The 89,333-nt window shown below is 41.0% G+C and carries 85 protein-coding genes, 1 tRNA gene, 1 other RNA gene and 2 pseudogenes; 16 read left to right on the forward strand and 73 right to left on the reverse strand.

Going from position 1 to position 89,333, the window contains the following annotated elements:
- Window positions 1-203: 203 nt before the first annotated feature.
- From hpf to AB5Y61_RS05630, 3 genes are all read right to left on the reverse strand, one after another.
- On the reverse strand, window positions 204-746 hold the full coding sequence (gene hpf / locus AB5Y61_RS05620) for a ribosome hibernation-promoting factor, HPF/YfiA family (protein ID WP_368403456.1): 543 nt from the start codon (window positions 744-746) through the stop codon (window positions 204-206).
- An 81-nt stretch (window positions 747-827) separates the two neighbouring features.
- Complete coding sequence (locus tag AB5Y61_RS05625; protein ID WP_368403457.1) at window positions 828-1,493, reverse strand: ComF family protein; 666 nt, start codon at window positions 1,491-1,493, stop codon at window positions 828-830.
- Complete coding sequence (locus AB5Y61_RS05630) at window positions 1,490-2,788, reverse strand: DEAD/DEAH box helicase (RefSeq protein ID WP_368403458.1); 1,299 nt, start codon at window positions 2,786-2,788, stop codon at window positions 1,490-1,492. The genes AB5Y61_RS05625 and AB5Y61_RS05630 overlap by 4 nt, the downstream gene beginning before the upstream one ends.
- 55 nt (window positions 2,789-2,843) lie before the next feature.
- Between AB5Y61_RS05630 and AB5Y61_RS05635 the strand changes: the two genes are divergently transcribed.
- Window positions 2,844-3,479: a YigZ family protein gene (locus AB5Y61_RS05635; protein ID WP_049473343.1), complete on the forward strand. Its 636-nt coding sequence runs from the start codon at window positions 2,844-2,846 to the stop codon at window positions 3,477-3,479.
- A gap of 129 nt (window positions 3,480-3,608) precedes the next feature.
- Window positions 3,609-4,532 carry a cysteine synthase A gene (cysK, locus tag AB5Y61_RS05640; protein ID WP_049473344.1) on the forward strand — a complete coding sequence of 308 codons (924 nt, stop codon included), beginning with the start codon at window positions 3,609-3,611 and terminating at the stop codon, window positions 4,530-4,532.
- Window positions 4,533-4,582: 50 nt separating this feature from the next.
- Here the strand turns inward: cysK and AB5Y61_RS05645 are convergent, their stop codons facing one another.
- From AB5Y61_RS05645 to AB5Y61_RS05705, 13 genes are all read right to left on the reverse strand, one after another.
- Window positions 4,583-4,948: a S1 RNA-binding domain-containing protein gene (locus tag AB5Y61_RS05645; protein ID WP_049473345.1), complete on the reverse strand. Its 366-nt coding sequence runs from the start codon at window positions 4,946-4,948 to the stop codon at window positions 4,583-4,585.
- A gap of 1 nt (window position 4,949) precedes the next feature.
- Window positions 4,950-6,350 (reverse strand): bifunctional Cof-type HAD-IIB family hydrolase/peptidylprolyl isomerase, encoded by a 1,401-nt coding sequence (locus AB5Y61_RS05650; RefSeq protein WP_368403459.1) that lies wholly within the window; start codon window positions 6,348-6,350, stop codon window positions 4,950-4,952.
- Window positions 6,351-6,394: 44 nt separating this feature from the next.
- Window positions 6,395-7,027 (reverse strand): response regulator transcription factor, encoded by a 633-nt coding sequence (locus AB5Y61_RS05655; RefSeq protein ID WP_315376962.1) that lies wholly within the window; start codon window positions 7,025-7,027, stop codon window positions 6,395-6,397.
- Entirely contained in the window at window positions 7,024-8,040 is a 1,017-nt protein-coding gene (locus AB5Y61_RS05660; RefSeq protein ID WP_315376960.1) for a sensor histidine kinase, read from the reverse strand. The genes AB5Y61_RS05655 and AB5Y61_RS05660 overlap by 4 nt, the downstream gene beginning before the upstream one ends.
- On the reverse strand, window positions 8,037-8,732 hold the full coding sequence (gene liaF, locus AB5Y61_RS05665; RefSeq protein WP_315376958.1) for a cell wall-active antibiotics response protein LiaF: 696 nt from the start codon (window positions 8,730-8,732) through the stop codon (window positions 8,037-8,039). The genes AB5Y61_RS05660 and liaF overlap by 4 nt, the downstream gene beginning before the upstream one ends.
- A 119-nt stretch (window positions 8,733-8,851) precedes the next feature.
- Window positions 8,852-10,720, reverse strand: coding sequence for a Stk1 family PASTA domain-containing Ser/Thr kinase (gene pknB / locus AB5Y61_RS05670; RefSeq protein WP_368403460.1), 1,869 nt, complete (start codon window positions 10,718-10,720; stop codon window positions 8,852-8,854).
- The gene (locus AB5Y61_RS05675) at window positions 10,717-11,457 is read right to left on the reverse strand and encodes a Stp1/IreP family PP2C-type Ser/Thr phosphatase (RefSeq protein ID WP_315376954.1); all 741 of its coding nucleotides are present in this window, start codon (window positions 11,455-11,457) and stop codon (window positions 10,717-10,719) included. Before AB5Y61_RS05675 ends, pknB begins: the two co-directional genes overlap by 4 nt.
- Window positions 11,458-11,478: 21 nt before the next feature.
- Window positions 11,479-12,792: a 16S rRNA (cytosine(967)-C(5))-methyltransferase RsmB gene (gene rsmB, locus AB5Y61_RS05680; RefSeq protein WP_315376952.1), complete on the reverse strand. Its 1,314-nt coding sequence runs from the start codon at window positions 12,790-12,792 to the stop codon at window positions 11,479-11,481.
- On the reverse strand, window positions 12,782-13,717 hold the full coding sequence (gene fmt / locus AB5Y61_RS05685; RefSeq protein ID WP_368403461.1) for a methionyl-tRNA formyltransferase: 936 nt from the start codon (window positions 13,715-13,717) through the stop codon (window positions 12,782-12,784). Before fmt ends, rsmB begins: the two co-directional genes overlap by 11 nt.
- Window positions 13,718-13,726: 9 nt before the next feature.
- Window positions 13,727-16,135, reverse strand: a complete 2,409-nt coding sequence (locus tag AB5Y61_RS05690) for a primosomal protein N' (RefSeq protein WP_439145114.1) — start codon at window positions 16,133-16,135, stop codon at window positions 13,727-13,729.
- Window positions 16,136-16,199: 64 nt separating this feature from the next.
- A complete protein-coding gene (rpoZ, locus tag AB5Y61_RS05695) occupies window positions 16,200-16,514 on the reverse strand; it encodes a DNA-directed RNA polymerase subunit omega (RefSeq protein WP_003010339.1) in 315 nt (104 codons plus the stop codon).
- 25 nt (window positions 16,515-16,539) lie between these two features.
- Window positions 16,540-17,172: a guanylate kinase gene (gene gmk / locus AB5Y61_RS05700; protein ID WP_368403463.1), complete on the reverse strand. Its 633-nt coding sequence runs from the start codon at window positions 17,170-17,172 to the stop codon at window positions 16,540-16,542.
- Between the two features lie 107 nt (window positions 17,173-17,279).
- The gene (locus AB5Y61_RS05705) at window positions 17,280-18,887 is read right to left on the reverse strand and encodes a ribonuclease Y (protein WP_368403464.1); all 1,608 of its coding nucleotides are present in this window, start codon (window positions 18,885-18,887) and stop codon (window positions 17,280-17,282) included.
- Between the two features lie 234 nt (window positions 18,888-19,121).
- On the opposite strand from AB5Y61_RS05705, the gene AB5Y61_RS05710 reads away from it, so the two are divergent.
- The gene (locus AB5Y61_RS05710; RefSeq protein WP_014712735.1) at window positions 19,122-19,604 is read left to right on the forward strand and encodes an S-ribosylhomocysteine lyase; all 483 of its coding nucleotides are present in this window, start codon (window positions 19,122-19,124) and stop codon (window positions 19,602-19,604) included.
- Between the two features lie 75 nt (window positions 19,605-19,679).
- On the opposite strand, the gene AB5Y61_RS05715 is transcribed toward AB5Y61_RS05710, so the two are convergent.
- The 5 genes from AB5Y61_RS05715 to AB5Y61_RS05735 form a co-directional block, all read right to left on the reverse strand.
- On the reverse strand, window positions 19,680-21,104 hold the full coding sequence (locus AB5Y61_RS05715; RefSeq protein ID WP_368403465.1) for a cell division site-positioning protein MapZ family protein: 1,425 nt from the start codon (window positions 21,102-21,104) through the stop codon (window positions 19,680-19,682).
- 11 nt (window positions 21,105-21,115) lie between these two features.
- The gene (locus AB5Y61_RS05720; RefSeq protein WP_368403466.1) at window positions 21,116-22,273 is read right to left on the reverse strand and encodes a class I SAM-dependent RNA methyltransferase; all 1,158 of its coding nucleotides are present in this window, start codon (window positions 22,271-22,273) and stop codon (window positions 21,116-21,118) included.
- A 66-nt stretch (window positions 22,274-22,339) separates the two neighbouring features.
- An RNA gene (rnpB, locus tag AB5Y61_RS05725) (RNase P RNA component class B) lies at window positions 22,340-22,705 on the reverse strand.
- A 16-nt stretch (window positions 22,706-22,721) separates the two neighbouring features.
- Window positions 22,722-23,063: a cell division regulator GpsB gene (gene gpsB, locus AB5Y61_RS05730; RefSeq protein WP_368403467.1), complete on the reverse strand. Its 342-nt coding sequence runs from the start codon at window positions 23,061-23,063 to the stop codon at window positions 22,722-22,724.
- Between the two features lie 69 nt (window positions 23,064-23,132).
- Window positions 23,133-23,660 (reverse strand): DUF1273 domain-containing protein, encoded by a 528-nt coding sequence (locus AB5Y61_RS05735; protein WP_368403468.1) that lies wholly within the window; start codon window positions 23,658-23,660, stop codon window positions 23,133-23,135.
- A 64-nt stretch (window positions 23,661-23,724) separates the two neighbouring features.
- On the opposite strand from AB5Y61_RS05735, the gene recU reads away from it, so the two are divergent.
- Entirely contained in the window at window positions 23,725-24,318 is a 594-nt protein-coding gene (recU, locus tag AB5Y61_RS05740) for a Holliday junction resolvase RecU (RefSeq protein ID WP_368403469.1), read from the forward strand.
- Window positions 24,319-26,433 (forward strand): penicillin-binding protein PBP1A, encoded by a 2,115-nt coding sequence (gene pbp1a, locus AB5Y61_RS05745; RefSeq protein ID WP_368403470.1) that lies wholly within the window; start codon window positions 24,319-24,321, stop codon window positions 26,431-26,433.
- A 432-nt stretch (window positions 26,434-26,865) separates the two neighbouring features.
- Here the strand turns inward: pbp1a and pepC are convergent, their stop codons facing one another.
- From pepC to rsmH, 13 genes are all read right to left on the reverse strand, one after another.
- Window positions 26,866-28,200 carry an aminopeptidase C gene (pepC, locus tag AB5Y61_RS05750; protein WP_368403471.1) on the reverse strand — a complete coding sequence of 445 codons (1,335 nt, stop codon included), beginning with the start codon at window positions 28,198-28,200 and terminating at the stop codon, window positions 26,866-26,868.
- Between the two features lie 67 nt (window positions 28,201-28,267).
- Window positions 28,268-28,819 (reverse strand): GNAT family N-acetyltransferase, encoded by a 552-nt coding sequence (locus AB5Y61_RS05755; RefSeq protein WP_347089782.1) that lies wholly within the window; start codon window positions 28,817-28,819, stop codon window positions 28,268-28,270.
- Between the two features lie 209 nt (window positions 28,820-29,028).
- The gene (nadE, locus tag AB5Y61_RS05760; RefSeq protein ID WP_003010362.1) at window positions 29,029-29,853 is read right to left on the reverse strand and encodes an ammonia-dependent NAD(+) synthetase; all 825 of its coding nucleotides are present in this window, start codon (window positions 29,851-29,853) and stop codon (window positions 29,029-29,031) included.
- Window positions 29,850-31,310, reverse strand: a complete 1,461-nt coding sequence (locus AB5Y61_RS05765) for a nicotinate phosphoribosyltransferase (protein ID WP_368403472.1) — start codon at window positions 31,308-31,310, stop codon at window positions 29,850-29,852. Before AB5Y61_RS05765 ends, nadE begins: the two co-directional genes overlap by 4 nt.
- A gap of 139 nt (window positions 31,311-31,449) precedes the next feature.
- On the reverse strand, window positions 31,450-32,361 hold the full coding sequence (trxB, locus tag AB5Y61_RS05770; RefSeq protein ID WP_368403473.1) for a thioredoxin-disulfide reductase: 912 nt from the start codon (window positions 32,359-32,361) through the stop codon (window positions 31,450-31,452).
- A 58-nt stretch (window positions 32,362-32,419) separates the two neighbouring features.
- A complete protein-coding gene (locus tag AB5Y61_RS05775; protein WP_003003995.1) occupies window positions 32,420-32,647 on the reverse strand; it encodes a DUF4059 family protein in 228 nt (75 codons plus the stop codon).
- An 81-nt stretch (window positions 32,648-32,728) separates the two neighbouring features.
- Window positions 32,729-33,472 (reverse strand): amino acid ABC transporter ATP-binding protein, encoded by a 744-nt coding sequence (locus AB5Y61_RS05780; protein ID WP_003003991.1) that lies wholly within the window; start codon window positions 33,470-33,472, stop codon window positions 32,729-32,731.
- Entirely contained in the window at window positions 33,472-34,272 is an 801-nt protein-coding gene (locus tag AB5Y61_RS05785) for an amino acid ABC transporter permease (RefSeq protein WP_368403474.1), read from the reverse strand. Before AB5Y61_RS05785 ends, AB5Y61_RS05780 begins: the two co-directional genes overlap by 1 nt.
- A 196-nt stretch (window positions 34,273-34,468) precedes the next feature.
- A complete protein-coding gene (locus AB5Y61_RS05790) occupies window positions 34,469-35,812 on the reverse strand; it encodes a DEAD/DEAH box helicase (protein ID WP_195487754.1) in 1,344 nt (447 codons plus the stop codon).
- A 135-nt stretch (window positions 35,813-35,947) separates the two neighbouring features.
- Window positions 35,948-36,940 (reverse strand): phospho-N-acetylmuramoyl-pentapeptide-transferase, encoded by a 993-nt coding sequence (gene mraY / locus AB5Y61_RS05795; RefSeq protein WP_368403475.1) that lies wholly within the window; start codon window positions 36,938-36,940, stop codon window positions 35,948-35,950.
- Window position 36,941: 1 nt separating this feature from the next.
- On the reverse strand, window positions 36,942-39,224 hold the full coding sequence (pbp2x, locus tag AB5Y61_RS05800; protein WP_368403476.1) for a penicillin-binding protein PBP2X: 2,283 nt from the start codon (window positions 39,222-39,224) through the stop codon (window positions 36,942-36,944).
- Entirely contained in the window at window positions 39,217-39,552 is a 336-nt protein-coding gene (gene ftsL, locus AB5Y61_RS05805) for a cell division protein FtsL (protein WP_118398451.1), read from the reverse strand. The genes pbp2x and ftsL overlap by 8 nt, the downstream gene beginning before the upstream one ends.
- An 11-nt stretch (window positions 39,553-39,563) precedes the next feature.
- Window positions 39,564-40,514, reverse strand: a complete 951-nt coding sequence (rsmH, locus tag AB5Y61_RS05810; protein ID WP_368403477.1) for a 16S rRNA (cytosine(1402)-N(4))-methyltransferase RsmH — start codon at window positions 40,512-40,514, stop codon at window positions 39,564-39,566.
- Between the two features lie 150 nt (window positions 40,515-40,664).
- Between rsmH and AB5Y61_RS05815 the strand changes: the two genes are divergently transcribed.
- Window positions 40,665-40,844, forward strand: coding sequence for a hypothetical protein (locus AB5Y61_RS05815; protein ID WP_070659659.1), 180 nt, complete (start codon window positions 40,665-40,667; stop codon window positions 40,842-40,844).
- A gap of 259 nt (window positions 40,845-41,103) precedes the next feature.
- On the opposite strand, the gene AB5Y61_RS05820 is transcribed toward AB5Y61_RS05815, so the two are convergent.
- From AB5Y61_RS05820 to AB5Y61_RS05915, 21 genes and pseudogenes are all read right to left on the reverse strand, one after another.
- Window positions 41,104-42,486, reverse strand: coding sequence for an amino acid permease (locus tag AB5Y61_RS05820; RefSeq protein WP_368403478.1), 1,383 nt, complete (start codon window positions 42,484-42,486; stop codon window positions 41,104-41,106).
- A gap of 163 nt (window positions 42,487-42,649) precedes the next feature.
- On the reverse strand, window positions 42,650-42,907 hold the full coding sequence (locus AB5Y61_RS05825; protein WP_003012632.1) for a DUF896 family protein: 258 nt from the start codon (window positions 42,905-42,907) through the stop codon (window positions 42,650-42,652).
- 33 nt (window positions 42,908-42,940) lie between these two features.
- A complete protein-coding gene (gene glyS, locus AB5Y61_RS05830) occupies window positions 42,941-44,977 on the reverse strand; it encodes a glycine--tRNA ligase subunit beta (RefSeq protein ID WP_368403479.1) in 2,037 nt (678 codons plus the stop codon).
- 279 nt (window positions 44,978-45,256) lie between these two features.
- Complete coding sequence (gene glyQ, locus AB5Y61_RS05835; RefSeq protein ID WP_049496776.1) at window positions 45,257-46,174, reverse strand: glycine--tRNA ligase subunit alpha; 918 nt, start codon at window positions 46,172-46,174, stop codon at window positions 45,257-45,259.
- A 35-nt stretch (window positions 46,175-46,209) separates the two neighbouring features.
- A complete protein-coding gene (locus tag AB5Y61_RS05840) occupies window positions 46,210-46,581 on the reverse strand; it encodes a GFA family protein (RefSeq protein WP_000912012.1) in 372 nt (123 codons plus the stop codon).
- A 329-nt stretch (window positions 46,582-46,910) separates the two neighbouring features.
- Entirely contained in the window at window positions 46,911-51,329 is a 4,419-nt protein-coding gene (locus AB5Y61_RS05845; RefSeq protein ID WP_368403480.1) for a S8 family serine peptidase, read from the reverse strand.
- Between the two features lie 268 nt (window positions 51,330-51,597).
- On the reverse strand, window positions 51,598-52,440 hold the full coding sequence (locus AB5Y61_RS05850; RefSeq protein WP_368403481.1) for an aldo/keto reductase: 843 nt from the start codon (window positions 52,438-52,440) through the stop codon (window positions 51,598-51,600).
- Window positions 52,437-52,655 (reverse strand): hypothetical protein, encoded by a 219-nt coding sequence (locus tag AB5Y61_RS05855; RefSeq protein WP_315376898.1) that lies wholly within the window; start codon window positions 52,653-52,655, stop codon window positions 52,437-52,439. The genes AB5Y61_RS05850 and AB5Y61_RS05855 overlap by 4 nt, the downstream gene beginning before the upstream one ends.
- A 173-nt stretch (window positions 52,656-52,828) precedes the next feature.
- Window positions 52,829-53,986, reverse strand: a complete 1,158-nt coding sequence (gene nagA, locus AB5Y61_RS05860) for an N-acetylglucosamine-6-phosphate deacetylase (RefSeq protein WP_315376896.1) — start codon at window positions 53,984-53,986, stop codon at window positions 52,829-52,831.
- 152 nt (window positions 53,987-54,138) lie between these two features.
- Entirely contained in the window at window positions 54,139-55,770 is a 1,632-nt protein-coding gene (locus tag AB5Y61_RS05865) for a Na/Pi cotransporter family protein (RefSeq protein ID WP_368403482.1), read from the reverse strand.
- A gap of 170 nt (window positions 55,771-55,940) precedes the next feature.
- Entirely contained in the window at window positions 55,941-56,291 is a 351-nt protein-coding gene (gene rbfA / locus AB5Y61_RS05870) for a 30S ribosome-binding factor RbfA (protein WP_368403483.1), read from the reverse strand.
- Between the two features lie 73 nt (window positions 56,292-56,364).
- A pseudogene (gene infB / locus AB5Y61_RS05875) lies at window positions 56,365-58,572 on the reverse strand (translation initiation factor IF-2); the annotation flags it as partial.
- A 401-nt stretch (window positions 58,573-58,973) separates the two neighbouring features.
- Window positions 58,974-59,097, reverse strand: a pseudogene (locus tag AB5Y61_RS10620) (translation initiation factor IF-2 N-terminal domain-containing protein); the annotation flags it as partial.
- 16 nt (window positions 59,098-59,113) lie between these two features.
- Window positions 59,114-59,413, reverse strand: a complete 300-nt coding sequence (locus tag AB5Y61_RS05880; protein ID WP_003010399.1) for a YlxQ-related RNA-binding protein — start codon at window positions 59,411-59,413, stop codon at window positions 59,114-59,116.
- Window positions 59,406-59,702: an RNase P modulator RnpM gene (gene rnpM / locus AB5Y61_RS05885; protein WP_003010401.1), complete on the reverse strand. Its 297-nt coding sequence runs from the start codon at window positions 59,700-59,702 to the stop codon at window positions 59,406-59,408. The genes AB5Y61_RS05880 and rnpM overlap by 8 nt, the downstream gene beginning before the upstream one ends.
- Before the next feature lie 14 nt (window positions 59,703-59,716).
- Window positions 59,717-60,859: a transcription termination factor NusA gene (gene nusA, locus AB5Y61_RS05890; protein WP_003010402.1), complete on the reverse strand. Its 1,143-nt coding sequence runs from the start codon at window positions 60,857-60,859 to the stop codon at window positions 59,717-59,719.
- A gap of 44 nt (window positions 60,860-60,903) precedes the next feature.
- Window positions 60,904-61,383 (reverse strand): ribosome maturation factor RimP, encoded by a 480-nt coding sequence (gene rimP, locus AB5Y61_RS05895; RefSeq protein WP_315376885.1) that lies wholly within the window; start codon window positions 61,381-61,383, stop codon window positions 60,904-60,906.
- A 97-nt stretch (window positions 61,384-61,480) separates the two neighbouring features.
- Window positions 61,481-62,116, reverse strand: a complete 636-nt coding sequence (gene trmB / locus AB5Y61_RS05900; RefSeq protein ID WP_023920251.1) for a tRNA (guanosine(46)-N7)-methyltransferase TrmB — start codon at window positions 62,114-62,116, stop codon at window positions 61,481-61,483.
- Window positions 62,113-62,907, reverse strand: a complete 795-nt coding sequence (gene ccrZ, locus AB5Y61_RS05905; protein WP_023920250.1) for a cell cycle regulator CcrZ — start codon at window positions 62,905-62,907, stop codon at window positions 62,113-62,115. Before ccrZ ends, trmB begins: the two co-directional genes overlap by 4 nt.
- A gap of 40 nt (window positions 62,908-62,947) precedes the next feature.
- Complete coding sequence (locus AB5Y61_RS05910) at window positions 62,948-64,003, reverse strand: ABC transporter permease (RefSeq protein WP_368403485.1); 1,056 nt, start codon at window positions 64,001-64,003, stop codon at window positions 62,948-62,950.
- Window positions 64,000-64,731, reverse strand: a complete 732-nt coding sequence (locus AB5Y61_RS05915; RefSeq protein ID WP_368403486.1) for an ABC transporter ATP-binding protein — start codon at window positions 64,729-64,731, stop codon at window positions 64,000-64,002. The genes AB5Y61_RS05910 and AB5Y61_RS05915 overlap by 4 nt, the downstream gene beginning before the upstream one ends.
- 67 nt (window positions 64,732-64,798) lie before the next feature.
- Here AB5Y61_RS05915 and AB5Y61_RS05920 point away from each other — a divergent pair, with 67 nt between their 5' ends.
- Together AB5Y61_RS05920 and AB5Y61_RS05925 are read left to right on the forward strand one after the other, a co-directional pair.
- Window positions 64,799-65,212 carry an HIT family protein gene (locus tag AB5Y61_RS05920; RefSeq protein WP_368403487.1) on the forward strand — a complete coding sequence of 138 codons (414 nt, stop codon included), beginning with the start codon at window positions 64,799-64,801 and terminating at the stop codon, window positions 65,210-65,212.
- A gap of 12 nt (window positions 65,213-65,224) precedes the next feature.
- Window positions 65,225-65,515, forward strand: coding sequence for a hypothetical protein (locus AB5Y61_RS05925; RefSeq protein ID WP_368403488.1), 291 nt, complete (start codon window positions 65,225-65,227; stop codon window positions 65,513-65,515).
- Window positions 65,516-65,536: 21 nt separating this feature from the next.
- On the opposite strand, the gene lytR is transcribed toward AB5Y61_RS05925, so the two are convergent.
- The 4 genes from lytR to AB5Y61_RS05945 form a co-directional block, all read right to left on the reverse strand.
- Complete coding sequence (gene lytR / locus AB5Y61_RS05930) at window positions 65,537-66,730, reverse strand: glycopolymer--peptidoglycan transferase LytR (protein ID WP_368403489.1); 1,194 nt, start codon at window positions 66,728-66,730, stop codon at window positions 65,537-65,539.
- A gap of 13 nt (window positions 66,731-66,743) precedes the next feature.
- A complete protein-coding gene (locus tag AB5Y61_RS05935; protein WP_368403490.1) occupies window positions 66,744-67,274 on the reverse strand; it encodes an N-acetyltransferase family protein in 531 nt (176 codons plus the stop codon).
- Window positions 67,267-67,722: a tRNA (adenosine(37)-N6)-threonylcarbamoyltransferase complex ATPase subunit type 1 TsaE gene (tsaE, locus tag AB5Y61_RS05940; RefSeq protein ID WP_368403491.1), complete on the reverse strand. Its 456-nt coding sequence runs from the start codon at window positions 67,720-67,722 to the stop codon at window positions 67,267-67,269. The genes AB5Y61_RS05935 and tsaE overlap by 8 nt, the downstream gene beginning before the upstream one ends.
- 382 nt (window positions 67,723-68,104) lie before the next feature.
- A complete protein-coding gene (locus tag AB5Y61_RS05945) occupies window positions 68,105-69,526 on the reverse strand; it encodes an NCS2 family permease (RefSeq protein WP_368403492.1) in 1,422 nt (473 codons plus the stop codon).
- Between the two features lie 175 nt (window positions 69,527-69,701).
- Here AB5Y61_RS05945 and AB5Y61_RS05950 point away from each other — a divergent pair, with 175 nt between their 5' ends.
- The 7 genes from AB5Y61_RS05950 (at window position 69,702) to serS (ending at window position 76,777) form a co-directional block, all read left to right on the forward strand.
- Complete coding sequence (locus AB5Y61_RS05950; RefSeq protein WP_368403493.1) at window positions 69,702-70,514, forward strand: Cof-type HAD-IIB family hydrolase; 813 nt, start codon at window positions 69,702-69,704, stop codon at window positions 70,512-70,514.
- A 188-nt stretch (window positions 70,515-70,702) separates the two neighbouring features.
- The gene (adhP, locus tag AB5Y61_RS05955; protein WP_003003874.1) at window positions 70,703-71,725 is read left to right on the forward strand and encodes an alcohol dehydrogenase AdhP; all 1,023 of its coding nucleotides are present in this window, start codon (window positions 70,703-70,705) and stop codon (window positions 71,723-71,725) included.
- A gap of 357 nt (window positions 71,726-72,082) precedes the next feature.
- On the forward strand, window positions 72,083-73,072 hold the full coding sequence (locus AB5Y61_RS05960) for a PTS sugar transporter subunit IIB (RefSeq protein ID WP_031575194.1): 990 nt from the start codon (window positions 72,083-72,085) through the stop codon (window positions 73,070-73,072).
- 27 nt (window positions 73,073-73,099) lie between these two features.
- Complete coding sequence (locus tag AB5Y61_RS05965; protein WP_061455936.1) at window positions 73,100-73,903, forward strand: PTS mannose/fructose/sorbose transporter subunit IIC; 804 nt, start codon at window positions 73,100-73,102, stop codon at window positions 73,901-73,903.
- 18 nt (window positions 73,904-73,921) lie between these two features.
- On the forward strand, window positions 73,922-74,833 hold the full coding sequence (locus tag AB5Y61_RS05970) for a PTS system mannose/fructose/sorbose family transporter subunit IID (protein WP_368403494.1): 912 nt from the start codon (window positions 73,922-73,924) through the stop codon (window positions 74,831-74,833).
- 80 nt (window positions 74,834-74,913) lie between these two features.
- Window positions 74,914-75,282 (forward strand): DUF956 family protein, encoded by a 369-nt coding sequence (locus tag AB5Y61_RS05975; RefSeq protein ID WP_013904724.1) that lies wholly within the window; start codon window positions 74,914-74,916, stop codon window positions 75,280-75,282.
- Between the two features lie 217 nt (window positions 75,283-75,499).
- Window positions 75,500-76,777, forward strand: a complete 1,278-nt coding sequence (gene serS, locus AB5Y61_RS05980) for a serine--tRNA ligase (RefSeq protein WP_368403495.1) — start codon at window positions 75,500-75,502, stop codon at window positions 76,775-76,777.
- A gap of 42 nt (window positions 76,778-76,819) precedes the next feature.
- Here serS and AB5Y61_RS05985 read toward each other — a convergent pair whose 3' ends face one another.
- From AB5Y61_RS05985 to fabM, 13 genes are all read right to left on the reverse strand, one after another.
- The gene (locus AB5Y61_RS05985) at window positions 76,820-77,590 is read right to left on the reverse strand and encodes an acetyl-CoA carboxylase carboxyl transferase subunit alpha (RefSeq protein ID WP_368403496.1); all 771 of its coding nucleotides are present in this window, start codon (window positions 77,588-77,590) and stop codon (window positions 76,820-76,822) included.
- The gene (accD, locus tag AB5Y61_RS05990; protein WP_368403497.1) at window positions 77,583-78,449 is read right to left on the reverse strand and encodes an acetyl-CoA carboxylase, carboxyltransferase subunit beta; all 867 of its coding nucleotides are present in this window, start codon (window positions 78,447-78,449) and stop codon (window positions 77,583-77,585) included. The genes AB5Y61_RS05985 and accD overlap by 8 nt, the downstream gene beginning before the upstream one ends.
- 103 nt (window positions 78,450-78,552) lie before the next feature.
- On the reverse strand, window positions 78,553-79,917 hold the full coding sequence (locus tag AB5Y61_RS05995) for an acetyl-CoA carboxylase biotin carboxylase subunit (RefSeq protein ID WP_368403498.1): 1,365 nt from the start codon (window positions 79,915-79,917) through the stop codon (window positions 78,553-78,555).
- Between the two features lie 13 nt (window positions 79,918-79,930).
- The gene (fabZ, locus tag AB5Y61_RS06000) at window positions 79,931-80,356 is read right to left on the reverse strand and encodes a 3-hydroxyacyl-ACP dehydratase FabZ (RefSeq protein WP_003004019.1); all 426 of its coding nucleotides are present in this window, start codon (window positions 80,354-80,356) and stop codon (window positions 79,931-79,933) included.
- Complete coding sequence (gene accB, locus AB5Y61_RS06005; RefSeq protein WP_368403499.1) at window positions 80,353-80,841, reverse strand: acetyl-CoA carboxylase biotin carboxyl carrier protein; 489 nt, start codon at window positions 80,839-80,841, stop codon at window positions 80,353-80,355. Before accB ends, fabZ begins: the two co-directional genes overlap by 4 nt.
- 3 nt (window positions 80,842-80,844) lie before the next feature.
- Window positions 80,845-82,077, reverse strand: coding sequence for a beta-ketoacyl-ACP synthase II (fabF, locus tag AB5Y61_RS06010; protein ID WP_049471732.1), 1,233 nt, complete (start codon window positions 82,075-82,077; stop codon window positions 80,845-80,847).
- Window positions 82,078-82,138: 61 nt separating this feature from the next.
- Window positions 82,139-82,873 carry a 3-oxoacyl-[acyl-carrier-protein] reductase gene (gene fabG / locus AB5Y61_RS06015; RefSeq protein ID WP_368403500.1) on the reverse strand — a complete coding sequence of 245 codons (735 nt, stop codon included), beginning with the start codon at window positions 82,871-82,873 and terminating at the stop codon, window positions 82,139-82,141.
- A gap of 12 nt (window positions 82,874-82,885) precedes the next feature.
- Window positions 82,886-83,806 carry an ACP S-malonyltransferase gene (gene fabD, locus AB5Y61_RS06020; protein ID WP_129824744.1) on the reverse strand — a complete coding sequence of 307 codons (921 nt, stop codon included), beginning with the start codon at window positions 83,804-83,806 and terminating at the stop codon, window positions 82,886-82,888.
- A gap of 22 nt (window positions 83,807-83,828) precedes the next feature.
- Window positions 83,829-84,794, reverse strand: a complete 966-nt coding sequence (gene fabK / locus AB5Y61_RS06025) for an enoyl-[acyl-carrier-protein] reductase FabK (RefSeq protein WP_368403501.1) — start codon at window positions 84,792-84,794, stop codon at window positions 83,829-83,831.
- 113 nt (window positions 84,795-84,907) lie between these two features.
- Window positions 84,908-85,132, reverse strand: a complete 225-nt coding sequence (locus AB5Y61_RS06030) for an acyl carrier protein (protein WP_003003892.1) — start codon at window positions 85,130-85,132, stop codon at window positions 84,908-84,910.
- Window positions 85,133-85,190: 58 nt separating this feature from the next.
- A complete protein-coding gene (locus AB5Y61_RS06035; RefSeq protein WP_368403502.1) occupies window positions 85,191-86,165 on the reverse strand; it encodes a beta-ketoacyl-ACP synthase III in 975 nt (324 codons plus the stop codon).
- A complete protein-coding gene (gene fabT, locus AB5Y61_RS06040; protein ID WP_009732277.1) occupies window positions 86,165-86,599 on the reverse strand; it encodes a fatty acid biosynthesis transcriptional regulator FabT in 435 nt (144 codons plus the stop codon). The genes AB5Y61_RS06035 and fabT overlap by 1 nt, the downstream gene beginning before the upstream one ends.
- A 96-nt stretch (window positions 86,600-86,695) precedes the next feature.
- Window positions 86,696-87,487 carry a trans-2-decenoyl-ACP isomerase gene (gene fabM, locus AB5Y61_RS06045; RefSeq protein ID WP_368403503.1) on the reverse strand — a complete coding sequence of 264 codons (792 nt, stop codon included), beginning with the start codon at window positions 87,485-87,487 and terminating at the stop codon, window positions 86,696-86,698.
- A gap of 240 nt (window positions 87,488-87,727) precedes the next feature.
- On the opposite strand from fabM, the gene AB5Y61_RS06050 reads away from it, so the two are divergent.
- Window positions 87,728-89,083: an aspartate kinase gene (locus AB5Y61_RS06050; RefSeq protein WP_368403504.1), complete on the forward strand. Its 1,356-nt coding sequence runs from the start codon at window positions 87,728-87,730 to the stop codon at window positions 89,081-89,083.
- Window positions 89,084-89,177: 94 nt separating this feature from the next.
- Here the strand turns inward: AB5Y61_RS06050 and AB5Y61_RS06055 are convergent.
- Window positions 89,178-89,251, reverse strand: a tRNA-Asn gene (locus AB5Y61_RS06055).
- Window positions 89,252-89,333 lie beyond the last annotated feature (82 nt).

Genomic DNA, 89,333 nt, shown 5'->3' on the forward strand with positions numbered 1-89,333 from the left:
GTTCGTCTTGTTCAGTTTTCAAAGGTCTTTGTCGCTCTCTCGCGACAACTATATTAGTATATCATGACCTGATCTTGCTGTCAACACTTTTTTTCAAAAAAATTTATTTTCTTAAAAAATATTCTTACTTCTTTGGGTTATCTAAAAAATCAGGAGCAAAATTGCTCCTGATCCTTCTATAATTTAATTGATGTTTTTAATCTCTATTCTTTTACTTCCAATAGACCGATGTCTCCATCTTCTCTACGGTAGATAACATTAGTTGTGTTGTCTTCTGCATCACGATAAATGAAGAAGTCGTGTGCTAATAGATCCATTTGAAGAATAGCTTCATCTAAATCCATTGGTTCTAGATCAATTGTTTTTGAGCGAACAACTTTTTCTGTGGTTGTTGCTTCTTCTAGAACTGCATCGGTAAACAACTTACCTGCACCAGATTTAACACGATTTTTCTTTTCGATTTTTGTTTTATTCTTACGAATTTGACGTTCAATTTTATCTACAACCAGATCAATTGAACCGTACATATCTTGAGACACATCTTCTGCACGAAGTGTAATAGATCCAAGTGGAATGGTTACTTCTACTTTTGCGGTCTTTTCACGGTAAACTTTTAAGTTTACTCGAGCGTCTAGCTCTTGATCTGCCTGAAAATATTTTTCAATCTTTTCGAGTTTAGAAACGACATAGTCGCGAATGGCTTCTGTTACTTCTAGGTTTTCACCACGGATACTATATTTAATCATATTAGTACCTACTTTCTAAACATTATGTTTTTATTTATATGTATATTATAACGCTTTCATAAAGTTTTTGCAAATCTTTTTTTATCTTGCGATTGAAAATGTTTTTATTTCTTTCACACCTTTTTCAATTAATAAGCGCTTCATTAATTCAATCGTTTTGCCAGTTGTGTATATATCATCGAAGATCAGATACTTTTGCTTTTTTGAAACTTCTTCTTTTAATTGAAAGTGTTGAGAAGTTTTTAATCTTTCTTCTCTAGTTTTTTTTGATTGCGCTAAACTTTCTTCTTTTTGGAATACACTGCTGTACTTTATTTCTGCAAAATCTAATATAGTCGAAACTTGATTAAATCCTCTCTCCTGCTTTTTTTCATGGCTAATTGGAGTTGGTATTATAGTAAAGCCCTTATATTTTTTCAATGCTTTTTTGATGTCACTTACAAATACCATTCCTAACAAACGATCTCCTTCAAATTTATATCGTTTGAAATAGTCCTTCATTGCTGCATTATATCTATATAATGCTTCATGATCTACCATATTCCCCTTTTGTATCCAGTATTCGCAATCTTTACATACTTTCTCCTCCTTGTCTTTATAACATCTAGGACAATGGATTTCGCCAATTTGTTCGAAGTCTTCTTTGCATTCTTTACAAATCCATTCTTCTTGTTGATTCATAAAAATAAGGTCTGTGAAATGTTCACCAATTTTCAACTCTTTAGTACAAAGCAAACATTCTTTCAAAATCCAGCCTCCTGATTCATTTCCTTTATTTCTTTGATTGCTTTCTTCATTTCTCGTGTTACGCCTTCTGATAAAAAAAGTAGTTTACCTGTTGGTCTTTCTTTACTTCGACCGACTCTTCCTGAAATTTGTACGAGAGCACTTTTAGTAAATAATTTGTGATTACTTTCTAAAACAAATACATCTACAAACGGAAAAGTCACTCCTCTTTCTAGAATGGTTGTCGAGACTAGCATGGTTATGGCTTTGTTTCTAAACTCTTCTACTATTTGTAGACGATCTGTAGTCTGTGAAGATACAAAACCTACTGTTTCTTTGGGAAAGTATTTTTTTAAGTTCTCAGTGAATTGTTGTCCTAATTCTATTTCAGATACAAAGATTAACAATGGGTAGTGACTCTGTCTTTGTTTCTTGATCAGTTGCAATAGTTCGTATGGGATTCTTCCTTTTTCTATTTTTTCTCTAATTTTCGGAACCCATTTTATTTCAGGTACCACTAGTGGGTTCCCATGAAATCTTCTTGGAAGACTATAACGAATGATTTCTTTTTTCTTGACCTTTTTATCTAACTCATCTGTAGAGGTTGCGGTTAAATAAAGGGTGTTCCCCTCTTTTTTTATTGCATTCTGAGCTGCTTTATATAAGATTGGATTGTCCACATAGGGAAAAGCATCTACCTCATCTATAATAAGGAGATCAAAGGCCTGATAAAACTTTAGCAATTGGTGGGTTGTAGCGATCACCAAGGGGGTTCTAAAATATGGCTCCGATTCTCCATGAAGCAAAGAGATGTGGCAGGAAAAATCTTCCTTCATCCTTCCGTACAGTTCGATACAGACATCAATTCTTGGGGTAGCAATACAGACTGCTTTTCCTGCCTTGATCGCTGTTGCTACAACCTGGTACATCATTTCCGTTTTCCCAGCGCCTGTCACAGCATGTACCAGGGCATGTTTCCCTGCTTTAACTGCTTGGATAAGTCCTTCAGATACCTCTTGTTGATAGGAAGTCAAGGTTCCTTTCCAGTTTAGCACCTCTTGTCCTTCAAAGTCCTGCTGTGCAATAGTATAAAGTTTTTGATCACTCCGGATCCTTCCCAATTGGATACAGGCTCTACAATACAACACCTCCTCACTCAACTTCCAAAGTTTTTGATCAATCAAACTGCCACATCGAAAGCATTGGTACCTTCCATTCTGTTTTTCCATAGCTGGAAGTTCTTGGGCAATTTCTTTCAGATCATTTGTCATTTGACTCTCCGTTAAGAGTCTTCCATAAGAATCTTCTATCTTCATACTTATTAATTCGCAAAAGTTGGAGAAAATCATTCTTTTTTTGTAAAATAAGAATATGGAATATGTTACATTTAAAGAGAACGGTACTGTTCAAGAAGAAATCAAAAAGTCAAAATTCATTTGTCATGTCAAGCGAGTCTCCTCTGAAGAGGAAGCTAGAGATTTTATCAATGCCATTAAAAAGGAACACTATAAGGCTACACATAACTGCTCTGCTTTCATCATTGGGGAACAAAGTGACATCAAACGGACCAGTGACGATGGAGAGCCTAGTGGAACAGCTGGAGTACCGATGTTAGGTGTACTGGAGAATCATCGCATCACTAATAGTTGTGTCGTGGTGACCCGCTATTTTGGAGGTATTAAATTAGGGGCGGGTGGTCTGATTCGCGCTTATGCTGGAAGTGTTGCACAAGCGGTTCGAGAAATCGGGTTGGTAGAAATCAAAGAGCAAGTTGTTCTTGGAATTACTTTGACCTATTCCCAATACCAAGAATTTGCTAATTTCTTAAAAGACCATCAATTGGCGGAACAAGATCCGATGTTCACAGATCAGGTGGGGACAACTATTTTTGTGGATAAAGAAAACACAAACTCTATTACAGCAGCTTTAGTCGAATTTTACAATGGCAAGGTCATTATTGAGGACCAAGGAATTCGCGAGGTTGAAGTGCCCCTACTTTCTGTATAAAATTAATCAAAAAAACTATCGGCAACGATAGTTTTTTTTTATCACACCCATAAAATTTCTATATTTTACATTCTTCTCACAAGGGACTATACTGGTTAGTATCAAGAAAACCTAGAACTGAGGTATATTATGGCTATTTATGAAAATATTACAGAATTGATTGGGAACACTCCGATTGTCAAATTGAACCGTCTTGTTCCTGAAGGAGCTGCAGATGTCTATGTCAAACTCGAAGCTTTCAACCCTGGGTCATCTGTTAAAGACCGGATTGCTTTGAGTATGATTGAAAAAGCTGAAGCGGACGGCTTGATCAAACCAGGTGATACCATTGTCGAAGCAACTAGTGGGAACACAGGGATTGGCTTGTCATGGGTTGGCGCAGCTAAAGGCTATAAAGTTGTGATTGTCATGCCTGAAACCATGAGTGTGGAACGTCGAAAAATCATCCAAGCCTATGGAGCTGAACTCGTTTTGACTCCTGGAAGTGACGGAATGAAAGGCGCTATCGCTAAAGCTGAAGCAATCGCTGAAGAAAGAAATGGCTTCCTTCCTCTTCAATTTGAAAACCCTGCTAACCCAGAGGTACATGAAAGAACAACAGGACAAGAAATCGTTGATGCATTTGGAAAAGATGGTTTAGATGCTTTTGTCGCAGGTGTTGGTACTGGCGGTACTGTTTCTGGTATTTCTCATACTTTGAAAAAGAATAATCCTGCTGTCAAAGTCTATGCCGTTGAGGCCAATGAATCTGCAGTCCTTTCTGGCGAAAAACCTGGACCACATAAAATCCAAGGGATTTCAGCAGGCTTTATCCCAAATACTTTAGACACTAACGCATATGATGGTGTTCGTCGCGTGTCTTCAGAAGAAGCTTTCGAACTTGCACGAGCTATCGGTGGAGCTGAAGGATTCTTAGTCGGTATCTCAAGCGCAGCCGCTATCTATGCTGCTATTGAAGTCGCAAAAGAATTGGGGAGCGGTAAAAAAGTTCTTGCTCTTGCACCAGATAATGGAGAACGTTACCTTTCTACTACCCTTTACGAATTTGAATAATTCTCTATATCAAAAAAACTTCGATAGGTTTCATCAACCCATCGAAGTTTTTATTTTTTTTCTTGTTTGCTAAAGAATACCTTTCCTTCTTTGACCCAGGTCGGCATCTGTTGAGCTAAGGGCGCAAAACCACTCTTGTGGCGGTCATTTGAAAAACGATGGTGTCGAACGCTTCGTTGTGGTATTTCTTCTAAGGTTCTCAAAGAAAGACTGGCTTTCTTAGAATATTCATCAACATCGATGACTTGGACAAAGACTTTCTCTCCAATCGAAAGAATATCATGAATATTACTTACATAACCACTTCTAATCTCTGAGATATGAATCAATCCCGTGATACCCGACTCTAGTTCGACAAAGGCACCATAAGGTTGAATACCTGTAATGGTCCCTTCTAACTTATCTCCAATTTTCATACTAGTCCTCAATTTCGACGGTTTCAATCACGACATCTTCTACCGGCTTATCCATCATCCCTGTCTCAACAGCCGCGATCTCATCCAACACAGCAAACGAAGCTTCATCCATCAATTGTCCAAATACGGTATGACGTTGATCTAGGTGAGGAGTTCCTCCTTCTGTCGTATAAATTTCGGCAATTTTTTCAGGCCAGCCACCTCGGACCAATTCTTTTTTCGAATATGGGAGATGTTGATTTTGTACAATAAAGAATTGGCTACCATTTGTGTTTGGTCCAGCATTTGCCATCGAAAGGGCTCCGCGAATATTGTACAATTCTTTTGAAAATTCGTCTTCGAAGCTTTCTCCATAGATGGATTCGCCACCCATACCTGTACCAGTAGGATCTCCCCCTTGGATCATGAAATCTTTGATAATCCGATGGAAAATGACACCATCATAATAACCAGACTTTGCAAGAGCTACAAAGTTTGCAACTGTTTTTGGCGCTTGATCTGGGAACAATTGAATGTTCATCTCACCATGATTGGTTTTAATCACAGCTACAGGACCATCAACCGTAGCAAGTTCTAACTGTGGTAACGTCAATTCTTTTTCAACCATATTTAACTCCTCTAAGGCATAGAATATGCCATCTTCTTCCAAATTTTTAGTGATATAATCAGCTTTTTCTTGTAACTCTGGGGCAGATATTCCCATTGCGATACTAATCCCAGCATAATCAAATAGTTCGAGATCATTTAAGCCATCCCCAAATACCAAAACATTTTCTGGCTTCAAGCCCAAATGATTGACAAGTTGAGAGACTCCAGAAGCCTTTGATCGATCAAAACGAACAACATCAGATGAATGTGGGTGCCATGGAACGAGACGTAAGTCCTCTTGTAAGGAAGGTGATAATTCTAAATCACCATCATCTTCATCAAAGGTCCACATTTGGAAAATTGGTTCTTTCAAATGCAGATCTGGATCTACTGGTAAGTTGGGATAAATGATGTCAATAGCATCACTGATCAAAGGTGTACGATTGGACAGGGCAGCTTGATGACTAGCCACTAACCCATAATCAATCTGGGATTCTTTGGCCCAATCCACAAAAGAAGAAACGATTGCTTCATTGATTGGTGATTGGTAGATCACAGTTCCTTTGGTATCTTCAATATAGGCACCGTTTAAGGTGACTAGAAAATCCGGCTTTAAGTCCATAATTTCAGGAACAACTCCAAAAACCCCTCTACCGGTTGCAATCCCTGTTCGAATTCCCTTTTCTTTCAACTGACGAAAGACGTCTTTTACAGATTCTGGGATCAATCCAGTTTCTTTTGCACGTAATGTATCGTCAATATCAAAAAAGACGATTTTTACTTTTTTTGCTTTATAACGTAATTTTGCGTCCACTTGTCTCCCCCTATTTTCCTTGCTCTATTATAGCATGTTTCAACTTAAAAATCTTCTTGATTCACGAGATGGTGTCGGAAGGCATAGACGACTGCTTGCGTCCGATCACTGACTTCTAATTTGGATAAGATGTTGGAGACATGGGTCTTCACTGTTTTTAAAGAAATGAAGAGTTCATCTGCTATTCGTTGATTTTCATAGCCTTTTGTTAATAGAGCCAGAATATCTCGTTCTCTAGCCGTCAAATCATCATGCAATTCAGCATGGTTCTTTCGTGACTCAACTTTTTGACTAACTTCTGTCTCGATCGCAAATTCTCCCTTTGCAACCTTCCTTACAGCCTGTAGGATCTCAGTTGCCGACGAAGTCTTTAAGATATAACCTTTTGCACCTGCATCTAAAACCGGGTAGATCTTTTCGTTATCCAAATAAGACGTCAAAATGACAATTTTAGCTTCCGGCCACTCTTTTAGGATAGCTAGAGTTGCATCGATTCCATTTAGCTCTGGCATCACAATATCCATGATGATGACGTCTGGTCTTTCTTTCAGCGCCAACTCCACGCCTTCTTGCCCATTTTGTGCCTCTGAGACTTGCTCAATATCGGTTTGCATGGACAAAAAGCTTTTCAATCCCAACCGGACCATTTCATGGTCGTCTACTAATAATACTTTCATACAGTTTCCTTTTCATTTTTATCTTTTACAAGAAGGGGAACACGAATATCTACAGCTACTCCCTTTTGAGGACTCGTTCTTATTTTAATGGTTCCCGCCATGTCTTCTACACGCTCTTGAATATTTTTCAACCCATAACTCAATCGTTCCAATTTTTCCTGCTCAAATCCGATTCCATCATCTACCATCCGTAAATGAAGTTGTTTCCCCTCCTGATGCAAAAAGACATCCATTTGTTGAGCTCTAGCATGTTTCAAGGTATTGCTGACAATTTCTTGGACGATCCGAAATAGATGTTCTTCCATATCTTTTGGAATACTCACTTCATTGTGATGGAAGACAACGGTTAGGTTACTCTTTTCCTTCAATTCTCTAAAAATCATCTCCATACCTTCTACTAAACTTTTTCCTTCCAATTCTGTAGGACGAAGATGTAAGAGCAAGACACGTAGATCATTTTGGGCTGTACCCAAAATATCCGATACCCCATTTAATTGCTGCTGAATCTGGTTTTTCTCTAACTCAAGAGCCTGTGAAGCCACTCCGGACAAAATCATATTAGCTGCAAACAATTCTTGACTAACCGTGTCATGTAGATCGCGCGCAATTCTCTTACGCTCGATTTCAATAATTTCTTCCTCATTTCGCATCACACGATTTTCACTTTTTTGTAAATTTTCTTCAAGTCGATACAACTTCTTATCCAATAAATCTAACTGTTGATTCAACTCTTTAGGGGCAATTGCTTTTCGCTGTGAAGCGGTTAGGATCGCTTCCACCTTTTGTTGTACCGCATGAACCGTTACAAATTGCGTGATTTTGATAATTAAGACCACCAAAGCCGTCAATGCAAGCGTCAGACTAAAAATCAAAAATAGGAATGATTGAAGTAAGGAAAGATCTGAAAGAAGTTTGCTCCACTGAAAACCAACAAAATGAAAAATGGTATGACAAATGACCGCAACCACCATTAGGGAATAGAAGTACAATAGGAGATAGTCTAATTTTTTCATGCGCGAATCACCTCTACATCCCCAACGATTCCAACTAATACAATTTTAATAGAACGGTGCGACCTCCGATAATGTGCCGTTTCAATATCTAAGGTTTCATTCCTCATCTTTCGGATAGGAAGATCCAAAAACTTCAGATTTCCATAAAGAGTGTTAATTTGTAAATGAAGCTCCAAATCAATCGGTAAGATAATTTTTGTATTTCCAAAACCTTTCCGAATGATCACCACATTATCCCAATTGCATATGGCAACCTCCTCTAAATGAAGGGTGTCATTCCCAAAAACTCGGATCACATTCAGATCTCGATATCCTCGACTTTGCTTTGAAAAATGTTGCAAATCACCAATCCATCGAGTTTTTTCCTGACGAATTTTCGTATCCTCTTCAACATCAAACACAACTGCTTCATTTTCCTTATACATATAAGGGTAAGCGATCAATAAACCATAAATCACCGCAAATAAAATGGCTGCAATCACAAAAGGATTCAGCATCACGATAAAAAACAGAAGCACACTCAGTGCGATCAAAAGAAAATTCGCTTTTTGTTTGCCAAAATAGTAATACAGAAGAAGCAAAAAGAGAACCATCAAGACAACAAATCTGGAAAAATCGATTGATAAAATGGTGATCGCTGCTAATGTTAACAAAACGGCTTCAACGAAAATAAAAATTTGTATTTTCCACATAGTCTACCTCATCTTTTCCTATTTTATCAAATTTTTCCTCATTTGACTTCCGTCTGTGGTTGGATAATCGCATACAATCAAAAAGACCCAGAAATCCATCTGAGTCTTAAACTGAATTATTAATCTCCACCAGTTGCACTACTGCTGGAACTTTCTGTATCCGATCGTTCAGCAGAGGATGAACTAGATGTTTCTGAACTGGATGAGGCTTTTGTACTCGAAGAAGCTGTCACTTTAGGCTCATATACCGTCAAGACAATTCGTGTTCGGTTAATGTCCACCGTACTCGAAACTTCTGGAGTTTGACTGACAATTTGACCTGCAGAAACAACTACCCCATCAGGGAGATGTTCCGTTTTTCTTAATTCGATATTGGCTTCTTTAATACCATAGATTTCAATTAAATTACTTCTAGCAAAATCATAGGTTGATCCAACATAGTTTGGCATTTCAATTGAAGTTGTTTCTTTTGCTACTTTTAAAACAATCTTGGTCTTTGAACTCAAAGAATATTGCTCTCCTGGAGCTGGGGTTTGTTCAAGAACTGTCCCTGCAGGATCATCAAAGGTCTCAACTTCTTCAATCGTGATCATTTTGCTCGATACTTTATAAGTGTTTTTCAGATCCTCTTCAGCTGCTGCCCGTGTTTCACCTACGTAATTTGGCATTTCAAAGCTGTTTGGTCCTTTTGAAACGATCAAATCAATTCGACTTTGTTCTTTCTTTTGGGCCCCTGCATTGGGATTGGTTCGAATGACATAACCTTCTGCAACCGAATCACTGTACTCTTCTTTCTCTTCACCAACTTGAAGGTCTTGTCCCTCAATAACGGCTCTAGCTTCGGCAATGGTTTTGCCGGAAACATCTGGAACGGTTTTATTGGCCGGGCTCATATACAACAAGAAGGTAAAGGCTGCAAGAACTAGGGCAATGGCAACAAACAAGACCTTGTAGCGCGCCCGTAAGCGTCTTCTTGGCTTTTTGCTTGGGGCCATTGTCTGTTGGTTAGATAATGGTCGATTAGGATCTACCGAACTGATTTCATTGCGTACCTCAGAGATTGGAACAGGAGCCGTCTTTGGAGTTGGACTCATTTTGGGAAGAGTCTTCGTATCGGCTTTTACTTGGTCTTCAAAAACCAATTTTTTCTCGTTTCTTCTCTCATAAGATAAGCAACTTGACAAATCCACATACATCTCTGCCACTGACTTATAGCGATCCGTCAGTTTTTTAGCTGTCGCTTTGATCACCACATTTTCTAGAGCTTGTGGAACATTCTTATTTTCCTCACGAATAGATGGGAGAGGCTTTTGAAAATGCTGCAAAGCAATTGTGACTGCACTGTCCCCATCATAAGGAATGTGCCCGGTTAACATCTCATAGAAAATGATCCCCATAGCGTAGATATCACTTTGAACCGTTGCTTTTGATCCACGCGCCTGCTCAGGGGACAAATAATGGACTGATCCTAACATCGAGTTGGTCTGGGTCAAGCTAGTCTCTGCAAAGGCCACTGCAATCCCAAAGTCTGAAACTTTCGCTGTTCCATCTGGTGTCAAGAGGACATTCTGTGGTTTTAAATCTCTATGGATAATGCCACGAGTATGGGCAAGACGCATAGCGAGAAGGATCTGCCCCATCAAACGAACAGCTTCTTCATTTGATAAAGGTGCATTTTCTTTGATATAGCGTTTTAAGTCTAAACCTGCAACATATTCCATTGCAAGGTATTGTTGCCCTTCTTCTTCGCCAATGTCTGTAATCCGAACGATATTTGGATGGTCCAGTTCTGCCATCGCTTTTGCTTCACGCTGAAAACGAGCAACTGCAATGGGATCTGTCTGGTAATTCGTACGCAGTACCTTGACTGCAACTTCTTCCCCATCTAAAATCAAATCACGCGCAAGATAAACATCTGCCATCCCGCCGCGCCCAATTTGTTGGATGATTTTATATCGCCCGGCAAAAATTTTGCCGATTTGAATCATGCTGCGTCCTCCTCAGTAAAGTGGAGCAGTACAACAGTGATATTATCCAAGCCTCCAGCATTATTGGCAAAACGAATCAATGCTTGAGCCTTCTCTTCAAGCGTAACATCACTCAAGACAATGTCTCTGATTTCATCTGGGCCAATCATATTCGTTAAACCATCACTATTGATCAAAATGTAATCATCTGCTTCAACAGTCACCAAACCATAATCAGGCGCCAACTCATCTTTTTGACCAATGGACTGAGTGATGATGTTCCGCTGAGGATGATGGGCTGCTTCTTCTTCTGTAATTTGACCTGCTCGTAAAAGAGCATTTACAAGAGAATGATCACTGGTCAACTGCTGGTATTCACCGTGGCGAATGAGACCAATACGCGAATCCCCAACATGGGCATAAATCACTTGTCCTTCTACAAAAGCCAAAGCTTCCAGTGTCGTTCCCATTCCTTTGTGCTCATCATCTTGCCCAGCTAAATGAATCCGACGGTTCACAGCTTCTAAATGTTCTGCAAACCATTCACGTACTTGATTAACCGTCTCGATCTCAGAAGAAACCCAGGCTGCACCTAGGTCTGTGACTGCCATTTCACTAGCAATATTTCCGGCACGGTGCCCCCCCATACCATCAGCAAGAAATACCATAGATTTTCCTGCCTTGTTTTTATATTGATTTGCATAGTCTTGGTTATTTGTCCGTCTTTGACCTACATCGGTTAAGATCGTAATATCCATACTGTCAGTTTCCTCCTGATATTATGACATTCTCTTAAAACGACTGATAAAGAAGCCGTCGCTTCCGTATAATTCGGGTGTAATAAGGATACAATCATTCTTGAGAATATCTTTTCTTTCGTGATCCAATGGGACTTGTTTGAAATTTGGATGGTGTTTCAAAAATTGGTCCACCACTTCAAAATTTTCTTTCCCCATAATTGTACACGTACTGTACACTATTATACCACCTTTACGCACACTTTGACAAACACTATCCAGAATCGCCAATTGAATAGCTTGTAAAGATATAAAATCTGCACCCTCTTTATTGTACTTGATATCAGGCTTTCTCCGTATCAGACCAATCCCCGAACAAGGTGCATCCACCAAAATTTTATCGAAAGCATCTGGTCCAAATGTTTCATAGACTTTTGTCGCATCTAACTTCTTTGTCAAAATTTTGTCCGCAACATGGAGCCGATTAGCATTTTCTTGAATCAATTTGAGTTTATGGTCATAGAGATCCAGGGCTGTGACCTTCCCAGTCGTGAGATAAGAAGCGATGTGAGTCGTCTTTCCACCTGGCGCTGCACAGGCATCTAAAACCCACTCATCCCCTTGCAAATCCAAAGCTGGCGCCACCAATTGACTGGACTCGTCTTGAATGGCAATGCGTCCTTCTTTAAACAAAGTGTGCGCTGCAAAATGTCCCTGATCTTTCACGAGGGCAGACGGGGCAAGTAGAGAAGATTTTGCTTCTAGTGTCTGAGCCAACTCTTCTTTTTCGTCAAGATCAATCACACGAATACTTGATTTATTACGCTGATAGAGACTCTTAAAAATAGCGCAAGAACGTTCTTCACCATATTCTTCGATCAATGCTTTGACCAACCATACAGGTAGAGAATATTCCACTGAATACCGTTTGTTCTTTCGCTTAATCGTATCAATAGCTGGTAGCCCCTCGCGAAGGAGCTTCCTAAGAATAGCATTGACAAACTTCTCACTGCCTTCTTTTCGACCTTTTGCTATCCGGACAGCTTCATTGACGATGGCATGGTCAGGAATGCGATCCAAGTAGACCAACTGATACAAACTCATCATCAAAAGATAATAGAGCCAAGGATCTAATTTCGTCCGGTCCTCAATCACGTGGGCGAGATACCACTCAAGTGTTATCTTCCGCGCTACGGTACCATATACAACTTCCGTAACAAAACTTCTATCTTTATCTGAAAGTTTAGAATTTTCTAGTGCTTGATTTAAGGCAATATTAGAATAGGCTCCATGTTCAAAAACCTCTTCTAAAACTCCAAGGATCTGTTCACGCGCATTCATTTGTTTACCTTCCAAAGTAATCTCCTACTTTCAATTGACGGCCCGCACCATTCAAAAAGTCTGTAATGGACATTTTGGGTTTTCCTGCAGGCTGCACAACTTTGAGGGATAGCGCGCCTTCACCTGCAGCTACTACCAACTCTTTTTTGCTCAAACCAATCACTTCTCCTGGATTTCCATTGCCTTCGCATAGCTCTGCTTCATAAACTTTAAAGCGTTGATCATTTAACAAGGTATGAGCGACAGGCCAAGGATTCATCCCTCGGATCTGGTTAAAGACTTGGCGGTTGGTTTTGGTCCACTCCAAAACTTCTTCTTCCGGCAAAATATTTGGTGAAAATGTGACCAAACTAGGATCTTGTGGCCTTGGCTGGATCTCCCCTGCTAGGTAATCTGGCAAAGTATCTAGGAGTAGATCCCGTCCAAGGACAGCCAATTTTTCAAACAAGGTTCCCACATTGTCCTCATCTAAAATTGGTAGAGAACGAGCTGCAATCATGTCTCCAGCATCCATTTCCTTGACCATTTCCATAATTGTAACCCCAGCTTCTTCATCGCCATTGATCAAAGCATAATGAATCGGCGCACCACCTCTATATTTAGGTAACAAAGAAGCGTGGACATTCACAGCGAACTGAAAGTTTTCTAGTAATTTTGTCGGTAAAAATTGGCCAAAAGCAGCGGTCACAATTCCATCCGCATTCAAGGATAGGAGAGTTTCCATTTCTGGACTACCTGATAATTTATCAGGTTGCAGAACTGGTAATTGGTGCTCCAAAGCTACTTGCTTCACTGGAGTCATTCGAATTTCTTTTTTACGACCTACTTTGCGGTCTGGTTGGGTCACTACTGCCAGAATTTCATAACGAGAATCTGCTAACAATCCCTTTAAAACGGTCGCTGAAAAATCAGGCGTTCCCATAAAAATTAATTTTGTCATTTTTCTTCCTTACATAAAACTTTGAGGTTCATTATCAATACTAACTCGTAAATCTTGGTTGCCTTTTTCTTGCGTAAATTCCAAAATTTGATTCAATACCTGTGTAATTCCTTCTTCAAAACGATATTTCACAATGATTTGATAATGATACAAATTATGTGTACGCGCAATTGGTTTAGGAGTTGGTCCTAAAATTTGAACCTGATCGGATAAGCCAGAATGGAGAATTTCCATGACCTGATGTGACTTCTCCATCACAATTTCCTCACTCTTATGCGATAGGTTCAACCCAACTGTGAAGTAATAAGGCGTATAGCCCAGCTGCCGGCGAATCTGCATTTCATAGGCAAAAAAACCTTCATAATCTTGGTCTTTGGCAAATCTAATCGCATAATGATTGGGGTTGTAGCTCTGAATGATAACCTCTCCTTCTTTCTCTGCTCGTCCTGCCCTTCCTGCCACCTGAGTCAAGAGTTGAAAGGTTCTCTCTGAGGATCGATAATCTGGCAAATTTAAAGAAGTATCCGCATTCAAAACACCCACCAAGGTCACATTGGGAAAATCTAGACCTTTCGCAATCATTTGCGTTCCTAATAATATATCTGCTTCTCCATTCCCGAAAGCATTTAGTATCGCTGCGTGGCTCCCTTTTTTTCGGGTGGTATCCACATCCATGCGCAAAATTTTAGCCTCAGGAAAGATCTCTTGTAATTCATCATAGGCTTTTTGCGTTCCTGTTCCGTAATAACGAATGGAACTACTTTGGCAATTTGGACAGTGTCGAGGAATTGCCTTACTATAACCACAGTAATGGCAATTCATCGTTTTTGTGTCCATATGGAGGGTCAAAGAGATGTCACAATTTGGACACGTATCCACTGTCCCACACTCGCGACACATGACAAAGCTGGAATAGCCACGTCGGTTCAACATCAAGACAACCTGCTCTTTTTTCTGCAAGCGATCAGAAATAGCTTCCACTAAGACAGGAGTGAAGTTTCCAGCTTCATTTTGGCCAATATAATCACGGAAATCAACGACTTTAGCTTCTGGAATTTTGGCTGCCGGATTGGCCCGCTGGGTTAGACGAATTAGTTCATAAACCCCTTTTGTTGCACGAGCCCGTGATTCTAGACTTGGGGTGGCAGATCCAAGAAGCAAGACTGCTTGATTGTACTGAGCCCTTAAGACTGCGACTTCCCGGGCATGGTAGCGCGGGTTACTATCTTGTTTGTAAGAAGCCTCATGTTCCTCATCAATGATGATGGCACCTATATTCTTCAAAGGTGCAAAGATTGCTGAGCGCGCTCCAACCACTACCTTGGCCTCTCCACGTTCTACCTTCCGCCATTGATCGTACTTTTCACCATTTGATAAGCCTGAGTGCAGAATGGCCACTTCCTGACCAAAACGGGAAATAAAACGGTCTGTCATCTGTGGTGTCAGAGAAATCTCAGGCACCAACATAATAGCTGTTTTTCCCTTATTTAGAACTTCTTGAATAATCTGCAGATAAACTTCCGTCTTCCCGCTTCCAGTCACTCCTTCTAATAAGAAGGGCTTTGATTCTTTCCCAAGTTTAGAAACAACTGTTTTTACAGCCTTTGATTGTTCTGGATTTAAGACCAAAGCTCGGGTTTGTTTTTTTCCTTCATAGTAAGATGCTGCCCGATTCACTTCTCGTTCGGTAATTTCTAATATATCCTGATCAATAAAATAGGCCACTACTTCTCGTGAAAAATCCTGATACAATCCTGCTAAAGGTTGCTCCTCTTGCTCTAGCAACAGGCGTTCTTTCAATGCTAGTCTTTTTTTAGCTCTCGCAGTCGGTTGCAGTTCTTTTAATCGTTCCTGGTTAACGCGATACCATTTTTCTGTTTTAATTTGTTTCTTATCCTTGGCCTTGTATTCAAGTACCAAATCACCTTTTCTGACCAACCGCATCACTTGGGCTTGATCGGCCACATCTAGAGAAGAAAAAGAAACTTCATTTTTTTCACAAAAAAGTTTCTCTTTGAGAGTTGGATCCAAAGATGGTTGAGGATACAAAATCTTGTCATAACTGGAATTAAGAAGTGAGGGAAGCATGGCTTTTAAAATCGTTATTTTGTAGGAAAAGACACTTTTTCGCAATTGATCTGCCAACCAGAACTGCTCTTGATTTAAGACTGGAGTGTAGTCTAATACCTCTCCAATCGCCTTCAATTCCTCGCTTGTATCTGCCTCTTCTACAACGTCTACCACAATCCCTTGAATGAGGCGATTCCCTTTACCAAAGGGAACATGAACTCGCATTCCCGCCTCAACCATATCTTCAAATTCTGATGGAATCTGATAGGAATAGGGTTTATCCGTCTGCATCAATGGAACATCTACGATGACTTTTGCTATCACTTTTTCACCTCCAGCCTCTATCATATGAGCTTTACTTTATCACGGAACCCTTTAAATAGCAAAAAATAAGATTGAGAAGTCCCCAACCTTAAATTTTTTCACCATCTTCTTTTTCTTTGGCAATTTGTTCCTTAATTTTGCGCTCTTCTTCTTCTTTGCGGATTCGCTCTGCTTCAATCCGACGACGAAGCGCTTCACGTTTTGCTTCTGGATCCGGGTGAACAACTACGTTTCCTGACTCGATTTCTTCAAGCGCTTGTAATGTTGATTTGACCGATTGGAATTCTTGAGTTGGCACTGCACCACTTTCCAATTCGTGGGCCCGTTTTGCCTCAAGTATGACCAATGAGTATTTTGAGGGTACTTTGTCAAGCAATGTATCAATAGAAGGTTTTAACATCATATTCCTATACCTAATTTCTAATTATTTATCTCTTCACAATAGTTTGTGTTTTTGGTAACATATCCAGATAATGCCCAATGACACGGTCTACACGGAAATGTTCTGCTTCGATCACACGTTTGACACGTTCAGCAGCAAGAGGAACTTCATCGTTCACAATTGCGTAGTCATATTCACGCATCATGGCGATTTCTTCTTTTGCTTTTTCAATCCGTTGCGCAATGACTTCTGCACTATCTGTTCCGCGTCCCACTAATCGATCTTGTAATTCATCCAAATCAGGCGGGGTTAAGAAGATAAAAACTGCATCTGGCACTTTTTTCTTTACTTGGAGCGCACCTTGAACTTCAATTTCAAGGAATACATCGATTCCTTTGTCCAAGGTTTCATTCACATAAGTTAAAGGAGTCCCATAGTAATTTCCAACGTACTCAGCATACTCTAACATTTGCCCTTGACGGATCAAATCTTCAAATTCTTCACGTGTACGGAAAAAATAATCGATACCATCCACTTCACCTGGACGTTGTGCACGCGTCGTCATCGATACAGAATACTGAAACTGATTGTCCGAGTTTTCAAAAATTTCTCGTCTGACCGTTCCTTTTCCAACCCCTGAAGGGCCAGAAAATACAATTAATAAGCCACGATCCGCCATGATTTCTCCTTCAATGTCTTTCTATCTAGTGTAACAAAAATCGGCCTAATTTTCAACTGATTTTTTTCATTCAAAAAGCTTGAGATGCTAGATCTCAAGCTTTTCGTTTATTTTGCGTAATCTACTGCACGCAATTCTCGAATAACGGTAACCTTAATGTTTCCAGGATATTCAAGATTTGACTCTATCTTCTCACGAATATCATGAGCTAAGATCGTCACTTTATCATCCTTGATTGCCTCAGGGCTCACCATAATACGGATTTCACGTCCTGCTTGAAGGGCGAAACTTGTCTTAACTCCTTCAAAGCTGTTTGCAATTTCTTCAAGATCTTGCAAACGTTTGATGTAACTTTCAAGTGACTCACTTCGTGCTCCAGGTCGAGCCGCACTCAAGGCATCAGCTGCAGCGACAATGACTGCGATAACACTTTCAGGTTCCACATCTCCATGGTGACTGGCAATAGTATTGACAACCACTGGGTGTTCTTTATACTTACGTGCCAATTCTGTCCCAATCTCAACGTGACTTCCTTCCACTTCACGGTCAATCGCTTTACCGATATCATGCAAGAACCCTGCACGTCGTGCCAAAGTAGCATTTTCACCCAACTCACTGGCAATAATACCAGAAAGTTTGGCAACTTCAATGGAGTGACGCAAAACGTTTTGACCATAAGATGTACGGAATTGCAACCGTCCCATGATTTTCATCAAATCTGGATGGAGGTTTGGCGCCCCGATTTCATAAGCAGCGGCCTCACCGTATTCACGAATACGATTGTCAATTTCCTGACGGTTCTTCTCAACCAGCTCTTCGATGCGGGCTGGATGGATGCGACCATCTTTGAGAAGGCTCTCCATTGTCATACGGGCAATTTCACGACGAATCGGATCAAACCCTGACAAGGTCACCACCTCTGGCGTATCATCGATAATCACATCAACCCCCGTCAAGCTCTCAAAGGTACGAATATTGCGTCCTTCACGCCCAATAATCCGGCCCTTCATGCTATCATCAGGCAAATGAACGGTTGAGTTTGTTTGCTCTGCAACAAAATCACCAGCCATTCGCTGCATGGCTTGGACAAGAATGTCTTTAGCCATCTTATCAGAACGTTCCTTCACTTCCAACTCAGCATCACGAATTCGCGATGCAATTTCTTTTGAAAGTTGATCTTCCGTCTGATTCAAAATAATGTCACGCGCTTCTCCTTGACTTAGAGCAGCGACACGTTCCAGTTCTTCTACTTTCTTGTGTTCAAGCTCTTCCAGCTGTTGTTCACGCGTATCAATGTGTTTAGTTCTATCTGTAAGACTTTGCTCTTTGTGTTCAAGAGACTGTTCTTTGCTTGTTAAAATGTCGTCTTTACGATCAAGATTGCTAGCACGTTCTGCCAAACGGCTTTCTAATTGCTTCAATTCTTGTCGTTCTGACTTAAACTCAGCATCGACCTCTTCACGATATTTTCTGGCTTCTTCCTTTGCCTCCAAAAGTGCTTCTTTTTTAAGTGAACTTGACTCATGCTTCGCCTCTTTTAAAATCAAATCGGCTTCGCGTTCTGCCTGTCCACGTAAATTCGTTGCTTCTTGTTCAGCATTTAAAAGGGTGAGTTCCGCAGCTTCTTTTGAAGCTTTCATTTTAAGAGCAGTTCCCACATATCCAATGACTAAACCAATGACCGCGGCAAAAACACCTGTAATTAAAGAATTCATGCTTTTACCCCAAATCTATTTAATTAGTTGAATTAAAAATTCTTTTACATTTTACCATAAATTACTAAAATTAACAATCTAAAAAAACAGGAAAAAACTTTTATATTTTTGCTTAACCCTTGTTCTTTTATCTACTTTTCTTTCATGGAACATCTGTGAGGAATTCATCTATTTCCACTTTGTTGAATCTGCTTTTTTATGCTATAATCAAGAAAAACAAAGAAGGATTTGAATATGACAAAAGAAGTAATTGTTGAAAGTTTTGAATTGGACCACACAGCTGTGAAGGCTCCTTATGTACGCTTGATTGGGGAGGAAACTGGACCCAAAGGAGATATCATCTCTAACTTTGATATTCGTCTGGTACAGCCCAATGAAAATGCGATTCCAACTGCAGGGCTCCACACGATCGAGCACCTTCTTGCGATGCTCATTCGCAAACGCATCGATGGTATGATTGATTGTTCCCCATTTGGATGTCGCACCGGTTTTCATATGATCATGTGGGGACAACATTCGAGTACGGAAATTGCTAAAGTAATCAAAGATTCTTTAGAAGAAATTGCATCTGTCAGCACTTGGGAGAATGTCCCAGGCACAACTATTGAGTCTTGTGGAAATTACAAGGACCACAGTCTCTTTTCAGCCAAAGAATGGTGTCGCCTGATTCTAGATCAAGGAATTTCGGACGATCCCTTTGAACGTCATCTTGTTTGATATAAAAAAGGACGAACCACTGGTTCATCCTTTTTTATTGTATTTTTTCCCAGAAAGGGGATGTCTGATCAAGCATTAATAATCCAGAGCATCTGAATGACCTTTTCCGTTTCCTACGAAATAACCAGTCTTGGCATTGATACTAAAGAGATAGGTTCCATCTGGTTTGAAGAGGTTGTAATAGCCATTCCCATTAATGATATTGACGCGCTCTAAAATGTATTGATTGCCAGTGATATGTCCACGTTTACGAGCAATGTTCAATACTTTTTCAAGGATCCCATCACCAAATACCCAAGCTGGGTTATTGACATCATTGATAGCTGCTTGGTTATATGGCACACGGCTCAAGTTCCGCTGAAGTGGAACTCCATCGCTTGGAAGACCGTACCCTGAATAGCCTGGACTTGCAGTTCCTGCACTACCTGGAGCAGCATTGACAGCCGGGGCCGTAGGCGTTGCTGCTTGAGCTGGGGCTGGGGTTGCATTAGAAGTATCTGTACCACCTGTTCCTGTCACTGGTGCCGGTGTCGCAACTTGTTGTGAACGTCCTTGCGCAACCGCCTCATTCAATAAGCTATCTAATTTTTCATTGCCTGTCTTTGTTTCTGCAAAGGTCGCATCACTTTTTGCTTTAGCAGTTGCATCCAGAACTCCATCTTTGATCACAGGAGAACTAAATTGAGAATTCACTTTTTGAATAGCAGAAACTTGCTTCACAAGGTCTTCATATTTTGTTTTAGCCGCATTATAATCACTGCTTCCTTCTAATTTGTCCAGCAGTTTCTTCAGATTTTCCAAGTCTCCGAATTTATCATTTTTAAGAGCACTTTTTGATTCATCTACAAAAAAGGCATCGTAGGCTTTGGTAAACTCTTCTAGTTTTTGAGCCTGTGTCTCACTGCTACTTGACTTAGAAGTAGAAGATGACTTGCTAGATGATGAAGATACAACTGTTGTACCACCAGTTTTTCCACGACTATGCATCCAGTTATAGGTCACAAAAATGGCTGAACCGACAATCGCAAGACCTAAGGCAGAATATAAAACCGCTTTGATTCGTTTACCAGCATTGCTTGGTGTTTCCTCAGGAAGGTCCTCTACTTCTACAACTGGTTCAGTTGGTGTGGGTCCAAATTTAATCTTAGCAGGTAATTCTGTTGAGATAGCATCCATTTCAGGTCTTTGTTCCAAGACTGTTTCCGTTACTTCCGGTGCCTCCACTGCTTCAGCTACTTCAGCAACTGTTTCTGTAGCTGCCAACTCTTCAGCTTTAGCCAATTCTTCTTTGGCCAAAATTTTTGTATCGTATTTTTCAGCTTCAATTTCTGCTCGGTGTTGTTTGATATATTTGTCTAAGACATTATCGCCTTCAGTTACACCTGCTTCGATTTCTTCTGCCTTTCGATTGGCCTGCCCAATCGTCATCTCTTTAGCGTCTTCAAAATCTAAAATTGATTCTGTTTCTTGCTCTAGTGGCTTTTTATCCTTCTCTGTCATAAAAATCCTTTCTATGCCTTTATCTGCCGTTTTACTCGTTCCCCAAAATATTGGTAGAGATCAACTTTTAGGGTTCCATTATAAAGTTTTCGTTTTTTATCTGCTTTACTACCGAATTTAGATTCAAAACCTTCATCACTGGTTAGGATAAATTTACTCCAGGTTTTGAGAGGTGCAAATACGTGCCCCATTTCAGTATACAATTTCGTCACACCCTCATCATCGGATAAGCGTTCTCCATATGGAGGGTTGGAGATAATCACCCCGTTGATCTTATCTGATTGAAGATCTTGGACTCGCATCTGTTTGAAAGTAATGTCACTGCTAACGCCCGCTTTCTGGGCATTTTCTTTGGCAATCTCAACCATCCGTGCATCGATATCGGTTCCCATAATATCCAATTCGATCTCGCGATTGATTTTTCTGCTTGCTTCTTGACGGACTTCATGAATCAAGCGATCATCCATCCAGTTCCATTCTTCAAAAGAAAAGGTCCGACGTATACCAGGTGCCATATTTCTCGCAATCATCGCCGCCTCAATACAAAACGTTCCAGAACCACATGTGGGGTCAATCAAGGGTTTATCTGGATACCAGTTTGACAGCAGAAGAATTGCTGCTGCCATATTTTCCTTAATAGGGGCTCCCCCTTTTTCAGTCCGATAACCACGTTTGAAGAGACTACTACCAGTTGTGTCAATCAAGACGGTAGCCTGGTCTTTAAGGATCGATACTTCAATTTTGAACTCTGCACCATTTTCCATGAGAGGAACACCTTCTGGTCGGGCATAGTGTTTTTGTAATTTTTTAACCACTGCTTTTTTTGAAATGGCCTGAACGCTAGGTTCATTATGCAGTTTTGATTTGACACATTTAGCCTTAGAAATAGGAAAACGTACTCCTAAAGGCAAATAATTTTCCCAATCCAAAGCAAAGACACCTTGAAAGAGTTCTTCGAATGTTTTGGCTGGAAAAGTCCCAACCACAATTTTCACTCGATCAGCCGCGCGCAACCAGAGATTTGTCTCGATGATTGCTCGACGGTCTCCTTGAAATCGAACCCGTCCATTTTCAACCTGGCAATCATAGCCAAGATCGCGTAGTTCTCGACCAACAACTGCCTCTAGACCAGCAGCAGCCGTTGCAATCAATTCAAATTGTTTTTTCATCTTATTCCTATCACTTTAAAAAAGGAGGTTGAGATCTCTCTCCACCTCATCAACCTATATGCAATTTTCTATAAGCCATGTTTTGTTCCAGAAATGACTAGGTACCATTTCCTTCGATAATCATCTGTCTACTGTTTCCAGTCAGAATACTATGTTCGTTTCCACGTATTCCATGCCCCGACCAAAGTTTGGGTTGCTAGCTTGAGGGGTTTACCGCGTTCCACTTTTTAGGTTTCCCTAAAAACTACGTCACTGTGGCACTTTCAGAGTTACTAGAACTTATCCGAAGACTTAGCCCGTTCGCTCGCCGTAACTTGAAGATCAAGTCCCTAGGCTTATTGATTCACCTAGCACAAACACTACAGGCATCACAGCCTGTGCTAGCATGGACTTTCCTCATGAGAGCATCCTCTCACGCGATTATCCAAAAATTGCACGATCTAAGGGATTAATAATCGCGATCTACGATCTGTTTCCCAAAAACTTCTTTTTCCAAACGATTGAGACGTTTGAGAATATCAAAGTTCGTCGCTGTTGTCACTTGCGGGAATTCTTGCGTTGGAGCACTTGCAATCGGAGACGCTTGCGATACTGTCTGTGTTTTTTTGGCAAGTTCCTCACGAAGACGCGCATTTTCTTCACGTAACTCCTTCACCAAAGCAGCGTAGGTTTCATAGTCTTTGATAACATCATCTAAAAATTCGTTCACCTCAACTTTACTAAATCCACGAACTTCTTTTTTAAAATCTTGATCAAAAATATCTTTCGCAGTAAAAATAATACTTGCCATTACTCTCTCCAATCTAGTTCATCACCTCAATTATATAAAAAATTGGTGAGAAAAATCAAGGTATAACACTTAGTTTTCGTAAAAATTTTCAGCAAGATCATTTAAATCATCAAAACTTAATCGTTTGACATAAAATGATTCTTTTTCGAGCATCATTTTGTAAAGATATTTTAAATTGGTTTCGTTTTCTGGATCATAGAATAGATAGGCACCATCCGCATTTTCTATCAAAAACTGATTATATTCTTTAAATTGTCCAGGATTCGTATAATGAGGGTAAGCATATTTTACAAATTCCACTTGTTTGAAACGTGCTAACAGTTCCTGATTACTTTCATTCCAATTCTCACCAGTAGTTCCAAATAAAAAGATCGTTGCCATTTGAAAATCATAGTCTTTTTTTAATTCTAAGGCAACCTCTAGTACCCAAGCCTCAAATCCCAAATTACCAGAAAAGACTAGCCATTTCACTCCTTCTTCAAATAGACGACGAAGATCTCTTTCAATGGCTTTTTTGATAATGGTCAGTCGAGGGTCTTTATTGGAAAAGACGCCCACATCAAAACTCTTATAACCTGCAACAAGTATGGTATTCATTTTTTCCTCATTATTCTAATTTATGATATAATAGAGTGATGTAATTGTACCAATAAGGAGAACTATGGTCAACTATCCACATAAAGTAGCCAAAAAAACCTTGGTCTCTACACAAAGGAAACACCCAGTCGACTTTGCGAATCGTGGGATGACATTTGAAAAAATGATCAACGAAAGCAATCAATACTATCTTTCTCGAGGGCTAGCAGTTATCCATAAGAAACCAACTCCCATTCAAATCGTGAAAGTAGATTACCCACATCGCAGTCGAGCAAAGATTGTTGAGGCCTATTTTAGACAAGCCTCAACCACGGACTATTCTGGAGTATACAAGGGGCGCTATATCGATTTTGAAGCTAAGGAAACACAGCAAAAGCAGTCCATGCCGATGAAAAATTTTCATCAACATCAGATTGATCATATGGAAGCGGTTGTCCAGCAAGGTGGTATCTGTTTCGTTCTCTTGCATTTTGCAAAGTTGAGCGAAACCTACTTACTTCCTGCTCCTCCACTAATATACTATTACAACATCGATCATGGTAGTAAATCCATGCCACTCTCCTATATTCAGGAGCACGGCTTTTTAGTAGATAAGAATCGACTTCCAAGCGTTCCTTATCTTGATATTATCGAACAGAAACTTCTAGGCGGTATTTAAATGAATAAACAAACAGTCATTCAATGGTTGAAATATGTTGCCATAGCAGCCATTTCATTTTTCTTACTTTTATTCGTCCTTGGTGGACTAATCTTTAGTTATTATGCGATGAAAGCACCAACCTTGTCTGAAAAAGATCTGGTTGCCACAACATCTAGTAAGATTTATGACAATCAAAATAACTTGATTGCGGATTTAGGTGCTGAGAAACGAATCAACGTCTCAACAGACCAAATCCCAACTGATTTGGTTAACGCTATCGTGGCGATTGAGGACCACCGATTCTTCAATCACCGTGGAGTCGATATCATTCGGATTGGTGGCTCCTTCCTTCACAACTTACGAGGAGGAAGCCAAGGGGGATCAACCTTAACGCAGCAATTGATCAAATTAACCTATTTCTCAACTTCCGCTTCCGATCGTACCCTATCACGAAAGATTCAAGAAGCTTGGTTAGCAACTCAGTTGGAAAAGAAAGCAACCAAACAAGAAATCTTGACCTATTACGTTAATAAAGTATTTATGGCGAATGGGAACTATGGAATGCAGACAGCTGCAAAAAGCTATTATGGAAAAGACCTAAAAGATCTATCGCTCCCTCAAGTAGCGCTTCTAGCAGGGATGCCTCAAGCGCCGAACCAATACGATCCTTATTCTCATCCCGAAGCGGCACTTCAACGCCGAAACTTAGTTTTAAAAGAAATGCTCGATATGAAGTCCATTTCCAATAAACAATACGAAGCGGCAGTGAATACACCTGTTACAGATGGTCTTCAAAGTCTTAGCTCTTCAAGCAGTTATCCAGCTTATATGGATAATTACCTAAAAGAAGTGATCGAGCAAGTCGAAGAAGAAACGGGCTACAATTTGTTGACAACTGGGATGGATGTCTATACTAACGTTGACACTGAAGCTCAAAAGAAATTGTGGGATATCTACAATACAGATGAATATGTCAACTATCCAGATGATGAGTTGCAAGTAGCTTCAACAGTTATCGATGTTAATAATGGTAAAGTCATTGCACAACTTGGCTCTCGTCACCAATCTAGCAACGTTTCCTTTGGTACAAACCAAGCCGTTGAGACTAACCGTGACTGGGGTTCTACTATGAAGCCAATCACAGACTACGCCCCAGCCCTTGAGCATGAGGAATACACTTCTACTGCAGCTACCATTACAGATGCACCATATAATTTCCCTCATTCCTCAACACCACTCTACAACTGGGACCGTTCTTACTACGGTAGCATTACTATGACTTATGCAATCCAACAATCTCGGAACGTTCCAGCGGTGAAGGCCCTCGAAAAAGTCGGGCTTAAAAAAGCCAAGAAATTCCTAAATGGACTGGGAATCGATTATCCAGAAATGGTATACGCCAATGCCATCTCAAGTAATACTAGCGATTCAAGTAACAAATACGGAGCTAGCAGTGAAAAAATGGCTGCTGCCTATGCTGCTTTTGCCAATGGCGGTACCTATTACAAACCATCCTATGTTAGTCGGGTTGTCTTTAGTGATGGCACAACCAAGGAATTTGAGTCCGAAGGAACTCGTGCAATGAAGGCAACAACTGCCTACATGATGACAGATATGATGAAGACAGTTCTCTTGTCTGGTCCCGGTACAAATGCTGCCATTTCGGGAATCTACCAAGCTGGTAAGACAGGTACATCAAACTATGCTGATAACGAAATCGGTAAATTGACAAAAAATGCTTATTCAAATATTGTAACACCGGATGAATTGTTTGTAGGCTACACTCCTGAATATGCCATGGCAGTATGGACAGGTTATTCCAATCGCTTTACACCAGTATTGGATAATGGAATACAGGTCGCAACGGATGTCTACCGTCAAATGATGCTCTATCTTGCTAATAATAATAACTCTGGTCATACGGATTGGACGCAACCAAGTGGACTGTATCGAAGTGGTTCTTATCTCTACTTAAACAATGGTAAGAACAACTACAATAACTACTACTATGAGCCAAGTTATTCCACTGATCAGTATTCGTATGAAGAACCATCGTCTAGCTCTTCGAACGAAGAAAATCAATCTAAACCATCTGAGCCTTCTTCACAAGAATCTAACAATCATAACGAATAATATAACAGAGAAGTCGGGCTTTTCGCCCGGCTTTTTTAAAACAATGGTTAAAAAACCAGAACGAATAAAATCTGATTTATTTAGTTAGACTTCCCAGCTTTTTTATTTTTGAGTATATAAAAAAAAGAGCCTTTCGGCTCTTATTAGAATGTAGACAAACTATTTTAAAGCAAAATAAGTTAAGTGATTCTGCAAAAAACAAAATTGAGTTCCAATATTTAAATCGATTTAAGAAAATACTGAAACTTTCCGCTGTGAGAAAAGTGCTTGAAACGTTATTGTTTCAGGCACTCGGAATTATTGAGACCTTAGACTCAATAATTAGTCATGGAACTTTAAAGAAGTTCGCTGACGTCCGTACTCACCTAAGGAAAGTTTTTAAGATATTTTGTCTTCAATCTGAAAAGAGCCTTTCGGCTCTTTTCTATATCATTATTTTGCCAAAGCTCCCATTGGATCCCACGGTGCTAGGACAATTGGTTCTGCTTCATAGGCTGCTAATTCGTCTGATGTCAGGAATTCTTTACGAACCACGATTTGGTAGGTATATTCATCCATCCAAGCATCAGAAGCCACAAAGTAACCATCTGTACCGACCTTGTCTCCCCATGAATTTTCAACCTTCCATTTACGAGGCTGACCTGCTTCGTCTAAATCAACCCCTGTCAAGACCATAGCGTGTGTCATGAGGCTTTCTGCATAGTCCAAGCGACCCGCCTTGTCTTGAACCAAATGAATGTCCATGCCTGCTTCAAAATCGTAGACATCTGTTGCCAGGATTCCGGCTTTACGGTTGCTGACTTGGCCTACATCTGAACCAAACCAGACAGTTTCTCCTGCTTTCATTTGAGCAATAGCTAATTCTTTCAATCGATCCATTGGAACATTTAGGTAGCGGACTGGACGGCTACCAACCACATTGCCCAGCATATCTACGGTGTAAGATTTTCCATATGGCTTATCTGTAGTTGGGGCATTGATAATAGAGACGTAATCGTCTAATTGAAGGTCTACATATTTTTTGTAGAAGCTTTGTGGAGTTAAGCCACTTTCGGTATGGAATTGGTTGTCCTTATCACGGTATGAAAAGTCAAATTCACGCGGAGGCAATCCTAAAGACATAGCCAAGAAGTTAAAGATTTCTTGCAACAACGCTTGTTTCTTGCTCGCAACTGCCTCACTATCTGCGCCTGAGTGAATCAAGTCACGCAAGATTTGCGCATCTTGACGCAAGAGTTTATTGAGGTAGGTGTTCAATTCCCGGCTATTACTTGAAGAAATCGATTCTGGATAAACTGATTTTGGAACCACTCCGTATTTCTCAAAGAGGGATACCACCATATCCCATTGACCGCCATCTTGTTGTGGGGTTTGTAGGAGAAAAGCCACCTTACGGCTGGTCAATTCTTGGTCTGCTGTAGCAATCACTTGCTCCAAAAACCAGTTTGATTTTTCATACTTATCCCAAAAGAAAGTATGTGCTTGAGACAATTCAAAATCCTCCAATTGGAAGCTTGAAATCATCTTGTGACGGAAGGTATTTAAAGCCGCAAACATCCAACAACGTCCAGATGCTTTTTGGTTTGTCACCTTATCCTTGGTCAAATCAAGTGAAAAAACTGGTGTATTTTCTACTGCACTCTTGCGCGTTTCAAGCGATGCATGGATCCCATTGTGGGTAACAGCATTTTCAAGAGCCGCATATTTCACATTTGCTTCATAATTAGCATAGAGCTGGTCTGTAAATTCTTTCGTTAATTCTGACATAGCAATCTCCTTTTTTCGTTATTTACTATTATAATCCTTTGAGCAGAATCTTCAAGTAAAAATCACCCTATAGAGAGGGATTCTGTATAGAATAGATGATTTTATCCCCACAATATCCTTTGCGTTGAATGGCATGAGGAATGGTTTCTACATACTGCATTCCGGCCTTTTTCATGACTTTACCAGAAGCAGGATTTAAACTGACATAAGTGGCTTTGATTTCTTTAAATCCGACTTTGTTCAATAAGAATTCCAAAACAGCTATGACGGCTTCTGTCATGAATCCCTGCCTCCAGAATTTCTTGCCAAGGATATAACCTAGCTCGCATGATTGACTTTCCTGGTCTTGAGAAACCACACTAATATCTCCAATTACCTGATCCGGTGATGTTTTCAAACAGATCGCCCATTTATAAGTATCTGGTTTAAGATACTGTTCGATCCATCTTTTGATCGATTCTCTGGTTCTCTCAGAAGATGCATGGGCATCCCAGGTGACATATTTCAGGGTTTCAGGATCAGAAGCCCAATTTTCAAACATCGCTGGTGCATCCTCCAAAACGAAAGGCCTCAAGTATAAATGCTCTGTCTCTATGACAAGACTTCCAAGATGATTCATAGATTCTCTCCCTTCATTTTTTTATGCAACTTGAACTTTGCAAGTTGGTTATTTTAATCTAGAAGAAAAGGACGGATGAAACCGCCCTTCTTTTTGATGCTTTTCACAATATTGTATGGTGAGACTACGAAATCGAACTCTGCGAGTTACCGATCTCTACCTCGTTCTCCTATTTTAAGACTCGGGCTAAAAAGGTCCACTGGACCTTTTTACTCCCAAAAATGATCAAATACTGTGATTGGCAAGTGGCGTTTGTGTTGGCCTTTGTACCACCATTTTTCAATAGTGGCTTGAGCTTCTGGGCTCACTTGTTTGCCTTCTAGGTAATCATCAATTTCATTATAGGTGACACCCAACGCTACTTCATCTGCTATTCCTGGTTTTTCTTCTTCCAAATCTGCTGTTGGAATTTTCTCATAAAGAGCAGGATCGGCTCCTAAGGCCTTGAGCAATTGTTTTCCTTGGCGTTTATTCAAACGGAAAAGGGGCAAAATATCTGCACCACCATCTCCAAATTTTGTGAAGAAACCAGTAATATTTTCTGCAGCATGATCCGTCCCAATCACCGCTCCGCTACGTGCTCCAGCTAGAGCATACTGAGCAATCATGCGACTGCGAGCCTTAATATTGCCTTTGTTAAAATCAGAAACCTCTGTTCCAGTCGCTTCTACTGCTCGTACCATTTCGTCAGCAGACTCCTTGATATTCACAACCAGGCTAACATCAGGCTGGATAAAGGCCAATGCTTTTTGTGCATCTGCTTCATCTGCCTGTACCCCATAAGGAAGACGAACGGCAATAAATTGATAGGAGGCATCTCCTGTTTCTGCGCGCATTTCTTCCATGGCCAATTGAGCTAATCGTCCAGCAAGAGTTGAATCTTGTCCTCCTGAGATCCCTAATACAAATGTTTTCAAGAAGGGATGTTTTTTTAGATATCTTTTTAAGAAATCAACCGAGCGGCGAATCTCTTCCTGAGGATCAATGCTAGGCTTGACACCCAATTGTTGGATAATCTCTTCTTGCAAACTCATTTTGCTTCTCCTTCTCCATTGGCCTTGTTACGCATTTCCTCGATTAGATCCATCTTATCCTGCCAAATATCTTTTGCCAAGTCAACTGGGTAATGCTGTGGATTGAGGACGCGCTTGTATTCATCCCATAATTGATCGTAATTTTTACGAGCATATTCTTGAATTTCTGATAATGTTGGCAGTTGATAAACCAATTGCCCCTCTTTAAAAATATCCACTAAAAGAGGAATAGCCTCAAAGTTTCGGACCGTTTTATTGATATAGGTATAAGTAGGATGGAACATTTTAAGTTCTGTCAGTTGTGAAACATCTACTCCATCATAAGTGATGTAGTCCCCTTCTGACTTACCTTTTTCACGACTCGTAATCCGCCAGACTTGCTTTTTACCTGGAGTAGAAACTTTCTCTGCATTATTAGAAAGCTTGATGGTATTGATCATCTCTCCTGCTTCGTTTTCAACAGAAACAATTTTGTATACCGCCCCAAGTGCTGGTTGATCGTAAGCTGTAATGAGCTTGGTTCCCACACCCCATACATCAATTTTTGCTTTTTGCATTTTTAAGTTGAGGATGGTATTTTCATCCAAGTCGTTAGAAGCGTAGATTTTAGCATTTGTAAACCCAGCCTCATCTAATTGCTGGCGAACTTTTTTAGAAATATAGGCAATATCTCCTGAATCAATCCGAACGCCTAAGAAATTGATCTTCTCTCCCATTTCACGCGCTACCTGAATAGCTGCTGGTACCCCAATACGAAGGGTATCATAGGTATCTACGAGGAAGACACAATCTTTATGGGTTTCAGCATAAGCCTTAAAGGCTTGGTAGTCATTTCCATATACCTGTACAAGAGAATGGGCATGGGTTCCTAAAACAGGGATTCCAAAGAGTTTTCCTGCTCGAACATTACTAGTCCCATTGGCCCCTCCGATGACTGCCGCACGAGTGCCCCAAATGGCAGCATCCATTTCTTGCGCACGACGGGTTCCAAATTCCATCAAAGGCTCATCTTCAATGACTGAACGAATACGAGCAGCTTTTGTGGCTATCAAGGTTTGAAAGTTGACGATATTCAAAAGGGCTGTTTCCACCAATTGACACTGAGCCAGAGGGCCCTCTACCTGAACAATTGGTTCATTCGCAAAGACTAAGTCTCCTTCTTGAGCCGAGCGTACCGTCAATTCCAACTTGAGATCACGGAGATATTCCAAGAAGGCCCCATGATAACCAAGTGACTCTAAATAGGCAATATCACTCTCAGAAAAACTCAAGTTTTCCAAGTATTTCACAATTCTCTCTAAGCCAGCAAATACTGCGTAGCCGTTTTTAAAAGGCTGTTGACGAAAATAGACTTCAAATACGGCATGTTTATTGTGGATACCTTGATTAAAATAGACCTGCATCATATTGATTTGGTATAAATCAGTATGCAAGGTTAAACTGTCATCTGGATACATATGTATACCTCTTTTTTATAGATTTGTTCTATGAATTCCTACCATAAAATTAGTACTATTATAGCATAATTCAGCCTTATTGAATACTGAAAGGAAAGCATGAAAAAAATCTGAGACAGGAAGCTCAGATTTTTTTGGATTAAAAGTTTTCTGTGATATATTTATAAACTTCTTGGCCAGCAATCGCACCGTCTCCGACGGCTGTCGTCACTTGACGCAAATCTTTTTGACGAACATCACCAACCGCAAAAATACCTGGGACTGTGGTTCTCATATGATCATCCGTGATCACCCAGCCATTTTCATCTAAAATACCAAGTTCTGTCGCAAAATCACTGACAGGATCTAAACCGACATAGATAAAGACACCACCGAAGGCTTGCTCTCTAACCTCTCCTGTCTTCACATCTTTTAAAAGGACAGACGCTACTTTTTGTTCACCCTTAATTTCTTCAATAACGGTATTCCAAGCAAAGTGAATTTTATCATTGGCAAAGGCACGATCTTGAAGAACTTTTTGGGCACGAAGCTGGTCTCTTCGGTGAGCAATCGTCACTGTTTTTGCAAACTGAGTCAAAAAGACAGCTTCTTCTACCGCAGAATCGCCGCCACCAACAACCAAGAGATCCTCATCTCTAAAGAAAGCTCCATCACAAACAGCACAGTAGGAAACCCCTCTACTATTCAGCTCCTCTTCACCAGGAACATTCAATAAACGGTGGTTAGACCCTGTTGCAATCACCACGGTTTTAGCTTCAAATTCTCCATCATCTGTGACAATCTTTTTGGTTGCTCCGAGGTCTTCGATGCGCTCTACCTGTCCAAACAAATGTTCCACACCAAGATTCTCCAAAGGCTCGAACATTTTTTCAGCCAAGTCTGGGCCACTAATATTCGCATAGCCAGGATAGTTTTCAATGTCAGACGTATTGTTCATTTGACCGCCTGGAATTCCTCTCTCAATTAATGCGACCTTTAAATTGCTTCGTGCTGCATAAAGGGCAGCAGTCATCCCTGCAGGCCCTGCTCCAATAATCACTGTATCAAACATACTCAACCTCTTTCTGTTTTGTTGTAACCATTATAATTCTAACACGGTCTTTTTGCAATTATCGTGCTTGAAAGATAAACAAAATCCCTATGACCGCAAAGGTTAAAATAGGAATCGTCATGATATCAATTAAGAGGATATCATACAAATGGGCTTGTCGTTGCTTGGCTGTTTTATCTTTCTTCTTAAGGGCACGGTAGCCAATCCAAATACAAGAAGCGATCCCAACTAAAATCGTTGTCGTCACTAAACTTTGTAAATATAAGGACAATAATTTATTTAACATCACGACTCCAAATATTTTTACATTTTCAGAAAACAAACCCAGCTAGCATTGCCAGCTGAGTCTTACCTCTTCTCTATTATATCAAACATAGGTCCGTTTGTAACTAGCAAAGAATTCTTTTGTCCGTTCTTCTTTTGGATGTTGCATGATTTCCTCTGGTGTTCCAGATTCAATAATCCGTCCTTTATCCAAAAATAGGACCTTATCTGCTACTTGCGCTACAAAAGACATATCATGGCTGACCAGTACCATGGTTTGTCCTGATTTTGCCGCATTGGCAATGGATTTTTCAACTTCTCCAACCAATTCTGGATCCAAGGCTGAAGTCGGTTCATCCAGCAAAAGAACTTCTGGTTTCATAGCCAAGGCACGGGCCAAAGCCACACGTTGTTTTTGTCCACCTGAGAGGTGACGAGGATAGTGATTTTCACGATCCGATAAGCCGACTTTTGCCAGTTCTTCTCGAGCAATTTTCGTTGCTTCTTGATCGGATAAGCCCTTCACAACAATGAGCCCTTCTTTCACATTTTCAAGAGCTGTTTTTCTACCAAACAAATTAAACTGTTGGAACACCATGGCCAATTTTCTTCTTAAGGTTAAGATTTGATCTTGGGTAATGTGCTCAAAATCAACTTCGAAATCATCAATCTTAATTCTACCGCTATCTGGTGCTTCCAAATAGTTTAAACTGCGTAAAAAGGTCGATTTACCCGCTCCAGAAGACCCAATCAAGGCTACGACTTCCCCTTTTTGAATTTCCAAACTTAGATTATTTAAAACCTTTTGACCTGAAAATGTCTTTGATAATTCTGAAATATAAATCATTAGATCCGGACCTCCTGATCTGGTAAATCAATTGCTACGGGAGTCTCAATATCCAGTCGACGTTCAATGTGTCGGCCTAGCATTTCTATGAGGATATTCACAATCCAGTAAACAATCGATACCGTGATAAAGCGTTCAAAATACTTCAAATCGCTCCCCCCAATAATCCGTGCTTGGGCAAAAATTTCAACCACACTGGCACTAAAGGCTAGCGATGTCCCCTTGGTTAAACCAATGAGAGAGTTGATTAAGGTTGGAGTTGCAACGACTGCTGCATTGGGAATAATAATCCGGCGGTATACTTGACGGTTGGTCATTCCAAGACTACGCGCTGCCTCTATCTCACCAGGATCCACCGATAAAATCGCTGCCCGGATGGTCTCGCTCGCATACGCCGCCTCATTAAAGGCAAGGGCCACAATTGCAAATAGCTCAGCTGGAATGGCATTAATATTAAAAGCTGTTCCATAAGACTGATTGATCGCTTTTAAAATAAGAGGAATCCCATAATAGGTCAACATCAACTGAACCAACAAAGGAGTCCCACGTAAAAAGCTGACAAAAACAGCTTGAAGCGGGTAGAGGATTCGTACACGATTAATTTTGACCAGAGCAAAAATCATGGCAAAAATAATCCCAACAAATGCGCCTCCCAGGGCTAGTAAAATCGTCACAGGCAGTTTCCCTATGACAGCTGGGAATGCATCCAATACAGCTCTCAAACTAAACAGCTTGCTATCTGGAACGTGTTTTAAAAAGTCGGCATACCAGTTGGCTGTTAATAGATTAGTTGTAAACATTCTTGTTACTTCCTTTCTCGAACATAAACATTCTATCACATTCACTATCGGAATTCCAAAAATTGCTACAGAAATAGAAAAATGATAGACTACACAAGTTTAGTCTATCATAATTTTAGACAAGTTCCCAATAGTTTTTCTTTATGGAGTTCATAAAGAAAATCTATGTTTTCTTTTAAACATTTGAAACAAGGGATCAGAAAGTTTGGCGTTTGGCCTTTCGTTCTGCCCGACCACGCGCACGGTTTTCCGCTCGCTTAGTTTTTCTTCGCTTCTCATCAACTGCCCATTTGATTTTTTTCTTGTAGCCTGGTTTGATTTTTTTCTTTTTCTTCTTCACCAGACCAATCATTTCGATATCAAGTTTCTCTTGCTTTTTCTCACGATTCGCCCGTCTATCCCGATCATAGGTATCTTCAATAACCCCATTTTTCAACACTTTCGGTACGAAACGAATGCCCATTTTTTCTAGTTCACGGATATCTGAATCATCACTTGGTTGATAAAGAGTAATGGCTACACCTGGTAGGCCATTGCGACCTGTCCGACCAACACGGTGGACAAAGAAGGAAAGATCTTGAGGAATGGCATCGTTAATGACATGGCTCACCCCTTCGATATCAATTCCACGCGCCGCCAAATCTGTGGCCACAATATACTCAAAATCAAGATTTTTCACCTGATTCATGATCCGTTTTCGTTCACGTGGTGGGATATCTCCGTGAATCTTCGCCACTTTGAGTCCCTGAGCTACTAAATAGGCATGAAGATCATCTGCTCTTGTTTTTGTATTGACAAAAATCATGGCCAAATAAGGCTGCAAGGTCTTGGTCAATTGGAAAACTTGCTCATTTTTATCCCGTCCCTTGGTGGAAACCAGCCAATTATCAATGGTATCTGAAATCACCGTCTTGGTCTTAATTTGCTCCATAACTGGGTTTGAGAGATATTTTTTCAAGAAAGGCTGTAATTTTTGTGGAATGGTAGCTGAAAACACCAAAAACTGCAGTTGTTGCGGTAGTCTTGAAGCAATCTTATCTACGGTAGACAAAAATCCCATATCCAGTGTCATATCTGCCTCATCTACCACAAAGGTATGAGCTTTATGAATAGCCAGATCACCGGATGCAACTAGATCATAGATCCGACCTGGAGTTCCAATCACGATATGCGGTTGTTTGACCTGCAATTTTTCAATCTGACGACTTTTATCCGTTCCTCCAACATAATTGGCAATCCGAATCTCTTTTTCAGAATGACTAGCGATTTGACGAGCAGCTTGGTAAATTTGCGTTGCCAACTCCCGACTAGGAGCCGTGATGACCGCTTCAACTTGATCGTTGTCTTCATTTAACGTTTGAAAAATCGGCAAGAGGAATGTATGGGTTTTTCCAGAACCAGTCTTTGACTCTCCTACCAAATCATTCCCAGCTAAGACAATCGGAATTAGTTTTTCCTGTACTTCAGTTGCTTCTCTAAAATTGATTTCTTTCAGTGCCTCTTGAATATAAGGCTTAAAATTAAACTCTGTAAATTTCATTTTCTCAGTTCCTTTCATGATCTCTATTATTATATCAGAAAAGCTGACTTCGTGCCTCTCTTATGAGTCATTTTTCCTAACCAACAAAGTCTCTCTGAGTCAGCAAAAAAACGATGGGCAAGCCCACCGTCTTTTTTATAAGTAGAGAAGAACAAGAGTGATGACACTTGTTACCAAGGCAATGGACCACATAAAGGCATCCACTTTCCATTCTGACCAGTTTTGGCCATTTCCAGAAAGTCCACCCAGTTCTAAATGATGGTGGAAAGGAGTCATTCTGAAAATCCGTCGCCCTTCCCCGTAGCGTTTCTTGGTCCATTTGAAATAGGTCACTTGTAGCATCACTGAACCTGTTTCAATGACATAGACAAGACCAATCAGGAGCAGGGTCCACTCTACATGCAGAGCCATTGACAAGGCTGCAAGCATCCCTCCAAGAGCAAGACTACCGACATCTCCCATAAAGATTTTAGCTGGCTTGTGGTTGAAGACAAAGAATCCAAGCAAGGCCCCAATCATACTTAAGGTGACAAAGAGAATATCCCATTTTCCTTGCATATAGGCAATAAAGGAATAGGCACTCAAGCTAATGGCAACGGAAATGCTGGCTAATCCATCAATCCCATCTGTCAAATTGACGGCATTTGAAAAACCAACCAACCAAAACAAAGCAAAGAGAATGTAGAAATGGCCCAAGTAAAGATCGTAACCAAAGACATTCAAAAGGCTTCCTGCACCGTGGCGTTCAGAAAAAATATAGAAGATGATTCCACCAACGAGTTGAAGAGCTAGTTTTTGCTTTGGATTGAGCCCTTCATTAATCTTACGAAAAACTTTTAAAAAGTCATCCAAAAATCCAACAATTCCATATAGAATCAAGATAAATAGAATCAGTTGAACAGAGCGCGTGAAATTTCCAGTCAATACGGTAACGACAAAACTAACTAGAACGGCTGTAATGAGAAATACAACTCCACCCATTGTCGGAGTGCCAGCTTTCGCTTTGTGTTGTTTCACATCTTCATGCATTTGTTGCCCAGAAATATGAGCACGATGGTAAAATCGAATAAAGGCTGGAATAGCAGCCACTGTTAATAGAAACGATACAAGGATCGTAGCAATATACATCTTAGTCTCCTAATGTTAACGTAATCTTTTTAGTTTTATTAAGTGAGGTGTTCATTTTGACACTTTGTTTGGTTACTTTCTTTCCACTACCTTTATAGGTAATCTCAATTCCAGTCCATTCTCCAAAGATGTCCGCATTTTTCTTTGTCCAACCGTACATATCTGGAACCGCATCAAAGTCTTCTGTCAATAACAATACTTGCTGATTGGCTTTGACTTTAGAGCCTACATCCACAGACATCTTGCGGATATTTTTCCCGGTTCCTAGGACAATTGGTTGCACCAAATTGCGACGCAATTCCTCTGAATAAGCACCTGGGCTCAGATTTTGTTTCAGATTCAACTCCTTAGAGAGAGTTTCTACTGAAGGGATTTTGTAGGTCGTTTCTTTGGTCACATCATCCAAAGTTGGTGCCTCTGATGTTAGATGCAATTCGTCTTTTAAAGCAACTGCATCTTCCAAAATAGGATTGACCAGCTCTTCCCAGCTGGTGAATGAGAATTTCACTTCTGGTTGTTGGACCGTCACATACATGATGAATTCAGGATCTTCTGCAGGTGTCATGGCTACAACCGAGTAGATATAATCATTTTCTCCTTGCAAGTATCCTTGATCTGTCGCCATTTGGGCAGTCCCTGATTTCACCGCAACGTTTTGACCGGGTACCTGAATGATGGGTCCATCACTGTACAAGGTTCCATACTCTGGATCTGTTCCGACGGTGATCATATAGTTCCGTGTCTGTTGTGCAGCTGATCCTGAAACTGGTTTTCCAACAACTTCTTTTTTTGATTTGCGGGCTGTGTCTGATTTTTTATCGTAAATAGCACTAATAAACTTCGGCTCCAACATTTGTCCATCATTAGCGATGGCACTAAAGGCCCGTAACATTTGGGTTTGACTGACGGAAATCCCTTGACCGAAAGAAGACATGGCTTGACTGACATAGTTATCCCCTGGAAGACCCCCGTAAGCTTCATTTCCCATTCCAAAACGGGTCGGAAGACCGAATTTAAAGCGGGTTAGGTAGTCCATCCAGACAGCATTTCCCATCTTTTGCTCCAAGCGGGTCATCCCCACGTTACTTGAGTAAGCAAAGCCTTGTGCGATATTCATATAGCGACCTTCAGACAGTCCCATATTGACATCCCAGTCACGGATCGTCGCATCTTTTACTTGTAGTTCGTTACTGTAGTATACTTCATTATAGGCTGGGAAGGTTCCATGATCAATCGCCGAAGCTAATAACATGACCTTCATCGTTGAACCCGGTTCATATTGATCTTGATAAAGGATGGTATTCCAGGTTTTCAAGTTTTTCAGATCCAACCCTTGTTTGGTATCCGCATTATAGGATGGACGTTGCGTTGTCGCCAGGATTTCTCCAGTTTTTGCACTCACAAGAGTCGCACTAACATACTTTCCTTTTACTTTTTCTTGGAAAACATCCATTCGCGTCTCAAGGTAGGTTTGTAATTCTGCTGAAATGGTCGTATAGACATCTTTTCCATCTTCTGTTTTGACAGAAACCTTATCTGAACCAGGAACGATATTCCCGTTTCGGTCTTTGTCATAGGTGATAACCCCATTTTGACCAGCGAGAATACGATCGAGGGATTTCTCCATCCCTGATTGCCCCTTCAGGGTTTTATTCCCATCATTATCTTCTTGAAGCGAAGCTTGACCGATAAATTGAGAAGCAAAGACTCCATTTTTATAGCTTCTATTTGGGCTTGTTGTAAAGGCAATACCTTCAATCTTCGCCGCTTCCATGGCCTCACGGATAGCTGTCATATTACTATAAGTAATGCCGTTTCCGTTCGAGCCAAAAGAAACCTGTTTCAATTTCTTTTGCGACAACTGTTGAATGACGTAATCCTCATCCATCCCTAAGTACTGCTTAAAAATTTCTGCTACTTTTTTAAATTGGCTATCTTCTACATAGAGGATTTTCCCGGTTGCTGATTTGTACTTTTTATCAATAACGGCATAAACGTTATAGGTCGTAGCATCTTCAGCAATTACTGCTCCATTTCGGTCATAGATCGTTCCACGTTTTGCAGGAACAATAACCGTCTGCTCATGGACTTTTTTGGCTTGATCCGATAAGGTCACACCAAATTTTTTGTCAGTCCCAATAATCATTGCAAAATTAATCAGAAAGAGAAAAAAGAGGAAAATCGCCAGTACACTGAGATTTTTCCCAACTTGTTTTCGATTCTGATCCGGCAAGCGACGTTTCTTTATCGAATACCCGATTAAAAATTTTTTAAATTTATTCATCACTACTTGCACTCACTGTTTTTCGATTTTCTTTTTGCAGCTTCATTCCTTGGGAGCTAGCCAACTGTGATAAGCGGTCATAACGTGTTAATTCATTGACCTCTTGACGAACATCTGCCAATTCCGTCTTTTTGGCTTCTAGTTCCGTATTCAAATCAGTCAACTCACTCTGTACTTGTAAAATCCGCGTCTGCATAAAGACGATACTAATGGCTAAAATCACAGCTGTTAGGACAATCGATCCATAAAAAGCCTTTTCTACTCTAGAGAAATGGCGAAAGCGCTCTTGCAACATCTGCGTTCTTGTTCTCTCATCTCTTGCTGCCATATCATTTCCTCTTACTTGTGTATTTTTCGAGCGATCCGTAATTTTGCCGAGTGTGATCGATTATTATCCTCAAGCTCCTCGGCACTTGGTAAAATTGGTTTTCGATTGACCAATTCCATCTTTGGTTTCAAATCATCCGGAATAAAAGGAAGTCCTTTTGGAACTTCAACCGTCGAAGCTTCTTTAAACAGTTGTTTGGTTAAGCGATCCTCTAACGAATGAAAGGTAATCACAGAAATACGACCATCGATAGCCAACAAATCCATGGCTTGCTGAATCGATTCATCCGCAGCTCCCAACTCATCGTTGACCTCGATACGAATGGCTTGGAAAATCTGTTTAGCGGGATGTCCCTTTTTCTTGAGCTCCTTAGCTGGTTTAGCAGATTTAATAATCTCTGCTAATTCAGTCGTTGTTTCAATCGGTTTAATTGCTCGTGCTTGCTCAATTTTCCGCGCAATTTGCTTGGAAAATTTGTCCTCTCCATATTTGAAAAAAATACGGACTAGAGCATGGTAATCGTAGCTATTAACGACTTCATAGGCTGTCAAGGAAGCTTCTTGATTCATCCGCATGTCTAACGGCGCATCTTTCTTGTAAGAAAATCCGCGTTCCCGTTCATCTAACTGAGGACTAGAGACACCTAGGTCATAACAGATTCCATCAATTTCAGTCACACCCAATTCGTTTAGACGTTCCTTCAAATGACGAAAGTTATCCTTAATGAAGGTCACCATGCCTTTCTCAATGAAAGGTGCCAATCGAATCTTAGCATTCTCAATTGCATGCTGATCTTGGTCAAAGGCATAAAGATGGCCCGATTCATTTAATTTTGTTAACAAATATTCGCTGTGGCCTGCCCCACCCAATGTGGCGTCTACATAGATCCCATCTGGCTTAACATCCAGCATATCGATCGTTTCATGAAGCAAAACCGTTACATGATGAAATTCTTTACTCATATCTTTACTATTTTACCACAAATGGGACCAAGATGCACTCCTGAAAGAAAATTCACTAACTAACCCTATCGGACCTTTTCAGATCCTACAAAATACCTAGAAAGGCTTGATTTTATTTGTTTCCTCTAGGATTTATGATACAATATTCTTATGAAAATAAGAAAACAGATTCTCATCCCACTTTTATTGGTCGATGCTATCGCTCTCTACTTTTTTCTAACCACTATTGAGGCTTGGATTTTTTGGCTTGCTGCCCTGATCCTAGTCGGCTCACTTTGGTGGCTCAAAAAAGCCATTCAAGGACAAAAAACAGAGATGGAAGAAAACTAATTTCTTCCATCTCTGTTTTTCTTTTGTTTCCTCCAAGAAATTCCTTAAAAGAAGTAACCGAGCTCTGAAATAGTAAAGAGAGTGGGACAGAAATCGGTCATTCGTTAGAATTCGATTTCGTCGTCCCACCTCCGCACAGTTGAGTAGGGTTGTAAAAGCTGATGAAATCAGCGTAGTAGAGCCTACTCAACCACTGCGTCTTGCTCAACAATCCAAAGACAATTGAGAGGCTAGGACTTTTGTCCCAGCCTCTTGCTGTTTATTTATTATGTTTCCAATTGCTGTAGATCCCAAAAAGAATGATCCAGATGGTTGCTCCAACCGCTCCAATGTATGTTGATTCTTGCAAGAAGAGACAAACGAATACAAAGAGGAAGAAAACAATGGTCAATGGATTCAACACTTTATAGGCCGGCATGACAAAACCATCTGGCATAAATTCTTTTGATTTACGGTACTTAAGATGGGCTAACATGGTCAAAATATAAATAGCAATGTAGACACCAGAAGAAGATGCCGTAATCAAGGCAAAAGCATCTGAGACACCTGGTAAGACATTGATAAAGGCTGAAACAGCAACCACAATCGCAGAAAAAATAATCGCGCGACTTGGAATCCCCATACGAGATAAGCTATTCAATTTCAAACGATTCATCACTTTACTGTTTGGTGTTTCTTTTGCAATCTGGTACAAGTGACGTCCTGTTGAATAGAGGGTGGAATTCAAGGAAGATGCAGCAGCTGTCAGTACAACAAAATTAATCAATCCTGCTGCCCACTTGATTCCTACCATCTGAAAGACCGTTACAAACGGTGATTTATTGACAGGAAGCTGTTGCCAAGGGAAAATAGCCATAATCGCCAACAAAGCTCCTACATAAAAGATTACAATCCGGATTGGAATTTCTTTAATGGCTTTTGGCAATACTTGGCGGGGATTAGCTGTTTCAGAAGTAGTAATTCCAACAAACTCGATCGCTTGATAAGCAAAGAAAACCATTTGGAAGGCCATGACGAACTTGACCCAACCATTTGGAAACATTTGAAAACCATTGGTAATATTGGTTAAGCTAGCGTGTCCAGCCGGTGTTTCAAAGTTAGTCGTCACCATAAAGATCCCTGTTACGATCAAGGCTAAAATCGTGACAATCTTGATCATTCCAAACCAGAATTCAACCTCTCCAAAGACCTTCACAGCAATCAAATTCACACAACTTAAAAGCGCTAAAAAGATGATTTGAATCTGCCAGGCTGGCCAATTAGGGAACCAGAGCTGGACATAGTTGGAAACAGCCGTGATCTCTGCCATTCCCAAAAATACTAAAGAGACCCAATAGGACCATCCTGAAAAATAACCCCAACCTTTTCCTAAATACTTGGTGATAAAGTTGATAAAGGTGTGTTGATCAGGGTCCATATACAGCATTTCTCCGATCGCCCGCATCATGAAGTACATGAAGGCTCCAGTCAGCATATAGACTAAAATAATAGAGGGACCTGTCAAAGAAAGGGAACGACCGGCTCCAAGAAAGAGTCCTGTCCCGATGGTTCCTGCAATAGCAATCAGCTGAACATGCCGATTTTGCAAACCACGAACCATCCCATTTTCGGTTTCTTCACCAGGATGATGTTTTTTTGACATATGATTACTCCAATTCTTTTTCTGTACATTTTCAGAAAAGTATACTTCAAATTTTCACATAATCTACTATACCATGTTTTTAAAAATTGGTCAATCTAGTCCAGAATATTCTGAATTTTGAAGATATAAAAGAGTGCTGGAGTCTCTTCCAGCACTCTTTTGCTTATGAATTAGGGTCATCAAGACTACGACCATGCAAACCTTTTTCCCGTTGCACTTGGCGTAGTTTCTCAGGTGTTACATCATTTCCTTCTTCATCCACAATTTTGATTCCTTCGATGTGGTGACGAACGGAGCGACGATAACCCTCAATGTATTCTTCACGAAGTTTTGCTTGTTCCACTGCTTCTTCTGGCGTCAAACCTTCTGTTTTTTTCTTTTTAGCAAGCTCATTGATACGAGCAATTTTTTCAGGTGTCATTATCAGACCTACTTTCTACCTGCCATCAGGTCGTTACTTTGTGTTCAATTGGTTAAAGGCTGCAACAGCATTGGCTTTAGACACTAGACCTGCAAGAAGGGCCAAACGGTTATTTTTAACAGCTTCAGCCTCTGCCATTACCATCGTGTTGTCAAAGAAGGCATCGATGACTGGACTAAGAGCAAAGAGCTGTGCCAATTTATCACTAGCTGAACCAGTCAATTCTAATTCTTCAATCGCCTTAGCAAGGGCCTTTTCTTGATCATTTTCAAAGAGACTAGCATCGACTGCTACTGAAGCATCTGCTTTTTCTGCCAAGTTGAAGGCACGTGAGAGTGATTCAACAGCTGCCTTGTAGCCATCCGTCTTAGCAGCTTCTGAAAGAGCTTCAGCTGCTTCCAGCATATCTGCTACGACAAAGTTTGAACCAGCAAGAACAGCTTCTTTGATATCTTTTGGTGTACGTCCCATCATCTTGTCCACACGCGCCTTGATGAAGTTGAGCACTTCTGCTTGATTGTCATAAGAAAGACTAGCAAATGAAAGTCCGTAAAGACTGTCGATTAACTCATCCATCGGGATGTACCAACCAAAGGCATCCAAGATACGAACAATTCCTTGTGTTGCACGACGAAGCGCATACGGGTCATTGGAACCAGACGGAATCAAACCGACTGAGAAAAAGGAAAGGAGGGTATCCAATTTATCTGCAAGCGCAAGGATAGCACCAACCTTAGTCTCTGGAAGGGCTCCATCTGCTGCATCAGGAAGGTAGTGCTCACGGATAGCTGTCGCTACTGCAGGATCCTCACCAGCAAGGAGGGCGTATTTTTCACCCATGATTCCTTGCAATTCATCGAACTCACCGACCATACCAGTCAAGAGGTCAAATTTGTAGATTTCAGCTGCACGCGCTACGGCTGCCCTTTCTTCAGCAGTCAAACCAGCTTGTTCAGCTAATGATGCTGCAATGACACCGGCACGAGCCATGTGTTCTGAGAGAGAACCGATTTTTTCATGGAAAGTCACATTAGCCAATTTAGCAACCAGGTCTTCAATCTTGAGTTTTTGGTCTTCACGCCAGAAGAATTCACCATCTTCGAGACGTGCCACCAATACTTTTTCATTTCCTCGGATAACATTTTCCAAGTGCTCAGCATTCCCATTACGAACTGAGATGAAGTTTGGTTTTAGCCGACCATCAAGGTCACGTACAACAAAGTACCGTTGGTGGGTTTCCATTGAGGTCACCAAGACTTCTTCTGGAACGTCCAAATATTTAGTGTCAAAACTTCCCATAAAGGCAGTTGGATATTCGACCAAGTTCAAGACTTCGTTCAAAAGTCCTTCTTCGATTTGGACTTGAACACCTTGTTCTGCTTCGATAGCTTTGATTTGCTCACGAATCATGTTTTCACGTTCTTTGCTATCCGCAATCACGTAAACAGTACGAAGGTCTTCTTCATAAGAATCCGCATTGGTAATTTCCACTTCATGTCCAAGGAAACGATGTCCACGACTCACACGACCTGAATGGATATCCAAGAAGTCGAGGTCAAGCGCTTCATCACCCAAAAGGACAATCAAGGTATGAACTGGGCGAATGTATTCAAAGGTGTTGTTAGCCCAGTGCATGCTGACAGGGAAGGTCAATGAAGCAAGTACTTCTGGAACGCCAGCCAATACTTCTTTAGCAGGTTTTCCAGCTTCATGTTTCGTCACGTAAACGTATTCTTCACCCTTAACTTCACGGAATTCGATGTCATCTACAGTCAAGCCTTTTCCACGGACAAAGCCTTGCGCTGCTTTTGAGAAGTTTCCATCAGCATCCAAGGCGATTTTCTTAGAAGGTCCTTTAAAATCTTCAGTCAAATCCGATTGTTGATCCGATAAACCAATCACACGAACTGCCAAACGGCGTGGTGTTGAGAAGGTTTGAATGCTTTCGTATGAAAGGCGATTGTTATCCAAGAAGGCTGCCATTTTCTCACCGAGTTGTTTTTCACTTGGTGTGACAACGTAGGCTGGCAACTCTTCAAGTCCAAGTTCTACTAGTAAGTTTTTTGTCATGTTTCTTCCTTTACAAATTTCTTTTTTGATAGGCACCTTAGGTACTGGGGACGTTGCTAACTAACTTTGTGAGGCTGTAAGGAAATCTCATGTCTCCTTGACAGCGATTTCCAACAGTCTCATCAAAGTGGATTTAGCCAACTGATTTTTGAACCTAACGTTTCAAAAATCCCCATATACCAGTACGGCGGCGCCTATCCCTTTAGCAAGTCTTCGACTTGCCTCTGGGTAGTCATGTGGGCTCACTTTGTTTGCCCATTTCCATTCTTGTAACGCTTATTATTCTTCCTCTTCTGCTAGGAGTTTGGCGCGTGTGGCTTCGTCAAGGAGTGGGTAACCAAGTTTCTTACGTTCTGCAACGAAGGTCTTAGCTACGACACGGGCCAAGTTACGGATGCGGGCAATGTAACCGGCACGTTCTGTAACGGATACTGCTCCACGAGCATCTAGCAAGTTAAAAGTATGTGAACATTTCAAAACGTAGTCATAGGCAGGGTGAACAAGACCCAATTCCAAGGCACGTCCTGCTTCTTTTTCAAATTTTTCGAAGTTTTCAAGAAGCATATCTTGGTCAGAAACTTCAAAGCTGTATTTTGAGTGTTCGTATTCTGGTTGAAGGAAGATTTCTCCGTATTTAACGCCTGGAGCCCACTCAATATCGTAAACAGAATCTACTTCTTGGATGTAAGAAGCCAAACGTTCCAAACCGTAAGTGACCTCAGAAGTTACTGGACCAGTTGCCAATCCACCAACTTGTTGGAAATAGGTGAACTGAGTGATTTCCATACCGTCAAGCCAAACTTCCCAACCAAGACCAGCTGAACCAGTTGATGGGTTTTCCCAGTTATCTTCAACGAAACGGATATCGTGTTCCAAAGGATCGATACCCAATTTTTCCAATGACTCAAGGTAAAGTTCTTGGATGTTTGATGGAGATGGTTTCATAACTACTTGGAATTGGTGGTGTTGGTAAAGACGGTTTGGGTTTTCCCCATAACGACCATCAGCTGGACGACGAGATGGCTCTACATAAGCCGCATTCCATGGCTCAGGACCAATGGCACGAAGGAAGGTGTAAGGACTCATAGTTCCCGCACCTTTTTCGTTATCATAAGCCTGCATCAGCATACAACCCTGGTCATTCCAGTATTGTTGCAAAGTAAGGATGATTTCCTGGAAGGTTAGTTTTTTAGACATTATTTACTCCTTTAATTTATATTATCTTTTTAGGTTTATTTATCAAGCAACCAAGAAAAAGCTGGATCCTGAAAAATATGACGTTTAGGAACAGTTTGTAAATTCTGATCGCATTCATCTATTGTACCTAATTTCAAAGCACAGACTTCTGGTATATTTTCTTGAACAGTGAAAATTTGACTATGACAGTTCTGGCAGTAATAACGCTGTTTTCCTGGAGAAGAACTATAGGAAACAAGCTTTTCTTTTCCATGCAATACTAGCTTTTCACTGCTAACTTTAGCATTAACTGTATAGGCAGACGCAGTTGCTTTCCGACAAAATGAGCAATGACAAAAAACTAATTCCGATAATTCCTCATCTAGAGTGTAGGTCACTGCTTTACATAAACAAGATCCTTTAAGCATTGTACTCCTTTCTACTTAGGCATTAGAAGAATTCAAAAAAGAACCGAATTTCAACACCCAAGCCTTGCGACTAGGGGCGTCAGAAACGCGGTTCCACCCTAATTTATTACTTCATTTTATCTGTTTGTCTTCAGCTATTTGCTGAGAGAAAGTGCCACTTGCTTACTTTGCTCTACTTGGCTCTCACTATCCCAAGCTCGCTAGAAAAACGCCGTAAGCCCTTCTTTCTTGACTAGTATTATAGCAAATTTTTAGGTACTTGTAAATAAAAATCCATCTGAAACAAATGTTTCAGATGGATTTTAGGCTAACAAACTATCTTATATCAATTATGGACGTCTTGCAGCTTTTGGTTTTTTACCATGAAGTTTTTTCTTGGCATTTTTCAAGGCTGTCAAAGCATCTTTTACATCTTGTTGGCTTGCTCCTGGATTTGAAAGGATGGTTTGTGCATCCTTGAAAGCCACTAGGTAAGCTTCTTTTTCTTTATTTCCAGCATAGATGAATTTAGCATTCTTTTCTTGGAATTTCAATTCTTCCTTGATGTATTTTTCAAGGCTTGAAAAATCAGTTGCTTTCCCGTTTAATTTTCCTTCCGCACGGCTAAGCTCAGCAAGTGCTTGATTGATTTGTTCTTGTTTCACAGTTGGATCAACTGCAAGCAAGGCCACTGTTTGGAAAGCGCGGTCGTAGTCGCGACGTACTTTTTCTTTGGCATTAGCATAACGACCCGTTTTAGTCGTAGCATCATAAGCTTGCATGGCTTCTTTCAAAGCCGCAACGTTTGAATCTTTCCCATCCAAAGCTTGGCTAGCAGCTTCAAGACTGGCTAGAGCTTGGTTGACTTGCTCTTGACTGACCTTGTTGGTCAAGGCTGCTTGGGCAGCTTGCAAGGCTTGATCATAGGCTTCCTTCTTATCCGCACTGGCATTGAAGTATTGCGCTGTCTTTGTAACATCTGCTTGGTTGTTCAAAGCAGCCAAGAGATCCACTTTTGAGATTACTCCAATACGATAATTATTGTTGCGTCCTGCGACAACTGAGATCACTGGTGCTTCCTCAGCTAGTTCATAGCCTGTAGGAAGGGTTGCAACTAAGGTATATTGACCAGTTGCGACAGATTTCCCAAAGCCATTTTTTCCATATTTTTCAGCAGGCAATACAAAGTTTCCACCATCTGCCCCTTTCAATACGATCGTAGCTGCTTTTGAAACCGGTTGATCAAAGCTGATGCTAACTGGTGCATATTCTAAAGTATTGGCAAGAAAAGCGATCGTTTGGAAACTATTATCTTCTGTCAAATCAAATTCTTGCGTCAAGCTGCTGACAAATTTCACTTCTGTACGATCATACGTAAAGATTTCTGCAGTGTAATGACCAAAGTTCAAGAAGTTAATATCTTTTGTCTTGTCAACTGACACATATTGACCATTGCTATCTTTGATTCGGTAAACATACATAGTATCCAAATCTTTGTTCGTTTTAGCGTCACGAACTGCGATTTGAACCCGACCACTATTTTGATCCCGAACTAAATCAGCTAGTGAAACATAGTCTACATTCCCCGCAAAGTCTTCTACATAGTAGTAGATATTCTTCTTATCGATGTTTTCAGGAAGATCGAAGCTACCATCTGCATTGGCCTTGATCACATGGTAATTTTCAAGCGCACGTGTACCATTCTTATCTTCACTGGTTTGGACCATTGTCCCCTGATCATCAAATGGAGTCACATAGACGAGTTTTTCAGTTAAGATACCACCATCGCCAACATCTTTGGCTTTACGTGCTACAAACTGTTGAGCCCCATCTTTGAAACGGATATATCCAGATGTGATCACTGGTTTTTGAGTATCAACCCGAACCTTGAAGGTCGTTGATTGCTCCTCAGCTCCAGGAACCATTGGGGTGTAACGGATGACATAATCATATAGACCATCTGCTACCGCATTTCCATTCGCATCAATACCATTCCAAGCAGTATTATCTAATGTGTAGCTGCGTGGGTTCTTTTGGTCACCGTTGAAGAAGTTCTTACGATGGTCAGATGGAGTTCCTTCCCACAATGGATTTTTATGTTCCGTATCACTTGCTGCGTAGACACTTGCACGAAGGTTTTCAATGTTTCTAAGGGCAACTGTCTTGTATTCGACGAAATCTTTATTTCCATCTTCATTTGGTGAAATGGCAATGCGAACATTTCCGTTTTCATCTAGTTGAAGGGTGTGAGTTCCTTCTGTATTTTCGTCAATACCAAGGACTGTAATCCGACGACCATCTCGTTTTCCTTGAGTGAGAAGGAAGTCATTTTGCTGAGTGACGAGCGCAGAAACATTGGCACTAGAAGAGATATTCAAATCTTTTGGAATATGGTAGTAGAATCCATCTTTTCCTTCGCGAACCAAATCATAGACTGGCTTTTCAACAGCGGGAAGGTTTTGGAATTCTCCCTTGAAGCCCATAAATGGCAAGCTGACCACATCTCCATCATCAGCCGGATCAACAAAGCGAACAAATCCTTCAAGGAAATAGCCGTTTGGCATTTCTTTGCTCAATTCTTCTGTGAATTTACTTGTGTCAACTTTCACCGTAACTGTTTCAGAACTATGAGCTTTCACCGTTACTTCAGGCCAGGCAGTTTCAGTTAATTTACGTGGACGGAGGGTAAATTTACCATCTTTCACTTCATCTGTGTCAGTATTCACCAACATTTTCAAGGTACGATCGGTATCTGAAATATTGTGAACCGTCACATCAAATGTAAAGCTATCTCCAACATTACCAAGAGTGACACTTGGGTAGTTGTTTTCACCAGTCACATACAAGTCAGTTGAAACGGCAGCTGCCGTATCGACAACCCCTGCTCCTTGTTGGCGTGGAGAAGTATAGACACCCGTTTCTTTGTTAACATGCGGTTTAGCCGTAGACATGATCAAGGCTTTCACTGTTTCAGAAACTTGTTCTGGAGTTAATTCTGGGTGATGCTTCACAAGGTATTCTTTAACCAAGGCTGCAACACCTGCTACGTGAGGTGAGGCCATACTAGTACCACTCATATCCCCATAGGTATTGTCATTTAAAGAAGAGAAGATGTTCCCACCAGGTGCTGTGACATCTGGTTTCAACTGACCATCGGTTGTTACACCCCAGCTTGAGAAATCAGACAATTGGTCTGCTTCTGGAGATGGACGGTTGGCCATGGTATTGTTAAAGACAACTTTGTAAGATCCAGCTTTAAGAGCTTCCCCATAGCGTTTTGAAATGAAGACAGATGGAATTTTCTTAGCATCCCCATCAATTGACATTCCAAGGTTTGATCCTTCCACATTATTGTAGACCATAGCCCCTACTGCACCATGATGGAGGGCATTAGCAATTTTTTCTGTGAATGGGATTTCTCCACGTTGAATAAGCGCTAATTTACCAGTAAGATCTAGATCTTTGAAATCATCTTCTTTCCCAAGACCAACAGATACATACTCATATTCTTTGCCTTTTTCAAAGTCTGTATCTGTTGCAGATTTACTGTAGTCAAATTTCCCGTTATCTAATTCTGCATTTCCTTCAAGGCCTTTGACTTCAAAAACTTCTGTGGTAATGATTTTATTATTGATAGAAGCAACAGAGATGGAGTCCTCTACTGTTGAAGGATTTCCGACCAAACCATAATCTGGATTTTCAGCAGAAGGTCTTGAGTAACCATTTCCAAAGCTATTGCTATTTCCTGCAGAAATTAAGACAGATACGCCTTTAGCGCGCGCTCGTTTAATGGCATCCACAATATCTGAATCCGCATTGACCGTAGAACCAGTCGTAGAGCCAAGACTCATGTTGATAGTATCTGCACCAAGAGCTACAGCATCATCAATTGCTTTTACATAAAGGGCAGAACCCGTTGTTTTTTGACGATCTGAGAAGACACGCATAAACATAACTTGCGCTTCTGGTGCTACACCATAGATCTTTTCTCCGTTTCCTGCTTCTTTATCAGGATTCCCTGTCGCAATCCCTGTAACGTGCATCCCGTGAGAATCTCTTTCAGCCTCTTTGATATTATCTGTACCATCAAAATAGTCATAGGCATAGACAACTTTGTCGTTGTACCATTTACCATAATCAATTCCTGCTGCTTTCTTAGCAGCTTCGATTTCTTCTTGATTTTTAAACTTAGCTTTTGAAGGATCGGTAATCCGAAGAACCTCGTGGTTCACATCCAAACCAGAGTCGATGACGGCGACCACCATCCCTTCCCCTTTGTAGCCTTGCTTCCAGGTTTGGGGAACAGTAATGATTTCGTCACTTTCGATGCTTTGAGGTTTTTCAGTTGACTCATGGCGATTCGTTGTTCCCGAACTTGTCGCAGTAGCCACTACTGTTGCTTTTTCAACAGGTTTTTTCGCTTCTTCCGGTTTTGTTTCTGGAACAGCAGCTGCCTCTTTCGGAGCTTCTGTTTTTTCAACTACAGCTGCGTCTTTTGTATTACTTGCCTTTTCAGCAACAGCTGCGTCTTTTGTAACTTCAACTTTCTCACTAGCAACTGCTGTACTTGCTTCTGTTGCTTGTGAATGCTCTTCTTCAGCAGGTGCCTGTTGACTGTTTGCTACAAGCTGTGTCCCAGCGCTCGTTTGACCCGCTGTTTGTTCTTCTGCACTCGCTTGTGCAGATCCAAATACCAAAACAGCCCCTAATAAAACTGAGGCTACACCAAATTTGTATTTCCTTAATGAAAAACGCTCTTGTCTATTCATAGAAACTCCCCTTTTATTTTAATAGTAACTATTATAACGCAAAATTATCTGAAAATTCATTCAAAAATGAATTGTAACACAATTGTAATATTTACGTATATTACTAATTATTAACTTATTTTCGTTCGGAAATTTTTGAAGTTGAACAGGAAAATATTATAGAACATCTGTTTTTGTTGGATCCTTAAAATTACTTCATGTTTGAAAGGTTTTTAAAAACCGAGAACGAAACTGTCCTCGGTTTTCATTAATGAATAGAAATTCTCTTTTAAAAATCTTTGGTGTCCGGATCTGGTGCACCTGCTTCAACCGGAAGATGGCGCAGGAGTTCCACATCATCTGCCGTCAATTCAAAATCAAAGCAATTTAGATTACTCGCAATCCGCTCAGGCGTAACCGATTTTGGCAAAGGAAGGAAGCCTTCTTGTAAACTCCAAGCTAAAGCTAGTTGAGCAACGGTCTTTCCATATTTGGCAGCCATTTCTTTTACTTGTTCATTTTGGAACAATTCTCCTTGGCCAAAAGGTCCCCAAGCTTCTAGTAAAATACCATGCTTGCGACTTGCTGCAATGGCTTCGCTTTGGTAAACCCCAGGGGCTAAACGAATTTGGTTCACAGCCGGTATGACGTGAGCTGTTTCAAGGAGGGCTTCCAAATGATGAGGCAGAAAATTGCTAATACCAATAGCCCGAACCTTGCCAGCAGCTAGCATATCTTCCATTGCTCGCCAAACCTCAGCATTTCGTTTTTTCCAAGCATCATTTTCTCGAAGGGGCTTTGGATTTGGCCAATGAATCAAATAAAGATCGACATAGTCCAAGCCCAGTTTTTCAAGAGACGCTTCTAAAGCAGCTTGAGCATCTTCATAGGTGTGATTCGTATTCCAAAGTTTGGTGGTAATAAACAAGTCTTCACGCTTAAGACCACTATCCTTGATCGCACGCCCCACACTCTCTTCATTTTGATAAATCGCAGCTGTGTCAATATGGCGATAACCTGCTTTTAAAGCAGCTAAAACAGCTTGATAAGCTTCTTCTCCATCCGCTGCTTTCCAAGTTCCAAATCCCAATACAGGAATCTCCACTCCATTATTTAAACGATAATGATTCATTTTTTCTTTCCTTTCTTCGATTTCGGTTTCTTAGGCCCTCGAAGCTTGAGCTCTGGCTTAAAAATATTCTTCTTGGTTGGCTCCATCCTCCTGCTATAAAAACTATAAACTAAGAATGCCCCACCAACGATCGCAATAAAAATATTTTTTCTTACAATACCATAGAGCAAGAAAAAAATTCCCATCAATAAAAAACGTATATCAATTGCCTTCATAAGCTACCTCACATTTCAATTCCCATTATAGCATGAAAAGACAGCATTCACAAAATTGCACTACCATTGGTAAACAAAAAAGATCCTACATACTGCTCCCCTCTATGAATACATCACAAAAGCCTCTCTAAGTATGACCTAGAGAGGCTTTACTCTATCTTTGATTCTTGAATCTAGTTCGTAGCCTGGTAACGTTTGACCCCATCGAGATAGGTCGCCACCAGATCCAAATTTTGATCAAGCACGATGAAGTCCGCATCATATCCTTCACGGATTTGACCACAAACATCATCAATATGGACTGATTTTGCCGGATTAAGACTGGCCATCATCACTGCCTCATGAGGGTTGGCAATGCCCCACTCTACAACATTTTTTATTCCATCTTTCAATTTCAAGATTGAGCCAGCCAGATTGCCAGTTGATTTCAAACGCGCAGTCCCTTCGGCGACCACAACTGGGAATTCCCCAAGCATGTAGTCCCCGTCTTCTAAGCCCCCAGCTGTCATACAGTCAGTAATCAAGGCAACATTTTCTTTCCCTTTTTGCTTCATCAGGATATCACAAGCTAGTGGATCAACGTGATGACCATCACAGATCAACTCTGCTGTAGTATGAGGCAACTCATACATGGCACCAACCATACCGAGTTCACGGTGCGTCAAACCACGCATACCATTGTAGGCATGCACCCAGACACTCGCACCTGCATCAACCGCCTTTTTAGCTTCTTCAAAAGTAGCATTGGAGTGTCCCAGGGCGACTGTCACTCCTTCTCCTGTAATGGTCCGAACAAAATCTTCTACTCCTTCACGCTCAGGAGCAAGGGCAATCTTATTCAACAGACCATTAGCCGCTTTTTGCCAAGCACGGAATTCTTCCATACTTGGATCTTTCATATAAGCTGGATTTTGAGCTCCCTTGTATTTTTCTGTAAAATAAGGTCCTTCAAAATAAATACCGCGAATCTTAGCACCTGTTGCTTCTTTGTATCGTGCACCAATATTTTCAGTTACCGCCAAAAGTTGTTCGTAAGAGGAAGTCAAGGTCGTAGGCAAAAAGCTTGTGACCCCAGTACTCAAGAGACCTTCACTCATGGTATGGAGAGTGCCTTCGATATTATTATCCATAACATCTACTCCACCAAAACCGTGAATATGGGTATCCACCAAGCCTGGGGCAATGCTATAACCAGAATAATCCAGCACATCCGCACCTTCTGGTAAGCTTTCCACATGTTTTCCAAACTTGCCATTGACGAGCTCCAAATAACCTCCACGGCGAACTCCATGTGGGTAATAAAATTGATCTGCTTTAATATATGTAGACATAAAATCGTCCTTTCCATTGTAGGAACTGTGTTCCATTTATATTCATACATATTATATCGCTTTCAGTTCCATTTGTAAATGGTCTAGACCTATTTTTGAGAAGGATCAAAAAAAACAGAGTAAGCTTTCAACTTACTCTGTTTGACTCTTACTTAAATTTGCTCGATTTGTACTTTTTCGGCGAGATTCATGGCATGGTCTGCAACACGTGTATAGTGAGAAATAATATCAATAAAGTTCACTCCGGCTTGTGGCGTACATTCGCCTTGGTTCAAACGACGAATATGAGTTTTCCGAAGTCTTTTCTCCAACTTCTCAATTGCCTCATGACGTACTACCAGTTCGTTTGCAAGAGTCACATCATTGTTCTCAACAGACTTTAATGCATCCTCCACGAATTCTTGAGTCTGGCTATAAATATCTTCCAACTCAGCCAAGGCAGCTTCTGAAAAAACGACTTTCTTGCGAATCAAATAATCAGTCAGATTGATCAAAGATTCCGCGTGATCTCCAATCCGCTCCAAATCCCGTGAGGAATCCAAAATATTGGTGAGAACTTCACTTTCTCTCGGACTCAAGGCTTCACTCGACAAACGAATCAAATAACGAGTCAAATCCTCATCAATAGTATTAATGGCTTCTTCTGTCTTATGACCTTTTTCAGCTGTTTTTTCATTTTGATGAAGAATAAATTCATAAGAAAGACTAAAGGCTTTTCTTGCATAACCACCCAAATGAAGCAATTCTTTTTTCGCGTTCCCAAGAGCAATCGAAGGCGCTTGAGTGATCAAGTTTTCATCCAAGTAGAGGGGTTCATATTTAACGACTTCATCTTCACCAGGGATCAACTTGGTTACAAAATAAGCCAAAGCACCAATGAATGGGAATTGAATGACGGTATTGGTCACATTGAAGGCACCATGAGAAAAAGCAATCGTCATTTCTGGTGACAAATGCAAGAGGCCTTGGAAGTATTCAATCATGGCTGTAAAAGGTGTCAGCAAGATCAAACAAAGGATTGTTCCGATCAAGTTAAAGAGCACGTGGGTTGCTGCAACACGCTTAGCGGAAACGTTAGCCCCCATAGCTGCAATAATAACCGTTAGGGTTGTCCCAATATTGTCTCCGAAAAGGATGGGTAAAGAACCACGTAGATCTAAAAATCCACCTGAATACAAACCTTGTAGGATCCCAATCGTAGCTGAAGAAGCTTGAATCAAAACGGTGATGATGGCTCCTGCTAGAACACCCAGAATTGGATTTTTTCCAAGGGTGATCATGTACTGGCTAAATTCGGGCAATTCTTTTAAAGGGCTCATTCCCGCACTAATCAGGTTTAAAGCGTAGAAAATTCCTCCAACCCCAAAGAGAATCCGACCAATATTATTGGCCATTCGATTCTTGGTAAAGAAAAGTAAGACCGTTCCAAGAAACATAATTGGAAGGGCATAAGTCCCCAGTTTAAACCCAATAATGAACGAGGTGACCGTGGTCCCAATATTAGCTCCCATGATGATTCCAATGGCTTGACGCAGGGTCAAGAGACCCGCACTGACCAGACCAACGGTAATCACCGTTACCCCAGTACTAGACTGAATAAGGGCTGTCACAACAATCCCTACTAAGACTCCAAGAAAGGGATTGCTGGTATATTTATCAATATAGTAGCGAAGACGGTCCCCTGCAGCTTGTTGCAGTCCTTCTCCCATGGTTTTAATACTATAGAGAAAGAGACCCAACCCTCCCAAAAAGTTAAACAAAATTTCCTGCCAGTTAATGGACATGATCATTCCTCCAAATATGAGATCAGAAATAAAACTCCTCTCCTATTGTAAAGGATATTCCTTGATCACACAAGAGATTTCTGCAAAATTCTATTCTTTTTTAAAATCATTGATGCTTTTTGCTTTATTTTAAGAAAAAAAGAGGTTGGACACTAATGGTCCCAACCTCTCTAGTCTTTGTTCAAATTGCGCAACATCGCATCGATCTTGTCACCGTATTCGATGGATTCGTCTTTCACAAACGTAAGATCTGGAATTTTGTATAGCTTCAAATTCCGTCCCAACTCTCGTTTGATGGTTCCTGTCGCTTTTTCAAGGCCTGTCTGAGCCTTTTGATTGTCTGAAGCCAAATCACTCATAATTGAATAATACACTTTGGCCATAGACAAATCACCTAGCATTTGAACATCCGTAATGGTAACACCTTGAACACGCGGATCACGAACTTTCTTTTGCAAAATTTCGTTGACTTCCCGCTTGATTTCCATCCCTACTCGGTCTGTCCGAAAATGACTTGCCATAGGAACTCCTTTCTGCTCTGTCTTTAAAAACTAGGAAATAGGAGATTACCTCTCTTCCTTCCTAGTTAACAGTTTATTTTTTAATTTCTTCCATGATATAAGCTTCGATGGTATCATCTGTCTTGATATCATTGTAGCCTTCGATCATCAATCCACCTTCGCGACCGTTGGTCACTTCTTTGACATCATCTTTATAATGTTTCAAGCTAGCAAGAGCTCCATCATAAATCACGACACCGTCACGAATGACACGAACCTTGGAATCACGAGTGACCTTACCACTGAGGACCATAAATCCACCGATAGTCCCCACTTTAGAGACCTTAAAGGTTTCACGGATAACTGCTTCCCCGATAATTTTCTCTTCAAACTCAGGATCCAACATTCCCTTCATAGCATCTTCCATTTCCTCGATCACCTTGTAGATGATTGAGTGAAGACGGATTTCTACCTCATCAGCTTCTGCTTGCTGACGTGCTTGAGGCGTAGGGCGGACGTTAAATCCAACGATGAAGGCATTTGAAGCTTCTGCAAGGGTAACGTCTGATTCGTTGATCGCACCAACTGCTGAGTGAACGATGGTCACTTTCACACCTTCCACTTCAATCTTTTGAAGGGAAGCAGCAAGGGCTTCAACCGAACCTTGTACATCGGCCTTGATGATGACATTAACGGATTTCACTTCCCCAGCCTTCAAGGTATCAAAGAGATTTTCAAGGCTGACACGATTCGTTGCTTGACGTTGTTTCATCAGAGCACGTTTGGCACGTTCTTCACCGGCTGCACGCGCTGATTTTTCATCTTCATAAACCGCGAAGTGGTCACCCGCCATTGGCGCTTCGTTCAAACCTGTGATAGAAACAGGAGTAGATGGTCCTGCTACCTTCACACGACGGCCAAGGTCATTTGTCATGGCACGGACACGTCCAAAGGTATTTCCGACAACGATTGGGTCTTGGACATTCAAGGTACCTTGTTGAACCAGAAGGGTTGCAACCGCACCTTTACCTTTATCCAAACGAGCTTCGATAACAGTACCGATGGCACGAACAGTTGGATCTGCCTTGAGTTCTTGGATTTCAGCTACAAGAAGGACTGTTTCCAAGAGTTCATCGATATTTTGATTGAACTTAGCTGAGATTTCTACAAACTCAGAATCTCCACCCCAGGCAGTTGACATAACTCCATGCTCTGCCAATTCACCGATGACACGTTCTGGGTTGGCACCTGGTTTATCAATCTTGTTAATAGCCACAATGATTGGAACATTCGCTGCTTTTGAGTGGTTGATGGCTTCGATGGTCTGTGGCATCACCCCGTCATCTGCCGCTACGACCAAGATGGTAATATCTGTAACAGATGCACCACGCGCCCGCATAGAAGTAAAGGCCGCGTGTCCAGGTGTATCCAAGAAGGTAATCTTCTTGCCATTTTCCACGATTTGGTAGGCACCGATATGTTGGGTGATTCCTCCCGCTTCACCTGTTGCTACACGTGAATTACGAAGGGTATCCAAAAGGGTTGTTTTACCATGGTCAACGTGTCCCATGATGGTGACAACTGGTGGACGCTCTACCAATTCATCTGGATTCAAATAGCCATCTTCGACGAAGAAGCGTTCGATATCCGCATTGTCCACTTCAACCTTTTTCTTGGCTTCAATTCCATAATCCACCAACAGAAGTTCAATGGTATCGCCATCCAAGGATTGGTTTTGTGTCGCCATCACTCCCATCATGAAGAGTTTCTTAACGATTTCCGCAGGCTCACGCTTAATTCGTTTTGCGATTTCCGCAACCGTCATTCCATCTGTGTACTCAAGTTCACTTGGCAACTCATGGAATTTACGCTCTGTTACTGGTTTTGGAGCTTCGTTGCGGTTATTCTTTCCTTTTTTATTCTTTTTGTTGTTGTTCCAGTTACTATTTCTTTGATTTCTCACTTGGTTTTGACTACTTCGATTCTTTTGTTGTTTTCTTGGACCATCTTCTTCGCGATCAAAATCCTCACGTTTTTTGTCTGGTCTAGCTTGCTTTTTCCGACGTGTATCAACTGTGGCAGGACTTGGAGCCGCTACCGGAGTTGCCTTCGCTGGTTCTGCCTTTGGTTGTGGAGCGACAACTTCAGTTGCAACCGCTTCTTCGCGCTTACGACGTTGTTGACGTTCTTGCTCTGCCTTGGCTGCCTGGTTTTGCTTGTAGCGCTCTTCACTATCACGTGCATATTCCGCATTTTGCTCTGCCTTTAATGCTGCAGCACGGGCTTTGAAATCAATCTTCGGAGCACCATTTACAGGATTTGGACGTCCTTGACCGTTTCCAGATTGATCACGGCGACGATCATTTCCTTGATTTCGACGATCATTACCCTGGTTTTTGCGATCATTTCTATTTTGAAAACGATCCCCGTCCCGACGGTCGTTTTGTTGTTTCTTAGGTCGATTTCCTTGTTGTTTCCTACGTTCAGCCTGCTCTTTTGCACGCGCTTCTCGTTCCGCTTTAAAGTTCCGACTCTTTGGTTTAGCAGCTGGCGTTACTGATTTTGTCTCAGTTGCTCCTTCTTTTTTTACAGGCGCTGCTTCTTTTTTCTCTGCGACAGCCGTTGTCTTGGCAGCCACTTCTGCTACTTTCTTTTCGACTGTTTCTTTTTTCGCTGCAAAGCTCTTGATCAGCTTTTCAGCAACATCAGTATCGACACTAGATGCATGACTCTTGACGTCAAAACCTAATTCTTTCGCACGAGTGACGACTTCCTTACTTTCCTTGCCCAATTCTTTGGCAATTTCGTATAATCTTTTCTTAGACAATTGCTGTCCTCCTCTTCTATTCCATAAGAGACCTCATTTTCTTTGAAAATCCAGCATCTACAACTGCGACGACCTTCCGGGCACGTCCAATTGCAGTGCTTAATTCTAGTGTTGAAAACACGGTAGATACTTGAACCTCATAATAGTGACCCTTATCTGTCACCTTTTTTGTCAGGTTACTAGCTGCATCATTTGCCAGAAAAACTAATTTTGCTTTTTCTTCCTGGATTGCTTTGATCACGAGTTCTTCTCCAGAAATGAGTTTTCCTGCTCTTTGCGCCAAGCCTAACAAATTACTTATCTTTTGCTTATTCAAGGCCTAACTCTCTTCTCTTCACCTTATGATCTACATAAGCGATCAATTCATCATAGAAAGCTTCTTCCACTTCCATATTAAAGCTACGATTGAAAACTTTCTTTTTCTTAGCAAGTGCTGCTTCTTCATTGTCTAGCTTGATGTAAGCACCTCGACCATTGGCTTTGCCAGTTGGATCGATAAAGACTTGTCCTTCTTTATTTTTGACAATGCGGAGCAAATCGCGCTTATCAATAATTTCATTTGAAACGACAGATTTTCTTAAAGGGATTTTTCTTGTTTTTACCATTTTCCCTCCCTCTCTTAATCGACTTGCTCTTCGCCACTTTCTACTTGGTCTTCAAAAGTTTCTTGAGCTGCTTCCATTTCTTCGAACTCACTAGCAGATTTAATATCGATGCGGTATCCAGTCAAATGAGCTGCCAAACGAACGTTTTGACCACGACGACCAATGGCAAGAGATAGTTTATTATCTGGAACCACAACGAGAGCATGTTTGCTATCTTCATCATCAAAAATAACTTGGTCCACTTCTGCAGGAGCGATCGCATTGTAGATAAATTCAGCTGGATCTGGAACCCACTCGATGACATCGATATTTTCTTCTGTCGGAACCATACGGTCTAATTTTTGATCGTATCGAGCTGGGTGAAACTTGCTGGTAATCTTTTTAATATTCGATCCACCACGACCAACGATCGTCCCAATCGCATCTACGTTTGGATTATGGCTACGAACCGCAACTTTTGTACGATCTCCAGCTTCACGCGCTACACTCATAATCTCAACAGTTCCATCATAAACTTCAGGAATTTCTTGTTCCATCAAACGTTTGATCATTTCAGGATGGCTCCGGCTAACAAAGACATTGACACCACGTGGATTATCTTCTACCTTGTAGACAAAGACTTCAATTCGATCATGGGATTGGAAGACTTCTCCTGGAATTTGGTCTTGCTTAGATAATTGAGCTTCGATCGAACCAAGATTGACATAGATAAAACGATTGTCAAAGCGCTCCACCGTTCCACTCATGATTTCATTTTCATGTTCTTTATAAGTGTTATAAGTGATAGTGCGCGTTTGCTTACGCATTTTTTCCATGATGGTTTGTTTGGCAGATTGAGCTGCTACACGACCAAATTCAGCTGGTGCTTCTTCAAATTTGATCTTGTCACCCAACTCATAAGCAGAGCTAATGGCTAAGGCATCCTTCAAGCTGATTTCTAAACGGCTATCAAAGACTTCATCCACCACTTCACGAACTGTATAAACACGGAAATCTCCAGTTTTTTCATTGAATTCAATCGCTGCACTTTCTGATTGTCCATAACGACGGCGATAAGCTGAACGCAATGATTCTGTGACAGCTTCGATGATATCTTCTTTTTTGATCCCTTTGTCTTCTTCCAAAATGCGGAAGGCTTCTAGCATTTCTTTACTCATGTTTTTCTTGCCTCTTCTATAAAGGCATCCTTTCTTTCATTCTGTTACAATTTTACAGCCAACCTTGCTTTGGACACAAGGTTATAAGGAATATCCACTGTTTTCTTTCGTGTTTTATCCATATACTCAATGGTCAAAACATCCTCTTCAAAACCTACCAGGTTCCCCTCAAAGACCTTTTGCTTTTCTATAGCCTTGTACAAGCTGATATTGACGTACTTACCAACAGCTCCCTCGAGTGCTTCCTTGGTTTTCAAAGGTCTCTCCAAGCCAGGACTGGTGACTTCTAAAAAGTACTGTTCTGGAAATGGGTCTGGTTTGATTTGATCCAATAGCGGACTGATGATTTCTGTCAAATCCGCTGTATCATTCAGTGTGATTCCTTCTGGTTTGTCTACGAAAATGCTTAAGACGTAGTCACCACCCATTTTGCCATATTCAACATCAACCAATTCAAATGGTTCCTTTATAGCTGGCTGAATCACTTCTGTTACTAAGTCAACAATCGTTGCGATGGTTGCCACCTCCTCATAGATAAGAGGCGAAGATATTTCCCCGCCTCTCCTTTTCTATTCATTTAATGTATTATAGCACGATTCCCCAATGATTGCAAGGAATATGCTAAAACTGTGCTTCTACACGGTAAATGACCTGGCCTTTACTTGAGAACTTCTTCTCATATTCTGTCATGACATTGCCCTCAAAGTCACTAGCATGAAGGTCTAACCAGACTCCCTTCAAAGTCATTCCATATTGCGAAAAACTCACCAAACTGTATTCAAACAAACCTCGGTTGTCTGTTTTAAAGTGAATCTCCCCATGTTCTGGAAGAATTTGCTTGAAGGTGTCTAGGAAGGTCTTGTAAGTCAAGCGACGCTTCTCATGACGTTTCTTTGGCCATGGATCTGAAAAATTCAGATAGAGCTGATCAATTTCTCCGTCTTCAAAATAGTTAGTCAAGCTATCCCCATCTACCCACAGTAATTTAATATTAGGAACATCAGCTTCTAAGACCTTATCTAAAGCATAACTTAAAACCGATTTTTGAATATCAATTCCGATGTAGTTGATCTCTGGATTGGCCTTAGCCATCCCAGTAATAAAGGCCCCTTTTCCACTTCCCACTTCAATATGGATGGGGTGGTCATTTCCGAAAATCCCATGCCATTTTCCCTTAGCATCTTCTGGATTTAGGACCACATATTGTGGATTCGCTTCTAGTAATTCTGTCGCTCCTTTGCGATTTCTAACTCTCATATTTCCTTTCCATATTTCAACCGGAAATTGCGCAGAGCATAGATCTCGCGATTGACATTTTCTAAATCATTATTTTCATAGTATTTAGCAATTTGCCACAAGAAGGAGTATTGACCAAACCAATAGAGTTTATCAAACACCTTTTGATTGTACTTGTAACCATAATAACCTAACCAGTCGCGCCAATTGGAATCTGGAATATAGTGACTCAAGATATGCGCCACATCCAACATCCGGTCTGTCAAACGAACAGAGTCCCAATCGACTAGATAAATCAAGCCGCTCTCTGTCTCAATCCAGTTACTATGACGGACATCCCCGTGGACGATCGTCGCATAATCCTCCCGAAAGGCAGGCACTGTCTTACGTAAATTCTTTACGACTGATTGGATGTAGTGGTTCTGACGTAGGGCAATTGGCAACCGGTTGCTCCAAGAATTGAGCAATTCTAATGGAGATTCCACAGGATAGCCAAGTTTTTTCAATTGGGTCATCAAAGGTCTAGAACGGTGCAATCTCGTTAAAATATTGACCACTTGTTTTTTTGACATCCCATTTGGCGTGAGAATTTCCCCATTCAACCATTCTTGGGCACTCATCACATTTCCATCTGGCAATCGTCGACTCCATAATAATTGAGGAGCAATCTGTTCTTTTGCTAGACCCGCAAGGATTGGGGTCGTATTCATTTTTACAAAAACGCGCCCACCATCTGGGTAGGTCCCCATGTAGGCCTTCCCACTCTTCCCAGGAATTGGGGTGAGGCTTAGCTCTTTTTCATTCGAGTCCATCTTTTCCTCCGTAAAAAGTTTCCAATCTATTTTACTAATTTTAACGACTTTCGTCAACCAAGCGCGCCATCTTAAATGGAAGGTAGAGCAGGGTTAATGCAAGTGTATAAGCTAATAAGCCCAGCAGCAAGACTTTATCTGACATAAAGACCAGCCCAATCGCCCCTTCTATCACTGTTACAACCCCCATTAACAAGCGAAGCGTTTTGTTCAATCCTGCCTTTTTACTTCCTTTTTCCATTGGAAAAAGAAGGGTCAACGGTTGGTAATCAAAAGCGCTATAAAGTCCCAACAATTGAAAAATGATCAAATAATTGAGCAAGGCTACAAGAACGATCACCACTAGAGTTTGGGGGATAAAGACCATAGCGAGAATGGAAAGAGCCAAGAGTCGGAGAGTCATAGAGAAAAGATCTCCATTCCGTAGGAAGGAGCGCATATATAAGTGAAGCCACGTATTCCCATGTGTTTTGGGAAGAAGCCCTAAGAAACCATCCAAGTAGGCTCTTCTTTTGACACTGTTAGTAATACCTTTTACCGTTGTAAACAAGGCAAAGAAACGAAGGATCAATTGTTTCCTTGCATTCTCACGAGCAATGGCCAAGGTCCAATTCAAATTTCCATCCTGGTAGAAGCGCGCTTCCTTCCAGCTAAAAACAGCCCCTTTAGCCACCCCTAAGACAAGGATATAAGCTACAATAGTAAGTTTATCCAGCCCCGTTGCCAGAAGAAGAGGCACAAATAATAAAAGGACAAAACTTTGAATCAAAAACCAAAACACAAAAGACTTCTTGGCCTGCCCTTTGATATAACGTTTCACTTCCTCTTCCTTTACCAAAAGGAATAAAGCATCGGGCTTCTCTAAGTAGGTCGCAATAGAGCCTATCGGAACCAAGAGGAGCAAACCAATCATGAGACTCCAGCGGATCAGGCTTGTATCTTTGGGGAGATCTTGTAAGAATTGGCTGTATTGAACCGCCAAAAATCCTATGAAAATCAACATAAAGAGGACGAAATGATCATTGAGAACATAGCGGCTATATTTTACACATTGAGTTCGAAACGTTTGTTGCCGTTTTTTCATCAACTCTTTCATGCTGTTTCCTCTTCTGTCAAGGTCATGTAGATATCATTTAGACTTGCTTTCTCATCCCCAAAAGTTGAACGCAACTCGTCCAAGGTCCCTTGTGCTCGGACCTGACCCTTATGGAGGATCACAAAACCATCACACATCTTTTCAGCTGAGTCCAGAACGTGGGTACTCATCAAAATCGATTTTCCTTTTGCCTTCTCATCTGCCAATAACTGAATCAAATCTGCAATCGCAACAGGATCTAATCCTAGAAAGGGTTCATCGACAATATAAAGGCTTGGATCCACTGCATAGGCGCAAATAATCATAACCTTCTGCTTCATCCCCTTTGAAAACTGGGTCGGGAACCAATCTAATTTTTCAGCCAAACGGAAGCGTTCCAACAAAGGCTGGACGCGTACCAAGACTTGCTCTACATCTAAGTCATAAGCCAAAGCTACGGTTTCAATATGCTCTCTCAAGGTTAATTCTTCATAAAGGCTTGGTGTTTCTGGAATATAGCCGATTTTCTTACGATATTCAGTCGGAGCTTCTGGCAGACTAAGTCCATCAATCCGTACTTCCCCAGCATAAGGATGCAGGAGACCAATAATTTCATTAATCGTGGTTGACTTCCCAGCTCCATTTAGTCCAATCAAACCAATCAGTTGGCCATCCGGAACTGAAAAACTCACCTCTTTCAGGACAGGGATGTTGACATAGCCCCCTGTCAACTTGTTGATTTCTAACATATTTTCTCCGATTTCTGGTATAATGTTCTTATATTATAACAAAATTTAGTCTAAATGAGGTGTATTTATGGTTGACGATTGTATTTTTTGTAAGATTATAGCTGGCGACATTCCTTCATCCAAAGTCTATGAGGACGAGGTAGTCCTCGCATTTTTGGATATCTCTCAGGTTACACCTGGTCATACGTTAGTGGTTCCAAAAAAACACGCTCGTAACCTCTTAGAAATGGACGAAACCGCCACTGCTCAATTATTTGCACGTGTCTCTAAAGTTGCAAAAAAAGTAGAGGCTGCTACCCAAGCCAAGGGAATGAATATCATCAGCAACATGGAAGAAGTTTCTGGACAGACTGTGTTCCACACCCATATCCATATTATCCCTCGCTATTCCGATCAAGATGAACTGGCTATTTCATTCACTGAACACGAACCTGATTTTGAACAACTAGCAGTGCTCGCAGAAACCATTCAAAACAGCTAAAGAGGAGACCATATGACACTAAAAAATTTATTTTGGTTTGCAACCGGGGCTAGTATTAGCTACCAATTTGTTAAAAACCGTAAAGCAATCAAAACAGAGGTGACTGAATCCAGCCAATTGGTTAAGGGAATTCAAGATAACCTAGCAAAAATCCAACGCAATCTGGATATTATCCAAGACCAAAAGACCAATCTTCAAGAATTGGTAACGGATTTCCAATACAAGACCAAACTATTTAGTCAACAAGCAACAGCCTCTCTAAAAGAAATTCAAGACATCTGGCAACCAAGTAAAAACGATTGAGAAAACTCAATCGTTTTTTCCTTATTCTGAAGGTACCGTAGGTGTCACACTGCTCGACTCTGTAACTGCAGGGGCAACTGGCGTTACTGGTGCGACAGAACTTTGAGGTGTCACCACTCCCGTATCCTGAGTCGATGGTGCAACTGGCAGTTGGTTAAACTCTTGGTAAACAGGTGCTTCCTCAGATGATGCCACTGGCGTATCATTTTGAGAAGAAGCATTCTTCAAATCTTCATCTCCATCCAATAGATAAGCATTGGTTTTCAATGTTTTAATTTCTTTCAAACCTAAAGCTTTACGGATGATATTTTGAATTTTCAAGATATGTTTTGAAGTGACAATTTGATAACTTCCTCCATCTGCTAAGGTGGCATCTTCTCCTTTCAACTGGTACTGATGAATCGTTGAAAGGGCATCTTTATAGCCGAGCAATTGAAGAAGGCTGTTACTGTCAAGTGAAATGTTGGTTTGCATATTGTCACTAACAGACTCAATGATTCCTTTATAATGGCTCAAACTATTGAGGCTTAAGACTTTTTCAACAATCTTTTTGATCACTTCCCGTTGACGTTTTTGACGGCCATAGTCTCCTTCTGGGTCCTGATAACGCATCCGAGAATAGACGAGAGCCTGTTCCCCGTTGATCTCTTGGCGTCCTGGTGCGATCTTAGCCGTATATTCTGGCTCATTTTCCTCGATCGAGATATCGAAGTTAAATGGATTGTTTACCGTGATGCCACCAACCTTATCCACTAATTGAACCAATCCCTTCATATTGATCATGACATAGCGGTCAATATGGATATTCAAAAGATCTTGAATGGTCTTAATGGCTAACTTGGCACCGCCTTGAGCATATGCCGAATTCAATTTTGCTTGGACTGTTTCGCCATCTGAAGTAATATTGGTTAAAATATCTCTTTCCAAACTCGTCATGGTTGTTTCTTTTGTTTGAGGATTAACAGTCACCAAAATCATGGTATCACTATTTCCGGCCCAAGGATCTTCCCGAGAACCACTACCTGTATCAACCCCCATCAAAAGAATGGTCATCGGCTTGTTTTCTGCGATGACATTGGTCTCATTCCCAAAGCCCTTATAGGTCTTACTGAGGGTCCCTGTTGTTTGATTGAGGATGGTAAGACCATAGGCCCCGATCCCAATCACTGTTACCGTCAATAAGCTCAAAAACATCAAAATAATTTTTTTAACCATGTAGACTCTCTCTCTAATCTATCAGTTTCCCCATAAGGTAAACATCTAAGAATTCTCCTTCAGCTGAACAAGCTCCACGAGCTTGGCAACCTTCAATCTCAAAACCTAACTTTTTATACAGGTGAACCGCTCGTTCATTGCGCACTTGGACATTCAAGACTAGTTTCCTAAGAACACCGGTCGAGTACGCCCACTCGATTCCTTCTTCCAACAAGATCTGTCCAAGTCCTTGATTCCAATAAGCTTTTTGAACCACAATAAAGACATCTCCAATATGCTGAACAGACCGTTGAGAAGCCGCAGTGATATTTAACAAAGCTGCCAGTTCCTGATCTAGAAATAACAAGAGGCAAATCCGGTTATCCGCCATCTCTTGCACCATTAGAAAATGCTCCATGTCTGCTGGAGACATGCCTATCCCAGCTTCATCTAGCGTCATATAATCTGACTCTTTCCCAACTTGATTTAAGAAATCAACGACAAGAGCCGCGTCTGCACTTTCAGCTTGCCGAATTTCTAATGTCACTTCCTTTTCCTTAGTCATTGGTTTTTTCCACCTGCTCAAAGGATGCTAGTAAAGTTTCTGCACGCGCTCCATGAGCCTCAAACGCCAACTCTCGCCCATCTTCCAATTTTCGGATAAAAATTTTTAGATAAGCATCCGAGAGACTCGGCTCAATCAGCTCTCCCCATTCAATAATGGTAGCACCATCTCCAAATAGAAAATCATCTAAATCAATCGAATCTGGATCATTCCCAATCCGGTAAACATCCAAATGGTATAAAGGCAAGCGGCCTTCGTATTCACGAACAATGGTATAGGTCGGGCTTTTAATCATCTGATCAATCCCTAACCCCTTTGCAATTCCCTTTGTAAAGGTCGTTTTCCCTGCCCCTAGATCACCTGATAAGATGATTACGTCTTGCTTTTCTAAGAGTTTTCCTAGCTGTTTTCCTAGAGCGATCAGCTCCATTTCATTGTGACTAATCATTTTTCTATTATACCAAACTTTTTAAAAATCTGCTCTTTCTTTTAGCAATTGTTCCACTCAGGTTTGCTTTTTAGATAGATAGTCAAACTATTTTAAAGTAAAATAAGTTAAGTGATTCTGCAAAAAAAATAAATTTGAGTTCCAATTTTTAAATCGATTTAAGAAAATACTGAAACTTTCTGCTGTGAGAAAAGTGCCTGAAACAATAACGTTTCAGGCACTCGGAATTATTGAGACCTTAGGCTCAATAATTAGTCATGGAACTTCAAAGAAGTTCGCTGACGGCCGTACTCACCTAAGGAATGTTTTTGGTATAACTTTATCTTCAATCTGAAAGGAATGGGAAACCACTCCCATTCCTTTTTAAATATTTCCCTGATAACTAATTCAAGGCCATGCTAACGTAGTTTAAAATAAAGAGAACATCTAAGATCCAAATCATGCTGTGCACTTCTTTGGCTTGTCCTTTAACCACTTTCACCAAGCTATAGGTGATAAATCCAGCAGCGATCCCTTGAGTAATTGAGTAGCTGAAGCCCATAAAGATAGAAGTGAAGAAGGCAGGAACGGCTTCTGACATATCTTCCCAATGGATATTTTTCAAGCCACTCAACATCATAATCCCAACAACAATCAAAATTGGGGCTGTAGCAGCGGTCGGTACAATCGCCAACAAAGGACTAAAGAGACTTGAAATAGCAAAACAGATCGCAACAACCAAGGCTGTCAGACCAGTGCGTCCACCAGCTCCAATACCAGCTGCAGATTCAACATACGTCGTTACGTTTGAAGTTCCTGCAATAGCTCCGACTGAAGTCGCTACAAGGTCTGAATAGAGGGCCTTATCTAATTTCGCTGATTGATGGTTTTCCCCATTTGTCGCAACAATCCCAACTTTTTCACCCGTACCGATTAAAGTTCCAATTGTATCAAAAATATCCGTCAAGGAGAAGGCTAAGATGGCCATCAAGGTCTCAGGCAAACGAGACGTATTGGAAATCAAAGAACCCAATCCTTTTGATCCCAAAGCTTGACCAAAGATCTTGCCTAAATCATTAAAGGCAGCTCCTAGATGATTACTTGCAAAGTCGATTTTAGTGATATCAACCACATGGATGAGAATTCCAAGCACAGTCGTTGCTAAGATAGAAAGGATAATCCCTCCCTTAATCCCTTTGACAACAAAGAAAATAGTAATCGCAAGACCAACAAGAGCCAAGAGGACAGCCGGATTGTTAAAATCAACCAATCCAGGAACAGCAGATGCATTGGCTGAGATCGTTGCATTCGCCTTATCTGCTCCTTCTCCGATCACTGTATAGTTATGAGGGTCAATCGTAAATTTCAAAAATCCTGCATTCTTAATTCCAACATAGGCCAAGAAAATCCCGATCCCAGCTGAAATAGCAGAGCGAAGAGCGGTCGGAATCGATTCGATGATCATCTTCCGAACATTTGTCAATGTGATAATCAATGAGATCACACCACAAATGAAGACCATTCCCAAAGCTTCCTGCCATGAGTAGCCCATACCAAATACAACGGTAAAGGTAAAGAAGGCATTCAAGCCCATCCCAGGTGCTTGTGCATAAGGTAAATTGGCATAAAAAGCCATCATCAAGGTTCCGACAACGGATCCAATAATCGTTGCAAGGAAGACCCCTTGAGCTGGCATACCTGTTTGTGACAACATTTGAGGGTTTACGAAGAGGATATAACTCATCGCAAAAAAGGTTGTCAAACCAGCAAGAACCTCTGTTCGAACAGTGGTTCCATGTTCTGAAAGTTTAAAAAACTTATCCATTTCAGAATAAACTCCTTTTTCATCATTCTCGCTCCCAATCAATTTGCGAACGTTATTTCTATTTTACCAAAAGATCTTTCGCCTTTCAAGAAATCCTACTTCTCTTCTCGATTTTTGAGCGCTTTTCCGATTTTTCTGATATAATGGTCTCATTCTTCTCGAAAGGAACTGAAATATGCATAAAAAGATGATCGCTCTAGATCTAGACGGCACTCTCTTGAATTCCGATAGCAAATTGAGCGACTTTACCATTGATACGATTAAAAAAATTAGTGCTCTTGGCCATAAAGTCATTATTACAACAGGCCGCCCCTACCGTATGGCACATACCTACTACAAACAACTAGAGCTCAATACTCCGATGATCAATTTTAACGGCTCCCTTACGCATCTCCCCGAGAAAAAATGGGTGGATGAACAATGTTTGACTTTAGATAAAAAATACCTGCTAGATATGGTCGCTAACCGAGACACCATCCAAGCGGACTTTATAGCAGGTGAATACCGCAATAAATTCTTTATTACCGATCCAAATGAGCACGTTGCGGACCCTAAATTATTCGGTATTGAGGCTTTCCAACCAGAAAATCAATTCAATCCAGAGCGGGTAACGAGCGACCCAAACTGTATCCTCTTTCAAACGAAAGCGGAAGACAAATATGCTCTGGCAGATGAAATGAATCGGCATTATGACTACAATCTGTCTATCAATACTTGGGGTGGTCCCCTAAATATTCTGGAATGCAATCCCAAAAATGTGACCAAAGCATCTGCTCTGACCTACCTTCTAGATAAACTCAATATGGATCAGAAAGATTTGATTGCCTTTGGAGATGAGCACAATGATACTGAGATGCTAGCTCTTGCTGGTCATGGATACGCCATGAAAAATGCTAGCTCCGTCCTTCTCCCTTATGCAGACTCCGTCACAGATTTCACGAATAACGAAGACGGTGTCGCGCGCCAACTCATTCAATTATTCTTATAATACAAACAGACATGAGCTATCCCCTCATGTCTTTTCTACGCTAAATCCTTAATCGGTTAATCAATACCCCTCTTTTTTTCCATTTTTTTTATTGTTCAATAGATAAACTTGTGATATTATTAACATAGTTATTAAAGAAGCGCTTTCAAAAAACTAAATCGCTTCTCGTTCACTTAAGGAGGAACAAAATGAAAGCTGTTGTTGTAAATCCAGAAGGTACTGGTGTTGAAATCGTTGCAAACAAAGACATGCGTCCACTTGAAACAGGGGAAGCACTTGTTCAAATCGAATACTGTGGTGTCTGCCACACTGACTTGCACGTTGCTCACGGGGACTTCGGTAAAGTTCCAGGCCGTGTTCTTGGACACGAAGGAATCGGTATTGTGAAAGAAGTCGCTCCAGATGTCAAGAGCCTAAAAGTTGGAGATCGTGTCAGTGTCGCATGGTTCTTCGAAGGATGTGGAACTTGTGAATACTGTACAACTGGTCGTGAAACTCTTTGTCGTACTGTAAAAAATGCTGGTTATTCTGTTGACGGAGGAATGGCTGAGCAATGTATCGTTACGGCAGATTACGCAGTGAAAGTACCTGAAGGATTAGATCCAGCCCAAGCTTCTTCTATCACTTGTGCAGGTGTTACAACATACAAAGCCATCAAAGAAGCCAAAGCAGAACCAGGACAATGGATCGTTATCTACGGAGCTGGTGGACTAGGAAACTTGGCTGTTCAATATGCTAAGAAAGTCTTCAATGCACATGTCATCGCTGTCGATATCAACAACGATAAACTGGAATTGGCGAAAGAAGTTGGTGCAGACTTTGTCATCAACGGTCGCGAAGTCGAAGATGTCCCAGGATTGATCAAAGAAAAAACAAATGGTGGAGCTCACTCTGCTGTCGTAACAGCTGTTTCTAAAGTAGCTTTCAACCAAGCTGTAGATTCTGTTCGTGCAGGTGGCCGCGTTGTCGCAGTTGGTCTTCCTTCTGAAATGATGGACCTCAGCATTGTGAAAACTGTATTAGATGGTATCCAAGTCATTGGTTCTCTTGTAGGAACTCGTAAAGACTTGGAAGAAGCCTTCCAATTTGGTGCAGAAGGCTTGGTCGTTCCTGTCGTTCAAAAACGTCCAGTAGAAGATGCTGTTAAAGTCTTTGACGAAATGGAAGCTGGAACCATTCAAGGACGTATGGTACTTGACTTCACAAACTAATATAACTGAACCTACAGGACTAGCTCAACTGGGCTGGTCTTTTTTGTGTGCTCTCAACCGATCCATCTCCCGGGTTGTTATACTTTTATTTTACTTTTTCGATTCATTTATGTTTTTTTCACAATCTTGTAAGCTAACTTTGCTTACAAACTATAGCATCGATGGCGCTGTTTTTACGGAATCACTTAGTGACAAAGCCTATAGGAATATATGTTGCATAGGGATAAATTAATATAACAAAGATGCTCTGTTACCGACAGAAAAATTGACTTAAATGTGAAAACGGTTTATAATGAAGAAGCTTAAAGTTTTCTTAAACTGAAAGTCAAACAAATTTTATAAGGAGGAATGTCAATAATGAGTATTGGTATCATTATTGCTAGCCACGGTGAATTTGCAGCTGGAATCCACCAATCCGGCTCGATGATCTTTGGGGATCAAGAGAAAGTTCAAGTGGTTACGTTCATGCCAAGTGAAGGCCCGGATGATCTCTATGCTAAATTTAATGCAGCTGTTGCCGCATTTGATGCAGAAGATGAAGTCTTGGTTTTGGCTGACCTTTGGAGTGGTTCTCCATTTAACCAAGCAAGTCGCGTCATGGGAGAAAATCCAGATCGTAAATTTGCGATCATTACAGGATTAAACCTTCCGATGTTGATTCAAGCTTATACAGAACGTTTGATGGATGCAAATGCCGGCGTTGATAAAGTCGCTGCAAACATCATTAAGGAAGCAAAAGACGGTGTCAAAGCTCTTCCAGAAGAATTGAATCCTGTTGAAGAAGCTAGTACAGCCGCTGCCGCTCCTGTAGCCCAAGCTGCTATTCCAGAAGGAACAGTGATAGGTGACGGGAAACTCAAGATCAACCTTGCTCGTCTCGATACTCGTCTACTTCATGGACAAGTCGCAACTGCTTGGACACCTGATTCAAAAGCCGATCGGATCATTGTTGCTTCAGATTCTGTTGCCAAAGATGAACTCCGTAAGGAATTGATCAAGCAAGCGGCACCAAATGGTGTGAAAGCAAACGTTGTCCCAATTCAAAAATTGATCGACGTTGCAAAAGATCCACGTTTTGGAAATACCCATGCTTTGATCTTATTTGAAACACCTCAAGATGCTCTTCGCGCCATCGAAGGTGGTGTTCCGATTAAAACCTTGAACGTTGGTTCAATGGCCCACTCAACTGGTAAAACCATGGTGAACAATGTGTTGTCAATGGATAAAGATGACGTGGCTACATTTGAAAAAATGCGTGATCTTGGAGTAGAATTTGACGTCCGTAAAGTGCCAAATGACTCTAAGAAAGATTTGTTTGACTTAATTAACAAAGCTAACGTTCAATAATCGATTACTTACGAAAGGATTTTAAACATGTCTATTATTTCTATGGTATTAGTGGTCGTTGTTGCCTTCTTAGCAGGTCTTGAAGGTATCCTTGACCAATTCCAATTCCACCAACCCCTTGTTGCTTGTACCTTAATCGGTTTGGTAACAGGTAATTTGACTGCTGGCATTATGCTTGGTGGTTCACTTCAATTTATTGCACTTGGCTGGGCAAACATTGGTGCCGCAGTTGCACCCGATGCTGCCCTTGCATCTGTCGCTGCTGCCATCATCATGGTACTTGGGGGAGACTTCAGTACAAAAGGAATCGCTGTCGCTCAAGGTGTCGCTATTCCACTTGCAGTTGCTGGCCTTTTCTTGACCATGATCGTCCGTACCCTTTCCGTTGGTTTGGTTCACACTGCCGACGCTGCTGCTAGAAAAGGGGATATCAAAGGTGTAGAACGCGCTCACTTTGTGGCCCTTCTTCTTCAAGGTCTTCGTATCGCCATTCCTGCAGCCCTCTTGTTGATGATTCCTGCTGAAACTGTCAAAACTGCTCTTGAACAAATGCCAAAATGGCTCTCTGATGGAATGCAAATCGGTGGTGGTATGGTTGTAGCCGTTGGTTATGCCATGGTTATCAACATGATGGCGAGCCGTGAAGTATGGCCATTCTTTGCCATCGGTTTTGCTCTTGCAGCCGTTAGCCAATTGACCTTGATCGCTCTTGGAGCAATCGGTGTTGCTCTTGCCTTAATCTACCTTTCACTCTCTAAGAAAGGTGGCAATGGAGGTGGCGGAGCCGCTACTTCTAACGATCCAATCGGCGACATTCTCGAAGACTATTAAGAAAGGTGTGACACTATCATGACTGAAAAATTACAATTATCTAAATCAGATCGTCAAAAAGTTTGGTGGCGTTCAACCTTCTTGCAAGGTTCTTGGAACTATGAACGGATGCAAAACTTGGGTTGGGCATACTCACTGATCCCAGCTATCAAAAAACTCTACACAAAGAAAGAAGACCAAGCGGCTGCTCTTGAACGTCACATGGAATTCTTTAACACTCACCCATACGTTGCTGCTCCTATCATCGGGGTAACACTTGCTCTTGAAGAAGAAAGAGCAAACGGTGCTGCGATTGACGATGCTGCCATCCAAGGGGTTAAAATTGGTATGATGGGTCCTTTGGCGGGTATCGGAGATCCAGTCTTCTGGTTTACAGTACGTCCTATCCTTGGTGCCCTTGGTGCATCACTGGCTGCGTCTGGTAATATCCTTGGCCCACTCATCTTCTTTATCGCATGGAATGCGATTCGTATGTCCTTCTTGTGGTACACGCAAGAACTTGGCTACAAAGCAGGTTCTGAAATTACCAAAGATATGTCTGGTGGGATCTTGCAAGACATCACCAAAGGAGCTTCTATCCTCGGGATGTTCATCCTTGCTGTCTTGGTAGAACGTTGGGTATCTATTAAATTCATCTTTAATGTTTCTTCTGTCAAATTAGACGACAAAGCTTATATCCACTGGGATAAACTTCCTGAAGGATACAAGGGTATCCAAGAAGCCTTCGCTCAAGTTGGTTCAGGTCTCTCTCAAACACCTGAAAAAGTTACAACTTTCCAACAAAACTTGGATTCATTGATTCCTGGTTTGATGGGATTGCTTCTTACTTTCGCTTGTATGTGGTTGCTTAAGAAGAAAGTATCTCCAATCACTATCATCATCGCCCTCTTTGTAATCGGTGTCTTGGCACACGTTTCTGGCTTGATGTAAGCAAAGATCAACAAAAAAGAAGGTTTCGGCCTTCTTTTTATTATGATATAATGGAATGAATAGCAATACAGGAGGATCACATGGCTCAATCATTGAATAAAACCGTTGAATTCCATACTACAGGAGTTTCTTACCTGGGAGTGGGGGGAAAGGTTGGAAAAATCTTAGTTGGGAATGCCGCTTTTGAATTTTACGCGGATGCCAATGTTGAAGACTACATCCAAATTCCCTGGCAAGAAATCGACCAAATCGGAGCCAATGTATCCGGACGTAAAATTAGCCGCCATTTTGAAATCTACACCAGAGAATCAAAATTTCTCTTTGCTTCAAAAGACTCTGGAAAAATTTTAAAGATTGCTCGGGAACATCTAGGAAATGATAAAATTGTCAAACTTCCGACATTGATCCAAACCATCACGGCTAAAATTAAAAATCTATTTGCAAAATAGGATCTTTTCTTGTATAATAGACGCAAACGGATAAGTAAGTTAAGAGGCTCTTTCAGAAAGTCTGCGGTTGCTGTGAGCAGATAGAAATCTTAATTGAAATTCTACCGTTTAGTTAAAATACAATATTGAATCAAGTGCACACCTGTGAAGTTGGATGGAACCGTGGCTCTGCCACTCCAACACTGTAACAGGTGTGTTTTTTGTTAAAGGAGAAGCTATGTTAGATATTAAACGGATTCGTACAGACTTTGATGCGGTTGCTAAAAAATTGGCAACACGTGGCGTAGATGCAGCTATTTTGAATGAAATGAAAGAAATCGATGCCAAACGTCGAGATATCTTAGTCAAAGTAGAAAATCTCAAAGCAGAGCGTAACACTGTATCTGCTGAAATCGCACAAGCTAAGCGCAACAAGGAAAATGCAGATGATAAGATTGCTGCCATGCAAACTCTCTCTGCAGAGGTCAAAGCATTGGATACAGAATTGGCTGAAATCGATGCGAAATTGACTGAATTCACCACTACCCTTCCAAACATCCCTGCTGACAGTGTCCCTGTTGGAGCAGATGAGGATGACAACGTTGAGGTTCGCCGTTGGGGAACACCTCGCGAATTTGGCTTTGAACCAAAAGCTCACTGGGATTTAGGAGAAGACCTTGATATCCTTGACTGGGAACGCGGGGCTAAAGTCACTGGTGCTCGTTTCCTCTTCTACAAAGGACTTGGAGCTCGCTTAGAACGCGCTATCTACAACTTTATGTTGGATGAGCACGGAAAAGAAGGTTACACTGAAGTCATCACACCTTACATGGTTAACCATGATTCTATGTTTGGTACCGGAAATTATCCAAAATTTAAGGATGATACTTTTGAATTGAAAGATACCAACTATGTCTTGATTCCTACAGCTGAAGTTCCGCTGACCAACTACTACCGTGATGAAATCATCGATGGCAAAGATCTACCAATCTACTTTACAGCCATGAGCCCATCTTTCCGTTCAGAAGCTGGTTCTGCTGGTCGTGATACTCGTGGCTTGATCCGTTTGCACCAATTCCACAAGGTTGAAATGGTGAAGTTTGCCAAACCTGAAGAATCATATGAAGAATTGGAGAAAATGACAGCCAATGCTGAAAACATCCTTCAAAAACTGAACCTTCCATACCGTGTGGTAGCTCTCTCAACAGGAGATATGGGCTTCTCAGCTGCTAAGACCTATGACTTGGAAGTATGGATCCCTGCACAAAATACTTACCGTGAAATCTCAAGCTGTTCCAATACAGAAGATTTCCAAGCCCGTCGTGCCCAAATCCGTTACCGTGATGAAGCAGATGGCAAGGTGAAACTCCTTCACACCTTGAACGGTTCTGGATTGGCTGTCGGACGTACCGTCGCTGCTATTCTTGAAAACTATCAAAATGAAGATGGTTCTGTGACCATCCCAGAAGTCCTTCGCCCATACATGGGTGGCGCAGAAGTCATCGCACCAAAATAAAGTTTAAAAAAACTGAGTCTTGCAAATTGCAAGCTCAGTTTTTTAATATTTACGAAAACGTTGGTAGCGTTGCTCCAGAAGATCTTCGAGAGGTAAGGCCTGTAAAACTCTCAGCTCTTCTTGTAATTCCTTCTTCACTTGAGCCAGTAGTTCACCATTTGAAAATCCATGCTCTGGAATCACCTTATCGACAATGTCCATATTTAACAACTCGTGAGAAGTAATCTTCATTAACTCTGCTGCTTCCATGGCACGGCTTCCATCTTTCCAAAGAATAGAGGCAAAACCTTCTGGACTCAAGACCGCATAGATGGAGTTCTCCAACATCCAGACCTTATCTGCAACAGCAAGAGCCAAGGCACCACCAGAGCCACCTTCTCCGATGATAATCGCGATAATTGGAACTTTTAAATCACTCATTTCCATGAGGTTGCGGGCAATGGCTTCCCCTTGTCCTCTTTCCTCGGCACCAACACCAGGATAAGCACCCGCTGTATTGATAAAGGTCACAACTGGACGGCCAAACTTCTCGGCTTGTTTCATGAGGCGCAAAGCTTTTCGATAACCTTCTGGATGGGGTTGCCCAAAGTTACGTTTTAGATTATCCTGAAGATTCTTCCCTTTTTGGATCCCGACGACTGTAACCGTTTGATCGCCTAAACGTCCAATCCCACCAATCACTGCACCATCATCACGGAAGTTTCGATCTCCATGTAATTCGATAAAATCATCAAAGATTCCTTGAGCAAAATCAAGCGCAGTCAATCTTCCTTGATCACGTGCCTCTTTTATAATCTGTGTTATTTTACTCATGTTTACCTCCATGAAGGGCCAATAATTGTCCAACTGTTGCTCGGATTTGGCTTCTCTCCACGATCAAGTCAACAAATCCATGTTCTTGTAGAAATTCTGCTTTTTGGAAATCATCTGGCAATTTTTCACGCACAGTTGATTCAATCACGCGTCTACCGGCAAAGCCAACCAAAGCTTGACTCTCTGCCATGATGATATCTCCTTCCATGGCAAAGGAAGCTGTTACCCCGCCTGTTGTCGGATCTGTTAATACAGTCAAGTAGAACAATCTTTCCTTGGAATGACGTTGGACAGCTGCAGAGACTTTTGCCATTTGCATCAAACTCACGATTCCTTCTTGCATCCGAGCGCCACCAGAAGCGGTAAAGAGAACAACTGGCAATTTTTCTTTTGTCGCAAATTCAAATAAACGAGTAATTTTTTCACCTACTACAGAACCCATTGAAGCCATGATAAAGTTGGAATCCATGATCCCAAGAGCAACTTTTTGCCCTTTAATCAAGGCAGTTCCAGTCAGGACAGCTTCGTCCAGTCCTGTCATTTCTCGAACTGCTGCTAGTTTCTTCTTATAATTGGGAAAGTTCAAAGGATCTGTTGTTTCGATTCCTGTAAACATTTCTTCAAAGCTAGCTGGATCCACTGTAAGCGCCAAACGTTCTTTAGCAGAAATACGGAAGGTATAGCTACAATTTGGGCATACCCGTTCACTACCTAAATCTTTTTGATAAATAGTATGTTTACAACCTGGGCATTGTGAAAATAGTTCATCAGGAACTTCAGGTTTTGGCTGAGGTTCCCTCAAGGATGACCTATTCGGATTGATCCGAATATATTTATCTTTTTTTGAAAATAATGCCATTACTTACTCCTTAAAATATGCTACAACATCTATAGCTTTACTATAAAAGCCTGAATCTGTGAGGATGATGTTCATACTTCCCTCACAAGTCCAGGCTTTTTCATCATTCCTTATTATAATTTGGAAGGAATTGTTCCATCAAAAATGCAGTGTCATAATCACCAGCAATCACATGCGAATCTGAAATTAAATCCAACTGGAAATGACTATTGGTAGTGACACCATCAATTTCTAACTCATAAAGAGCTCGCTGCATTTTCATCAGTGCATCAAATCGATTTTCACCATGGACAATGATCTTGGCAATCATACTATCATAGTATGGTGGAATCGTATAACCAGGATACACAGCAGAATCCACACGCAAACCAACCCCACCACTAGGAAGATAGAGATTGGTAATCTTCCCTGGACTTGGTGCAAAGTTAAAGGAAGGATTTTCTGCATTGATTCGGCATTCAATCGCATGGCCTTTAATGACAATATCCTCTTGAGTAACGGATAATTCTTGTCCAGCTGCAATTTTAATCTGTTCCTTAACGATATCAACTCCGGTTACAAATTCTGTGACAGGATGCTCTACTTGCACACGGGTATTCATTTCCATAAAGTAGAACTCACCCTTGCCTTCATCATACAAGAATTCAATCGTTCCAGCATTCTCGTACCCAACTGATTCAGCTGCCCGAACAGCTGCAGAACCGATTCGATTACGAAGCGTTTTTCCAATAGCAATCGAAGGGGATTCTTCTAGAACCTTTTGGTTATTTCGTTGAAGAGAACAATCGCGTTCACCTAAGTGAATGACATGTCCATGCTGATCCGCTAAAATCTGTACTTCAATGTGGCGTGCCGGATAAATCACCCGCTCCATATACATGGCACCATTCCCAAAAGCGGCTTGAGCTTCTGAGGAAGCAGATTCAAAAGCAGCAACCAAATCTTCTGGTTTTTCAACCTTCCGAATTCCCTTACCACCGCCTCCTGCAGATGCTTTCAACATCACAGGGTAACCAATACGCTCTGCAATCTCGAGAGCTTCTTCAGCAGTATACACTTCACCATCTGATCCAGGAATAACGGGTACTCCTGCTTTGATCATCTGTTTACGAGCATTAATCTTATCCCCCATCATATCCATGACTTTAGCAGAAGGTCCGATAAATTTAATACCAACTTCCTCACACATGGTTGCAAATTTAGAGTTTTCACTTAAAAATCCAAAACCAGGATGGATAGCTTCTGCTCCTGTTAAAACAGCTGCAGATAAGACAGCACTCATATTCAAATAAGATTCTGTTGATTTAGCAGGTCCAATACAGACTGCTTCATCCGCTAGTAAGGTATGCAAGGCTTCTTTATCAGCAGTAGAATACACTGCAACCGTCTCGATGCCAAGTTCACGAGCCGCACGAATAATGCGAACCGCAATCTCACCACGATTGGCGATTAAGATCTTACGAAACATAGATAGGCCTTTCTTAATTTCCAATTGCAAAAGTAAGTGTTCCTGAAGCTGCAAGCTTGCCGTCTACCTCTGCCTTTGCTTCAACAACAGCAATGGTTCCACGACGTTTGACAAAAGTAGCTGTCATCACCAATTGATCTCCAGGAACGACTTGTTTTTTAAACTTCACCTTGTCCATCCCTGCATAAAAGACTAATTTCCCTTTATTTTCAGGTTTTGACAACTCTAGTACACCTGCTGTTTGTGCCAAAGCTTCCATGATAAGAACACCTGGCATAACAGGATATTGTGGAAAATGTCCATTAAAAAATGGTTCATTAATCGTTACGTTCTTAATGGCAACAATCGTATCTTCGCTTGTTTCCAATACGCGATCCACCAAAAGCATTGGGTAACGATGCGGCAAAGCCTCACGAATAGCATTAATATCAATTGTCATTTGATTCGAACCAATCCTTTTCCAAATTCAACCATTTCTTCATTCGTTACCAAAATTTCAGTGACTACCCCATCTTTAGGTGCTGGGACTTCATTCATCACTTTCATGGCTTCGATGATCAAGAGTGTTTGACCCTTAGTGACCTTATCTCCTACAGATACAAAGGCTGGTTTATCCGGAGCTGGTGACAAGTAAGCTACCCCAACCAATGGACTTTCAACCACATCACCTTCTGCCGCTTGAGCTGGAGCAGTAACTGGTTCAGCCGCTACAGCTGGAGTTGCTGGTGCTTCAACAACAGGAGCTACTACAGGAGTTTGAGGTGTTGCTACCACTTCAACTGCAGGAGCTACCGGTGTAGCCGCAACTGAACTCGTTTGGTTTTTACTCAAATTCAATTCTTCCCCGTTATTTTTATAGGAGAATTCACGCAAAGTTGACGCATCAAATTGAGCCAACAAATCTTTGATTTCAGAAATATTCATGAATTAACCCTCCCAACGTTTAAAGGCCAGAACAGCATTGTGTCCTCCAAAACCAAAGGTATTTGAGATAGCGTACTGAATATCCGCTTCTTGGCCTTCACCATAAACAACGTTTGCTTCGATATAGTCAGACAATTCTTTAGTACCAGCAGTTTTTGGTACAAAACTGTGACGAATCGCTTCGATGGTAGCAATCGCTTCAACTGCACCAGCAGCACCAAGCAAGTGTCCTGTAAATGATTTAGTAGATGATACAGGAACTTCTTTACCAAGTACTGAAACAATAGCTCCGCTTTCACCTTTCTCATTGGCAGGTGTAGAGGTACCATGGGCATTGACATAGTCAACATCTTCAGGCTTGATACCAGCTTCATTGATCGCTAATTTAATCGCTTTGGCAGCACCTGAACCGTCTGGAGTTGGTGTTGTCATGTGGTAAGCATCACAGTTTGATCCGTAACCAACAATCTCAGCTAAAATATTAGCACCACGTTTTTGGGCATGTTCCAAACTTTCGATGACAAGAACCCCTGCACCTTCCCCCATCACAAAACCATTACGGTCTTTATCAAATGGAATAGAGGAACGTTCTGGGTCTTCTGTTGTTGAAAGGGCCGTAAGAGCGTTGAAACCACCGATACCAATTCTAGTAATTGAAGCCTCTGAACCACCGGCTAAAACAACATCATGGAACCCAAATTTAATTTCGCGGAAGGCTTCACCGATAGCATCATTGGCAGAGGCACAGGCAGTTGTCACTGATTTACATACCCCTTGTGCGCCAATTTTAAGCGCAATATTCCCAGCACCCATATTTGAAAGAGCTTTAGGGATAAACATTGGTTGGATTCTCTTCATTCCACGTTCATGCATCCGGATAATTTGGTCTTCCAATTCTTGTAGACCACCGATACCAGATGAGACAATCACACCTACACGATCGCGGTTTTCTTCTTCCATATTCAAGCCTGAATTTTCAATAGCTTCCATCGCAGCATAGATTGCATACAATGAGTAAGTATCCATACGGTTTTGATCTTTTTTCACAAAATATTTATCGAATGGGAAATCTTGAATTTCACCAGCATTAAAGACTGGAATTTCGGAAGCATCAAATTTCGTAATGGGCTTGATTCCAATTTTTCCTTCATGAAGGCTATTCCAAAACTCCTCTGGTGTATTTCCGATTGGTGAGGTTACCCCGTAACCTGTAACAACAACACGATTTGTAGACATATATATTCTCCTTTTGTCGGATGGATATTTAAGTAAGTAATTTTCGATTAGTGACCATTCGTTATTGCATAGTCATTCCGCCATCAATGGCAATTGTTTGACCAGTTAAATATTCTTGACCTGCCAAGAAAGCCGCAACTTCTGCCACTTCTTCAGCTTGACCAATTCGTTTCATTGGCACTTGCGCTAGCATGGCGTCTTTCATTTTCTCTGGAATAGCGTCTGTCATATCTGATTCAATAAAACCAGGTGCAATGGCATTCACACGAACGCCACGAGCCGCAACTTCACGCGCAACGGATTTGGTAAAACCAATCAATCCAGCTTTTGAAGCTGCATAGTTCGCTTGACCAATATTCCCCATAAGACCCACTACAGAGGACATGTTGATAATGGCACCTTGACGAGCTTTAGACATAGGTTTTAAGACAGCTTGAGTCATATTAAAGGCACCGGTCAGGTTGATTTTCAAGACCCGTTCAAAATCTTCTTCAGTCATTTTCAACATCAACTTGTCATTTGTGATGCCAGCGTTATTGACCAAAACATCAATACTTCCAAGCTTTTCAATTGCTTCAGCTACCATACGTTGCGCATCTTCGCCATTAGAAATATCCCCAGAAATGCCAACAACAGTCACACCATAGTCAGCAAACTGTGCAAGCAAATCCTCAGAAATTTCAGAACGTCCATTTAGGACAACATTGGTACCGAGACTCGCAAATTTATGAGCCACAGCCAATCCAATTCCGCGTGTTGAACCTGTTACAAAAACATTTTTATTCTTAAGTTCCATCTTTACCTCGTTTTAAGCATTCAGAAGTGCATCTAGACTAGCCTGATCTTCAACGTTATGAGTTGGAAGAGTTTTATCAATTTTCTTCAAGAATCCTGACAAGACTTTTCCAGGTCCGATCTCGATGACCTCATCTACACCAAATTCTTGAATCGTAGCAATTGAATCATAGAAACGAACCGGTTCTTTTACTTGACGGGCCAAAAGTGCTTTCACATCTTCTGACTTCATGATAGTAGCTTCTGTATTCCCAACTAAAGGAAGATCAAAATCATTAAATGATACTTTTTCTAGTTCAGCTGCCAATTTTTGACTAGCAGATTCCAGCAAGGCTGTGTGGAATGGACCTGACACATTCAAAGGGATCAAGCGTTTGGCACCTGCTTCCTTCAAAAGTTCCACAGCATAGTCCACAGCCGCAACCTCACCACCAATCACAATCTGTGCGGGTGTATTGTAGTTAGCTGGTGTCACTACACCCTTTTCAGATGCTTGTTGACAAATCTCTTCAATCAAACTTGGATCTGTATTCATAACAGCAACCATTTTCCCACTTCCAGCGGGAGCTGCTGTTTCCATAAATTCACCACGTTTCGCAACCAATGCTACTGCATCTTCAAACGAAAGAGCTCCGGCCGCAACCAGGGCAGAATATTCCCCCAAAGAAAGGCCGGCAACAATGTCAGGAGTGATACCATTTTCTACTAAGAGACGATAAATGGCTACTGACGTTGTCAAAATAGCTGGTTGAGTATAGCGGGTCTGATTCAGTTTTTCTTCGTTAGAATCAATCAATTCACGCAAGTCATAACCTAGAATACGACTAGCCGTATCAAATGTCTCTTTGACAACGGGATAAGCCGCATACAAATCGCTCGCCATGCCCAATTTCTGAGCCCCTTGACCAGCAAATAAGAACGCACGTTTTGTCACTATCCTAATCCTTTCGACGTTTTTAAACGTTTACATCTGCCCAACGAGCAGCCTCTTTTTTAATCACCTTGGCTGCACCATAATAGATATCTTCTAGAATTTCAGCACAAGTTTCTTCCTTGCTTACAAGTCCAGCAATTTGACCCGCCATTACAGAACCATTGTCAACATCTCCATCAACAACGGCATTGCGAAGGGCTCCTGCTCCTAATTCTTCAATTTCTTCTTGAGTCTTCTTACCTGCCAAGAAATCTTTTTCAGCTTGGTTATAGGCAGAAGCCAATTTATTCTTGATCGCACGAACAGGGTGTCCAACAACTGATGCTGAAACTACCGTATCAATATCTTTCGCTTTCAAGATTTTATTCTTAAAGTTTTGGTGAGCATTAGATTCTTTTGCAACCACGAAACGAGTTCCCACCTGAACAGCTTCGGCACCTAACATAAAGACAGCTGCAGCACCGGCACCATCAGCGACTCCTCCAGCACCAATTACTGGAATAGAAACAGCTTCAACCACTTGGCGAACCAAGGTCATGGTCGTCAATTTACCAATGTGACCTCCAGCTTCCATTCCTTCTGCAATCACTGCATCAGCGCCCAATTTTTCCATCCGTTTTGCAAGTGCAACAGATGGAACAACAGGAATGACAGTGATCCCTGCTTCATGGAACCGATCCATGTATTTCCCAGGATTTCCAGCACCAGTTGTAACAACCTTTACACCTTCTTCAATCACCAGGTCAACAATGTCATCCGCGAATGGGGACAAAAGCATGATATTTACACCAAAAGGTTTATCTGTAATAGACTTCACCTTATCGATGTTAGCCTTTACAACTTCTTTTGGAGCATTCCCGCCACCAATGATTCCAAGACCTCCAACATTTGATACTGCTCCAGCCAAGTCACCATCAGCGACCCATGCCATCCCACCTTGGAAGATTGGATATTTAATATTCAATAGTTCAGTAATTCGTGTTTGCATTATACCTACCTCTTTTTTCGCTTAAGTAATAGTTTGAGTTCGAAAATTGTTTCTTTGAGCCTCAAACTATTACCTAAACAAGAGAGAATATCTTTCGATACTCTCATCTATCATTATTTTGTTTTTTCTTCTACGTAAGCAACAAGATCACCAACTGTAGACAATCCTTCTTCAGTTTCGATTTGGATATCAAAAGCATCTTCGATTTCAGAGATCACTTGGAACAAATCCAATGAATCAGCTTCTAAATCTTCGAATGTAGATTCAAGAGTTACTTCTGATGGTTCTTTACCAAGTTCTTCAACGATAATTTCTTGTACTTTTTCAAATACTGCCATGACAGGCCTCCTTAAAAAATAATATATAAATTTTTAAAATGTGTTTCCACATGTTTAACTAGATTGTAACAAGAAGTGTGCCCCATGTCAAACCTCCACCGAATCCTGTAAGAAGAATTTTTTGACTTCCATCCATCTTGATTCGATGATTCTCGACACACTCCGATAATAGAATGGGGATACTAGCAGCACTAGTGTTCCCATATTCCATCATATTTGCTGGGATCTTCTCTCTAGAGACACCCAGTTTTTTTGACATCTTATCTAACATTCGGTCATTCGCCTGATGTAAAAGAAAATAGTCAATCTCTTCTGCTTCTATAGAGGCGTCTGCTATAATCTTTTGAATGCTTTTCGTGACATCACGAATTGCAAAATCAAAAACTGCCCGTCCATCCATCGTCAGATATCTTCGATCGGTAACTTCCTCTGAATAAGGAGAAGACAGACCCAAATAGCAAGATTCAAGACTAGAACCTCGGCTACCATCCGTAAAAAGACTTTCAGCTAAAAACGATTTTTGATCGCTCGCTTCAAGCAAGACACCGCCAGCTCCATCTCCAAAAAGGACTGAAGTAGAGCGATCTGACCAGTCTAATACTTTTGAAAGCGTCTCACTACCGATCACAATCCCTCGCCGGTACATCCCTGAAGAAATGTATTTTTCAGCAGTGGCTAATGCAAATACAAATCCGCTACATGCTGCAGTCAGGTCAAAGGCAAAGGCTCGAGAAGCTCCAATATTAGCTTGTACCCGGGTTGCGGTCGATGGCATTAAGCTGTCTGGAGTAATTGTAGCGACAACGATGAAATCAATTTCTTCAGCGTCTAAGTTTGCTTTTGCTAATAATCTTTGTGCGACAACTGTTGCAAGATCACTGGTCTTCTCATCTCTTGAAATGTGACGACGAAGAATGCCTGTCCGACTACTGATCCATTCATCACTTGTATCCATAATCTCAGCTAAATCATCATTCGATACGACTTGGTCAGGTACATAATGAGCAACTTGACTAATTTTAGCAAAGACCATTATTTAATTTCCTCCAAGAAACGATACAGATTTTGCAATCCTTTTTGCATCACTTTCTTCTCTTCGGGACTCATATCTCCAATAATCTGGTTGACCATCCGTTTATGGAATTGCTGATGAAGTCGATAAAGTAGACGACCATTCTTTGTTAAACTCAAGTGTACAACCCGGCGATCAACTTCAGATCTTCTTCTTTCGATATACCCTTTGCGCTCAAGATTATTCAAACTTGTCGTGACAGTCCCCAAAGTCACCATCAACTCCCGTGAAATATCACTCGGGGTTGCATTCGGTGTCGAACCAATCACGTCGATCGTATGCATTTCTTTAATAGAAACATCTTTAAATCGACTTGCTCTTAGGCTCGTCTCCTCGATAACCAAAACATTATTAAAGATGGATGTTAAATAGTCATTAACTAATTGGTAATTCAAAACTCCACCTCCTAATTTTACTTTGATAGTCAAATTTTATCAAAAATGAAAATAATTTGCAAGCTTTTTTTCACAAAACATAGAAAAAATACAAATTTATTTTCCTTTAAATTGTGGCCGACGTTTTTCAGAGTAGGCAATAACCCCCTCTTTAAAATCTTCTGTAAATGCTAGTTTCTTTTGCAAATTTAATTCAAGATTCGCATAGTGGTCCCATTCTTTCAAGAAGGCTTCCCAAACCATTTCTTTCATGGCAGCATAAGAATTTGAAGATCCTCTTCTTAATTTTTTAAGCAATTGATCAACCGTTTTCTCAAGTTTTTCAGATTCACAAACGCGGTAAGCTAGGCCATATTCCAATGCTTTTTCTGCTGTCAAAGCTTCACCCGTCATTACTAAATGAGTAGCCCGAGACATACCAATAGCTTTTCCTAATAAGAATAACCCACCCGCATCTGGTGCTAAACCAACCCCAACAAAAGCTTGGATAAATTTTGTACGATCACTAATTATACAAAAATCAACAGCTACTGCTATGTTGGCCGCCGCTCCTGCGACCGCTCCATCAGCTACCATAATAACCGGCTTAGGTAATTGCTTAATTTTCTTAGAAATAGTATTAACTAATTCAGCAATTAAAACAAGAGACTCGATGTCATCTGCATCGACTGCGCGTTTCATTTCACTCAAATCTCCACCAACTGAAAAGATTTTCCCTTCTGCTGATAGAATAATGAATTTTACTTCCTCATTTTTTTCCGCATCTTCCAAGGCAGCTAAAATTTCCTGACACATTGGAATGTTAAAACCATTGGAAACTTCAGGACGATTTAAAGAAATTGACGCGAGATCGTTTTCGACAGAATATAAAATTGTTTCAAACATCACAGACTCCTTTTGTTTAAATATAAAATATTTTGATATTAAAACTTTTTAATTATAACATATCATACCATAAAAAATAAGAATAGTAAAATATATCTATAAGATGTAACAAAATTGTAAAATTTGAATAATTACAATTTCTAGCCTCGTAAGATCCACCTATTTTATACCCTATTTATAAATACATTGTATCAATAACTGAACTTTGGTATAATGTACTAATGAAACTATTAAGGAGAAAATATGAAAGTAACTAAATTCGGTGGAAGTTCTCTAGCATCAGCTCCACAATTAAAAAAAGTACTTAATATCATTAAAGATGATCCAGAAAGAAGATTTGTAGTTGTATCAGCTCCTGGTAAGCGAAAAGCAGAAGATACAAAAGTAACAGATGCACTGATCCGCTATTATAAAGAATTCACTTCAGATAAGGATGTCACGCAAACACAACAGTGGATTATCGAACGTTATCGGGCTATTACAGAAGAATTGGATCTCAAAGATTCTATTATTCAGGAAATTGCTGAAGATATCTATGATTTAACAAATTTACCTAAAAAAGGAAATCCATTCACATACGATGCATTCCTAGCAGCAGGCGAAAATAACAATGCTAAACTCATTGCTGCCTTTTTCAATCAAAATGGATTAGAAGCAAGATATATCCATCCAAAAGAGGCAGGAATTACGGTCACTGCAGAACCATCCAACGCTCGTATTTTACCTTCTAGTTACGATAAAATTGAAGAACTAAAAGATGCAAGTGAAGTAATTGTCATTCCAGGGTTCTTTGGTGTTACCCAAGATGGGGACATTTGTACATTTTCTCGTGGTGGATCTGACATTACAGGATCTATCATTGCAGCTGGCGTAAAAGCAGACTTATACGAAAACTTTACAGATGTAAATGGTATCTTTGCAGCACATCCAGGTATTATTAAACACCCACATTCAATTCCTGAATTAACTTACAAGGAAATGCGTGAATTAGCCTATGCAGGTTTTTCAGTCTTACATGATGAAGCACTCGTTCCAGCATACAGAGGTAAAATTCCATTAGTCATTAAAAATACAAATAATCCAGACCACCCAGGAACCCGAATTGTTTTGGAACATTCAAATGATCATGTGACTGTTGTAGGGATTGCAGGTGATTCAGGATTCGTTAGTATCAACACTACCAAATACCTCATGAACCGCGAAGTCGGTTTTGGTCGAAAATTCCTTCAAATTTTAGAAGATCTCAATATCAGTTGGGAACATATGCCAACTGGTATCGACGACCTGTCTATTATCTTACGTTCACGTGAGCTCACGCCAATTAAAGAACAGGAAATTTTAAAACAATTAACGCAAAAGTTAGAAGTTGACACAGCAGAAATTGAACATGATCTTTCCATCATTATGATTGTTGGTGAGAAAATGAAGAGTCAGGTAGGGGTTACCGCCACTGCAGCCAAAGCACTATCAGAAAATGAAGTGAACATTCAAATGATCTCGCAAGGTTCTAGTGAAGTTTCCATTATGTTCGTTGTAAGTAAAGATCAAGAAGAAAAAGCAATTAAAGCTTTATATCAAGCATTTTTCCCAAATAACTAAATAGAGAAAAGCTCCGTTAACTAAACGGAGCTTTTATTAACATTAAAATGAAAAGTAAAAAAGAGATCAATAAATTGATCTCTTTTATTCTATACTCCGCCAGTAGGACTCGAACCTACGACATCATGATTAACAGTCATGCGCTACTACCAACTGAGCTATGGCGGAATCAAGCTAAGCGACTACCTTATCTCACAGGGGGCAACCCCCAACTACTTCCGGCGTTCTAGGGCTTAACTGCTGTGTTCGG

This window comes from Streptococcus parasanguinis (genome assembly GCF_040908565.1).
In the GTDB taxonomy this organism is placed as follows: Bacteria; Bacillota; Bacilli; order Lactobacillales; family Streptococcaceae; genus Streptococcus; species Streptococcus parasanguinis_AC.

What these genes read in the sequence shown, in the direction of transcription:
- hpf (WP_368403456.1), bottom strand. Translation starts at nt 746, where the DNA reads ATGATTAAATATAGTATCCGTGGTGAAAACCTAGAAGTAACAGAAGCC.
- AB5Y61_RS05630 (WP_368403458.1), bottom strand. Translation starts at nt 2,788, where the DNA reads ATGAAGATAGAAGATTCTTATGGAAGACTCTTAACGGAGAGTCAAATG.
- AB5Y61_RS05635 (WP_049473343.1), top strand. Translation starts at nt 2,844, where the DNA reads ATGGAATATGTTACATTTAAAGAGAACGGTACTGTTCAAGAAGAAATC.
- cysK (WP_049473344.1), top strand. Translation starts at nt 3,609, where the DNA reads ATGGCTATTTATGAAAATATTACAGAATTGATTGGGAACACTCCGATT.
- AB5Y61_RS05645 (WP_049473345.1), bottom strand. Translation starts at nt 4,948, where the DNA reads ATGAAAATTGGAGATAAGTTAGAAGGGACCATTACAGGTATTCAACCT.
- AB5Y61_RS05655 (WP_315376962.1), bottom strand. Translation starts at nt 7,027, where the DNA reads ATGAAAGTATTATTAGTAGACGACCATGAAATGGTCCGGTTGGGATTG.
- AB5Y61_RS05660 (WP_315376960.1), bottom strand. Translation starts at nt 8,040, where the DNA reads ATGAAAAAATTAGACTATCTCCTATTGTACTTCTATTCCCTAATGGTG.
- liaF (WP_315376958.1), bottom strand. Translation starts at nt 8,732, where the DNA reads ATGTGGAAAATACAAATTTTTATTTTCGTTGAAGCCGTTTTGTTAACA.
- pknB (WP_368403460.1), bottom strand. Translation starts at nt 10,720, where the DNA reads ATGATTCAAATCGGCAAAATTTTTGCCGGGCGATATAAAATCATCCAA.
- AB5Y61_RS05675 (WP_315376954.1), bottom strand. Translation starts at nt 11,457, where the DNA reads ATGGATATTACGATCTTAACCGATGTAGGTCAAAGACGGACAAATAAC.
- fmt (WP_368403461.1), bottom strand. Translation starts at nt 13,717, where the DNA reads ATGACAAAATTAATTTTTATGGGAACGCCTGATTTTTCAGCGACCGTT.
- AB5Y61_RS05690 (WP_439145114.1), bottom strand. Translation starts at nt 16,135, where the DNA reads ATGATAGAGGCTGGAGGTGAAAAAGTGATAGCAAAAGTCATCGTAGAT.
- rpoZ (WP_003010339.1), bottom strand. Translation starts at nt 16,514, where the DNA reads ATGATGTTAAAACCTTCTATTGATACATTGCTTGACAAAGTACCCTCA.
- gmk (WP_368403463.1), bottom strand. Translation starts at nt 17,172, where the DNA reads ATGGCGGATCGTGGCTTATTAATTGTATTTTCTGGCCCTTCAGGGGTT.
- AB5Y61_RS05705 (WP_368403464.1), bottom strand. Translation starts at nt 18,887, where the DNA reads ATGAATTCTTTAATTACAGGTGTTTTTGCCGCGGTCATTGGTTTAGTC.
- AB5Y61_RS05710 (WP_014712735.1), top strand. Translation starts at nt 19,122, where the DNA reads ATGACAAAAGAAGTAATTGTTGAAAGTTTTGAATTGGACCACACAGCT.
- AB5Y61_RS05715 (WP_368403465.1), bottom strand. Translation starts at nt 21,104, where the DNA reads ATGACAGAGAAGGATAAAAAGCCACTAGAGCAAGAAACAGAATCAATT.
- AB5Y61_RS05720 (WP_368403466.1), bottom strand. Translation starts at nt 22,273, where the DNA reads ATGAAAAAACAATTTGAATTGATTGCAACGGCTGCTGCTGGTCTAGAG.
- gpsB (WP_368403467.1), bottom strand. Translation starts at nt 23,063, where the DNA reads ATGGCAAGTATTATTTTTACTGCGAAAGATATTTTTGATCAAGATTTT.
- AB5Y61_RS05735 (WP_368403468.1), bottom strand. Translation starts at nt 23,660, where the DNA reads ATGAATACCATACTTGTTGCAGGTTATAAGAGTTTTGATGTGGGCGTC.
- recU (WP_368403469.1), top strand. Translation starts at nt 23,725, where the DNA reads ATGGTCAACTATCCACATAAAGTAGCCAAAAAAACCTTGGTCTCTACA.
- pbp1a (WP_368403470.1), top strand. Translation starts at nt 24,319, where the DNA reads ATGAATAAACAAACAGTCATTCAATGGTTGAAATATGTTGCCATAGCA.
- pepC (WP_368403471.1), bottom strand. Translation starts at nt 28,200, where the DNA reads ATGTCAGAATTAACGAAAGAATTTACAGACCAGCTCTATGCTAATTAT.
- AB5Y61_RS05755 (WP_347089782.1), bottom strand. Translation starts at nt 28,819, where the DNA reads ATGAATCATCTTGGAAGTCTTGTCATAGAGACAGAGCATTTATACTTG.
- nadE (WP_003010362.1), bottom strand. Translation starts at nt 29,853, where the DNA reads ATGAGTTTGCAAGAAGAGATTATCCAACAATTGGGTGTCAAGCCTAGC.
- AB5Y61_RS05765 (WP_368403472.1), bottom strand. Translation starts at nt 31,310, where the DNA reads ATGTATCCAGATGACAGTTTAACCTTGCATACTGATTTATACCAAATC.
- trxB (WP_368403473.1), bottom strand. Translation starts at nt 32,361, where the DNA reads ATGTTTGATACAGTGATTATTGGAGCAGGGCCTGCAGGGATGACTGCT.
- AB5Y61_RS05775 (WP_003003995.1), bottom strand. Translation starts at nt 32,647, where the DNA reads ATGTTAAATAAATTATTGTCCTTATATTTACAAAGTTTAGTGACGACA.
- AB5Y61_RS05780 (WP_003003991.1), bottom strand. Translation starts at nt 33,472, where the DNA reads ATGATTTATATTTCAGAATTATCAAAGACATTTTCAGGTCAAAAGGTT.
- AB5Y61_RS05785 (WP_368403474.1), bottom strand. Translation starts at nt 34,272, where the DNA reads ATGTTTACAACTAATCTATTAACAGCCAACTGGTATGCCGACTTTTTA.
- AB5Y61_RS05790 (WP_195487754.1), bottom strand. Translation starts at nt 35,812, where the DNA reads ATGAAATTTACAGAGTTTAATTTTAAGCCTTATATTCAAGAGGCACTG.
- mraY (WP_368403475.1), bottom strand. Translation starts at nt 36,940, where the DNA reads ATGTATATTGCTACGATCCTTGTATCGTTTCTATTAACAGTGGCTGCT.
- pbp2x (WP_368403476.1), bottom strand. Translation starts at nt 39,224, where the DNA reads ATGAATAAATTTAAAAAATTTTTAATCGGGTATTCGATAAAGAAACGT.
- ftsL (WP_118398451.1), bottom strand. Translation starts at nt 39,552, where the DNA reads ATGGCAGCAAGAGATGAGAGAACAAGAACGCAGATGTTGCAAGAGCGC.
- rsmH (WP_368403477.1), bottom strand. Translation starts at nt 40,514, where the DNA reads ATGAGTAAAGAATTTCATCATGTAACGGTTTTGCTTCATGAAACGATC.
- AB5Y61_RS05815 (WP_070659659.1), top strand. Translation starts at nt 40,665, where the DNA reads ATGAAAATAAGAAAACAGATTCTCATCCCACTTTTATTGGTCGATGCT.
- AB5Y61_RS05820 (WP_368403478.1), bottom strand. Translation starts at nt 42,486, where the DNA reads ATGTCAAAAAAACATCATCCTGGTGAAGAAACCGAAAATGGGATGGTT.
- AB5Y61_RS05825 (WP_003012632.1), bottom strand. Translation starts at nt 42,907, where the DNA reads ATGACACCTGAAAAAATTGCTCGTATCAATGAGCTTGCTAAAAAGAAA.
- glyS (WP_368403479.1), bottom strand. Translation starts at nt 44,977, where the DNA reads ATGACAAAAAACTTACTAGTAGAACTTGGACTTGAAGAGTTGCCAGCC.
- glyQ (WP_049496776.1), bottom strand. Translation starts at nt 46,174, where the DNA reads ATGTCTAAAAAACTAACCTTCCAGGAAATCATCCTTACTTTGCAACAA.
- AB5Y61_RS05840 (WP_000912012.1), bottom strand. Translation starts at nt 46,581, where the DNA reads ATGCTTAAAGGATCTTGTTTATGTAAAGCAGTGACCTACACTCTAGAT.
- AB5Y61_RS05845 (WP_368403480.1), bottom strand. Translation starts at nt 51,329, where the DNA reads ATGAATAGACAAGAGCGTTTTTCATTAAGGAAATACAAATTTGGTGTA.
- AB5Y61_RS05850 (WP_368403481.1), bottom strand. Translation starts at nt 52,440, where the DNA reads ATGAATCATTATCGTTTAAATAATGGAGTGGAGATTCCTGTATTGGGA.
- AB5Y61_RS05855 (WP_315376898.1), bottom strand. Translation starts at nt 52,655, where the DNA reads ATGAAGGCAATTGATATACGTTTTTTATTGATGGGAATTTTTTTCTTG.
- nagA (WP_315376896.1), bottom strand. Translation starts at nt 53,986, where the DNA reads ATGTCTACATATATTAAAGCAGATCAATTTTATTACCCACATGGAGTT.
- AB5Y61_RS05865 (WP_368403482.1), bottom strand. Translation starts at nt 55,770, where the DNA reads ATGTCCATTAACTGGCAGGAAATTTTGTTTAACTTTTTGGGAGGGTTG.
- rbfA (WP_368403483.1), bottom strand. Translation starts at nt 56,291, where the DNA reads ATGGCAAGTCATTTTCGGACAGACCGAGTAGGGATGGAAATCAAGCGG.
- rnpM (WP_003010401.1), bottom strand. Translation starts at nt 59,702, where the DNA reads ATGGTAAAAACAAGAAAAATCCCTTTAAGAAAATCTGTCGTTTCAAAT.
- nusA (WP_003010402.1), bottom strand. Translation starts at nt 60,859, where the DNA reads ATGAGTAAAGAAATGCTAGAAGCCTTCCGCATTTTGGAAGAAGACAAA.
- trmB (WP_023920251.1), bottom strand. Translation starts at nt 62,116, where the DNA reads ATGAGAGTTAGAAATCGCAAAGGAGCGACAGAATTACTAGAAGCGAAT.
- ccrZ (WP_023920250.1), bottom strand. Translation starts at nt 62,907, where the DNA reads ATGGACTCGAATGAAAAAGAGCTAAGCCTCACCCCAATTCCTGGGAAG.
- AB5Y61_RS05910 (WP_368403485.1), bottom strand. Translation starts at nt 64,003, where the DNA reads ATGAAAGAGTTGATGAAAAAACGGCAACAAACGTTTCGAACTCAATGT.
- AB5Y61_RS05915 (WP_368403486.1), bottom strand. Translation starts at nt 64,731, where the DNA reads ATGTTAGAAATCAACAAGTTGACAGGGGGCTATGTCAACATCCCTGTC.
- AB5Y61_RS05920 (WP_368403487.1), top strand. Translation starts at nt 64,799, where the DNA reads ATGGTTGACGATTGTATTTTTTGTAAGATTATAGCTGGCGACATTCCT.
- AB5Y61_RS05925 (WP_368403488.1), top strand. Translation starts at nt 65,225, where the DNA reads ATGACACTAAAAAATTTATTTTGGTTTGCAACCGGGGCTAGTATTAGC.
- lytR (WP_368403489.1), bottom strand. Translation starts at nt 66,730, where the DNA reads ATGGTTAAAAAAATTATTTTGATGTTTTTGAGCTTATTGACGGTAACA.
- AB5Y61_RS05935 (WP_368403490.1), bottom strand. Translation starts at nt 67,274, where the DNA reads ATGACTAAGGAAAAGGAAGTGACATTAGAAATTCGGCAAGCTGAAAGT.
- tsaE (WP_368403491.1), bottom strand. Translation starts at nt 67,722, where the DNA reads ATGATTAGTCACAATGAAATGGAGCTGATCGCTCTAGGAAAACAGCTA.
- AB5Y61_RS05945 (WP_368403492.1), bottom strand. Translation starts at nt 69,526, where the DNA reads ATGGATAAGTTTTTTAAACTTTCAGAACATGGAACCACTGTTCGAACA.
- AB5Y61_RS05950 (WP_368403493.1), top strand. Translation starts at nt 69,702, where the DNA reads ATGCATAAAAAGATGATCGCTCTAGATCTAGACGGCACTCTCTTGAAT.
- adhP (WP_003003874.1), top strand. Translation starts at nt 70,703, where the DNA reads ATGAAAGCTGTTGTTGTAAATCCAGAAGGTACTGGTGTTGAAATCGTT.
- AB5Y61_RS05960 (WP_031575194.1), top strand. Translation starts at nt 72,083, where the DNA reads ATGAGTATTGGTATCATTATTGCTAGCCACGGTGAATTTGCAGCTGGA.
- AB5Y61_RS05965 (WP_061455936.1), top strand. Translation starts at nt 73,100, where the DNA reads ATGTCTATTATTTCTATGGTATTAGTGGTCGTTGTTGCCTTCTTAGCA.
- AB5Y61_RS05970 (WP_368403494.1), top strand. Translation starts at nt 73,922, where the DNA reads ATGACTGAAAAATTACAATTATCTAAATCAGATCGTCAAAAAGTTTGG.
- AB5Y61_RS05975 (WP_013904724.1), top strand. Translation starts at nt 74,914, where the DNA reads ATGGCTCAATCATTGAATAAAACCGTTGAATTCCATACTACAGGAGTT.
- serS (WP_368403495.1), top strand. Translation starts at nt 75,500, where the DNA reads ATGTTAGATATTAAACGGATTCGTACAGACTTTGATGCGGTTGCTAAA.
- AB5Y61_RS05985 (WP_368403496.1), bottom strand. Translation starts at nt 77,590, where the DNA reads ATGAGTAAAATAACACAGATTATAAAAGAGGCACGTGATCAAGGAAGA.
- accD (WP_368403497.1), bottom strand. Translation starts at nt 78,449, where the DNA reads ATGGCATTATTTTCAAAAAAAGATAAATATATTCGGATCAATCCGAAT.
- AB5Y61_RS05995 (WP_368403498.1), bottom strand. Translation starts at nt 79,917, where the DNA reads ATGTTTCGTAAGATCTTAATCGCCAATCGTGGTGAGATTGCGGTTCGC.
- fabZ (WP_003004019.1), bottom strand. Translation starts at nt 80,356, where the DNA reads ATGACAATTGATATTAATGCTATTCGTGAGGCTTTGCCGCATCGTTAC.
- accB (WP_368403499.1), bottom strand. Translation starts at nt 80,841, where the DNA reads ATGAATATTTCTGAAATCAAAGATTTGTTGGCTCAATTTGATGCGTCA.
- fabF (WP_049471732.1), bottom strand. Translation starts at nt 82,077, where the DNA reads ATGTCTACAAATCGTGTTGTTGTTACAGGTTACGGGGTAACCTCACCA.
- fabG (WP_368403500.1), bottom strand. Translation starts at nt 82,873, where the DNA reads ATGGAACTTAAGAATAAAAATGTTTTTGTAACAGGTTCAACACGCGGA.
- fabK (WP_368403501.1), bottom strand. Translation starts at nt 84,794, where the DNA reads ATGCAAACACGAATTACTGAACTATTGAATATTAAATATCCAATCTTC.
- AB5Y61_RS06030 (WP_003003892.1), bottom strand. Translation starts at nt 85,132, where the DNA reads ATGGCAGTATTTGAAAAAGTACAAGAAATTATCGTTGAAGAACTTGGT.
- AB5Y61_RS06035 (WP_368403502.1), bottom strand. Translation starts at nt 86,165, where the DNA reads ATGGTCTTTGCTAAAATTAGTCAAGTTGCTCATTATGTACCTGACCAA.
- AB5Y61_RS06050 (WP_368403504.1), top strand. Translation starts at nt 87,728, where the DNA reads ATGAAAGTAACTAAATTCGGTGGAAGTTCTCTAGCATCAGCTCCACAA.